The 113,360-nt window shown below is 68.3% G+C and carries 103 protein-coding genes and 1 tRNA gene (1 of these 104 running past the window's edge); 52 read left to right on the top strand and 52 right to left on the bottom strand.

Annotated elements, in window-relative coordinates:
• A protein-coding gene (gene nth / locus MNI96_RS07070) for an endonuclease III (protein WP_249691625.1) crosses the window boundary here: on the bottom strand, positions 1-74 show its 5' end (the start). The gene continues 724 nt to the left of window position 1, outside the view; only the first 74 of its 798 coding nucleotides appear in the window; its start codon is at positions 72-74; its stop codon lies beyond the left edge, outside the window.
• 22 nt (positions 75-96) lie between these two features.
• On the opposite strand from nth, the gene MNI96_RS07065 reads away from it, so the two are divergent.
• Complete coding sequence (locus MNI96_RS07065; protein ID WP_249691624.1) at positions 97-666, top strand: DUF2244 domain-containing protein; 570 nt, start codon at positions 97-99, stop codon at positions 664-666.
• A gap of 39 nt (positions 667-705) precedes the next feature.
• Here MNI96_RS07065 and MNI96_RS07060 read toward each other — a convergent pair whose 3' ends face one another.
• Entirely contained in the window at positions 706-2,526 is a 1,821-nt protein-coding gene (locus MNI96_RS07060; protein WP_249691623.1) for a VHL beta domain-containing protein, read from the bottom strand.
• A gap of 214 nt (positions 2,527-2,740) precedes the next feature.
• Between MNI96_RS07060 and MNI96_RS07055 the strand changes: the two genes are divergently transcribed.
• The gene (locus MNI96_RS07055) at positions 2,741-3,646 is read left to right on the top strand and encodes a methylated-DNA--[protein]-cysteine S-methyltransferase (RefSeq protein WP_502960317.1); all 906 of its coding nucleotides are present in this window, start codon (positions 2,741-2,743) and stop codon (positions 3,644-3,646) included.
• Between the two features lie 7 nt (positions 3,647-3,653).
• Here MNI96_RS07055 and mutS read toward each other — a convergent pair whose 3' ends face one another.
• Complete coding sequence (mutS, locus tag MNI96_RS07050; RefSeq protein WP_502960310.1) at positions 3,654-6,422, bottom strand: DNA mismatch repair protein MutS; 2,769 nt, start codon at positions 6,420-6,422, stop codon at positions 3,654-3,656.
• 183 nt (positions 6,423-6,605) lie between these two features.
• Between mutS and MNI96_RS07045 the strand changes: the two genes are divergently transcribed.
• Genes MNI96_RS07045 through trpB form a run of 3 tightly spaced genes read left to right on the top strand, consistent with a single transcriptional unit; the run spans position 6,606 to position 10,806 of the window.
• Positions 6,606-8,888, top strand: a complete 2,283-nt coding sequence (locus MNI96_RS07045) for an NADP-dependent malic enzyme (protein ID WP_249691622.1) — start codon at positions 6,606-6,608, stop codon at positions 8,886-8,888.
• Between the two features lie 14 nt (positions 8,889-8,902).
• Positions 8,903-9,595, top strand: a complete 693-nt coding sequence (locus MNI96_RS07040; protein ID WP_249691621.1) for a phosphoribosylanthranilate isomerase — start codon at positions 8,903-8,905, stop codon at positions 9,593-9,595.
• Positions 9,592-10,806: a tryptophan synthase subunit beta gene (gene trpB, locus MNI96_RS07035; protein WP_249691620.1), complete on the top strand. Its 1,215-nt coding sequence runs from the start codon at positions 9,592-9,594 to the stop codon at positions 10,804-10,806. The genes MNI96_RS07040 and trpB overlap by 4 nt, the downstream gene beginning before the upstream one ends.
• A 90-nt stretch (positions 10,807-10,896) precedes the next feature.
• On the opposite strand, the gene MNI96_RS07030 is transcribed toward trpB, so the two are convergent.
• Entirely contained in the window at positions 10,897-11,475 is a 579-nt protein-coding gene (locus MNI96_RS07030) for a helix-turn-helix domain-containing protein (protein ID WP_249691618.1), read from the bottom strand.
• Positions 11,476-11,776: 301 nt separating this feature from the next.
• On the opposite strand from MNI96_RS07030, the gene MNI96_RS07025 reads away from it, so the two are divergent.
• The 9 genes from MNI96_RS07025 to MNI96_RS06985 all read left to right on the top strand — a co-directional run bounded on the left by MNI96_RS07025 (position 11,777) and on the right by MNI96_RS06985 (position 19,127).
• Positions 11,777-12,829 carry a TRAP transporter substrate-binding protein gene (locus MNI96_RS07025; RefSeq protein WP_249691616.1) on the top strand — a complete coding sequence of 351 codons (1,053 nt, stop codon included), beginning with the start codon at positions 11,777-11,779 and terminating at the stop codon, positions 12,827-12,829.
• A 3-nt stretch (positions 12,830-12,832) separates the two neighbouring features.
• Positions 12,833-13,384: a TRAP transporter small permease subunit gene (locus tag MNI96_RS07020; RefSeq protein WP_249691614.1), complete on the top strand. Its 552-nt coding sequence runs from the start codon at positions 12,833-12,835 to the stop codon at positions 13,382-13,384.
• Positions 13,381-14,745 (top strand): TRAP transporter large permease, encoded by a 1,365-nt coding sequence (locus tag MNI96_RS07015; RefSeq protein WP_249691612.1) that lies wholly within the window; start codon positions 13,381-13,383, stop codon positions 14,743-14,745. The genes MNI96_RS07020 and MNI96_RS07015 overlap by 4 nt, the downstream gene beginning before the upstream one ends.
• A 43-nt stretch (positions 14,746-14,788) precedes the next feature.
• Positions 14,789-15,172, top strand: coding sequence for a RidA family protein (locus MNI96_RS07010; protein WP_185926361.1), 384 nt, complete (start codon positions 14,789-14,791; stop codon positions 15,170-15,172).
• An 8-nt stretch (positions 15,173-15,180) separates the two neighbouring features.
• Entirely contained in the window at positions 15,181-15,747 is a 567-nt protein-coding gene (locus tag MNI96_RS07005) for an MOSC domain-containing protein (RefSeq protein ID WP_249691610.1), read from the top strand.
• A 3-nt stretch (positions 15,748-15,750) separates the two neighbouring features.
• Positions 15,751-16,713: a PDR/VanB family oxidoreductase gene (locus MNI96_RS07000; RefSeq protein ID WP_249691608.1), complete on the top strand. Its 963-nt coding sequence runs from the start codon at positions 15,751-15,753 to the stop codon at positions 16,711-16,713.
• Between the two features lie 303 nt (positions 16,714-17,016).
• Positions 17,017-17,093, top strand: a tRNA-Arg gene (locus MNI96_RS06995).
• A gap of 145 nt (positions 17,094-17,238) precedes the next feature.
• Complete coding sequence (locus MNI96_RS06990) at positions 17,239-18,477, top strand: hypothetical protein (protein ID WP_249691606.1); 1,239 nt, start codon at positions 17,239-17,241, stop codon at positions 18,475-18,477.
• Positions 18,474-19,127 carry a hypothetical protein gene (locus MNI96_RS06985; protein WP_249691604.1) on the top strand — a complete coding sequence of 218 codons (654 nt, stop codon included), beginning with the start codon at positions 18,474-18,476 and terminating at the stop codon, positions 19,125-19,127. Before MNI96_RS06990 ends, MNI96_RS06985 begins: the two co-directional genes overlap by 4 nt.
• 181 nt (positions 19,128-19,308) lie before the next feature.
• Here the strand turns inward: MNI96_RS06985 and MNI96_RS06980 are convergent, their stop codons facing one another.
• Complete coding sequence (locus MNI96_RS06980) at positions 19,309-21,162, bottom strand: heavy metal translocating P-type ATPase (RefSeq protein WP_249691602.1); 1,854 nt, start codon at positions 21,160-21,162, stop codon at positions 19,309-19,311.
• Between the two features lie 170 nt (positions 21,163-21,332).
• On the opposite strand from MNI96_RS06980, the gene nikR reads away from it, so the two are divergent.
• The 6 genes from nikR (at position 21,333) to nikE (ending at position 27,035) form a co-directional block, all read left to right on the top strand.
• Positions 21,333-21,848, top strand: coding sequence for a nickel-responsive transcriptional regulator NikR (gene nikR / locus MNI96_RS06975; protein ID WP_249691600.1), 516 nt, complete (start codon positions 21,333-21,335; stop codon positions 21,846-21,848).
• Between the two features lie 101 nt (positions 21,849-21,949).
• Entirely contained in the window at positions 21,950-23,575 is a 1,626-nt protein-coding gene (nikA, locus tag MNI96_RS06970) for a nickel ABC transporter substrate-binding protein (RefSeq protein WP_249691598.1), read from the top strand.
• A 4-nt stretch (positions 23,576-23,579) separates the two neighbouring features.
• A complete protein-coding gene (nikB, locus tag MNI96_RS06965) occupies positions 23,580-24,524 on the top strand; it encodes a nickel ABC transporter permease subunit NikB (protein WP_249691596.1) in 945 nt (314 codons plus the stop codon).
• Positions 24,521-25,414, top strand: coding sequence for a nickel ABC transporter permease subunit NikC (gene nikC, locus MNI96_RS06960; RefSeq protein WP_249691594.1), 894 nt, complete (start codon positions 24,521-24,523; stop codon positions 25,412-25,414). Before nikB ends, nikC begins: the two co-directional genes overlap by 4 nt.
• Positions 25,411-26,223, top strand: coding sequence for a nickel import ATP-binding protein NikD (nikD, locus tag MNI96_RS06955; protein ID WP_283776391.1), 813 nt, complete (start codon positions 25,411-25,413; stop codon positions 26,221-26,223). Before nikC ends, nikD begins: the two co-directional genes overlap by 4 nt.
• Entirely contained in the window at positions 26,220-27,035 is an 816-nt protein-coding gene (nikE, locus tag MNI96_RS06950) for a nickel import ATP-binding protein NikE (protein ID WP_249691593.1), read from the top strand. The genes nikD and nikE overlap by 4 nt, the downstream gene beginning before the upstream one ends.
• A gap of 87 nt (positions 27,036-27,122) precedes the next feature.
• Here nikE and MNI96_RS06945 read toward each other — a convergent pair whose 3' ends face one another.
• The 11 genes from MNI96_RS06945 to hmgA form a co-directional block, all read right to left on the bottom strand.
• A complete protein-coding gene (locus tag MNI96_RS06945) occupies positions 27,123-28,349 on the bottom strand; it encodes a lipase family protein (protein WP_249691591.1) in 1,227 nt (408 codons plus the stop codon).
• 89 nt (positions 28,350-28,438) lie between these two features.
• On the bottom strand, positions 28,439-29,377 hold the full coding sequence (locus MNI96_RS06940) for an OmpA family protein (protein ID WP_249691589.1): 939 nt from the start codon (positions 29,375-29,377) through the stop codon (positions 28,439-28,441).
• A 302-nt stretch (positions 29,378-29,679) separates the two neighbouring features.
• Positions 29,680-30,177 carry a DUF2214 domain-containing protein gene (locus MNI96_RS06935; protein ID WP_249691587.1) on the bottom strand — a complete coding sequence of 166 codons (498 nt, stop codon included), beginning with the start codon at positions 30,175-30,177 and terminating at the stop codon, positions 29,680-29,682.
• A gap of 10 nt (positions 30,178-30,187) precedes the next feature.
• A complete protein-coding gene (locus tag MNI96_RS06930) occupies positions 30,188-30,574 on the bottom strand; it encodes a DUF6152 family protein (RefSeq protein ID WP_249691586.1) in 387 nt (128 codons plus the stop codon).
• A gap of 13 nt (positions 30,575-30,587) precedes the next feature.
• Positions 30,588-31,226 (bottom strand): histidine phosphatase family protein, encoded by a 639-nt coding sequence (locus tag MNI96_RS06925; RefSeq protein ID WP_249691584.1) that lies wholly within the window; start codon positions 31,224-31,226, stop codon positions 30,588-30,590.
• 128 nt (positions 31,227-31,354) lie between these two features.
• Positions 31,355-31,897, bottom strand: coding sequence for a VOC family protein (locus tag MNI96_RS06920; protein WP_249692200.1), 543 nt, complete (start codon positions 31,895-31,897; stop codon positions 31,355-31,357).
• Between the two features lie 121 nt (positions 31,898-32,018).
• Positions 32,019-32,243: a DUF2783 domain-containing protein gene (locus MNI96_RS06915; RefSeq protein ID WP_249691582.1), complete on the bottom strand. Its 225-nt coding sequence runs from the start codon at positions 32,241-32,243 to the stop codon at positions 32,019-32,021.
• 35 nt (positions 32,244-32,278) lie between these two features.
• Positions 32,279-33,907, bottom strand: a complete 1,629-nt coding sequence (locus MNI96_RS06910) for an FAD-dependent oxidoreductase (RefSeq protein WP_249691580.1) — start codon at positions 33,905-33,907, stop codon at positions 32,279-32,281.
• An 83-nt stretch (positions 33,908-33,990) separates the two neighbouring features.
• Positions 33,991-34,950, bottom strand: a complete 960-nt coding sequence (locus MNI96_RS06905; protein WP_249691578.1) for an MBL fold metallo-hydrolase — start codon at positions 34,948-34,950, stop codon at positions 33,991-33,993.
• Between the two features lie 237 nt (positions 34,951-35,187).
• Positions 35,188-36,204 (bottom strand): fumarylacetoacetate hydrolase family protein, encoded by a 1,017-nt coding sequence (locus MNI96_RS06900; RefSeq protein ID WP_249691576.1) that lies wholly within the window; start codon positions 36,202-36,204, stop codon positions 35,188-35,190.
• A 3-nt stretch (positions 36,205-36,207) separates the two neighbouring features.
• Entirely contained in the window at positions 36,208-37,533 is a 1,326-nt protein-coding gene (hmgA, locus tag MNI96_RS06895; protein WP_249691574.1) for a homogentisate 1,2-dioxygenase, read from the bottom strand.
• 114 nt (positions 37,534-37,647) lie between these two features.
• Between hmgA and MNI96_RS06890 the strand changes: the two genes are divergently transcribed.
• Complete coding sequence (locus tag MNI96_RS06890) at positions 37,648-38,091, top strand: MarR family winged helix-turn-helix transcriptional regulator (RefSeq protein ID WP_249691572.1); 444 nt, start codon at positions 37,648-37,650, stop codon at positions 38,089-38,091.
• Positions 38,092-38,130: 39 nt separating this feature from the next.
• Here MNI96_RS06890 and polA read toward each other — a convergent pair whose 3' ends face one another.
• The 3 genes from polA to MNI96_RS06875 all read right to left on the bottom strand — a co-directional run bounded on the left by polA (position 38,131) and on the right by MNI96_RS06875 (position 42,904).
• Positions 38,131-41,148: a DNA polymerase I gene (gene polA, locus MNI96_RS06885; protein WP_249691570.1), complete on the bottom strand. Its 3,018-nt coding sequence runs from the start codon at positions 41,146-41,148 to the stop codon at positions 38,131-38,133.
• Positions 41,149-41,211: 63 nt separating this feature from the next.
• A complete protein-coding gene (locus MNI96_RS06880) occupies positions 41,212-42,273 on the bottom strand; it encodes an acyltransferase family protein (RefSeq protein WP_249691568.1) in 1,062 nt (353 codons plus the stop codon).
• A gap of 103 nt (positions 42,274-42,376) precedes the next feature.
• Positions 42,377-42,904, bottom strand: a complete 528-nt coding sequence (locus tag MNI96_RS06875; protein WP_249691567.1) for an FxsA family protein — start codon at positions 42,902-42,904, stop codon at positions 42,377-42,379.
• 332 nt (positions 42,905-43,236) lie between these two features.
• Here MNI96_RS06875 and MNI96_RS06870 point away from each other — a divergent pair, with 332 nt between their 5' ends.
• The 10 genes from MNI96_RS06870 to MNI96_RS06825 all read left to right on the top strand — a co-directional run bounded on the left by MNI96_RS06870 (position 43,237) and on the right by MNI96_RS06825 (position 55,704).
• Complete coding sequence (locus MNI96_RS06870) at positions 43,237-43,950, top strand: Tim44/TimA family putative adaptor protein (protein WP_249691565.1); 714 nt, start codon at positions 43,237-43,239, stop codon at positions 43,948-43,950.
• 103 nt (positions 43,951-44,053) lie between these two features.
• A complete protein-coding gene (mltA, locus tag MNI96_RS06865; protein WP_249691563.1) occupies positions 44,054-45,115 on the top strand; it encodes a murein transglycosylase A in 1,062 nt (353 codons plus the stop codon).
• The gene (locus tag MNI96_RS06860) at positions 45,112-45,699 is read left to right on the top strand and encodes a Smr/MutS family protein (RefSeq protein ID WP_249691561.1); all 588 of its coding nucleotides are present in this window, start codon (positions 45,112-45,114) and stop codon (positions 45,697-45,699) included. The genes mltA and MNI96_RS06860 overlap by 4 nt, the downstream gene beginning before the upstream one ends.
• The gene (locus tag MNI96_RS06855; RefSeq protein WP_067224598.1) at positions 45,696-46,067 is read left to right on the top strand and encodes a helix-turn-helix domain-containing protein; all 372 of its coding nucleotides are present in this window, start codon (positions 45,696-45,698) and stop codon (positions 46,065-46,067) included. Before MNI96_RS06860 ends, MNI96_RS06855 begins: the two co-directional genes overlap by 4 nt.
• 174 nt (positions 46,068-46,241) lie before the next feature.
• Positions 46,242-49,070: a [protein-PII] uridylyltransferase gene (locus MNI96_RS06850; protein WP_249691559.1), complete on the top strand. Its 2,829-nt coding sequence runs from the start codon at positions 46,242-46,244 to the stop codon at positions 49,068-49,070.
• Positions 49,071-49,136: 66 nt separating this feature from the next.
• A complete protein-coding gene (gene murJ / locus MNI96_RS06845; protein WP_249691557.1) occupies positions 49,137-50,759 on the top strand; it encodes a murein biosynthesis integral membrane protein MurJ in 1,623 nt (540 codons plus the stop codon).
• A gap of 269 nt (positions 50,760-51,028) precedes the next feature.
• Positions 51,029-52,033, top strand: coding sequence for a BMP family protein (locus MNI96_RS06840; RefSeq protein ID WP_502960309.1), 1,005 nt, complete (start codon positions 51,029-51,031; stop codon positions 52,031-52,033).
• Between the two features lie 82 nt (positions 52,034-52,115).
• Positions 52,116-53,672 carry an ABC transporter ATP-binding protein gene (locus MNI96_RS06835; RefSeq protein WP_249691556.1) on the top strand — a complete coding sequence of 519 codons (1,557 nt, stop codon included), beginning with the start codon at positions 52,116-52,118 and terminating at the stop codon, positions 53,670-53,672.
• Positions 53,669-54,763: an ABC transporter permease gene (locus MNI96_RS06830; protein ID WP_249691554.1), complete on the top strand. Its 1,095-nt coding sequence runs from the start codon at positions 53,669-53,671 to the stop codon at positions 54,761-54,763. Before MNI96_RS06835 ends, MNI96_RS06830 begins: the two co-directional genes overlap by 4 nt.
• Entirely contained in the window at positions 54,760-55,704 is a 945-nt protein-coding gene (locus tag MNI96_RS06825) for an ABC transporter permease (protein WP_249691552.1), read from the top strand. The genes MNI96_RS06830 and MNI96_RS06825 overlap by 4 nt, the downstream gene beginning before the upstream one ends.
• A gap of 9 nt (positions 55,705-55,713) precedes the next feature.
• On the opposite strand, the gene MNI96_RS06820 is transcribed toward MNI96_RS06825, so the two are convergent.
• Genes MNI96_RS06820 through pcaD form a run of 5 tightly spaced genes read right to left on the bottom strand, consistent with a single transcriptional unit; the run spans position 55,714 to position 59,577 of the window.
• Positions 55,714-57,057 (bottom strand): lyase family protein, encoded by a 1,344-nt coding sequence (locus tag MNI96_RS06820; RefSeq protein WP_249691550.1) that lies wholly within the window; start codon positions 57,055-57,057, stop codon positions 55,714-55,716.
• Positions 57,058-57,096: 39 nt separating this feature from the next.
• Positions 57,097-57,663 (bottom strand): protocatechuate 3,4-dioxygenase subunit alpha, encoded by a 567-nt coding sequence (gene pcaG / locus MNI96_RS06815; RefSeq protein ID WP_249691549.1) that lies wholly within the window; start codon positions 57,661-57,663, stop codon positions 57,097-57,099.
• Positions 57,663-58,382 carry a protocatechuate 3,4-dioxygenase subunit beta gene (gene pcaH, locus MNI96_RS06810; protein ID WP_249691547.1) on the bottom strand — a complete coding sequence of 240 codons (720 nt, stop codon included), beginning with the start codon at positions 58,380-58,382 and terminating at the stop codon, positions 57,663-57,665. The genes pcaG and pcaH overlap by 1 nt, the downstream gene beginning before the upstream one ends.
• A complete protein-coding gene (pcaC, locus tag MNI96_RS06805; protein ID WP_249691546.1) occupies positions 58,379-58,789 on the bottom strand; it encodes a 4-carboxymuconolactone decarboxylase in 411 nt (136 codons plus the stop codon). The genes pcaH and pcaC overlap by 4 nt, the downstream gene beginning before the upstream one ends.
• Positions 58,786-59,577: a 3-oxoadipate enol-lactonase gene (gene pcaD, locus MNI96_RS06800; RefSeq protein WP_249691545.1), complete on the bottom strand. Its 792-nt coding sequence runs from the start codon at positions 59,575-59,577 to the stop codon at positions 58,786-58,788. Before pcaD ends, pcaC begins: the two co-directional genes overlap by 4 nt.
• Positions 59,578-59,674: 97 nt before the next feature.
• Between pcaD and pcaQ the strand changes: the two genes are divergently transcribed.
• A complete protein-coding gene (pcaQ, locus tag MNI96_RS06795; protein ID WP_249691544.1) occupies positions 59,675-60,601 on the top strand; it encodes a pca operon transcription factor PcaQ in 927 nt (308 codons plus the stop codon).
• Positions 60,602-60,613: 12 nt separating this feature from the next.
• Here the strand turns inward: pcaQ and MNI96_RS06790 are convergent, their stop codons facing one another.
• Positions 60,614-61,507 (bottom strand): MurR/RpiR family transcriptional regulator, encoded by an 894-nt coding sequence (locus MNI96_RS06790; protein WP_249691543.1) that lies wholly within the window; start codon positions 61,505-61,507, stop codon positions 60,614-60,616.
• 223 nt (positions 61,508-61,730) lie between these two features.
• Between MNI96_RS06790 and MNI96_RS06785 the strand changes: the two genes are divergently transcribed.
• The 10 genes from MNI96_RS06785 to MNI96_RS06740 all read left to right on the top strand — a co-directional run bounded on the left by MNI96_RS06785 (position 61,731) and on the right by MNI96_RS06740 (position 73,253).
• Entirely contained in the window at positions 61,731-62,498 is a 768-nt protein-coding gene (locus tag MNI96_RS06785) for an N-formylglutamate amidohydrolase (protein ID WP_502960316.1), read from the top strand.
• Complete coding sequence (locus MNI96_RS06780) at positions 62,498-63,094, top strand: TRAP transporter small permease subunit (protein WP_249692196.1); 597 nt, start codon at positions 62,498-62,500, stop codon at positions 63,092-63,094. The genes MNI96_RS06785 and MNI96_RS06780 overlap by 1 nt, the downstream gene beginning before the upstream one ends.
• Entirely contained in the window at positions 63,094-64,416 is a 1,323-nt protein-coding gene (locus MNI96_RS06775) for a TRAP transporter large permease (protein ID WP_249691541.1), read from the top strand. Before MNI96_RS06780 ends, MNI96_RS06775 begins: the two co-directional genes overlap by 1 nt.
• A gap of 134 nt (positions 64,417-64,550) precedes the next feature.
• Complete coding sequence (locus MNI96_RS06770) at positions 64,551-65,600, top strand: TRAP transporter substrate-binding protein (protein WP_249691539.1); 1,050 nt, start codon at positions 64,551-64,553, stop codon at positions 65,598-65,600.
• An 88-nt stretch (positions 65,601-65,688) separates the two neighbouring features.
• Positions 65,689-67,056: a glutamine synthetase family protein gene (locus MNI96_RS06765; RefSeq protein ID WP_249691537.1), complete on the top strand. Its 1,368-nt coding sequence runs from the start codon at positions 65,689-65,691 to the stop codon at positions 67,054-67,056.
• 96 nt (positions 67,057-67,152) lie between these two features.
• Entirely contained in the window at positions 67,153-68,541 is a 1,389-nt protein-coding gene (locus MNI96_RS06760; RefSeq protein ID WP_249691535.1) for an aldehyde dehydrogenase family protein, read from the top strand.
• Between the two features lie 49 nt (positions 68,542-68,590).
• Positions 68,591-69,754, top strand: a complete 1,164-nt coding sequence (locus MNI96_RS06755) for an iron-containing alcohol dehydrogenase (RefSeq protein WP_249691533.1) — start codon at positions 68,591-68,593, stop codon at positions 69,752-69,754.
• Between the two features lie 183 nt (positions 69,755-69,937).
• Positions 69,938-70,768: a tryptophan synthase subunit alpha gene (gene trpA / locus MNI96_RS06750; RefSeq protein WP_249691531.1), complete on the top strand. Its 831-nt coding sequence runs from the start codon at positions 69,938-69,940 to the stop codon at positions 70,766-70,768.
• Positions 70,769-70,823: 55 nt separating this feature from the next.
• Complete coding sequence (gene accD / locus MNI96_RS06745; protein ID WP_249691528.1) at positions 70,824-71,816, top strand: acetyl-CoA carboxylase, carboxyltransferase subunit beta; 993 nt, start codon at positions 70,824-70,826, stop codon at positions 71,814-71,816.
• A gap of 126 nt (positions 71,817-71,942) precedes the next feature.
• Positions 71,943-73,253, top strand: coding sequence for a bifunctional folylpolyglutamate synthase/dihydrofolate synthase (locus MNI96_RS06740; protein WP_249691527.1), 1,311 nt, complete (start codon positions 71,943-71,945; stop codon positions 73,251-73,253).
• 10 nt (positions 73,254-73,263) lie between these two features.
• Here the strand turns inward: MNI96_RS06740 and coaA are convergent, their stop codons facing one another.
• The 7 genes from coaA to hisB form a co-directional block, all read right to left on the bottom strand.
• Complete coding sequence (gene coaA, locus MNI96_RS06735) at positions 73,264-74,238, bottom strand: type I pantothenate kinase (RefSeq protein ID WP_249691526.1); 975 nt, start codon at positions 74,236-74,238, stop codon at positions 73,264-73,266.
• Positions 74,239-74,336: 98 nt separating this feature from the next.
• The gene (locus MNI96_RS06730) at positions 74,337-74,660 is read right to left on the bottom strand and encodes a phosphoribosyl-ATP diphosphatase (protein ID WP_249691523.1); all 324 of its coding nucleotides are present in this window, start codon (positions 74,658-74,660) and stop codon (positions 74,337-74,339) included.
• Between the two features lie 52 nt (positions 74,661-74,712).
• The gene (hisF, locus tag MNI96_RS06725) at positions 74,713-75,492 is read right to left on the bottom strand and encodes an imidazole glycerol phosphate synthase subunit HisF (RefSeq protein ID WP_249691520.1); all 780 of its coding nucleotides are present in this window, start codon (positions 75,490-75,492) and stop codon (positions 74,713-74,715) included.
• 99 nt (positions 75,493-75,591) lie between these two features.
• Positions 75,592-76,323 carry a 1-(5-phosphoribosyl)-5-[(5-phosphoribosylamino)methylideneamino]imidazole-4-carboxamide isomerase gene (gene hisA, locus MNI96_RS06720; RefSeq protein ID WP_249691518.1) on the bottom strand — a complete coding sequence of 244 codons (732 nt, stop codon included), beginning with the start codon at positions 76,321-76,323 and terminating at the stop codon, positions 75,592-75,594.
• Positions 76,324-76,354: 31 nt separating this feature from the next.
• Positions 76,355-77,005 carry an imidazole glycerol phosphate synthase subunit HisH gene (hisH, locus tag MNI96_RS06715; RefSeq protein WP_249691516.1) on the bottom strand — a complete coding sequence of 217 codons (651 nt, stop codon included), beginning with the start codon at positions 77,003-77,005 and terminating at the stop codon, positions 76,355-76,357.
• A 64-nt stretch (positions 77,006-77,069) separates the two neighbouring features.
• The gene (locus MNI96_RS06710) at positions 77,070-77,594 is read right to left on the bottom strand and encodes a DUF2628 domain-containing protein (RefSeq protein WP_249691514.1); all 525 of its coding nucleotides are present in this window, start codon (positions 77,592-77,594) and stop codon (positions 77,070-77,072) included.
• Between the two features lie 21 nt (positions 77,595-77,615).
• Entirely contained in the window at positions 77,616-78,209 is a 594-nt protein-coding gene (gene hisB, locus MNI96_RS06705; RefSeq protein ID WP_249691512.1) for an imidazoleglycerol-phosphate dehydratase HisB, read from the bottom strand.
• A gap of 164 nt (positions 78,210-78,373) precedes the next feature.
• Between hisB and pyrF the strand changes: the two genes are divergently transcribed.
• Entirely contained in the window at positions 78,374-79,123 is a 750-nt protein-coding gene (gene pyrF, locus MNI96_RS06700) for an orotidine-5'-phosphate decarboxylase (protein WP_249691510.1), read from the top strand.
• A 47-nt stretch (positions 79,124-79,170) separates the two neighbouring features.
• Here the strand turns inward: pyrF and MNI96_RS06695 are convergent, their stop codons facing one another.
• The 3 genes from MNI96_RS06695 to MNI96_RS06685 form a co-directional block, all read right to left on the bottom strand.
• A complete protein-coding gene (locus MNI96_RS06695; RefSeq protein ID WP_249691508.1) occupies positions 79,171-80,361 on the bottom strand; it encodes a pyridoxal-phosphate-dependent aminotransferase family protein in 1,191 nt (396 codons plus the stop codon).
• 113 nt (positions 80,362-80,474) lie between these two features.
• Positions 80,475-81,656 (bottom strand): NAD(P)/FAD-dependent oxidoreductase, encoded by a 1,182-nt coding sequence (locus MNI96_RS06690; RefSeq protein WP_249691506.1) that lies wholly within the window; start codon positions 81,654-81,656, stop codon positions 80,475-80,477.
• Between the two features lie 82 nt (positions 81,657-81,738).
• The gene (locus tag MNI96_RS06685; RefSeq protein WP_249691504.1) at positions 81,739-82,959 is read right to left on the bottom strand and encodes an acyl-CoA dehydrogenase; all 1,221 of its coding nucleotides are present in this window, start codon (positions 82,957-82,959) and stop codon (positions 81,739-81,741) included.
• 188 nt (positions 82,960-83,147) lie between these two features.
• On the opposite strand from MNI96_RS06685, the gene MNI96_RS06680 reads away from it, so the two are divergent.
• Positions 83,148-84,071, top strand: a complete 924-nt coding sequence (locus tag MNI96_RS06680; RefSeq protein ID WP_249691503.1) for a LysR substrate-binding domain-containing protein — start codon at positions 83,148-83,150, stop codon at positions 84,069-84,071.
• A gap of 257 nt (positions 84,072-84,328) precedes the next feature.
• On the opposite strand, the gene MNI96_RS06675 is transcribed toward MNI96_RS06680, so the two are convergent.
• Positions 84,329-84,697, bottom strand: a complete 369-nt coding sequence (locus MNI96_RS06675; RefSeq protein WP_502960315.1) for a septal ring lytic transglycosylase RlpA family protein — start codon at positions 84,695-84,697, stop codon at positions 84,329-84,331.
• 184 nt (positions 84,698-84,881) lie between these two features.
• Between MNI96_RS06675 and MNI96_RS06670 the strand changes: the two genes are divergently transcribed.
• A complete protein-coding gene (locus MNI96_RS06670; RefSeq protein ID WP_249691501.1) occupies positions 84,882-86,942 on the top strand; it encodes a putative bifunctional diguanylate cyclase/phosphodiesterase in 2,061 nt (686 codons plus the stop codon).
• A 7-nt stretch (positions 86,943-86,949) separates the two neighbouring features.
• On the opposite strand, the gene MNI96_RS06665 is transcribed toward MNI96_RS06670, so the two are convergent.
• From MNI96_RS06665 to MNI96_RS06640, 6 genes are all read right to left on the bottom strand, one after another.
• On the bottom strand, positions 86,950-88,032 hold the full coding sequence (locus MNI96_RS06665) for a hypothetical protein (protein WP_249691500.1): 1,083 nt from the start codon (positions 88,030-88,032) through the stop codon (positions 86,950-86,952).
• Between the two features lie 9 nt (positions 88,033-88,041).
• Positions 88,042-89,826, bottom strand: a complete 1,785-nt coding sequence (locus MNI96_RS06660) for a SulP family inorganic anion transporter (protein WP_249691499.1) — start codon at positions 89,824-89,826, stop codon at positions 88,042-88,044.
• A 128-nt stretch (positions 89,827-89,954) separates the two neighbouring features.
• Complete coding sequence (locus MNI96_RS06655) at positions 89,955-90,395, bottom strand: protein tyrosine phosphatase family protein (RefSeq protein WP_158194329.1); 441 nt, start codon at positions 90,393-90,395, stop codon at positions 89,955-89,957.
• Positions 90,396-90,406: 11 nt separating this feature from the next.
• The gene (locus tag MNI96_RS06650) at positions 90,407-91,300 is read right to left on the bottom strand and encodes an MBL fold metallo-hydrolase (protein ID WP_249691497.1); all 894 of its coding nucleotides are present in this window, start codon (positions 91,298-91,300) and stop codon (positions 90,407-90,409) included.
• 55 nt (positions 91,301-91,355) lie between these two features.
• Positions 91,356-91,793, bottom strand: a complete 438-nt coding sequence (locus MNI96_RS06645; RefSeq protein WP_249691496.1) for a DUF6691 family protein — start codon at positions 91,791-91,793, stop codon at positions 91,356-91,358.
• Positions 91,794-91,796: 3 nt separating this feature from the next.
• Positions 91,797-92,240, bottom strand: a complete 444-nt coding sequence (locus tag MNI96_RS06640) for a YeeE/YedE family protein (protein WP_249691495.1) — start codon at positions 92,238-92,240, stop codon at positions 91,797-91,799.
• 165 nt (positions 92,241-92,405) lie between these two features.
• Here MNI96_RS06640 and MNI96_RS06635 point away from each other — a divergent pair, with 165 nt between their 5' ends.
• Complete coding sequence (locus MNI96_RS06635; RefSeq protein ID WP_249691494.1) at positions 92,406-92,717, top strand: ArsR/SmtB family transcription factor; 312 nt, start codon at positions 92,406-92,408, stop codon at positions 92,715-92,717.
• On the opposite strand, the gene MNI96_RS06630 is transcribed toward MNI96_RS06635, so the two are convergent.
• Entirely contained in the window at positions 92,672-94,759 is a 2,088-nt protein-coding gene (locus tag MNI96_RS06630) for a bifunctional DedA family/phosphatase PAP2 family protein (RefSeq protein ID WP_249691493.1), read from the bottom strand. The genes MNI96_RS06635 and MNI96_RS06630 overlap by 46 nt on opposite strands.
• A 305-nt stretch (positions 94,760-95,064) precedes the next feature.
• Here MNI96_RS06630 and pap point away from each other — a divergent pair, with 305 nt between their 5' ends.
• Positions 95,065-96,531 carry a polyphosphate:AMP phosphotransferase gene (pap, locus tag MNI96_RS06625; RefSeq protein WP_249691492.1) on the top strand — a complete coding sequence of 489 codons (1,467 nt, stop codon included), beginning with the start codon at positions 95,065-95,067 and terminating at the stop codon, positions 96,529-96,531.
• A 9-nt stretch (positions 96,532-96,540) separates the two neighbouring features.
• Here the strand turns inward: pap and MNI96_RS06620 are convergent, their stop codons facing one another.
• Positions 96,541-97,323, bottom strand: a complete 783-nt coding sequence (locus MNI96_RS06620) for an AraC family transcriptional regulator (RefSeq protein ID WP_249691491.1) — start codon at positions 97,321-97,323, stop codon at positions 96,541-96,543.
• A gap of 203 nt (positions 97,324-97,526) precedes the next feature.
• Between MNI96_RS06620 and pobA the strand changes: the two genes are divergently transcribed.
• The 4 genes from pobA to MNI96_RS06600 all read left to right on the top strand — a co-directional run bounded on the left by pobA (position 97,527) and on the right by MNI96_RS06600 (position 102,870).
• Positions 97,527-98,741 (top strand): 4-hydroxybenzoate 3-monooxygenase, encoded by a 1,215-nt coding sequence (gene pobA, locus MNI96_RS06615; protein ID WP_249691489.1) that lies wholly within the window; start codon positions 97,527-97,529, stop codon positions 98,739-98,741.
• Between the two features lie 87 nt (positions 98,742-98,828).
• A complete protein-coding gene (locus tag MNI96_RS06610; RefSeq protein ID WP_249691488.1) occupies positions 98,829-100,118 on the top strand; it encodes an amidohydrolase family protein in 1,290 nt (429 codons plus the stop codon).
• Between the two features lie 189 nt (positions 100,119-100,307).
• Entirely contained in the window at positions 100,308-101,870 is a 1,563-nt protein-coding gene (locus MNI96_RS06605) for a cytochrome P450 (RefSeq protein ID WP_249691486.1), read from the top strand.
• A gap of 10 nt (positions 101,871-101,880) precedes the next feature.
• Positions 101,881-102,870: a lysophospholipid acyltransferase family protein gene (locus MNI96_RS06600; RefSeq protein ID WP_249691484.1), complete on the top strand. Its 990-nt coding sequence runs from the start codon at positions 101,881-101,883 to the stop codon at positions 102,868-102,870.
• A gap of 19 nt (positions 102,871-102,889) precedes the next feature.
• Here MNI96_RS06600 and MNI96_RS06595 read toward each other — a convergent pair whose 3' ends face one another.
• Together MNI96_RS06595 and MNI96_RS06590 are read right to left on the bottom strand one after the other, a co-directional pair.
• Positions 102,890-104,212 (bottom strand): TRAP transporter large permease, encoded by a 1,323-nt coding sequence (locus tag MNI96_RS06595; protein ID WP_249691482.1) that lies wholly within the window; start codon positions 104,210-104,212, stop codon positions 102,890-102,892.
• Positions 104,213-104,218: 6 nt separating this feature from the next.
• Positions 104,219-104,740, bottom strand: a complete 522-nt coding sequence (locus tag MNI96_RS06590; RefSeq protein WP_249691480.1) for a TRAP transporter small permease — start codon at positions 104,738-104,740, stop codon at positions 104,219-104,221.
• 310 nt (positions 104,741-105,050) lie between these two features.
• Between MNI96_RS06590 and MNI96_RS06585 the strand changes: the two genes are divergently transcribed.
• A complete protein-coding gene (locus MNI96_RS06585) occupies positions 105,051-106,766 on the top strand; it encodes a sulfatase-like hydrolase/transferase (protein ID WP_349629133.1) in 1,716 nt (571 codons plus the stop codon).
• Here the strand turns inward: MNI96_RS06585 and nagA are convergent.
• The 6 genes from nagA to rph form a co-directional block, all read right to left on the bottom strand.
• A complete protein-coding gene (gene nagA / locus MNI96_RS06580) occupies positions 106,754-107,941 on the bottom strand; it encodes an N-acetylglucosamine-6-phosphate deacetylase (RefSeq protein ID WP_249691478.1) in 1,188 nt (395 codons plus the stop codon). The genes MNI96_RS06585 and nagA overlap by 13 nt on opposite strands.
• Positions 107,942-108,027: 86 nt before the next feature.
• Positions 108,028-108,897: a glucosamine kinase nucleotide-binding domain-containing protein gene (locus tag MNI96_RS06575; protein ID WP_249691477.1), complete on the bottom strand. Its 870-nt coding sequence runs from the start codon at positions 108,895-108,897 to the stop codon at positions 108,028-108,030.
• Positions 108,898-108,921: 24 nt separating this feature from the next.
• Positions 108,922-110,526 (bottom strand): polyhydroxyalkanoate depolymerase, encoded by a 1,605-nt coding sequence (phaZ, locus tag MNI96_RS06570; protein WP_349629132.1) that lies wholly within the window; start codon positions 110,524-110,526, stop codon positions 108,922-108,924.
• Between the two features lie 277 nt (positions 110,527-110,803).
• Positions 110,804-111,961 (bottom strand): radical SAM family heme chaperone HemW, encoded by a 1,158-nt coding sequence (gene hemW, locus MNI96_RS06565; protein ID WP_502960308.1) that lies wholly within the window; start codon positions 111,959-111,961, stop codon positions 110,804-110,806.
• A complete protein-coding gene (rdgB, locus tag MNI96_RS06560; RefSeq protein WP_249691475.1) occupies positions 111,958-112,605 on the bottom strand; it encodes an RdgB/HAM1 family non-canonical purine NTP pyrophosphatase in 648 nt (215 codons plus the stop codon). The genes hemW and rdgB overlap by 4 nt, the downstream gene beginning before the upstream one ends.
• A gap of 7 nt (positions 112,606-112,612) precedes the next feature.
• Positions 112,613-113,326, bottom strand: a complete 714-nt coding sequence (gene rph / locus MNI96_RS06555; RefSeq protein ID WP_067338896.1) for a ribonuclease PH — start codon at positions 113,324-113,326, stop codon at positions 112,613-112,615.
• Positions 113,327-113,360 lie beyond the last annotated feature (34 nt).

Raw genomic sequence — 113,360 nt, 5'->3', positions numbered from 1 at the left:
TTTGCGCCCTCCTGCGCGGCGGGCTTCGCAGCAGGCTTGCGCGACTTGCGGGGATCGGGCTGGTTCGCGGTCATTCCTCCTCTATAATCACCGCTCATGACGAGCGGCAATCCGAAAACCGAGCGGCCCGATCCGCAAGACCTTGCTTCCGATCCGGCCCAGGCCGATCCGGATGCGCCTTTCTTTGCGGCGCTGCTGACGCCCTACCGCTCGCTCGGGCCGGCGGGCTTCCGCATCCTCATGCTCGTGGTCTGCGCCATCTGCCTGACCGCCGGCCTGTTGTTCCTGTCGCTCGGCGCCTGGCCGGTCTTCGGCTTTCTCGGCCTCGATATCCTGCTGATTTTCTTCGCCTTCCGCTGGAATTACCGGGCGGCGCGGGCGTTCGAGGAGGTGCAGGTCTCGCGTACGGAAATCCGCATCCGCAAGGTGCTGGCCTCCGGGCGCGAGCAGCTCTACTCCTGCAATCCGTTCTGGGCGCGCCTCGATGTGCGCGAGGAGGAGGACGAGGGCGTCGTGCGCATCACGCTGACCGCCCGCGGCATGTCGGTCGATATCGGTGGCTTCCTCAATCCGGAAGACCGCACCAGCTTTGCCGGCGCCCTGCGACGCGCGGTCGCACTGGCCAAGGCCGGCGGGCCGCAGCCGGACCTGCCGGCGACGGCCTGAGCCCCCTTGTCGCTCGACACGACGGCAACGGCTGCCGGATCAGAAGATCCGGCAGAACTGCGGCGGCATGCCCGGCCGCTGCCAGGTGACGGTGTTGCCGCTGCCGGTCAGCGCATAGCCCCGCCCGACATAGTTCAGCTCGCCGCCGCCGCCCGACCGGTCGGGCAGCGTCACCGGCGACAGGCCGCGCTCGCGCACCGTCGCGGTGCGGCGGGCATTGTCGATGGTCACGTCGAGATAGGCGCCGCTGTCGCAATCGTAGGAGAGCGGCAGCACGTCGCCGGAAGGCAGCGGTTCCGGGGGCAGGAACTGCGGTGGCGGCGCCGGCCGGTAGACCGGGGCCGGTTCCGCCTCCGCCATGCCCGGCAGGATCGTGACCGTGCGCGTGCCCCCGCCGGCCAGGTAGATGCCGAGGCACCGTCCGCGCAGGTTCGAGACCAGCCAGGGGTGCCCGGCCAGCGTGTCCTGGATCATCCGCCCGCCCGGCGGCACTTCGGCCTGGGTCTGGCGCAGCCCGTCGAAGTCGAGCCAGTGCACGATCACCGGCCGGTTGCGGTCGTTGACGAAGATCATCCGGGCCGGCTGGTCGCTCGGCACCGAGGCGATGTCGCCCTCCTCGTAGCAGCTGATGCTGCCGCTGCCGCCCGCCACCGGCAGGCCGCGCGTCATCTGCGGCGCGGGCGCCGCCACCACCGGGGCCGGGGTGGCGCAGGCCTGCTGGAAGCTGCGCACCGGCCGGGCGCTGCCCGACAGCGACACCTGGTAGCGCCAGTTGCCGGCAATGCCGACATCCAGCGTCTCGCCGCGGATCATGCCGGTCCAGATCGGGTCGTCGGCCGTCAGCGTCACCACTGGCTCGGACTGGCCGGCCTCGTTGTTGGCGCTGGACCCGCGCGCCGTGTAGCTGCGCGATACGTCTCGGGCCGACAGCTGCACGGCGATCTGCTGGTTCTCGGCGAGCGGGTCGGCGGTCGCGGCGAGCTGCATCTCGATCCGGTTGGAGCCGCGCTGGCAGCTGGCCCTCAGCGCCCGGTCGTCGGTCTGGCGCAGGCCGTAGACCAGCTGCAGCCGGTCGCCGCCCAGGTCCTCCACATACCAGTTCCGACCCTCGAACAGCGGCAGTCCCGGCTGCACGCCGGCCTGGCTCTGCAGCGGCTCCGCGTCGCGCGCCTCGTCCTGGTCTCCGTTCTGGGTTACCTGCGCGGTTGCTGCGGCCTCGCCCTGCCGCGTCTGCGCGTCCTCGGCGGCGGTCGCGGGGGTCTCGCGGGCGGCTTGCGCCTCGTCGCGGCTGCCGCGCAAGCCGTCCTCCGCGCTCCCGTCGACGGACGGGCGGCGGACGCCGCCGGCCCGCGGCGGTGCGCTCGGTCCCTCGCCGGACGGCACGGCCTGGCGCACGCCGCGCGCACCCGCATCGGCCTGGCTGGACGCGGCGCCCTTTGTCGCCATCGTCACCTTCCAGTCGCCGCAGATGTCGACCTCGTCGCGCAGGATCCGCCCGTCGGCGAGCACCAGCCGCAGCGAGCGCCGGCAGTCGATCTGCCCGTCGTTCTTGGCATCGCCCTCCACCTCGACGAAGACGCGCGCCTCGGCCCGGCGGCGCACCTGCATCGCCTTGCCGTCCATCTCCACCTCGCGGATCGCGGTGTCGTCGTCGGTCTGGATCATCACCAGCCGGCGCTGCACGCGCTGGCCGGATCCGCTTCCCGCCGTCTCGCCGCTGCCTTGTGCGGGGGCCGGCAGGGGCGACAGCAGGGCGGCGATCAGCGCCGCCAGGCCGATGGCTAGCGCCGTCCGAGGCAGGCGGCGGGACGCGGGCAGAGGGGCGGCTGACAGGCAGGCAACGGGGCGAAACTGGTGCATCGGCAGGTCCGTGTTCTTCGCAATCGGCACAAGGCGCCGTTCAACGCCGCACAGTGGCGTGCGTTTTTGACCGAAGCAAGACGGGCCCTCCTCACCCGGCCGTCGCAAATCGGGTGGCGATGCGCTTCTCCCGCGACTAGGCTCCCGGTTTCGTGATGATGCTTTCATCAGCGAACGGACAGCGAGCGTGACGGGAGTTCCGGCAATGACGGTGATGCACAACATGGAAGAGGCCCTGCCGGCGGTGCCTGCAGCACAGCTCCCCGAGGCGGTGAAGGATTACGACATCGTCCGCCGCACCCTCAAGGTGATCACGCAGACCTGGCGCGACCAGCCGGCGCTGGAGACGCTCGCCGCGGAAGCCGGCCTCGACCCGATCCAGCTGCAGCGGGTGTTCTCGCGCTGGGCCGGCATCACGCCGAAACAGTTCGTCCAGGCGATCACCCTCGACCATGCCCGCGCCCTGCTGCGCCAGTCGGCCACCGTGCTGGACACCAGCTACGAGGTCGGCCTGTCGGGTCCTGCCCGGCTGCACGATCTCTTCGTCACCCACGAGGCGATGACCCCCGGCGTCTACCGGGCGCGCGGCGAGGGCGTCGAGATCCGCTACGGCTTCCACCCCTCGCCCTTCGGCCTGGCGCTGGTCATGGCGACGGAGCACGGGCTTGCCGGCCTCGCCTTCGCCGATCCGGGCGAGGAGCGCGCCGCGCTGGAGGACATGACCGGCCGCTGGCCGCGCGCGGCCTATGTCGAGGACACGGCCTTCACCGCGCCGATGGCGCAGCGCATCTTCGCGCCCTCGCAATGGTCGGCCGAGCAGCCCTTACGGGTGGTGCTGATCGGCACGGATTTCGAAATCCGCGTCTGGGAGACCCTGCTGCGCATCCCGCTCGGCCGCGCCACCACCTATGGCGACATCGCCGAGCGGCTGGGCAAGCCGACCGCCTCGCGCGCCGTCGGCCGGGCGGTCGGGCGCAATCCGATCTCCTTCGTGGTGCCCTGCCACCGGGTGCTCGGCAGCACCGGCAAGCTCTGCGGCTATCACTGGGGCCTGACGCGCAAGCGCGCGATCCTCGGCTGGGAAGCCGGGCTCGCCGGCCCCGTGCTGGAGAGCGTGTAAAGGCGGCTCAGGTCTTTTTGCGCGCCTGCTTCAGCTTGTAGAGCGCCTCCAGCGCCGCGCGCGGCGTCAGGTCGTCCGGGTCGATGGCATCGAGCGCCTCCAGCACCGGATCCGGCGCGGCTTTCGCGGCCGGTGCGCTCGGTCTCGGCGCTGCGGCCGCGAACAGTGGCAGGTCGTCGATCAGCTGCTCGCCCGGCGCGCGCCGGTCCTGCTCTTCCAGCTGCGCCAGCACCGCCCTCGCCCGTTCGATCACCACCGGCGGCAGGCCGGCGAGCTTCGCCACCTGGATGCCGTAGGACCGGTCGGCGGCGCCCGCGACGATCTCGTGCAGGAACACCACGTCCCCCTGCCATTCGCGCACCCGCACCGTGGCGTTGGTCAGCCGCGGCAGCCGGCCCGACAGGGCGGTCAGCTCGTGATAATGGGTGGCGAACAGCGCCCGCGAGCGGTTCACCTCGTGCAGGTGCTCGATCGCCGCCCAGGCGATGGACAACCCGTCGAAGGTCGATGTGCCGCGGCCGATCTCGTCGAGGATCACCAGCGCCCGCGCGCCCGCCTGGTTGAGGATCGCCGCCGTCTCGACCATCTCCACCATGAAGGTCGAGCGCCCGCGCGCCAGGTCGTCCGCCGCGCCGACGCGCGAGAACAGCCGGTCGACGACGCCGATATGCGCCGAGGCCGCCGGCACGAAGGCGCCCATCTGCGCCAGGATGGCGATCAGCGCGTTCTGCCGCAGGAAGGTCGACTTGCCGGCCATGTTGGGACCGGTGATCAGCCAGATCCGGCCGCCCGCCTCGCCCTCGCTCGGCCCCAGATCCGCGTCGTTGGCGACGAAACTCCCCGCCCCCTCGCGTTTCAGCGCCTGCTCGACGACCGGATGCCGGCCGCCGCGAATGTCGAAGGCGAGGCTGTCGTCGACCACCGGCCGGCACTGGTTCTCCGCCTCGGCCAGATGCGCAAGCCCCGCCGCAACGTCCAGCACCGACAGCCCGTCGGCGGCGCCCTTGATGGCATCGCCCGCCCCGATCACCGCCTCGCACAGCCGGCGGAATACCTCGCTTTCCAGCGCCAGCGCCCGCCCGGCCGCATTGGCGATGCGGCTTTCCAGGTCGGCCAGCTCGGTGGTGGTGAAGCGCATCGCCCCGGCCATCGTCTGCCGGTGGATGAAGCGCGCCGGATCGGCGGTCAGCTTCTCCGCATGGGTCGCCGGCACCTCGATGAACCAGCCCAGTACGTTGTTGTGCTTGATCTTCAGCGCCCGGATCGCCAGCTCGTCGGTGAGCGCGCCCTGCAGCTGGGCGATCACCTTGCGGCTGTCGTCGCGCAGCCGCCGCACCTCGTCGAGATCGGCAAGATAGCCCTCGGCGACGAAGCCCCCGTCGCGGGCAAGCAGCGGCGGTTCGTCCACCAGCGCCCGCTCCAGTTCGCCGGCAAGCTCCGCCGGCGCCGCCGCGATCCGCGCCAGCGCCGAGCCCAGCTCCTCGCCCTCGCTGCCCGCATCCGCGAAGAGGCCGGCGATGTCGCGCGCCGCTCCGAGGCCGCTGGCGATGGCCAGCAGGTCGCGCGGGCCGCCGCGCTGCATGGCGATGCGCGAGAGCGCCCGCGCCATGTCGGGCACGGCCTTGAGCCGTTCGCGCAGCCGCTCGCGCAGATAGGTGTCGCCGACCAGCCGCGCCACCGCGTCCTGCCGCTTGCGGATCTCCTCTATCTCGGTCAGCGGCCCGGCCAGCCGGGCAGCGAGCAGCCGCGATCCGGGGCCCGAGACGGTGCAGTCGATCACCGACAGCAGCGATCCGGCGCGCTCGCCGGAGAGGGTGCGCATCAGTTCCAGGTTGGCCCGCGTCGCCGGGTCGATCAGCATCCGCCGCGAGGTCGCCTCGTGCGAGGGCGGATCGAGCGGCGGGCGCTCGCCGTATTGCGTGCGCTCCACATAGGCGATGGCGGCGGCCGCCGCCGTCAGTTCCAGCCGCGAGAAGCTGCCGAAGGCCTCCGGCGTCGCAACGCCGTAATAGCGCGCCAGCCGGTCGCTGGCGGTCGCCCCGTCGAACAGGCTGCGCGGCACCGGCGACAGTGCCGCCCCGGTCTCGGAGAGCTGCCGGCGCAGCTCCGCATCGTCGAGCAGCACATCGGCGACGATGATCTCGCGCGGGTCGATGCGGGCGAGATCGCCGGCCAGCTGCCGTGCGTCGCTCGTGGCGACGCGGAAGGCGCCGGTGGAAATGTCGGCCCAGGCCAGGCCATAGCTTGCCTCGTCCTCCAGCGATCCGGTGCGCGCCCGCGCCAGCGTCAGCAGGAAGTTGTTGCGCGCCGCCTCCAGCAGCCGGTCTTCGGTCAGCGTGCCGGGCGTCACCAGCCGCACCACTTCCCGCCGCACCACGGACTTGGAGCCGCGCTTCTTCGCCTCCGCCGGGTCCTCGGTCTGCTCGCACACCGCGACGCGGAAGCCGAGCGAGATCAGTTTCTGCAGGTAGTCGTCGGCCGCGTGCACCGGCACGCCGCACATGGGGATGTCCTCGCCCAGGTGCTTGCCGCGCTTGGTCAGCGTGATGCCCAGCGCCCGCGAGGCCTCTTCCGCATCCTGGAAGAACAGCTCGTAGAAGTCGCCCATGCGGTAGAACAGCAGGCAGTCCGGATTGGCCGTCTTGATCTCGATATACTGCGCCATCATCGGCGTCATCGCGGAGAGGTCCGGTGCGGGCGGCGTTGCGCCGGTGCTGTCCGGCGCGGGGGCGTCCTCGCCCTCGCGAAGCTGCGCTGTACTGTGGGATATCTGCATGTCGTCGGCCATGCGGCAGACCCTAATGCGGCGGCGTCCGGGACGGAAGAGCCTGCACGTCCCCCGCCGCAGGTCCTCCCCGCTTTGTTGACCTCGGCCGCCAACTCGGCTTGAGCCTTGAATCCTCCGGGGATAAGGTCTGCGTCCGCCGCCGTGACGGCGCAATGATCTGGAGGAAACCGCATGCCGACGACGGACAAATCGGGCAAGAGCAACGTCAGTTTTACCGATCAGGAGGCATTGCAGTTCCACCAGCAGGGCCGTCCCGGCAAGCTGGAGGTCACCCCGACCAAGCCGATGGCGACCCAGCGCGACCTGTCGCTGGCCTATTCGCCGGGTGTCGCCGTTCCCGTGCGTGCCATCGCCGAGGACCCCTCGCGTGCCTTCGACTACACCACGCGCGGCAATCTGGTGGCGGTGATCTCCAACGGAACGGCCATTCTCGGCCTCGGCAATCTCGGCGCGCTCGCCTCCAAGCCGGTGATGGAAGGCAAGGCGGTGCTGTTCAAGCGCTTCGCCGACGTCGATTCCATCGACCTTGAGATCGACACCGAGGAGGTCGACGCCTTCGTCAACGCCGTGCGCTATCTCGGCCCGTCCTTCGGCGGCATCAACCTGGAGGACATCAAGGCGCCGGATTGCTTCATCATCGAGCAGCGCCTGCGCGAGCTGATGGACATTCCGGTCTTCCACGACGACCAGCACGGCACCGCGATCATCGCCGCCGCCGGCCTGATCAACGCGCTGCACCTGACGGGCCGCGACCTCGCCACCACCCGCGTGGTGTGCAACGGCGCCGGCGCGGCCGGCATCGCCTGCATCGAGCTGATCAAGGCGATGGGCGTGCCGCACGACAACGTCATCCTCTGCGACACCAAGGGCGTGATCTACAAGGGCCGCACGGAAGGCATGAACCAGTGGAAGTCCGCCCATGCGGTGGAGACCGACGCGCGCAGCCTCTACGACGCGATGAAGGGCGCCGACGTCTTCCTCGGCGTGTCGGCCAAGGGCGCCTTGACCGAGGACATGCTGCGGGCGATGGCGCCGAACCCGATCATCTTCGCCATGGCCAACCCGGACCCGGAAGTCACCCCGGAGGAGGCCCATTCCGTGCGCGACGACGCCATCGTCGCGACGGGCCGCTCCGACTATCCCAACCAGGTCAACAACGTCCTCGGCTTTCCCTACATCTTCCGTGGCGCGCTCGACGTCCAGGCGACGACGATCAACGACGAGATGAAGGTCGCCTGCGCCCATGCGCTGGCCGCGCTGGCGCGCGAGGAAGTGCCGGACGAGGTCGCCGCCGCCTATCGCGGCAACCGTCCCAAGTTCGGCCCCGAATACATCATTCCGGTGCCCTTCGACCCGCGCCTGATCTCCACCATCCCGCCGGCGGTGGCCCAGGCGGCGATGGACAGCGGCGTCGCCCGCCGGCCGATCGTCGACATGGAGGCCTACCGCCACCAGCTTTCGGCCCGGCGCGATCCGGTCGCCGGCACCCTGCAGCGGATCTTCTCCAAGGTGCGCCAGCAGCCCAAGCGCGTCGTCTTCGCCGAAGGCGAGGAGGAGCCGGTGATCCGCGCGGCGGCGAGCTTCGTCGCGCAAGGGCTCGGCGAGGCGATCCTGATCGGCCGCGAGGACGAGGTGCGCGAGGTCGCGGCCAGCGCCGGCGTCGATCTGGAGCGCGGCGGCATCCGCATCCTCAACGCGCGCCTGTCGACCCGCAATTCCGACTATGCCGAGTATCTCTATTCGCGCCTGCAGCGCCGCGGCTACCTGCTGCGCGACTGCCAGCGGCTGGTCAACAACGACCGCAACTACTGGGGCGCGATCATGGTGGCGCGGGGCGATGCCGATGCCATGGTCACCGGCCTCACCCGCAACTACTCGGTCGCCCTCGACACGGTCCGCAGCGTCGTCGACACCAAGCCCGGCCACCGGGTGATCGGCGTGTCGCTGGCCCTGTGCCGCGGCCGCACCGTGCTGGTCGCCGACACGGCGGTGATCGACATGCCGACCTCCGAGGAACTGGCCGACATCGCCGAGGAGGCCGCCCATGTCGCCCGCCGTCTCGGCTACGAGCCGCGCGTCGCCATGCTCGCCTACTCCACCTTCGGCCATCCGCGCGGCGAGCGCTCGGAAAAGGTCATCGAGGCGGTGAAGATCCTCGACCGGCGCCGCGTCGACTTCGAATATGACGGCGAGATGGGCGCCGATGTCGCGCTCAACATGGACAAGATGGCGGCCTATCCGTTCTGCCGCCTCAGCGGCCCGGCCAACGTCCTGGTCATGCCGGCGTTCCACTCGGCCTCGATCTCCACCAAGATGCTGCAGGAGCTCGGCGGCTCGACGGTGATCGGCCCGCTGCTCGTCGGCCTCGACAAGCCGGTGCAGATCCTGCCCATCGGCGCCAAGGACAGCGACATCGTCAACATGGCGGCCATCGCCGCATACAACGTGACGTAAGGGATACGGAAACGATGAGCGAACGCGGCCTCGTCAAGATCTGCGGTCTGTCGACCGAAGAGACGCTCGACGCCGCGCTTGCAGCCGGGGCCGACATGATCGGCCTCGTCTTCTTCGAAAAGAGCCCGCGCAACGTGTCGCTCGAGGTTGCGGCGCGGCTTGCCGGGCGCGCCCGCGGCCGGGCCGAGATCGTGGTGCTGACGGTCGATGCGGACGATGCGCTGTTGGACGCCATCGTGGCGTCCGTACGGCCCGACTGGCTGCAGCTGCACGGGCGCGAGAGCCCGGCGCGCTGCGCGGAGCTGAAGGCGCGGCACGGCATCAGGATCATGAAGGCGCTGGGCATCTCGGCGGCCGAGGACATTGCCGCCGCCGCGCCCTATGTCGCCCATGCCGACCGGCTGCTCTTCGATGCCAAGCCGCCGAAGGGCGCGGTGCTGCCGGGCGGCAACGGCGTCAGCTTCGACTGGCGCCTGCTCAAGGGCCTTGACCTCGGCGTTCCGCTCATGCTTTCCGGTGGGCTGGATGCCGCGACGGTCGGCGAGGCGGTCCGCATCGGCGGGATCCGCGACGTCGACGTCTCCTCGGGCGTGGAGCGCGCGCGGGGCGTCAAGGACACGGAACTCATCAGGGCGTTCGTCGCGGCTGCACGCCGGGCGGTGCCGGGAGCGGCGTCTGACGCCGCCGAACAGGGACGCAGCGCATGACGATCCAGCAGAACACCTTCCGCTCCGGTCCGGACGAGCGCGGCCATTTCGGCATTTTCGGCGGCCGCTACGTCGCCGAGACCTTGATGCCGCTGATCCTCGATCTCGAGCAGGCCTACAAGGACGCCAAGGCCGATCCGGCCTTCCAGGCCGAGATCGACAATCTCAACACGCATTACACCGGCCGGCCCTCGCCGCTCTATTTCGCCGAGCGCCTGACGGCCGAGCTCGGCGGCGCGAAGATCTATTTCAAGCGCGACGAGCTCAACCACACCGGCAGCCACAAGATCAACAACTGCCTCGGCCAGATCCTGCTGGCCCGGCGCATGGGCAAGACCCGCATCATCGCCGAGACCGGCGCCGGCCAGCACGGCGTCGCCACCGCCACCGTCTGCGCCCGCTTCGGCCTTCCCTGCGTCGTCTATATGGGCGCCACCGACGTCGAGCGGCAGAAGCCCAACGTCTTCCGCATGAAGCTGCTCGGCGCGGAGATCGTTCCGGTCACCGCCGGCGCCGGCACGCTCAAGGACGCGATGAACGAGGCGCTGCGCGACTGGGTGACCAATGTCGCCGACACCTACTACCTGATCGGCACCGCCGCCGGTCCCCATCCCTATCCGGAGATGGTGCGCGACTTCCAGTCGGTGATCGGCACGGAAACCCGCGAGCAGATCCTGCAGGCCGAAGGCCGCCTGCCGGATGCTCTCGTCGCCGCCGTCGGCGGCGGCTCCAACGCCATCGGCCTGTTCCATCCCTTCCTCGATGATCCTCAGGTCGCCATCTACGGCGTCGAGGCGGGCGGCAAGGGGCTGGAGGGCGAGGAGCACTGCGCCTCGCTCAATGCCGGCAAGCCCGGCGTACTGCACGGCAACCGCACCTATCTGCTGCAGGACGACGACGGCCAGATCCTCGAGGGCCACTCGATCTCCGCCGGCCTCGACTATCCGGGCATCGGGCCGGAGCATTCCTGGCTGCGCGACACCGGCCGCGTCACCTATGTGCCGGCGACCGACAACGAGGCGATGGAGGCGTTCCAGCTGCTGACCCGGGTCGAGGGCATCATCCCGGCGCTGGAGCCGGCCCATGCGCTGGCCCAGGTGATGAAGCTGGCGCCGACCATGTACAAGGACCAGATCATCGTCATGAACTTGTGCGGGCGCGGCGACAAGGACGTGTTCACGGTGGGCAAGCTGCTCGGCTTCGACCTGTAAGCCGCCTTATTTCGGCTCGACCTTCGAAAAAAGGCCCCGGCGATGGTCTCGCCGGGGCCTTTTGCATGTCCGCTGGTGCAAGATGCCCGCTCAGGGGCCGCTGACGGCGATCAGCACGCAGGTGTTTTCCTCCAGCCGCCGCACCTGGTGGCGCAAGGGGCCGGGAAACTGCACCGAGTCTCCCTTGGCCAACACGATGTTCTCCTCCGGGAAGGAGATCTCCACCCGCCCTTCGACGACGAACAGCAGCTCCTCGCCGCGGTGCTCGGCCTCGGGCTCCTCGCGCAGCTCGTCCGGCGGATACATCAGGAACACTTCCAGCCCCGAGCTGCCGTGGCCCTGGGTCAGCAGCCGCATGTGATAGCTGTCGTCGCGCGCGGTCAGCTCGTCGCGCTCGTCGGCGCGGGTGACGAAGACCAGCCTGTGCTCCTCCGCCGCGCCGAACAGCTGGGCGACGGAGACGTCCAGCGCCGCCGCGATGCGCAGGATGATGGCGATGGACGGCACCTTGATGCCGCGCTCCACCCGCGACAGGTAGCCCTTGTCGAGTGTTGCATCGAGCGCCAGCTGCGACAGCGACAGGTTTTTGTCCTGCCGCAGCGCTCTGATCGCCCTGCCGAGACCGATCCCGGTCGGCAGGGTCAGTTTCTCCGCCGCATCGCGTGCCATCTAAAGCGCCATCCTTTCCTGCCGGGGCGGCCGCCTCCTCGCGGGGCAGCCCGTGGTTCCGGCCAATATACTGGCGCCCGGCCGGAAAAACAGGCGCAGCGGGTTTCGCGCCAGGCCGGGCAAAATCACGAGCCTTGTCCTATAGGCAACGATGTTTATGGCGTCCAGAGGGGCGCCCCGGTAAATCTGGCATGTCCCTTGCTCATATTGCCGCATAGGCCGTGAAAACGCCCGGCGGCCGATTTTCTGGTTGCCTATTAGGCAACGTTGTCTACAAATCGGGCATGCAGGGGAACGACACATGACGATCACTGGACTTCTGCGTGGAGCCGCGATCGCGCTTCTGGCGACGACCGCATTCGGGACCGTGGCAAAGGCCGAGGACGCCAAGGTCAAATGGAAGATGGCAGGCACCTTCTCCAGTTCGCTGCCGCAGCTCGGCACGCTCGGCAAGCGGCTGGAGGCACAGATCGCCAGGGTATCCGGCGGCAGCATCGAGATCCGCTTCTTCGAGCCCAGCGCCCTGGTGCCGCCGCTCGAGACCTTCGACGCGGTCTCCGTCGGCGCCATCGACGCGGCCTTCTCCACCCCCGGGTTCTGGGGCGGCAAGGTGCCGGCGCTGCAGGTCTTCGCGGCCCTGCCCTTCGGCCCGTCCTCGCCCGAATACATGGCCTGGTTCTATTTCGGCGGCGGCAAGGAGATCTTCGACGAGATCTACGGCAAGTACGGCATCAAGTCGGTGATGTGCGGCATGCTGGCGCCCGAGGGCTCCGGCTGGTTCCGCAACGAGATCAAGAGCGTGGACGAGCTCGCCGGCCTCAAGCTGCGCTTCTTCGGCCTCGGCGCCAAGGCGCTGGAGAAGTTCGGCGTCTCGGCCCAGCTGCTCGCGGCTCCCGACGTCTATCCCGCGCTGGAGCGCGGTGTCATCGACGGCCTGGAATTCGTGCAGCCGGCCATCGACCTCAACATGGGCTTCTGGCAGATCGCCAAGCACTATTACTTCCCCGGCTGGCACCAGCAGTCGACCTTCTTCGACCTGATGATCAACAAGGACCGCTGGGACGCCTTGACCGAGACCCAGCAGGCCCAGATCGAGGCCGTGTGCGGCGACAACGTGCGCTACGGTATCGCCGAGGGCGAGGCGATCCAGCTGCCGGCGCTCAAGGAGCTGCAGGAAAAGGGCGTGCAGCTGCATCGCTGGTCGGACGAGGACCTGGCCAAGCTGAAGGCCGCGTCCGAAGAGGTCATCGCCGAGCAGGTCGCGGCCGATCCCGACTTCAAGCGGGCCTACGAGAGCTTCTCCAGCTTCCGGGCGGACTACGCCACCTGGAAGGAGCTGGGGTACCTCAAGTAAGCCATGACCCTCCTTCTGGCTTCGGCCCAATTCCTGAAGGCGTTCGCGCGGCGGTTGGGACAGGCGGCGGCATGGTTCGTCGTCCTCCTGATCCTGACCGTCGTCGTGGATGTGATCACGCGCCGCTTCGTGGTGCTCGGCTCGACCAAGCTGCAAGACCTGGAGTGGCATTTCCATGCCGCTCTGTTCCTCTTCTCCCTCGGCTATGCCTATGTCGAGGGAGAGCATGTGCGCATCGACGTGCTGCAGGCCCGCTTCGGCGAGACGACCGTCGCGGTCGTCGAGCTGATCGGCGCGCTGCTCTTCGTCGTGCCGTTCTGCGTGATCGTGCTCTATTACGGCTGGACCTTCGTGGAGCGCTCCTACCTGCTCGGCGAAGCCTCGGCCTCGCAGACGGGCCTTGCCCATCGCTGGATCATCAAGTCGGCCCTGCTCGTCGGGTTCGTCGCGCTGCTGTCGGCAGCGCTCGGCGTCATCGCAGAGCAGATCGCCCGGCTGATGGGGGCCGCGCCCCCGCCGGCGCCTCCCTCCCGGCACGAGGAGGTGGGCCTGTGAGCACGTTCGAAGTCGTGTTGCCGCTGACCATGCTCGGCGGCCTGGTGCTGATCCTGTTCTCCGGCTTTCCCGTCGCCTTCTGCCTTGCCGGCGTCGGTCTTGCCTTCGCCGCCCTCGGCGGTGCGCTCGACATGTTCTATCCCATGCAGCTGTTCCTCATCGTCAGCCGCATCTGGGGGTCGATCGCGGAGAACCTCGTCCTCGTGGCCATCCCCATGTTCATCTTCATGGGGATCATGCTGGAAAAGAGCGGGGTGGCCCGCCACCTGCTGGAAATCCTCTCGGTGCTGATGCGCCGGGTGCCCGGCGGCCTGGCGCTCGCCGTCGTGCTGATGGGCACCATCATGGCGGCGACGACCGGCATCGTCGGCGCCTCGGTGGTGATGCTGGCCATGCTCGCCCTGCCGGTGATGGTCGACCGGGGCTACGACAAGGGCATGACCTCCGGCGTCATCGCCGCCTCCGGCACGCTCGGCATCCTCATCCCGCCCTCGATCATGCTGGTGGTGATGGGCGACATGCTGGCGATCCCGGTCGGCGATCTCTTCGCCGGCGCGGTCATTCCCGGCCTGCTGCTTTCCGGCCTCTACCTGGTCTTCATCGTCGTCATGGCGCTGATCCGGCCGGACCGCATGCCGCGGATGGCAAAGCCGGGGGACGAGACCGCCGGCGACATCTGGATGCTGGTGCTCAAGGGCTTCGTGCCGCCCACCCTGCTGGTGGTCTTCGTACTCGGCTCCATCGTCGGCGGCCTTGCCACCCCGACGGAGGCCGCCGGCATCGGCGCCTTCGGGGCAACGCTCCTTGCCCTGTTCAACGGCCGGCTGAGCCTCGGGCTCCTGCGCGAGGTGGCGCGGGGCACGGCGCTCACCAATGCGATGATCTTCGGCATCTTCTGCGGTGCGACGCTGTTTTCCTACGTCTTCCGCGAGCTCGGCGGCGACGACGCCATCATCCATGTGATCGACCTGCTCGACCTGCATGACTGGACGCTCGTCGTCCTGCTGATGGCGATCGTCTTCCTGCTCGGCTTCTTCTTCGACTGGCTGGAGATCACTCTGATCATTCTGCCCGTCTTCCGGCCCATCGTCATGTCCCTCGACCTCGGCGACACGGTGCCCTCCGACCAGCTGCTGCTGTGGTTCGCCGTCGTCGTCGCGGTCAACCTGCAGACCTCCTACCTCACGCCTCCCTTCGGGCCGGCGCTGTTCTACCTGCGGCAGGCAGGCCACGCCCATCTCACCCTGGGAGACATCTACAAGGGGGTGATCCCCTTCACGCTTCTCCAGCTCACCGGCCTCGGGCTCTGCCTGCTGTTCCCGGCGCTGGTTCTCTGGCTGCCCGGCGCCCTCGGTTACTGAAGCAGGCGCCGGGCCCCGCCCAACCCAACCCGAAAGGAAACGCATGTCCCGTACTGTCATCGCCCCGCCCTCCGTCACCGTGCCCGGCGTGCCGCTGTCGCCGGCCGTCGCCTATGGCGATCTCGTCTTCGTCTCCGGCCAGTTGCCCATCGACCCGGCGACCGGCCAGCTGGTGGAGGGTGTCGAGGCGCAGACCCAGGCCTCGCTCGACAACCTCAGGACCGTGCTGGAAGCCGCCGGCGCCTCGCTCGCCTCGGTGCTCAAGACGACGGTCTTCCTGAAGAACATGGACGATTTCGCCGCCATGAACGGCGTCTACGCCAAGGCCTTCCCGAGCGAGCCGCCGGCCCGCTCGGCGATCGAGGTCGCGCGCCTGCCCAAGGATGCGCTGGTCGAGATCGAAGCCGTCGCCGTGCGGGTGAAGTGAGGTCCGTCATGGCAAGCGAAGCACCCGAAATGGTCGAAGCCTTCAGCCACCCGGCCGCCATCGTTGCGCTGGGCCGGCGGGGCGGCGTCACCGGCTGGACCGGCGAGCTGCTGCACATCCACATCGCGCCGGAAGCCAGCTTCGAGATGGAGGAGCTGGACGAGGCGGTCTGCGTTGCCGGCCGCGGCATCGAGGGCGACCGCTATTTCCTCGGAACCGGCACCTATTCCGCCCGTCCCGACGTGCGCGAGGTGACATTGATCGAGCAGGAGGCGCTGGATGCGCTCGCCCGCAACGATCCCCCGCTCCAGTCCGGCCCGGTGGTGCTGGAGCCGGTCGACCACCGGCGCAACCTGACGGTGCGCGGCGTGCCGCTGAACCACCTGGTCGGCCGGCGCTTCCGCGTCGGCGAGGTGATCCTGCGCGGCGGCCGGCTCAACTTCCCGTGCAAGTATCTGGAGACGCTGCTGGGCATGGAGGTCTTCCTGCCGCTCTACAACCGCTCCGGCCTCAATTGCGGCATCGAGAAGGGCGGCACCATCCGCCCCGGCGACACCATCGAGATGCTGGACTGAGCCATGGTCGCGAGGCTTGTCATGAAGCTCAAGGTCGCGGAGCTGCGCCGGGAAGCGGGCGATGTCCTCGCGATCCGTCTCGAGCATCCGCGCCGGCCCCAGCTGCCGGCGTGGACCGCCGGGGCGCATGTGGACGTGCATGTGCCCGGCCTCGGCGTGCGGCACTATTCGCTCTGGGGCGACCCGGACGACCGCAGCCACTACCTCATCGCCGTCCGGCGGGAGGAGGCCGGGCGCGGCGGTTCCGCCTGGCTGCACGCGGCGCTGGCGCCGGACGCCTTGCTGACGGTCGCCGCCCCGCGCAACCATTTCGAGCTGCCGGAGGTGCCCCGCCGCACGCTTCTCGTTGCCGGCGGCATCGGCGTCACGCCGCTCTTGGCGATGGCGCGCCGGCTGGCCCGCCAAAACACCCATCAGACCAATGACTTTGCCTTCCACTATTGCGCAAGGTCGCGCGCCGCCGCCCCGCTGCTGGACGAGGTCGCGGCCGTCTGCGGCTCTCGTCTCGTCACCTGGTTTCCGGAGGAGGGGCGCCGGTTCGATGCGTCCGCCGTGCTTGCGGCGGAGCCTGCCGAGGCCGACGTCCTCGTCTGCGGGCCGCCGCGCCTTGCCGAGGCCGTCGAGGCGGCGGTGGCGGCGCGCGGCTGGCCGGCCGAGTGTTTCCATACCGAGCGGTTCGCGGCGCTCGACCCCGGCGATTTCGTGCCCGAGCCCTTCGAGGCGGTGATCGCCTCCACCGGCGCGGTCCTTCCCGTCCCGGCGGAGCGCAGCCTCGTTGCCGTGCTGGCGGAAGGCGGCATCGCGCTGCCGACCTCGTGCGAATCCGGCGTCTGCGGCTCGTGCGAATGCGGCTACCTGCAAGGCGAGGTCGTCCACCGCGACGTGGTGCTCGACGCCAGGCGCCAGAAGACCTGGCTGATGCCCTGCGTCTCCCGCGGCCGCGGCCGCATCGTCCTCGATCTGTAGGGGGCCGCTCGCCCGTTCGGCGCATCGAGCCGCCTGCCCGGCAACCGGAGCCGATGGACGGCGGCAGACCGACAGCCTGCCGGCTGGCCGCGTCTTCTGGCCTTTGCCGGCCGTTCTCCCCGGCCACGGCAGCCCGCCTGCCGACCTTGCCGCTGCCTGCCCAGCTCGGCGGCGGGCCGCCGGTTATCCCGTGCGGCGGGAGGGGCCAATTCGCCGGTTGATGCGGCTGGCGCGATCCTGTAAGAACGCTTCGCATCCCCGGTGTCGAACAGGCACCGCGTCCGCGGGTCCACCCCGCCGGAAGCACCCGTAGCTCAGCTGGATAGAGCGCTGCCCTCCGAAGGCAGAGGTCACAGGTTCGAATCCTGTCGGGTGCGCCAAATTTTCCGACAATTTCTGCAACCTACCCGCTGCTGACGAAGGCGCGGGCAGGTCATGGGTAGGCTGTGAGGCAGTTCGCCGAAGCCCATGCCATCGATCAACTTAGTCGTTCGCTTTCGCCTGCGACCATGGCACGATGATTGAATGCACATGCTATCGCACCATAACCGCTCCGAGTTTTTGGCTTGCCCGCAGCTAATTAGATTCGAATACGCCAGTGGTCGCGACGGCTTTGAACCGATCCTTCTTATCAAGGGCAGCACCGTCCTTCTAAAATACGTCGTCCTTGGTGCACGCATGCAGCTTGGTTTCGCTATGTGCGACGGACGTTTGCTCTATGCGTTGAAAATCTGCGACGACGGTGACGATGGCGGCGTTCTTTGGTCGATTGCAGAACGCGAAGAAGAATTGAACGGCATTCGCGGATTGATGCGTGGCGAGCCATTGGTGTCGTTCCTGTTCAATGAACTGGCCGTCAACGTCGCTTGGAACAATCTGCCCACAGTCAGCAAATTGGACCGCCTTGCCGCGTGGGCGGATAACGCCGCGCTAGGTCGCGTCGATCATGTGGCGAGAAGGGAAACGGTTGGGCCGATGGTTAACCGCTTTCACAATTCTGGCGTCAGCAACGACGAATGGTTGGTTTTGGAAGTCGGCGAAAAGTCCGATTGGAAGGCTGTCCACAATCACTTCATAACGGCTTGCGCTTCGTCCAGCCTCATTCACCTGTTCGATGATGACGAAGGCAATCAGCAAGAGCAGTTGGGCGTTTGGTTGACCGACAACCTTCAACCTTCGGGTGTCTATCACAGCCCGCAAATTCCCAAGGGGAAGGGAACGCGTGAACTAACCGACATTCTGTTGAGCCACGAGTTCGGTGCGGTGTTGATTGAATCGAAGACCCTTTCTGTTTTGGCGCGCGAACAACTACCGAATAGGGCGAAGCTGAAGCGCGACGTTACGGCTCATATCGAAAAGGCGTTCAACCAACTTCGCGGTGCTATCCGTAAGATTAAGGCCAACGTGCCTGTGACAAGCTTGAAAGGTGAGACGCTGAATGTCGAGCGGGAACACCCTGCCCACGCTATAGTCTTAATTCCCGATTTGGACTTTGTGGACGACCGCGCCACCTACGGTTTAGATTTCATGAAAGATTTCATGCGCGCGACCGGCGGGTTTGCTCATTTGCTCGACGTTGCGGAGTTGCTTCGCATAGTCCAAGCCGCCGAGATGATAGCGGAACGGGGCAAAACGACCACGCCGATGATGGCTTTCGACTATTACTTGGTGGAGCGCGCAAAGAAGGCCGCTGCCGCTGGGACGTTGTGCATTGAAGTGTTGCTTCGGTTTGTTGACCAAACATCGGATAGCGGTTCAGTATGACCAAAACAACTGGGTTGAATTGGCGGCGTTGGCGCAAGGTCGGTGTATGGATTGTTGGACTACCTCTAGTAGGCGCGATAGCAAGTGCCGTCGTATTGAACCCAGCGAACTTCTTCGGAGGTCTTCGCGCCATCCCCGGCGAATTCCGTAAAACGTCCGATGAATTTTGGGGTTGGTATCATAACGATGCCGCTTGGACTGGCTATTGGACCAACAGCCCTGAAGGCTACGTTGACGCGCCCGACATGAACCTTTCCGACGAAAGCATGGTCGTTGATTTGATCGTGGAGAAGGGCGTTATTGACGGCACTATATCGACCAAGCCGATTTGCGGAGCTACGCCTTTCAACGAGTTCTTCCTTGTTCGTGGCACCATAAGCGGTAGCAAATCCGCCACCATCATTGTTTGGGATATTTTCCAAGGCGATAAGGCCGACATTGCGAAGCTGGAATTGCGGCGCGACGGCGTAATTTTGACTGTCGTTCCAAAGGAAGGGACGACGCGCCTGTTTCCTAAGGAAGCGCGGCTTGCGCTTGATCCGACGAAACAAGGCAGCACTGAAACTGGTAGAGGTGAGTTTTGTGAAGGCAAGCGTGAAGATGTAGTCAAGTCTTTATCGGAGACGGCGAAGGACGCTGCAAAGAAATAGGCGAAGGCGCAACGATGAACGGGACAATTATCATTGCCATTATTACGGCTATAGGCAGGTAGCATTATTGCCGCCGCGCAACGCCGCCGCCCGCACAGCGCTATCGGCAACAAGCCGCCGGTTGGAGGGGCAATCTGCCGAAGGCCATATATATTTTGTCACTGGGACCAGCCATACCCCCTCACTCCGGCCGCACGCGAAGGGCCCGAAGGGCGTTGAGGATCACGGCGACGTCGATCGCCTCCTGCAGCAGGGCGCCTTGCACCGGCGTCAGGTAGCCGAAGGCGGCGGCGATCATGCCCAGCACCGACAGGCCGATGCCGGCGACGACGCTTTCCAGCGCGATCCGCCGCGCGGCGCGGGCGATCGTCATGCCGGCGCCGAGTTGCCCGATCCGGTCGACCAGCAGCACCACGTCCGCCGCCTCGGCCGAGGCCGCCGCCCCGCGCGCGCCCATGGCAACGCCGACATCGGCCGCCGCAAGTGCCGGCGCGTCGTTGACGCCGTCGCCCACCATCATCACCGGGCCGTTCTTGCGTTCGGTGAGGACCAGCAGCACCTTCTGGTCGGGCGTCAGCCCGGCGCGCAGCCCGTCGAGGCCGAGCCCCTGCGTCACCCGTTCGGCCACGTCCGCCCGGTCGCCGGTCGCCAGCAGGATCCGCTCGATGCCGCCGCGCCGCAGCCCGGCCAGCATGGCGCCGACGCCCTCGCGCAACGGGTCCGACATCACCAGATGCCCGGCCAGCCGTCCGTCCACCGCCACCGCGACGACCACCGCCCCGGCGGCGATCTCCGGCAGCGGGCCCGGCGTCTTCCCGCCGACAAGCCGCGCGACGAAGCCTGTGACGAAGCCGTGGCCGCCGACGACGACCGCGCGCCCCTCGACCTCGCCGCTCACCCCTTCGCCGGCGGTCTCGCTCACCGCCAGCGGCACGGCGAGCGCCAGGCCCTGCTCGCGCGCGGCGGCGACGATGGCCTGGGCGACCGGGTGCTTCGAGGCCTGGTCCAGCGAGGCGGCAAGGCGCAGCAGCTCCGCCTCGCCCAGGCCGTCCGCGGCCTCGATGGCGACGATCCGCGGTCGCCCGTCGGTCAGCGTGCCGGTCTTGTCGAGGATCAGCGTGCGGATGCGCGCCATGGTCTCCAGCGGCCCGGCGCCCTTGATCAGCACGCCGAAATGCGCCGCCCGCGACAGGCCGGCGACCAGCGCCACCGGCACGGCGAGGATCAACGGACAGGGCGTTGCCACCACCAGCACGGCGACGGCGCGGATCGGGTCGCCCGTCGCCCACCAGGCGCTGATTGCAATGGCCAGCGTCACGGCGAGAAAGCCCAGCGACCAGCGGTCGGCGAGCCGCGACATCGGCGCCTTCGAGCGCTGCGCCGCCTCCACCAGGCGGACGATGCCGGCATAGGTGCTTTCGGCCGCGCGGCGGGTGGCGGTCATGTCGAACGCCTCGCCCGCATTGGTCGACCCGCTCATCGCCTCATGGCCCTGCGCCAGGCGCTGCGGCAGGGATTCGCCGGTCAGCGCCGAGGTGTCGAGGAAGGCGGTTTCGGAGGCCAGCGTGCCGTCGACCGGCACCACGTCGCCCTGCCGGATCAGCAGCCGGTCGCCGGGGCGGATCTCACTGAGCGGCACATCCTCCAGCGCGCCGCCGCGATAGCGCGTCGCCGTGCGCGGCACCCGCGACAGCAGGTCGTGCATCTCGCGCCGCGCCCGCCCTTCGGCAAAGCTTTCCAGGAAGGTGCCGCCCGAATACATCACCGCGACCACGGCCGCCGCCAGCGTTTCGCCGAAGGCGAGCGCCGCGCTCATCGACAGCGCCGCGACGATGTCGAGACCGACCTCGCCGCGTCCGATGCTGCGCACGATCTCCACGACCAGCGCGGCGAGCGCCGGCACCACGCCGGCGAACCAGACGAGGCGTGCGGTCTCGCCCTGGCCGGCCAGATGAAGGACGAGGCCGCCGGCCAGCCCACCGACGGCAAGGATCAGGATCGCCGTCTTGAAACGGTCGGTCGCGCTGCGCTCCATGCGGCAATTCCCCTTGGCTGGCGGCATCATCGCGCGCGGCGGCGGGCCCGTCGAGCCTGTCCGGCGTCGCATGCCTGTCGCAGGCATGCCGTTCGCTGCCGGCCCGGCGGGGCAGCATCGCCCGTCCGCTTCTGCTATGGTCGCGCCGCACGGCGGAACGGAAAGGTGTCATGGAACGTATCACGATCACGGTCGACGAGGATTTGTTGCGGGAGATCGACGCCCTCAGCGAGAAGCGCGGCTATGCCAGCCGCTCCGAGATCTTCCGCGACATGGCCCGCGAGGCGCTGGCGCGCGAGGCGATCGGCCCGGACGGCGAGCTCGACAACGACCGCCCCTGCTACGGCGCGCTCACCTATGTCTACGACCACGGCATCCGCGACCTGCCCAACCGGCTGACCGACAACCACCACGCCCATCACGCGCTGTCGGTCGCCACCACCCATGTGCATGTCAGCGCCGAGAACTGCCTGGAAGTGTCGATCCTGGCCGGCACCGCCGGCGAGCTGCGCCGCTTCGCCGACAGCGTGACCAGCCAGCGCGGCGTGCGGCACGGCAGCCTGCATGTCTTTCCCGCCGCGCCCGGCGAGACGCTGCTGCTGCGCGGCCAGCCCCATGCCCACCATCACACCCACGGGCACACCCACGGGCATGACCAGGACAACGAGCCCGGCCACGACCGCTGACCTTCCAATCGCGCCTTGACCGGTAGGGGAGCTTGACCGGACGGGGCGGTATGATGTTATTGAAATAACTCACACCGTCTCTCCTGTCCCGAAAGTTTCCGATGTTCGAGGTTTTCCGCGGCGCAGCGCGCGCTCTTGTCCGCTCCGCTCTCTTTGCCGGCCTGAGTCTCCCCTCGATCCTCGCCCCCGTATCATCGCCGGCCGGCGCCGCCGAGGGTCCGGACCTCGCCTTTTCCTGGCCGCTCAATGCCGGTCCGCTCAATCCGCATCTCTATTCGCCGAACCAGATGTTCGCGCAGTCCATGGTCTACGAGCCGCTGGTGCGCTACCGCGCGGACGGCACGGTCGTGCCCTGGCTGGCGGCCTCCTGGGACGTGTCGGAGGGCGGGCGCGTCTACACCTTTGCGCTGCGCGAGGGCGTGACCTTTTCCAACGGCGAGCCCTTCGATGCCGCCGCTGCCAAGGCGAATTTCGACGCGATCCTCGCCAACCGCTCCCGTCATGCCTGGCTGGAGCTCGCCAACCAGATCGTCTCGGCTAAGGTCGCCGGCCCGCATCTGTTGCGGCTGACGCTCAAGGACGCCTATTACCCGGTGCTGCAGGAACTGGCGCTGCCCCGCCCCTTCCGCTTCGTCGCACCCTCGCAGTTCGTCGAAGGCGGCACCAAGGACGGCATTGTGGCCCCCATCGGCACCGGCCCCTGGGTGCTGAGCGAAACCTCGCTCGGCGAGCGCGACGTCTTCGTGCGCAACGAGGCCTATTGGGGCGACAGGCCGGCCTATGCCTCGGTCACGGTCAAGGTCATCCCCGATCCCAACACCCGCGCCATCGCCTTCGAGACCGGCGAGATCGACCTGATCTACGGCACCGACGGGCCGGTCTCGCCGGACACGTTCGAGCGCTTTCGTTCCATGGGCGAGCGGGCCGGCATCGCCGCCGCCCTGTCGGAGCCGCTGGAAAGCCGGGTCCTGGCGCTGAACACCAATCGCGGCGCCACGCGCGATCTTGCCGTGCGCCGGGCGATCAACCACGCGGTCGACAAGGACACGATGATCGCCACCGTGCTCTACGGCACCCAGCGCCGCGCCGACACGCTGTTCGCGCCCAACGTGCCGTATGCCGATATCGGCCTTGCGCCCTACCCTTACGACCTCGAGGAGGCGCGCCGCCTGCTGGAAGAGGCCGGCTGGACCGCTTCCGGCGACGGCGGCATCCGCGAGAAGGACGGCGCGCGGCTCAGCATCGAGCTCTGCTTCGTCGGCACGGATGCGGTCGCCAAGTCGATGGCCGAGATCGTCCAGGCGGACCTGCGCCGCGTCGGCATCGAGGTCCTGCTCACCGGCGAGGAGGAGAGCAGCATCTATGCCCGCCAGCGCGACGGCCGCTTCGGCATGATCTTCAATCGCACCTGGGGCGCGCCCTACGATCCGCATGCCTTCGTCAGCTCCATGCGCCTGCCCTCCCATGCCGATTACCAGGCCCAGCTCGGCCTCGCCGACAAGGCCGAGATCGACGCGATGATCGGCCGGGCACTCGTCAGCACCGACGAGGCGGCGCGGCAGGAGATCTACCGCGATCTCCTCACCCGCCTGCACGATCAGGCGGTCTACCTGCCGCTGACCTATGTCACCGCCATCGCGGTGGCGCGCAAGGAGGTCGGCCCGGTGCCCTTCGGCGCCATGTCGAGCGAGATCCCCTTCGATCGTCTCGCCCCGGCGGCGGACTGATCCGATGGCCGGGTTCATCCTCCGCCGCGTCCTCCTGCTGCTGCCGATGCTGCTCGGCGCCTCGCTGGTCGTCTTCCTGATGCTGCGGCTGGGGCCGAGCGACCCGGCGATGGACTATCTGCGCCTGTCCAAGGTGCCGCCGACGCCGCAGGCGCTGGAGGACGCGCGCATGATGCTCGGGCTCGACCGGCCGATCATGACCCAGTATCTCGACTGGCTCGGCAAGGCGGTGCGGCTCGATTTCGGCACCTCCTATGCCACCCGGCGCCCGGTCCTGCCGGACCTGCTGCACTTCCTGCCGGCAACGCTGCAGCTGGCCGGTGTCGCGCTGGCGCTGACCATCGGCCTGTCGGTGCCGCTCGGCATCTGGGCGGCGCGCTACCGCGAGCGCTGGCCGGACCACCTGGTACGGCTCATCGCCTTCATCGGCGTCTCGATGCCGAATTTCTGGCTCGGTTTCCTCCTGGTGCTTCTGTTCTCGGTCCATCTCGGCTGGTTGCCGGCGATGGGGCGCGGCGGGCTTGCCCATCTGGTGATGCCGGCGCTCGCCATCTCGTTCATGTCGCTCGCCATCAACGCCCGGCTGCTCCGCGCCAGCATGCTGGAGGCCGCCGGCCAGCCGCATGTGCGCTACGCCCGGCTGCGCGGCCTGCCCGAGCGGCGGGTCGAGCACGCCCATGTGCTGCGCAATGCCTGGCTGCCCGTCATCACCGCCATGGGCATGCATGTCGGCGAGATGATCGGCGGCACCCTGATCATCGAAAGCATCTTCGGCTGGCCGGGCGTCGGCCGCTACGCCGTCTCGGCCATCCTCAACCGCGACTATCCGGTGATCCAGTGCTTCACCCTGGCGATGGTCGCCATCTTCATGCTGTGCAATCTCGTGGTCGACATCGTCTATGCGCTGGCCGACCCGCGCATCCGCCTGTCGGCGGAGGGGGTGGAATGACCGACCTGCCGCTCCATCGGTCCTCCGAACGTCCCTCCCGTCGTTTCCTCTCCCGGCTTGCCGCGCCGTTCGCGGGCCGCTGGCCGGTGCGCATCGCCCTTGCCGTCGTCGCCCTGCTGCTGGTCGCGGCGGTGGCCGGTCCCTGGATCTCGCCGCACGATCCCGACGCGATCGATCTGACCCAGCGCCTGCGGGGCGCCGATGCCGTCCATTGGCTCGGCACGGATCATCTCGGCCGCGACATCCTCTCGCGGCTGATCGCCGGCGTGCGCGTCTCGCTCGGCGTCGTCGCGCTGACGCTGGCGCTCATTCTCGTGCTCGGCATCGTGGTGGGCGGCGCCTCCGGCTTCATCGGCGGGCGCACCGACCAGCTGATCATGCGCGTCACCGACGTGTTCCTCACCTTCCCCACCCTGGTGCTGGCCCTGTTCATGATCGGCATGCTCGGCACCGGCCTCGTCAACGTGGTCATCGCCATCGCCCTGTCGCACTGGGCTTGGTATGCGCGCATCGTGCGCGGCATCGTCCTGTCGCTGCGCCATCGCGACTACCTGCTGGCCGCCCGCCTTGCCGGGGCGAGCCGGCTGCGCATCTTCGCCGCCCACCTCCTGCCCGCCACCCTGTCGCAACTCTTGGTGCTCGCCACGCTCGATATCGGCCACATGATGCTGCATGTCTCCGGCCTCTCCTTCCTCGGCCTCGGCGTCGCGCCGCCGACCGCCGAATGGGGCGTGATGATCGGCGATGCGCGCCAGTTCGTGTGGACCGCGCCGCTGCTGATCTTCTGGCCGGGCCTCGCGCTCTTCGTCTCGGTGATGGCGTTCAACATCCTGGGCGATGCGCTGCGCGACCGTCTCGACCCGCATCTGAGGGCGGACCATTGTCACTGAATCTCGCCCCGAAACCCGCATCCGCATCCGGAACCCTCTCCATCGAGGGGCTGACGGTCGCCGCCGGCCGCGACGGCGCCGGTCCCGTCCTGGTCCGCGACCTGACGCTGGAGGTCCGGCGCGGCCGCGTGCTGGCGCTGGTCGGGGCCAGCGGCTCGGGCAAGTCGATGACCTGCATGGCGGCGCTCGGCACCCTGCCGCCCGGCACCAGGGCGCTGTCCGGCCGCGTCCGTCTCGACGGTGCCGAGTGCCCGCCGGCGAGCCTGCGCGGCCGGCAGGTCGCGACGATCCTGCAGAACCCGCGCAGCGCCTTCAATCCGGTGCGGACCATGCGCGACCATGCGCTGGAGACGCTTGCCGCGCTGGGCCTTGCCGGTCCCGATGCCGACGCCCGTATCGAGGCGGCCATGGCCGAGGCCGGGCTCGACGAGCCCGCCCGCATCCTGCCGCTGCATGCTTTCGAGATGAGCGGCGGCATGCTGCAGCGGATGATGATCGCGCTGGCGCTCCTCGCCGAGGCGCCGTTCCTCTTCGCCGACGAGCCGACCACCGATCTCGATCTCGTGGTGCAGGCGCGCATCCTCGATCTTCTGGAGCGTCTCGTTGCCGCGCGCGGCCTCGGCGTCCTGCTCGTCACCCACGACATGGGCGTCGTCGCCCGCCTTGCCGACGATGTCGCGGTGCTCGATCACGGCCGGCTGGTCGAATGCGCGCCGGTCGAGGAGGTGTTCCATGCGCCGCGCCATCCCCTCACCCGGATGCTGGTTTCGGCGCATCTTGCCCTTTACGGACTGGAGCTTGCCCCATGACGCTGATCCGCGCCGACGGCGTGTCCCGGACCTATCGCAGCACCTCGCTGGTCGGGACGGGCGCCGCACGCACCGCGCTTGATGGCGTCTCGCTTTCGGTCGCGGCCGGCGAGACCGTCGCCCTGCTCGGCCGCAGCGGCTGCGGCAAGAGCACGCTGGCGCGCCTGCTCTGCGGGCTGGAGCGGCCCGACGGCGGCACCGTCTCGTTTCGCGGCGCGCCGCTTGCCCGTCTCGACCGGTCAGGCCTGCACCGGTTTCGCCGCGAGGTTCAGATGGTGTTCCAGGACGCACCCGGCGCGGTCGATCCCCGCTTCGACATCCGCTCGATCATCGCCGAGCCGCTGCGCCACCTGACTTCGCTCGATGCTCCCGCCCGCGCCCGCCGGGTCGACGAGCTGCTCGAGATGGTCGAGCTGCCGGCCTCGCTCGCCCCCATGCTGCCCTCGCAGGTCAGCGGCGGCCAGCTCCAGCGCGTATGCATCGCCCGGGCCCTCGCGCCAGAGCCGGCCCTCGTCATTCTCGACGAGGCGGTCTCCAATCTCGACCTGCACCTTCAGGCCGCGACGCTGGCGCTGCTCAAGCGGCTCCAGCAGGCCTCCGGCATCGCCTGCCTCTTCGTCACCCACGACCTGCGGCTGGTCGAGCGCTTCGCCGACCGCACCATCGTCATGCAGCGAGGACAAGTCGTCGAGGAGACGGGGACAAGTGCCCTGTCGGAGCTCCGCCACCCCGCCTCGCTGGAGCTCAAGGCGGCGATCCTGCCGCCGCTGCCGGCGCGCGTCCGCACCGTGAAGGTCGTCGCCGCCGGCTGATCGGCGGGATTGAGACGGCGCTCGCAAATTTCCGGGAAATTGAGACGGAATTTCGCAAAATCCGTCTCGAAAATTTCTGAAACTGTTTTACCTTTGAGAACAAGTGCTTGACGCAGGTTTTCCGGCGAAACGGTCCTCGGTCCAGGCCAGCAGCTGCGGCGTCAGGGCCGAGCCCGGTTCGACCAGGCTGACATGGGTGAGGCCAGGATATTCCCGGTAGTCGACCGGCTGGCCGGCGGCGCAGCGCCGCGCGACGTAGCCTTCCTGCAGCGCCGGATCGATCACCTCGTCGGCCAGCCCCTGCGCCAGCAGCAGCGGCGCGTCGATGGCCCCGTTCGGGCCGTTCTGCGCCAGCCTGTCCCCGAACGGACCTTCCGAAATCGGCTGCAGGAACAGCCCCTGATCGGGCAGCAGCCGGGTCAGCGCCAGCGACCAGACCGCGCGCCAGTCCAGGATGCAGCGGCGGGATATGTCCTTGGCCACCATCGCGTGGAAGCGGCTGACATAGGCCTCGCCGATCTCCGGGTAGAGCCGGCGATAGGCGGTGTAGAGATAGGCCGAGATGATCTCGCCGAACGCGCTGCTGGCACCCTTGCCGAGCATCGCCGCGAGCTCGGTCACCGGCGCCATCGCGGCCACCCCGGCGATCTCCAGCTCCGGTGCGTCGGCGCCGGCCCGCATGCCGGTCCACAGCGCTGCATGGCCGCCCTGCGAATGGCCCCAGACGACGACCCGCTCGCCGAGCTGCCAGTCCGCCATCTGCCTGGCGGCATTGACGGAATCGAGCACCGAATAGGCGGCCACCTGCCCGACCAGATAGGCATGATGGCCCGGCGCGCCCATGCCCGCATAATCGGTCGCCACCATCGCCCAGCCGCGCTCGACCACCTCGTCCATGCCCGGCGTTCCGCCGAAGGGCGCCGGCGAGGTGGAGGGCGCGCAGCCCGGGGCGATGCCGGTGGTGCCATGCGCCCAGGCGATCACCGGCCGCGGGCCTTGCGCGGGGATATCCGGCAGAACGACGATCGCGCTGGCGACGGTCGGCGAGCCGTCTTCCAGGCGGCTGGTATAGAGGATACGCCAGCCCTTCGCCCCGGCCGGAATGTCCGTGTCGTAGGCTTCGCTGCGCAGCAGGATGCCGGGCTCTGCCGGAGGTGTCGGCGGCGGCGTGTAGAAGGCGCCCGGCTGGTCCGGCAGGGTCGCCCACCAGGCTGCGGCCAGCGCCGCGGCGAGCAGCAGGCCAAGCCCGCCCAGCCATTTTCCGGCCGCGCGGCCTCGCCCGCCCTTGCGGGTATCATCCGGATTTTCCTGCATTTCCAGCCCCTCGCCCGTCCCTGTCCTCGAACAATCCATCTCATGGACGGCTGACGCGAGGCAACGGGAGAATGGAACCGCAGGCTGTATCAGCGGACGATTTCGACGATCTCCACCCGCCGGTTCCTGGCCCGCCCCTCTTCGCTTCTGTTGCTGGCCACGGGGGCGACCATGCCGGCGCCGGCCGGCGTCATCCGCGCGGCGGCGATGCCATGCGCTGCGGCCAGCCGGTCGACCACCGCCTGGGCGCGCCGCTGCGACAGCGACAGGTTGTAGTCGAAGCCGCCCTTGCCGTCGGTGTGGCCGACAATCAGCACGGCAAGGTCCGGAGTGTCGCCCAACAGCCGGCCGAGCTCGGCGATCTGGTCGGCAGAGGCGGCGGTGATCTCGGCGCTGTCGAATTCGAAGGTGATGCCATAAACGGCGATCCGGCCGTCGCGAGCCAGGGTTTCAGCCATTTCGTCGGCGGCAAGCACGGCGATGCGGCCGGTTTCCATCGGCGTCGCCTCGACCACCGTCACCGCCAGATGCGGCATCAGGGGCCGGTCGCCGCGCGCCTTCGTCTCGACGCCGAGCATCGCCACGGTCACGGTCGCCTCCGCGTTTTGCCGTTCCGCCAGCAGGTAGATGGTGGTGCCCCAGGTCGTGGGCAGGCCGATGCCCGCCCGTCCGGCCGCCCAGAAATCCGGCAGCGAGCCTCCCGGAGCGCACTCGTCCCTGCCGCGGCAGAACAGGCGGATCGCAAAACCCTTCGCCTCGAGCTCGGCCTGGTGGTTGCGCATCACCTCCAGCAGCGAGCGGCCGCCCGGCCCCTCGTAGCGCAGCGACGTGATGCGTCCGGAGAATTCCCCCTGCCAGGTGCCCCGATTGTCCCTACCGCCGCGCTCCAGCGGGGTGACCGGCAGCCGGATCTCGTCATAGGCGCGGCTCTCGTGGGCGGTAATCACCGCCCCCTCATAGCGTCCGACCAGCGGATGGTCGGAAGCGCCTGCGAGGTCCGCCTGCTGGCCGCTCGCCGGCAGCGGCATGGCGAGTGCGCCCAGAAGAGCGAGTGCGCGAACGGATGCGACGCGCCTCGGAAGTCGCTGCGAACCAGTCAGGAGAGCGTTGGGAAACAAAGGGAAAAATCGGTAACGGGGCAAAACGGAAAGCAAACGTGCGAAGGATCGGGACGCCATGCCGTGTCTCCAGCAATCGCGCCCTGCCGGCAACCGGAAGCCCCGCCGGTTGCCGCAAGGCACTTTGCGCGCCTGCGACCTATGCTGGTATCGCCTAGCGGGAAAATGCGGCCCGAATACGGCCCGGATCGACCGTGAAGCCGGCGGCAATGCTAGTCGGTGAAGGCAAGCATCCGGCCGCAGACCAGCGCGGCGGTCCAGATGGCCAGCGACAGCGCCCCGGCAAGCCTCAGCCGGGTCGGCGGCAGCCGTGCCAGCCGGTCGGCCATATCGCCGTCCGCCGCGCTCCTTGCGGCCGCTCTGTGGGTGGCGAGGGCCGAGCCCGCACCCAGCAGGACGAGGCCGATCTTGGCGAGAAACAGCGGCGCGCCGGCGTAATCGGCCGGCGCCGACAGGAACAGCAGTGCGCCGGAGACGAGCGCGAGCGCCAGCCCGCCGGCAGCGACCGGCACCAACGCCCGGGCGAGCGCGGCCAGCGGAATGCGGCCGCGCCACAGGCCGAGGAGCCGCAGGTTGAGCGGCACGATGGCGCCGAAAAGCAACGACAGGCCAATCACATGCAGCGTGTTGACGCCGGCATAGCCCCAGCGCGAGACCCGCATCCACTCGGCCAGCGGCAGCCCCGCAAGCAGGTCCACAAGCCCTTGCATTGCGGCCGGCCTAGTCGCGGCCGGGATAGAGGTCGTAGCTGCGTCCCGAGATGACGATCCGTTCCGCCTTCATCAAGCGGTCCTCGATATTCGCCGAAGGTTCGCCGATGAAGGTGGCCTCGACGCCCGGTGCGAGGTCTCCGTCCTTCAGGCCGGCGCGTTCGTTGCGCCAGGGCTGGCCGACCTCGACCTGCCAGCTCTCGCCTTCCGCATCGACCGTCAGCACGCCGTGCGGATTGCCGAGCCGCGCCTCGCTGATCACGCCGGTCAGCTCGATGTTCTTTCCCGTCGTCCAGCGCCAGCCGTGATGGGCGATCGCGGGGATGGTCAGGGCTGCGGCAACGCCGAGGCAAAGGGCGGCGGCCAGGGCGCGCAGGGTCGTTCTGCTCGAGTTCATGGACTTCTCCTCGTCATGATCCGCCCGGCGGGGCGGGAAGGGCAATGCGGCCGATCACCGTGAACACCTCGCCCTCCGGCCGGCCGACGATGATCTCGCCGGAGGAGGGATAAACGCCGGTCAGGGCCGTGATGTTGACCTGGTGGGTCACGAGGACAGCGACCGTTCCTCGCGGAAGGGCGCGGATCGCGGCCGCAAGGCGCTGCGTCTGGCTTTCGGCTTCGCGCCTGTCGGCAAAGAAGGAGTTGAGGTCCGGCAGTTCCTGTACTTCACCGAGACCGAGAAGCGCGGCCGTCTCCCGCGCGCGGCACCACTGCGAGGTCAGCACTCGGTCGACCGCGATGCCGCGCGCGCGGAAGGCGGCGCCGATGGCTCGCGCCTGGGCGCGGCCGCGCTCGTCGAGATTGCGCTGGGTCGTGCAGTCGTCGAGCCGGAAGTCGGCGGGGTCGCCGGTGCCGGGGGCGAGCGCGTGCCGCATCACGGCGATGGCGCCGCGGTCGGAGGAGAGCGCCGCCCAGGCCTGCGCCTCGCCGCTTGCCCGTGCCGCCTCGATGGCGGGGCCGGTCAGCACCAGAAGGCCAAGGAGCGCGAGCACAAGCCGGCGGAACCGGCCTTTCGCGTCGCCTATTGCAAACGGGAACAGATCGATCATCTTCCGGTCCGCTGTCGGTCCGGCGAAAGGGGGATACCTTGCGCCAGACCCAGCAGTTAGGGCGGTCGGCGCGCCCGTCAAACCGGATTTCCGCGTGGCGCGGCGATCCGAAGGGCCTGGAGTTATCCTCAGGCCTTTCCGAGTTCCCTGGCATGCAGCCAGGCGGCATGCTGGGGCGCCCGCTTGGTCTTCGACCACTCCTCGAGCATCTCCCACTTCACCGCGTCGAGCTTCTTCAGCATCTCCTCCTCGGCCGGATCCGGGCAGGCCAGCTCGATGCGGTGGCCGTTCGGATCGAAGAAATAGATCGAATGGAAGATCGAATGATCGGTGACGCCGAGCACTTCGATGCCGTTTGCCTCCAGCCGCTCCTTGTAGGCGACCAGCGTGTCGCGGTCCTTCACCTTGAAGGCGATGTGCTGCACCCAGACCGGCGTGTTCGGATCCCTGCCCATCTCCGGCTTGGTGGGAAGCTCGAAGAAGGCGAGAACGTTGCCCGCGCCCGCGTCTAGAAAGACGTGCATGTAGGGGTCCGGCTCATGGGTCGAGGGCACCTTGTCCTCGGCGATGGCCAGCACGAACCCCATGTTCAGGTTGTCGACATACCAGTTCACCGTCTCCTTCGCGTCCTTGCAGCGATAGGCGACGTGGTGGATCCGGTCGATCTTCAGGTCAGCTTGGGCAGTCATTGCGGGCACTCCCGTTTTCATCGTTGAAACGGAACGCCCCGTCCGCGTTCGGCAGGGTCGCAGCAGCCACGGGCCCCTCAGCCGCCGGCTGCTGCAGGAAGGCTCAAGTCATTGGCGCGCCTTGCAGTCTGGCGGCGGCAAAGGCCTCGCGCAGCACCTCGCGGTCGCCGATATGGTTGGCCAGCACCAGCACCAGCCTGGCGTTCAGCGCCTCGCTGTCCTCGCGCGACAGCCCCTCGTGCAGCGCGATCAGCTCGGCATAGAAGCCGTCGGGATCGGGAAGGTTGGGGGCCAGTTGCAGGCCCGTCTCCTTGGTCGTTTCGCTCATCTCGGGTTTCCTTGCGTTCCGGCCGGTTCGGGCCGTTATCCCCGCCCGGCGTTGTCGCTTCGGGCGGTGGCGATCCGCAGCGCCCGCGTCACCTCGCCGGCATCGAACGCCTCCCAGCGGGCCGCGACATGCTGGTCGGGGCGGATCAGGTAGACGGCGCTCTTCGCCTCGCCGAGATAGCGCGCGGCGAGCGCGCCGGTCGGGTTGTCGGCGGCCGACAGCGCCACCCGTTCGACCGGGATGCCGTCGATCGTCAGCGTGCTAGGTGCCTCCACGTCTATGGTCACCAGCTGGAAGCGGTCGCCGAGCCGGTCGATCAGCCATCCGCCGGCAATCGGCGCATCGCTCGCCGGCGCGCCCGGCCGGGTGCGGGCCGGCATCGCCGCGCAGTCCGGGCCATTGAGCGGCGAGCCGTGATAGGTCGCCGGCAGCGACAGGCGGCCGGAATTGACCAGCGGCCGCGCGAAGGCGTGATGCTCGGCCAGTTCCAGCACCGCATCGCGGAACACCCGGCTGGCATGGCTTTTCGGCGTGATGAAGTCGGTCGAGCGCGACGAGTTAAGGATGTTCTCGTCCGCGGCGAAGACGCGCTCGGCATCGTAGCTGTCGAGCAGGGCTTCCGGCGCGGTGCCCTCGACCACGAGCTTCAGCTTCCAGGCCAGGTTATCCGTGTCCTGCAGGCCGGAATTGGCGCCGCGCGCGCCGAAAGGCGAAACCTGATGCGCGCTGTCGCCGGCGAAGATCACCCGGCCGTGGCGGAACTTTTCCATCCGGCGGCACTGGAACGTGTAGATCGATACCCATTCCAGCTCGTACTCGATATCCTCGCCCAGCATCGCCTTCAGCTTCGGCGCGATGCGCTCCGGCTGCTTTTCCGCCTCGCGGTCGATATCCCAGCCGAGCTGCAGGTCGATGCGCCAGACATCGTCCGGCTGGCGGTGCAGCAGCGCCGACTGGCCGCGGTTGAACGGCGGGTCGAACCAGAACCAGCGCTCGGTCGGAAAGTCCGCCTTCATGACGACGTCGGCGATCAGGAAGTTGTCCTCGAACACCCGGCCGCGGAAATCGAGGCCGAGCATGGCCCGCGTCGGCGAGCCGGCGCCGTCGCAGGCGACCAGCCAGTCGGCATGGAGCCGGTACGGCCCCTCGGGCGTTTCCACGGTGAGTTCGACGCCATCGGCAAGCTGCGCGACCGCGCTCACCTTGTTGCCGCCGCGCAGCTCCAGAAGCCCGGTGTCGCGGCCGATCTCCAGCGCCCGCTCGACCAGATATTGCTCGAGATAATATTGCTGGAGATTGATGAAGGCCGGCCGCTTGTGCCCGCCCTCGGGCAGCAGGTTGAACTCGTAGACCTTGCGTTCGTCGAAGAAGACCTTGCCGAGGTTCCACACGACGCCCTTGTCGACCATCTTCTGGCCGCAGCCGAGCCGGTCGAGGATCTCCAGCGGCCGCTTGGCGAAGCAGATCGCCCGCGAGCCCCAGCTCACCTTGTCGTTCTCGTCGAGCACCGTGACGGCAACGCCCTGCTGGGCAAGGTCGATGGCGAGCGCCAGACCGACCGGTCCCGCGCCGATCACCACCACCGGACGGCGGGCCGGCTCGGCGGCGTCCTGGTCGGCGCAGCGGACATAAGGGTAGAGCGGCGTTTCGAAGACCTTCGTCATGTGACCTCCCGGGACGGCCTTCCGTCGGAAAAAGGCCACCGCAGGCCGCGCCCTTCCGGGCGCGCACCCGCGGCGGCGGGTCGTCAGCCCTGGAGGGCTTCCCACATGTCCTTGTCGCGCTGGGCCGTCCAGATGCGCGGCGTGTCGATGCCGAGCGCCTCGTCATAGGCGCGCGCCACGTTGAACGGCAGGCAGTGCTCGTAGATCGCGTAGGACGAGTACTTCGGGTCGCAGGAGGCGCGGGCCGCGTCCCAGGCTTCCTTAAGCGAGCCGCCGCGCGTTGCCACCTGCGCCACCGGACGGAAGGTCGAGGTGACGAAATCGGCGGTGGCGTCGAGCGCCGCGTTGACCATCTCCTTGCCGACCAGCGCATCGCCCCGCCCCGGCGCGATGGCGTCGACGTCGAAGGCGCGGATGCGCTCCAGCGTGCCCGGCCAGTCGCGGAAATGCCCGTCGCCGCAATAGCAGGCGGAGTGGTATTCGACGATATCACCGGTGAACATGACGTTCTGGTCCGGCACATGGATGACGATATCCCCGGCCGTATGGGCGCGGCCGAGGAAGCTGAGGTCGACGCGGCGCTTACCGAGGAAGACGCTCATCTTGTCGGTGAAGGTGGTGGTCGGCCAGGTCAGCGGCGGAATGTCGGCGACATTCTCGTAGCCCTGGAACAGGCGCGGGAAGCGCATGAACTCGGACTCGCGGTCCTCCGCGCCGCGCTCGGCGACCATCGAGCGGGCCTTGTCGCTCATGATGATCGTCGGCGCCTGGTAGGCGGCCGCGCCCAGCACGCGCACGGCGTGGTAATGGGTCAGCACCAGATGGCTGATCGGCTTGTCGGTGACCTCGCGCACCTTCTCGATCACCTTGCCGGCAAGGCGCGGGGTCGCCTGCGCCTCGACGATCATGACGCTGTCGTCGCCGATGATGACGCCGGTGTTCGGGTCGCCCTCGGCGGTGAAGGCCCACAGGCCCTCGCCAATCTCGGTGAAGGAGATCTTCTTCTCGGTCATGTCGCCCTGGGAGGCGAATTGCTTGCTCACGGGGGATATCCTCTTGTTCTGCAGTTCGGTTCGGCGGAAGCGCTGCGGCTCCCGCCAAGGGTTCGAATCTATCGGGCTTCGGCGACGATGGCGTCGAGCTGCGCCTTCAGCGACTGCAACTCGCCGTCCAGCGGCGTGACGATGTCGCCGTGCCAAGGGCCAGCCCGGCGATCGCCGCAAGCATCCGCACAGTCTTCATCGCGAACTCCCTCCCTCGATCGGCGCCCGCGAGGGGCCTCAGGCCTTCTCGTATTTCTCGACCGTCTGCTCGATGGCGCCGAAGACCGAATGGCCGTCCGCATCCTGCATCTCGATCCGCACCGTGTCGCCGAAGCGCATGAACGGCGTCTTGGGTGCGCCCGTCTCGATGGTCTCGATCATCCGGATCTCGGCGATGCAGGAATAGCCGACGCCGCCCTCGGCCACCGGCTTGCCGGGGCCACCGTCCATCTTGTTGGACACTGTGCCCGAGCCGACGATGGCGCCGGCCGACAGCGGCCGGGTCTTCGCCGCATGGGCGATCAGGGTCGGGAAGTCGAAGGTCATGTCGACGCCGGCATTGGCCCGGCCGAAGGGCTGGCCGTTCAGGTCGACGCGCAGCGGCAGGTGCACCTTGCCGCCGTCCCAGGCCTCGCCCAACTCGTCCGGCGTCACCGCGACCGGCGAGAAGGCGGAGGAGGGCTTGGACTGGAAGAAGCCGAAACCCTTGCCGAGCTCGGCCGGGATCAGGCCGCGCAGCGACACGTCGTTCACCAGCATGACCAGGCGGATGGCAGCACGCGCCTCCTCGGGCGTGGCGCCCATCGGCACGTCGCCGGTGATCACGGCGACCTCGCCCTCCATGTCGATGCCGAAGGCCTCGTCGGCCATGCGGATCGGCTCGCGCGGGGCCAGGAAGGCGTCGGAGCCGCCCTGATACATCAGCGGGTCGGTCCAGAAGCTCGCCGGCATCTCGGCGTTGCGCGCCTTGCGGACCAGCTCCACGTGATTGACGTAGGCCGAGCCGTCCGCCCATTGGTAGGCGCGCGGCAGCGGCGACAGCGCGTCGTGCTCGTGAAAGCGCAGGCTCGGCACCGCGTCGTGCTCGAGGCTTTCGGCGAGCGTCGCCAGCTTCGGTGCGACCTCGTCCCAGTTGTCCAGCGCGGCCTGCAGCGTCGGCGCGATGTGGCCGGCTTCGGTGCAGCGCGTCAGCGACGTGTTGACGAGGACGAGTTTGCCGTCGCGGCTGCAGTCGCGAAGTGTTGCGAGTTTCATGGCTTAGTCCCAGTTGCCCTCGGGGGTGCCGTCGAAGCGCTTCTTCAGCTGCGACCAGCAGTCGAGGTAGTTGTCCTGCAGGGTGTCGAGTTCCGCCGCGAAGCGCGTGAGGTGCTGCGGGAAGCGGGTCTCGAACATGAACGCCATGGTGCCCGTCAGCTTCTGCGGCTTCAACTCGGCGCGGCTCGCCTTCTCGAAGCCGTCGGCATCGGGTCCGTGCGGCAGCATCATGTTGTGAAGGCTCATGCCGCCGGGCACGAAACCTTCCTCCTTGGCGTCATAGCGACCGTAGATCAGCCCCATGAACTCCGACATGATGTTGCGATGGTACCACGGCGGGCGGAAGGAGTGCTCCGCGACCATCCAGCGCTCGGGGAAGATGACGAAGTCGATATTCGCCGTGCCTTCCTCGCCGGACGGGGCCGTCAGCACCGTGAAGATCGACGGATCGGGATGATCGAACAGGATCGCACCGACCGGCGAATAGGTGGTGAGGTCGTACTTGTAGGGCGCGTAGTTGCCGTGCCAGGCCACCACGTCGAGCGGCGAGGCGTCGAGCTTCGTCTCGTGGAAGCGGCCGCACCACTTGACCACCAGCCGGCACGGGCCTTCCTTGTCCTCGAACCAGGCGACCGGTGTCTTGAAGTCGCGCGGGTTGGCGAGGCAGTTGGCGCCGATCGGACCGCGGTCGGGCAGGGTGAACTTGGCGCCGTAATTCTCGCAGGCATAGCCGCGCGCCTTGCCGTCCAGCAATTCGACGCGGAACACCATGCCGCGCGGAATTACGCAGATCTCCTTGGGCACCACATCCATCACGCCGAGCTCGGTGGCGATGCGCAGCCCGCCTTCCTGCGGCACGATCAGCAGCTCGCCGTCGGCGTTGAAGAAATATTCGTCCACCATGTCGGCATTGGCGACATAGACATGGCTCGCCATGCCCGCCTGGCCGTTGACGTCGCCGGCCGTGGTCATGGTGCGCATGCCGGTGAGGAAGGTCACCGGCGTCTCGGGGATCGGCACCGGATCCCAGCGCAGCTGGCCGAGCGCCAGCGAATGGTCGTCGACCGTCGGCGCGCTCTTCCACTCCGGCAGGGAGACGGGTGAGAAGCGGCCGGAATGCTTGACCGACGGGCGGATGCGATAGAGCCAGGATCGCTCGTTGGTGCCGCGCGGGGCGGTGAACGGCGAGCCGGAAAGCTGCTCGGCATAAAGGCCGTAGGGCGCGCGCTGGGGCGAGTTCTGCCCCTGTGGCAGGGCGCCGGGCAGGGCTTCGGTCTCGAAGTCGTTGCCGAAGCCCGGCATGTAGGCCGGGGTATTCGAAAGCGTCATGTCCGATCCCTCCTGATCCAGACAGTTGATAGTTGCGTGTGTAACTGTTTTGTCTGAAACTATCAACGTGCGAAGATGCCGCTAGCTGATTTTATCGCAAAGAAGGGCTCGCAGATGACCGGACGCCTGCTGCTTGATGAGTTTCTGCCCTACCGCCTGGTCAGGGCGTCCGAACTGGTCAGCCGGCGTTTCGCCGCCCGCTACCGGGCCGCCTACGGCATCAGTCGGCCGGAATGGCGGACTTTCGCGATCCTCGGCCAGCTCGGCAACACCACGGCGACCGAGATCGGCCGCCGCTCCACCATGCACAAGACCAAGGTGAGCCGGGCGGTGGCGGCGCTGGAAAAGCGGGGCTGGCTGTCGCGCGCGACCGATGTGGCCGACCGCCGGGCCGAGCAGCTGGAGCTGACGGAGGAGGGTGCCAAGGTCTATGGCGAGCTGGTGGCGCTTGCCCGCTCGTTCCAGGCAGAATTGCTGCGCGACCTCGGGTTCGAGGCCGCCGACCGACTCGATGCCGGCCTTGCGGCGGTGGAGAAGCACTTCCTTCGCGAGGAGTGACCCTGCGCTCCTCCGGTGGGCGCAGGCAAGGCAAGGGTGTCAGTGCGCCTCGTCCCAATTGTCGGCGGCGCGGGCATCCACATGCAGCGGCACGGACAGGGTGACGGCCGGCTCGGCCGCCGTCTCCATGACCTCGCGCACCAGGGCGATGGTGGGCTCCACTTCCGCTTCCGGCACCTCGAAGATCAGCTCGTCATGCACCTGCAGCAGCATGCGGGCGGCGAGTCTGGAGGCCGAAAGCCGGTCTTCCATGCGGATCATCGCCCGGCGCAGGATGTCGGCGGCCGAGCCCTGGATCGGCGCGTTGATCGCCGCGCGCTCGTAGAAGGCGCGGTGGTTCGGGTTGGAGGTGTTCACCTCCGGATAATGCGCCCGGCGGCCGAAGATCGTCGTCACGTAGCCATTGGCATGAACGAACTTCTTCGTCTCCTCCATGTAGTCTCGAATGCCGGGGAAGCGCTTGAAATAGGTCGAGATATACTCCGCCGCCTCGCCGCGCGGGATGCCGAGCTGGGCGGCGAGACCAAAGGCGGAGATGCCGTAGATGATGCCGAAATTGATCGCCTTGGCCCGGCGGCGGACCATCGGGTCCATGCCCTCGATCGGCACGCCGAACATTTCCGAGGCGGTCATCGCATGGATGTCGAGCCCTTCGGAAAAGGCCTGCTTGAGCTGAGAGATGTCGGCCATGTGGGCAAGCACGCGCAGCTCGATCTGGCTGTAGTCGGCCGAGACCAGCTTCATGCCCTTTTCGGCGACGAAGGCCTTGCGGATCTTGCGGCCGGCTTCCGTGCGGACCGGGATGTTCTGCAGGTTCGGCTCGGACGAGGACAGGCGGCCCGTCGTCGTCGCCGCCAGCGCGTAGGACGTGTGCACGCGCCCGGTCTGCGGATTGACGAAGCCGGGCAGCGCGTCGGAATAGGTGGACTTGAGCTTGGAAAGCTGCCGCCATTCGACGATGCGCGAGGGCAGCTCGTGCCCTTCGGCGGCCAGGTCGTCGAGCACGGAAACCGAGGTCGACCAGGCGCCGGTCTTGGTCTTCTTGCCGCCGGGCAGGCCCATCTTGCCGAACAGAATGTCGCCGAGCTGCTTTGGGCTGCCGATGTTGAAGCTCTCGCCGGCGAGCTCGTGGATTTCGGCCTCCAGCGCCGCCATGCCTTGCGCGAAATCGCCGGACAGACGCGACAGCATCTGCCGGTCGATGGAGATGCCGCGCTCCTCCATGCGGGCGAGCACCGGCACCATCGGCCGCTCCAGCCGCTCGTAGACGCCGGCCATGTGCTCTGCCGCGAGCCGCGGCTTGAGCACCTGCCACAGGCGCAGGGTGACGTCGGCATCCTCCGCCGCATAGGCGGAGGCCTTGTCGAGCGGCACCTTGTCGAAGGTGATCATCGACTTGCCGGAGCCCGCGACCTCCTTGAACGGGATCGGCGTGTGGCCGAGCCAGCGCTCGGAAAGCGCGTCCATGCCGTTGCCGCCCTTTCCGGCATCCAGCGCATAGGACAGCAGCATCGTGTCGTCGAAGGGGGCGATCTCGATGCCGTAGCGCTTCAGCACCAGCCAGTCGTACTTGAGGTTCTGCGCAATCTTGAGGACGCCGGAATTCTCCAGCAGCGGCTTGAGAACGGCGAGCGCCTCGCTCATGGGGATCTGGCCGGGGATCAGGCCGCCGCCGCCCAGGAGGTCGCCCTCGCCGTCCACATGGGCGAGCGGGATGTAGCAGGCGCGTCCCGGCTGCGTCGCCAGCGATACGCCGACGAGCTCGGCCTGCATGGCATCGAGCGAGGTGGTCTCCGTATCGACCGCCACACGGCCGAGCTCGGTCGCCTCCGCGACCCAGGCCCTCAGCCGGTCGAGATCCATCACCGTCTCGTAGCCGGACGGGTCGACCTTCTGCGCTGCGGCCTGTGCGGCAGCGGTTTCCGCAACTGCCTGCGGCCGCCACAGGCCGCCGTCGCTTCCCGCTGCGGAAGCGGGCGCCGGCGCCGCCGTCCCGACGGCCGGCGCTGCGCTGTCGGGAGCGGCGCCCTCCGGCTGGGCACCGGGGCCGCCCTCCATCATCCGGCCCTTGCCGTCCGGCTCGTGCCAGCCGCGCACGACGAGGCTCGCCGGCTCGACGCCGGCAACGTCGAGGCCGGTGACCTCGCCGACCCGGCGGGTCAGGGTGGTGAACTCCATCGCCTTGAGGAAGGCGATGGCGCGGGTGCCATCGAACCCGTTGACGACGAGCGTCTCGAGCGGCTGCTCGACCGGAACGTCATCCTTCAGCGTCACCAGCTGCTTGGAGATGCGCGCCTGGTCGGCAAAGGCGATGAGGTTCTCGCGGCGCTTGGCCTGCTTGATCGTGTCGGCCTTGGACAGCAGCGTCTCCAGGTCGCCGAACTCGCTGACCAGCAGTGCGGCGGTCTTCAGGCCGATGCCCGGCACGCCCGGCACGTTGTCGACGCTGTCGCCGGCCAGCGCCTGGACCTCGATCACCTTGTCCGGACCGACGCCGAATTTCTCGAACACCTCGGCCTCGCCGAAGATTTTGTTCTTCATCGTGTCGATCATGCCGATGCGCGGACCGATCAGCTGCATCAGGTCCTTGTCGCCGGAGGCGATGGTGACGCGCGCGCCGGCCGCCGCCGCCGCGCGGGCATAGGTGGCGATCAGGTCGTCGGCCTCGAAACCTTCCTGCTCGATGCAATGGACCGAAAAGGCGCGGGTCGCCTCGCGGATCAGGCCGAACTGGGGAATCAGGTCTTCCGGTGGCTCCGGGCGCTGGGCCTTGTACTGGGGATAGATCTCGTTGCGGAACGTCTTCGCCGAATGGTCGAAGATCACCGCCATGTGGGTCGGCTCGTCGCCTTCCTCCGGGGTCAGCCCTTCCTGCAAGAGCTTCCACAGCATGTTACAGAAGCCGGAGACCGCGCCGACGGGCAGGCCGTCGGACTTGCGCGTCAAGGGCGGCAGCGCGTGGTAGGCGCGGAAGATGAACGTGGAACCGTCGACCAGGATCAGGTGGTCGTCGGCGGTGAGGGCGGAGGCGGCTTCGTTCGACATGGCGCGGATCATGCCCGCGTTGGCCGCGCGAGAAAAGCCTGCTTCTCGCGCCCTGCCCCGCTTATTTCGTCTCGCTCATTCCGCCGCCTGCGCGACCGGGCGGTGCGGCGTGTCGCGCTCCAGCCGCGCCCAGGCAGGACGGCGGAACAGGAACCAGCCATAGCCGGTGCGCTCGATCAGCCACAGCAGCACCAGCGGGGCGATCACGCCGGCGGCGGTGACGATCGCCGAGATCGTGCCGATGTCGGGGATGACGCCGGTCTTCAGCAGCACGATCCGGGTCACCGCCATGGGGAAGAAGAAGGCGAGATAGATGACGATGGAGTTGCGGCCGCAATAGGCGAGCGGCGCGGCCGCGCCCGCCTGGGTCAGCAGCGCCGAGGTGACGATCACCGCCAGCGCACCGGCAGTGCCGAGCGCCAGGCTGACGAAGGGCAGGTCGGCAAGCCCGTTGAACACCAGGAGGCCGTTGACGACGCCCCAGGCCAGCAGGCCGGCAATGCCCACAGTTATGTTGCGGCGGGCCCAGTCGGCCAGTTCGAAAGCCCGGGTGGCGAAGATGTAGCCGGCGTAGAAATAGACGTAGCGCGAGCTGAACTCGTCGATCAGCACCGAACCGGTCGAGATCGGGGCGATCTGCAGCACCGCGGCGAGTGCGAGGACTGCCTGCCACGGCACGCCGCGGTCGTGCAGCACCTTGGTGATCACGAACATCACCGGCAGCATGTAGATGAACCACAACGTGCCGAAGGGCTGCACATAGGCGAGGAGATATTCGCTGAGGACGCTGCCCCACCCGGTTTCGGCCGCGATGGACGGCGCCTTCACCACGAACTGTATGGTCAGCCAGAGCACGTAGAAATAGGCGAAGTGCACGACCTTGCGGTCGAGATAGCGACGCCAGGGCCGGTCGATGACCAGCGCCAGGAACAGGCCCGAGATCATGAAGAAGTCCGGCATGCGGAACGGACGGGCGAACTCCACCACCAGTCCCATCCAGCCTTCCAGGCCGGCGGCTTTTTCGACGCCCAGCGTCGAATGCATCATCACCACGAAGACGATGCAAAGCCCCTTGGCCGTGTCGACCCAGTCGACGCGTCCGGTGCCGCCGGCAATGTCCCTCTCCCGACCGGTCATGTCGTCCAGGCTCCTGCTTGTCGTTCCCGAACAGGCACCTTGCAGAAGACGAGTGTATCGCGGGTTAACCCGACTTCACGATTTGGTGAGACGCGGCAAGCGTTCAGGGGCGGTCGCCCCGTCCGTCGTCGATCTGCCCGCGCCATGGGGAGGAGCCGTCCGGCCCGCGTCCGCCCTTGCCGTCGCCATCGATGTCGGTCCAGTCGTTCCGATCGAGGTCGACCACGCCTTCGCCCTGGCCTTTCCGCCGGGCGCCGGCCCGCACCACGGTTACCTTCGCGTTGCGGACCATGATCCGGGCGATGGCCGCCCGCAGGGGCGGCACGAAAAGAAGCAGACCGAGCGCGTCGGTGACGAAGCCGGGGATCAGCAGCAGTACGCTGGCGACGACGATCAGCGCGCCTTGCATGATGTCCTCGCCGGGCACCTGGCCGCGATCCATCTCGGCGCGCACGCGCCGCAGCAGCGACAGGCCCTGCAATCGCAGCATCAAGCTGCCGGCGACCGCCGTCGCGATGGTCAGCAGCACCGTCGGTACCGCGCCGATTTCCGAGCCGACCTCGACGAAGACGAGGATCTCGAGGAGGGGAAGGCCGATGATGGCGAGAAGGATGAACAGTCCGATGGGCATGGCGTGCGCGACAGGGTCCCGTGATGATATGTGCTCAGGTCTCGGCTCGCTCCCGGCACAGGGTGCCGTTAGGAGATATTCGCCTCTCAGTTAGGGACCAAGTGACGCAAATGCGAGCTTTATGTGTTTTCGAACGACGAAAACAGCGTCCGACACTTGTCTTGGAGGCTGGATGTTGGTTCAAGGGGGCTTACATAAGCTAGGATGGGCGATGCTGCGGCTTGCCCTGCGGGGCGCCGGTGCCGGCCCGCTGCACAGGCTGCAACGAACCCGACGGGCGGAACGCCGTGACGGCGTCTGCGACGCAATCGGCCGGATGTGAAACGGATCATATGTTCAACGACATCACCACTATCATCTTCCTGGTCCTGGCGGTCGTGATCTTCTTCAGGCTGCGCAGCGTTCTGGGGCGGCGCACCGGCAACGAGCGCCCGCCCTTCGATCCCTATTCCGCACCCGAGCGCGACAATGGGGCTGGCGGTCCTGCCCAGGACGACAACGTCATCCCGCTGCCCGGGCAGACGGCCCCGCAGGGCGGCCCGTCGCCGGCTCCGACCTCGGCGACGCTCGACAAGGTGGCGCCGGAGGGAAGCGCGCTCAACCAGGCCCTTCGCCAGATCCTGTCCGTCGACCGCTCCTTCGAGCCCCAGGGTTTCCTGCAGGGCGCCCGCGCGGCCTATGAGATGATCGTCACCGCCTTCGCCAACGGCGACCGCAAGACGCTGAAGAACCTGCTCTCGAAGGAAGTCTACGAGGGTTTCGTCGCGGCGATTTCCGACCGCGAGTCGCGCGGCGAGACCATCGAGTCCACCTTCGTCGGCATCGACAAGGCGGACATCGTCGAAGCTGCCCTGAAGGGCTCCACCGCGCAGGTGACCGTCAAGTTCCGCTCCGAATTGATCTCCGCAACCCGCGACCGCGACGGCGCCATCGTCGACGGCGACCCGAACGCGGTCAGCGACGTCACCGACATATGGACCTTTGCCCGCGATACCACCTCGCGGGACCCCAACTGGCGTCTGGTGGCGACCGAATCGGTCGAGTGACTTGCGTGCCGCCGGCCGGATGGCCCTTGCTGCCGGCCTGGCGGCGGCACTGCTCGCCGGCACCGTTGCGACGGTCCCGGCTCTGGCGCGCGGAAACCCTCTCATGCTGTCTGCGCCCCTGAGTTTCGCGGAGCTTCCCGGCTGGGCCGGCGACGACCATCGTGCCGCCCTTGCTGCCTTCCTGCGCCATTGCCGGGACCGGCGGGCGGAGCTTCCCCGCGAACTGTCGCATCTTTGCGCTCCGGCGCAGGCCGCCGCCGACAGCGGCGAGCCGCTGGCCGCCCGCACCTTCCTGGAACGTCATTTCGAGCCGCGCCGCATCCTCGCCGACGGGTTCGTTACCGGCTATTTCGAGCCCGAATACGACGGCTCGCGCCGGCCAGGCGACGGCTACGACACGCCGCTTCTGGCCCGCCCGCCCGAGCTTGTGCCCCTTGCCGGCCGACCGGCGCCGGACGGATTGCCCAAGGACGCGCCATTTGCCTTTTCGAACGGCAATGGCCGTCTGGTCGCGCCGCCCGACCGGGGGGCGATCATGGACGGGGCGCTGGCCGGCCGGGGCCTCGAGCTCGTCTGGATGGCCGATCCGGTCGACGCCTTCTATGTGCATGTCCAAGGGTCGGCCCGCATTCGCCTGCGCGAAGGCGGTAGCCTGCGCGTCGGCTATGCCGGCAAGACCGGCCATCCCTATAGCGCCATCGGCCGGGTGATGATCGAGCGCGGCCTTGCCGATCCCGGCACCGTCACCATGCAGGTGCTGCGCCAATGGCTGGCGGAAAACCCGCACGAAATCGACGGCGTCCTGCGCCGCAACCGGTCCTACATCTTCTTCCGCGAGGTGACCGAGGCAGCGGAGCACGAAGGCCCGATCGGGGCCGCCGGACTGCCGCTGCTGCCCGGCCGCAGCCTTGCGGTCGATGCCGCGCACCATGCCTATGGCGCGCTGGTCTTCGTCTCTGCCGACCTCCCCTTGGGGCCGGACGGCGAGCAGGAGAAGTTTCATCGCCTGATGATCGCCGAGGATACGGGGTCGGCCATTGTCGGTCCGGCGCGCGGCGACATCTTCTTCGGTTCGGGCGATGAGGCCGGCGAACTGGCCGGGCGCATCCAGCACCGGGCGGACATGATGTTGCTGGTGCCGCGCAGGCCGGAGGCCAAGCCGTGAGCCGCCGCCGTGGCCGCCAACCCTCGCCCGAGGAGCGCCGCCTGTGGGAGCAGGTGACGGCGGATGTCGATCCGCTGGTTCCCCGCGGGCGTACCCGTGCCGAGACGCCGACGCCGGAACCGGAAGAGGCTCCCGCTCCGGTGCCCGCCGCCGCCCTGCCGGCCGGCCCTGCGGCCTCCGGCGCGTTTGCGCTGCGTTCGCCCGCCCAGCCGTCTCCCCCGCCCCTGTCGCCACTCGAGCCGCGCCAGCGTCGCCGCGTCGCCCGCGGCACCCGCGCCATCGACATGCGTATCGACCTGCACGGGCTGACCCAGGCCGAGGCGCATGTGCGGCTGCGCGGGTTCCTGTCCCATGCCCAGTCGAGCGGTGCCGGCCTGGTGCTGGTGATCACAGGGAAGGGCGCGCCCGGCGGCAGTCCGCTGGCCGGCGAGCGCGGCATCCTGCGCCGCGTCGTGCCGCAATGGCTGTCCTTCCCCGAGTTTCGCCCGCTGGTGGTGGGCTTCGAGGAGGCCCACGCCGCACATGGCGGTGGCGGCGCGCTCTATGTCAGGATCCGCAAGAGCGGAAAGTGGGGGGGACGATGACGCCGTTCGGCGCCAAGCTGCGCGAGCTGCGCAAGAAGCGCGGCATAACCCTGTCGGAAATGGCCGAGGCGCTGGGTGTTTCGGCGGCCTATCTGTCGGCGCTGGAGCACGGCAAGCGCGGCCGGCCCACCTGGTATACGGTGCAGCGGATCATTGCCTTCTTCAACGTCATCTGGGACGAGGCGGAGGAGTTGCAGCGCCTCGCCGAGATCTCCGATCCGAAGGTCTCCATCGACACGGCCGGCCTTCAGCCCGAGGCGACGGAACTGGCCAATCTGCTGGCGGCGAAGATTTCAGGCCTGTCGCGCGACAGTCTGGCCCATCTGTTGCATCAACTGCGCGTCGCGGCGGCGCGGGACCGGATCTAGGGCCAACTCTGGGGTTGTGGGCCAGGTCTCCGGCACGGTCTCCTGTTCTTCTCCGGCGCCTCTTGAGCGGCGCGGGCGGCAAGCGTAGGGTCCCGCAATCGCGGCCGCCGGCAAGGCCTTGCGCAGGCATGGTGCCTGCGCGACGCTGCGGCAAGAAGGACTGCGCTGTACGTGATGACGTCGAAGACCCCCGCCCGTAGCGCCGATCCCTTCGCCGGGCTGATCGATGCCGATGCCCTGCGTCACCGGCTGACGGCGCTGACCGCGGCGACCGACGGCGACGGCTCCGACCTTGCCGTGCGCAGCCATGTTCTCAACGAGCTGAAGACGGCGATGCGCGATGCGCGCACCCGCGTCGAGGAGCTGCTCTTTGCCGATGGCGGCGGCACGCTCTGTGCCCAGCGGCTGAGCCATGTTCAGGACGAGATCCTGCGTGTGATCTTCGATTTCGCCATCCATCACGTCTACCGGGTCAAGAACCCGTCCGCGGCCGAGCGCATGTCCATCGTCGCGGTCGGCGGCTATGGCCGCGGCACGCTGGCGCCCGGCTCGGATGTCGACCTGTTGTTCCTGCTGCCCTACAAACAGACGCCCTGGGGCGAGCAGATCGTCGAATACATCCTCTACATGCTGTGGGACCTGGGCCTGAAGGTCGGCCATGCCACCCGTAACATCGACGAATGCCTGCGCCTTGCCCGCACCGACATGACGATCCGCACCGCGCTGCTGGAGGCTCGCCACGTGTGGGGCGAGGAGCCGCTGACCGACGAGTTGATCGAGCGGTTCGACAAGAGCGTCGTCGCCGGCACCGGACCGGAATTCATCGCCGCCAAGCTCGCCGAGCGCGACGCCCGCCACACCCGCCAGGGCACGTCGCGCTACCTGGTCGAGCCGAACGTGAAGGAAGGCAAGGGCGGCCTGCGCGACCTCAACACGCTGTTCTGGATCTCCAAATACTTCTACCGCGTGCGTTCCGGCTCGGGACTGGTGAAGGCGGGCGTCTTCACCCGCTCCGACTTCCAGCGCTTCAAGAAGGGCGAGGATTTCCTCTGGGCGGTTCGTTGCCATCTGCATTTCCTCACCGGTCGGGCGGAGGAGCGCCTGTCCTTCGACGTCCAGCGCGAGATCGCCGTCCGCCTCGGCTACACCCAGCATCCGGGCATGAAGGACGTCGAGCGCTTCATGAAGCACTACTTCCTGGTCGCCAAGGATGTCGGCGACCTGACCCGGATCTTCTGCGCCGCGCTCGAGGAGCAGCACGCCAAGGCGCCGCAGCCGCTGTCGAAGCTGATCGACCGCATCGCCTCGCGCGCCCGCCGCCAGGTCCAGACCGGCTCGCCGGATTTCGCGATCGACAAGGGGCGTCTCAACGCGGTCTCGGACACGGTGTTCGAGAAGGACCCGGTCAACCTGATCCGCCTCTTCGCCATTGCCGACCGCCACGCGGTGATGCTGCATCCGGAAATGCTGAAACTGGTGCGCCGGTCGCTGAAGCTGATCACCGCACAGGTGCGCGAGGACCCGGAGGCGAACCGCCTGTTCCTGCAAGTGCTGACCTCGCGCAACGATCCCGAGACCGTATTGCGCAAGATGAACGAGACCGGCGTGCTCGGCCGCTTCGTGCCCGACTTCGGCAAGGTCGTGGCGATGATGCAGTTCTCCATGTACCACCACTACACGGTGGACGAGCACCTGATCCGCTCCATCGGCGTGCTGGGCGAGATCGAGCGCGGCGAGGCCGGCGAAGACCATCCGCTCTCCACCGACATCATCAAGACGATCCAGAACCGCAAGGTCCTGTTCGTCGCCATGTTCCTGCACGACATCGCCAAGGGCCGGCCGGAGGATCACTCCATTGCCGGCGCGCGCATCGCTCGCCGCCTGTGCCCGCGTCTCGGCCTGACGCCTTCGGAGACGGAGACCGTCGCCTGGCTGGTCGAGCATCACCTGGACATGAGCACGATCGCCCAGTCGCGCGACCTTGCCGACCGCAAGACCATCGAGGATTTCGCCCGCGAGGTGCAGAGCGTCGAGCGGCTGAAGCTGCTGCTGATTCTCACCGTTGCCGACATCCGTGCCGTCGGGCCGAATGTCTTCAACGGCTGGAAGGGCCAGTTGCTGCGCACGCTGTACTACGAATGCGAGCCGGTGCTGACCGGCGGCCACAGCCTGTTGCCGCACGATATGCGGGTCGAGGCGGCCAAGCGCGAACTGGCCGAGACGCTGGGCGCCTGGAACAGGGATGAGCTTGCCGCCTATCTGGAGCGCCACTATCCGGCCTACTGGCTGCGCGTGCCGCTGGAGCGCAAGATCGCCGACGCCGAGATGATCCGTGCCGCCGACCGGGCCAAAACCGGATTTTCCTCGCGTGTCGTCACCCATGCCTTCGAGGGGGTGACCGAGATCACCGTGCTGGCGGCCGACCATCCACGGCTGCTGTCGACCATTGCCGGGGCCTGTTTCGTCGCCGGGGCCAACATCGTCGATGCTCAGATCGACACAACGACGGACGGTTTCGCGCTCGACACGATCTACATTTCCCGCGAACTGCCGGGCGACGACGACGAGATCCGCCGCGGCGAGCGCGTCTGCCGGCTGATCGAGAAGGCGCTGCGCGGCGAGGAGCGGCTGCCCGACAGCGTCGCCCGCAAGGCGGCCTCGCGCAGCCGCGTGAAGGCCTTCCGCGTCGAGACGGAGGTGCTGGTCAACAATTCCTGGTCCAACCGCTACACCGTGCTGGAAATCTCCTGCCTCGACCGGCCCGGTCTGCTCTACGATCTCACACGGGCGATCTCCGGCCTCAATCTCAACATCAATTCCGCTCATATCGCGACGTTCGGCGAACGGGCCGTCGACGTTTTCTATGTCACCGACCTCACCGGCCAGAAGATCGGCAATATCGGCCGGCAGGACGCGATCCGGGAACGTCTGCGCGAAGCGGTCGAGGGGGAGGCGGCGGAAGAGCCGGCTCGCCGCCGGCCGCGCCGCGCCGGGGTGGCCTGACGAAACGCCTGCCCACCCGTGGTCGTCGATGCAATTTCCTGCCACTCCTGAACGGAACTTCCGCCCATGGCCGGCTCGATCAGTCTCTTGCGCAACTTCGCCACCGTCGGCGGCGCCACCATGGCGAGCCGCGTCCTCGGCTTCGTGCGCGACGTGATGATCGCCGCCTTTGCCGGCGCAGGCCCGGTAGCGGACGCCTTCTTCGTTGCCTTCCGCCTGCCCAACCTGTTCCGCCGGCTGTTCGCGGAAGGCGCGTTCAACTCCGCCTTCGTGCCGCTGTTCGCAAGGGCGCTGGAAGAGGAGGGCGATGCGGGCGCGCGGCGGTTTGCCGGCGAGATAATGGCGGCGCTGCTGTGGACGCTGCTGGCGCTGACCGCCATCGCCTTCGTCGCCATGCAGGGCCTCGTCTTTCTGCTTGCTCCGGGCTTTACCGAAGATCCATCGAAGTTCGACCTGGCGGTGCTGCTGTCGCGCATCACCTTTCCGTATCTGTTGTGCATGTCGCTGGTCGCCTTCCTGTCCGGCATCCTCAACACCTATCGCCGCTTCGCGGCCGCCGCCTTCGCGCCCGTCGTCCTCAATCTGGTGATGATCTCGGTGCTTGCCGGCATCTGGTATGCGGGACTGGAGCCGGGCACGACGCTTGGCGTGGTGCTGGCGGGCGGCGTTGCGGTCGCCGGTTTCGCCCAACTGGCGCTGCTTGTCGTCGCCGTGCGCCGCATGGGCTTTTCCGTGCCGTTCCGCCGTCCGCGCCTGACAGCCGGCGTGCGACGGCTGTGCAAGCTCGGCGTTCCGGGCGTGATCGCCGGAGGCATCACCCAGATCAACATCGTCGTCGGCACGGTGATCGCCTCGGCCCAGGCCGGCGCGGTCTCCTATCTCTACTATGCCGACCGCATCTACCAACTGCCGCTCGGTGTCGTCGGCATCGCCATCGGCGTGGTGCTCCTGCCGGACCTGTCGCGCTCGCTGCGCGCCGGCGAGGACGGGCAGGCCAACGGCACGCTGAATCGGGCGATGGAATTCGCCCTCGCCCTGACCCTGCCGGCGACCATCGCGCTGATAGCGGTGCCCGAGCCCATCGTCTCGGTGCTCTACCAGCGCGGCGAATTCGGCGCGGAGGCGGCGAGCGCCACAACGGCCGCGCTGATCGCCTTCGCCCTCGGCCTGCCGGCCTTCGTGCTCAACAAGGTGTTCTCGCCCGGTTTCTTCGCTCGTGAGGACACGGTGACGCCGATGTGGTTCGCCGGCATCGGCATGGCGGTCAACGTGATCGGGGCGCTGGCACTCGCTCCCCTCCTCGGCCATGTCGGCATCGCGCTCGCCACGTCGCTGGCCGGCTGGGTCAACGCCGGCCTGCTGGGCGCGGCCCTGTGGCGGCGCGGCCATTTCCGCATGGACCACGGCGCGCGGCGCCGGCTGCCGCTGCTGGCGCTCGCCAGCCTTGCCATGGGCGGCGGCCTGCTGCTCGGCGACTGGTTGCTGGCGCCGTTGCTCGGCGCGCCCTCGGTGCTGGTGCGCTTTGCCGCCCTCGGCCTGCTGGTGCTGGCCGGCATGGTGCTGTTCGCCGGTTTCGTCCAACTGACCGGTGCGGTCGACCTGAAGGGCTATGTCGCCCGTGCAAGGGCGGCGAGGGCCCGCCGCCGGACCGCCCCGCCGCCGCAGGCGCCGGAAGATCCGCTCGGATAGGCTGCAAGGGCGTCGGCACGACAAGCGGAAGCAGAGCGCGCCTGCCGCGGGAAAAAGCTGCGCCGGCTCAATTTTTGACCAAACGATCAAACTTTGTCCATTTGTTCAAGAAAGCGCGGCGGCCGGCATCTGCCTCCATTGTGAGCGTGCCTGGAATGTGGTCCAATTTACCTCGCCGCGCGAAGAGCCGCCCATGCGCCTTTGCCGGCCGACGAACACCGGCCCGTGCCAGTTGCGCATGAGCGCCGCATCCTGCGAGGGGGAGTCAGATGGCAATCAACGATCATTTCGCCTGGACGCGCCGGGCCGTCCTCGGACTTGTCGCATCGCTCGCCGTCATGGCGGGCGGAGTGCCGGCAATCGCCAAGGACAAGCCGCTGAAGGTCGCGGCGATCTACACCGTGCCGGTCGAGCAGCAGTGGGTCGGGCGCATCCACAAGGCGCTGCAGGCGGCGCAGGCGCGGGGCGACGTGACCTACACCTACTCCGAGAACGTTGCCAACACGGACTACGAGCGCGTCATGCGCGAGTATGCCGAGGGCGGCATGGACCTGATCATCGGCGAGGCCTTCGCCGTGGAGCGTGCGGCGCGCAGCGTTGCGGCCGAATATCCCGACATCGCCTTCCTGATGGGCTCGTCCTTCGGGCCGGCCCAGCCGAACTTCGCCGTCTTCGACAACTGGATCCATGAGCCGAGCTACCTGACCGGCATGATCGCCGGCAAGGCGACCAAGTCGAACGTCATCGGCATGGTCGGCGGCTACGCGATCCCCGAGGTCAACCGCCTGATGAACGCCTTCATGGAAGGCGCGCTGGCGGTCAACCCGGACGTCAAGTTCCTCGTGACCTTCATCAACTCCTGGTACGACCCGCCGAAGGCCAAGGAGTCGGCCTTCGCGATGGTCGACAAGGGCGCGGACATTCTCTACGCCGAGCGCTTCGGCGTCTCCGACGCAGCCAAGGAGAAGGGCATCCTTGCCATCGGCAATGTGATCGACACGGCCGGCGACTATCCGGGCACGATCCTCGCCAGCGCCTTGTGGCACATGGAGCCGACCATCGACCGGGTGATCGAGGCGGTGGCCTCCGACAGCTTCGAGCCGGCGGATTACGGCCAGTATTCCTTCATGTCCTATGGCGGTGGCAGCTTCGTCGTCGACGAGAGCCTTGCCGATGCGGAGGCCGTCAAGGCGTCCCGCGAGAAGGAGAAAGAGATTCTCGACGGGCTGTTCCGCGTCAACGTCAACGACGCCGAGCCCAAGTCGACGATGTGATCGTCTGATCGCGGCCCGCCCCCTGTTATCGGCCCGAGATCGGGGGCGGGTCGTCTTTGTCCTGCCCTGCCCCGGAGTGGAGATGAGCGACCCGCTGCACGCACGGCCGCACGAGCGCAAGGTCGTGCTGTCGCTTGCCGGCATCACCAAGCGCTTCGGCGCGATGACCGCCAACGAGGCGGTCGATCTCGACCTGCATGCGGGCGAGATCGTCGCCCTGCTCGGCGAGAACGGCGCCGGCAAGACCACGCTCATGAACATCCTGTTCGGCCACTATGTCGCCGACGAGGGCGAGGTGCGCATCGCCGGCCCCGAGGGGCAGCTCGTACCGCTGGAGCCCGGCTCGCCCCATGCGGCGCTCAATGCCGGCATCGGCATGGTGCACCAGCATTTCGCGCTGGCCGAGAACCTGACCGCCTTCGAGAACATCGTGCTCGGCACCAGGCCGCTGCTGTCGCCCTCCACCTCCTCGCGCGCCGACCGGCAGCGGCTGGAGGCGTTGATGCGCGACAGCGGGCTGACGGTGGACCTGGACCTTCGCGTCTCGCGCCTTTCGGTCGGCGAGCAGCAGCGGGTGGAAATCCTCAAGGCGCTGTATCGCGACGCCCGTGTGCTGGTTCTGGACGAGCCGACCGCCGTATTGACGCCGCAGGAATCCGAAGGCCTCTTCGCCACCCTGCGGCAGCTGGCCGGCAAGGGCCTTGCCATTGTCTTCATTTCGCACAAGCTCGCCGAGGTGCTCAGTGCTTCCGACCGGGTCGCCGTGCTGCGCATGGGCCGCAAGGTCGCCGACCTGCCGACCGCCGAGTGCGACCGCCAGAAGCTGGCCGAGCTGATGGTCGGCCATTCGCTCTCCCACAGCCGGCGCGAACCGCGCGCCCCCGGCGATGTGCTGCTGGCGTTCGAAGGCGTGTCTGCCGGCACCGGCCGCGAGGCGGTCAGGGACCTGTCGCTGACCCTGCGCTCGGGAGAAATCCTCGGTGTCGCCGGCGTTTCCGGCAACGGCCAGGCGATGTTCGCGCGCCTCGTCTCCGGTCTCGAGCGCGCCACTACGGGCCGCATCCTGCTCGCAGGACGCGATGTCACGGCGCAGGACGCGCGCGCGATGATCGCCGCCGGCATCGCCCGGATCCCGGAGGATCGCCACCGCGACGGCATCGTCGGGGCGATGAGCGTTGCCGAGAACCTGGTGATCGAGGAGATCCGCTCCGAGCGCTACCAGCGCTTCGGCTTCCTCGACTTCTCCGCCATCGCCGCCCGCGCCCGCGAGGCCATCGACGCCCATGACATCCGTTGCCGGGGCGGCTCCGCGATCTCGCGGCTGCTGTCGGGCGGCAACATCCAGAAGATCGTGCTGGCCCGCACGCTCGATGCCGAGCCCATGGTGGTGCTGGCCGCGCAGCCCTCGCGCGGGCTCGACATCGGCGCCACCGGCGAGGTGCACCGCCGCCTGCTCGCCGCGCGGGCGCGCGGGGCCGGCGTCATCCTGATTTCCGAGGATCTCGACGAGCTCTTCGCCCTGTCCGACCGCATCGCGGTGATCCATCGCGGCCAGCTGAGCGTGGCGCGCGATGCCGACGAGCTCGACCGCGCCACCGTCGGCCTGATGATGGCCGGCCACGCGGAGGAGGCCGCATGATCCGTTTCGAGCCGCGCGAGACCGTCTCGCCCTTCCTTCGCGTCGGCGTTCCGGTTGCCGCGGCACTGGCCGCCCTCGCACTGGCCGCCCTGCCGATCATGGCGGCGGGCGCGCCAGTGCTGCAGGCCTATGCGCTGATGGCGAAAGGCGCCTTCGGGTCGTTCTTCGCCGTTTCCGAGTTGCTGTCGCGGGCCACCCCGCTGATCCTGACCGGCCTTGCTGCCGCCCTCGCCTTCCGCGCAAGGCTGTGGAACATCGGCGGCGAAGGCCAGCTCTATGCCGGCGCGCTTGCCGCCGTTGCCGTCGGCTCCGGCGCGATCTCCGCTCCGCCCGCGGTGATGATCCCGCTTGTGCTCCTGGCCGGGGCGATGGCCGGGGCGATGATGATGCTGGTCCCGGCGCTGTTGAAGCTGCGGCTCGGCGCCGACGAGGTGGTCACCACCTTGCTGCTCAATTTCGTCGTGCTGCTCTTCGTCCAGATGATGCTGGAAGGGCCGATGAAGGATCCGATGGGCATGGGCTGGCCGCAATCCGAGCCGATGGCGGATGCGGCTATGCTGCCCAAGCTGTTCGACCGCATGCGCGTCCACGCCGGGCTGATCGTCGCGCTCGTTACCGCGCTGCTCGCCCATATCCTGCTGGCGCGCACGGTGTGGGGCTTCGAGATCCGTGCCGTCGGCGAGAACCAGGACGCGGCCCGCCATGCCGGCATCCCGGTGACCGCCACCTTCGTGCGCGTCGCATTGTTCAGCGGCGCACTGGCGGGGCTCGCCGGCGTCGGCGAGGTGGCCGGCCTCAAGGGCTATCTCACCGCCGACCTGTCGCCCGGCTTCGGCTATGCCGGCATCGTCGTCGCCATGCTGGCCGGCCTGTCGCCGCTCGGCGTCGTGGTCGCGGCCCTGTTCATCGCCGGCGTCTTCGTCGGCGCCGACAGCATGAGCCGGGCCATCGGCGTGTCCAACTATCTGGCCGACCTTGTGGTCGCCACATCGCTGATCGCCGTCCTCGTCTCCGGCCTCTTCGTGCGGTTCCGCGTGCGACTGGTCGGACCGGGGCGCAGGGCATCCGCCGGCAAGGATATCGTGGCATGATGGAAATCCTCGACATTCTCGTCTCGGCGAATTTCTGGGCGGCGGCGCTGCGGATCGCCACGCCGCTGATCTTCGGCGTGCTGGGCGCACTGCTGTGCGAACGAGCGGGCATCCTCAATCTCGGCATCGAGGGCATCTTCACAGCCGGTGCCATGGCCGGCTGGATGGCTGCCTGGCTCGGCGCCGGCCTTTGGGGCGGCGTGCTGGTCGCAGCGCTCGCCGGGGCGAGTTTCGGGCTGCTGCATGCGGTGCTCACGGTGCCGCTGGGCCTGTCCCAGCACGTCTCGGGCATCGGCGTGACGCTGTTCGCCACCAGTCTCAGCTATTACGCCTACCGCACGGCGTTGCCCGACGTTACCTCGCCGCCGCGCATCACCGCCTTCCAGCCGCTCGACATCCCGGTCCTGTCCGATCTGCCCTTCCTTGGCACCGTGCTGTTCCAGCAGACGGCGCTGACCATGCTGGCGCTGGCGATGGTCGTGGTGGTCGGCTTCGTGCTTTACCGCACGCCGCTCGGCCTTGCGATCCGCGCCGTCGGCGACAATCCGGCGGCGGTGGAGGCGCAGGGCCTGTCGGTCGTGGTGCTGCGCATGGGCACGGTGGTCGCCGGCTCCGCGCTGATGGCGCTGGGCGGGGCCTTCCTGACCATGTCCGCCTTCGACGCCTTCTTCTTCGGCATGGTCAACGGCCGTGGCTGGATCTGCATCGCGCTCACCGTCTTCGCCTCCTGGCGTCCGGGCAAGGCGCTCGTCGGCGCGCTGCTGTTCGGTGCCTTCGACGCCTTCCAGGTGCGGCTGCAGACCGAGGTCGGGGCCTTCGTGCCCGGTCAGGTGTTCCTGATGCTGCCCTACCTGCTGTCGATCCTGGCGCTGGTCATGGTCGCCCGCAAGGCGGACTATCCGCGCGCGATGCTGAAACCTTATTTCAAGGGCCAGCGCTAGACGAGAACGTCAGTCGTCGCGCATGAGTGCGGCGATCTCGGCCAGCATCTCGTCGGTCATCGCCGCGGCCACGCCCGAGATCGACGCGGGATCGGCCAGCGCCTGCCAGTCGAGCGGCGCGTCGCTCAGCCGCGACAGCGCCTCGGCCAGCGTACCGCCCTCGGTGCGCACCAGGCCTGCGGCCTTCTTCACCAGATCCTGCGCGGCAGCGCGGCCGACATGCGGTAGCAGAGCGAAGGAAAAGCGCTCGGCGAGCGACAGTCCACCGCCACCGGTGGCGGTCGCCGCCATCCGTGCGGCATCGGCCTCCATGCCGGGGGCGAGGGCCTGCGCATGACGCAGCGCCGCGCCGGTCGCCAGCATCACCTGCGGCAGCACCAGCCACTCGCCCATCCAGGCGGCGCCGTCCCGCTCCTCGCGGTGCAGGGCATCGGCGGACAGAGCCGCCGTCTGTGCGGCGGTAAAGCGCGCGAGCGCCACCAGCGCCTCGGCCCTGACCGGGTTCTGCTTCTGCGGCATGGTGGAGGAGCCGCCCGCCTCGGCCAGCCGGATCTCGCCGACTTCCGAGCGGGCAAGCAGGATTACGTCCTCACCGATCTTGCCGAGTGCCAGCGCGATCTCGCTCGCTTCGCGGGCGATCCGGCGCAACGGCTCTCGGTCGGTCATCCAGGGTAGCGATGGCACAAGGCCGAGTTCGCCGGCAAGGGCGCCGGCCAGTTCCGCCGCGCGTCCGGGCACGTTCATCGCGCCGAGATCGCCGGAGGCACCGCCGAGCTGCACGACCAGCGCCTCGCGGCGCAGCCGGGCAAGGCGCTGCCGTGCCTTTGCCAGCGGCAGGGTCCAGGTCGCGACCCGCAGGCCGAAGCTGACGGGCGTCGCGATCTGGCCGCGCGTACGGCCCGCCATCGGCGTTGTCCGGTGCCGGATGGCAAGCGCGGAAAGCTGGCCCACGATGTCCGCTAGCCGCGCCTCGAACAGCGCCAGCGTGCGGGCGAGGCGCAGCATCAGGCCGGTATCGACGATGTCCTGCGAGGTGGCGCCGAAATGCAGGTAATCGGCTGCCGGCCGCGACAGCTTCTGCCGCAGCGCCGCCACCAGCGCGGGTACGGGGACGCCGGCCGCGGCCGTTCCGGCGGCAAGCTCGGCAGGTGTCGGCAGAATGCCGGGCAGCTCCCGGTCGAGGGCCGCCGCGGCACCCGCCGGGATCAGGCCGACGCGTCCCTGCAGGCGGGCGAGCGCCCGCTCCACCTCCACCATCGCGGCGATCTCCGCTTCGGCGGAGAACAGGGCTGCGGTTTCGTCGTCGCCGAACAGGCCCGCAAAGAGCGGCGAAACGAGGGGGATGTCGGCCATGATGCGCCTGTCTTTGTCGTCAGGGGTCCCGTTGCCGGCTCAGATGTCGAAGAACACCGTCTCGTTCTCGCCCTGCAGGCGGATGTCGAAGCGGTAGAGCGGCAAGCCGTCCTCGGTCTTGCCGTCCTCGGCGGCGACCAGCGTCGCCACCGCCTCCGGCTCGAGCCGGCGCATGTCCGGGTCCTTCGTCAGTGTCTCGCGATCTTCCGGGAAATACATGCGCGTGTGCAGGTGGATGTTGATGCCGCGGGCGAAGATCAGCATCGCCACATGTGGCGCATGGCCTTCTGCATGCTGGCCCGGCCGCACGGTCTGGAAGCGGAATATGCCGGTGTCGAAATCCGTGGTCGCACGGGCGAAGAGGCCGTATTCCCCGACCCGGCCCATGCCGTCCGCCTGCCAGATCTCCAGCATCGCGTCGCGCACCGGGGTACCCGAGCCGTCGCGGATCAGGCCCTCGATGACGATGGCCTCGCCGGTGTTGCTCTCGATCACGGGGCCGGGCTGGTGCGGCAGTGCCGGTCGGCCGATCGCCTGCGGCGCGGTGCCGATATGGACGTAAGGCCCTGCGGTCTGGGAGGGGGTTTCCTTCAGCCGGTCGTTCATCACAGGCCCTCCGTCCGGTTCTCGAAATGGGTTTGCCGCCGCCCGCGCAGCACGATGTCGAACCGGTAGGCGAGGCAGTCGAACGGCTCCTGGTTGCGCAGGTCGAGCCGCGCCACCAGCCGATCGACTGCGTCCTTGTCCGGGATCGTGTTGACGATCGGGCAGAGCGGGATCAGCGGATCGCCCTCGAAATAGAGCTGGGTGATCAGCCGCTGGCTGAAGGCCTCGCCGAAGACCGACAGGTGGATATGGGCCGGCCGCCAGTCGGAGCCGTTGTTCGGCCAGGGATACGGGCCCGGCTTGATGGTGCGGAACAGGTAGCGCCCCTCGGCATCGCTGAGGCAGCGTCCGCAGCCGGAAAAGTTCGGGTCAAGCGGCGCGAGATAGCCGTCGCGCACATGGGCGTAGCGGCCGGCGGCATTGGCCTGCCAGACTTCGATCAGCGCGTTGGGTACCGGCCGGGCGTTCTCGTCGAGCACCCGCCCAAAGACGTAGATGCGTTCGCCGAGCGCATCGCCCGTGGTCGCGGCATTGCGGATCAGGTCATGGTCGAGCGGTCCGAGCGGCGTGTGCCCGAGCGCCGGTCCGGTCTGCTCCAGGACGGTCTGCTCCAGCGCATGCAGCGGGCGGACCGGTGCGCGCAGGACGGTACTCTTGTAGCCCGGCGACAGCGGCAGCGGCTGCTGCGAGCGGTCGCGCCGGTAGAAGGCGGTGGTCACGGCTTGTCTCCTCCCGACCCGCTTTGGGACGTCTCGATTTCGGCGAAGGCGGCCCGGGCGATGCGGATCGCCCGGTTTGCGGCCGGCACGCCGGCATAGATTGCCACATGCAGCAGGGCCTCGCAGACATCCTCGCGGCTCGCGCCGGTGCGTGCGGTGGCGCGGCAATGCATCGCCAGTTCCTCGTCGTGGCCGAGCGCGGCGAGCAGCGCGATGGTGATCATCGACCGCTCCCGCCGGCTGATCGTGTCGCGCGCCCAGACCCCACCCCAGGCGCCCCGGGTGATCAGGTCCTGGAACGGCCCGTCGAAATCGTCTCTGGCGGCCTCGGCGCGCGCCACATGCGCCTCGCCCAGAACGGCTTTGCGGGTCGCCATGCCCGCCTCGAAGGGATCCTGCCCGCTCATTGCGTCACGCGCTCCACCAGGGTGCCGACCAGGTCCGCCACCCTGTCCGGCACCTCGATGCAGGGCAGGTGGCCGACGCCGGAAATTTCCTCGCATGTCGCGCCCGATATGGCGGCGGCAAGCGCACGCAGCGTCTCCGGCGGGGTCGCGCTGTCCTCGCTGCCGGCGATGCACAGGACCGGTACCGCGATGCTGCCCGCGCGGTCGCGATAATCGGCATCGCGAATGGCGCTGCCGAGCGCGATGTAGCTGTCGGCCGGCGTGTGCACCAGCATCGTCCGCCAGCGCAGCAGCTCGGCCGGGCGCCCCTCGCGGAAGGCGCGGGAGAACCAGCGCTCCATCGTCGCATCGCCGATGGCGTCCATGCCGCCGGTGCGGATCGCCTCGGCGCGGCCGTTCCAGATCTCCGGCGTGCCGATCTTCATACCGGTGTTGGACAGAACCAGCCCGGCGACCCGTGCGCCATAGCGGATCGCCATAGACTGGGCGATCAAGCCGCCGACCGACAGGCCGACGATCACCGCCTTCTCGATGCCGAACGTGTCGAGCAGCGCGACGAAATCGTCGCCATGGTCGTCGATGCTCATGCCGAGGCCGCCCGGCGACAGGCCGTGCCCGGCCGTATCATAGCGCAGCAGCCCCCAGTTGCCCGGCAGGCGTGTGACGAGGTCGTCCCAGATGCGGAAGTCGGTCCCGAGCGAGTTGGAGAAGGCGAGAACCGGGGACGAGCCCCGTGCAGGCCGGAAGGCCGTGTTGAGAATGCGCCCGTTTCGAGAGACTGCCAGCACGTCCCATCCTCCCTGACCGTGTTTCGCTTCAGGATGGACGCGGCAATTGGTAATGTAAAATGAGAATTTCGCCGTTTTGTATAACTGGAGAGACGAAATGCCCGTCGGAGCAGGGATCAAGCTGCGTCATCTGCAGGCGTTCCTGGAGGTGGCACGGCTGCGCAGCCTGACGGAGGCGGCGAGCGCTCTCAACATCACCCAGCCGGCCGTTTCCAAGACGTTGAAGGAGTTGGAGGCGCTGGTCGGCGTCAGCCTGATGGAGCGGGGCCGCTCGGGGGTGACGCTCACCGCCGAGGGCGAGATCTTCCGCCACTATGCGGGCCTGTCGGTCGCCGCACTGGGCGAGGGGCTCGACGGGATCGACCAGGTGCGGATGGGGTCGGAGCGGCAATTGCGCATCGGCGCCCTGCCCAGCGTTGCCGCCAGCATCGTGCCGCTGGCCGCCGGGCGCTACCTGGAGCGCGGCCGCGGTGCGACGCTCGATATCGTCACTGGGCCGAACGGCCATCTCCTCGACCAGCTGCGGACCGGCGCGCTGGATGTCGTGATCGGCCGGCTCGGCCAGCCGGATGCCATGCAGGGCCTCGCCTTCCAGCAGCTCTACAGCGAACAGGTGATGCTTGCCGTGCGTCCCGGCCATCCGCTGATCGGCAATCCGGACCTTGCCCGCCTGCCAGAGTATCCGGTGCTTTACCCGAACCGCAGCGCGGCGATCCGCCCGCTGGTCGAGCGGTTGATGGTGGCCAATGGCATCGGTCGCCTGCCCCGGCGGATCGAGACGGTGTCGAACGCCTTCGGGCGAGCCTTCACCCGCTCCACCGATGCGGTGTGGATCATCTCGAACGGCGTCGTCGCCAACGACCTGGCCGAGGGGCAGCTTGCGGCCCTTGCCGTCGATACACGGATCACGCTGGGGCCGGTCGGCATCTCGACCCGCGCCGCCGAGACGCACACGCCCGACCTGCTGCTCTTCATGGCCGTGATGCGCGAGGCGGTCGCGCAGCGTGGCCTCGGGCGGGGCTGAGGCGCGGTTGCCTCAACCGGTTGCGGAAGGCTCGCCCGGCGGCGGCGCGGCGCGCTTGGGGTCTTCCTCGTCGCGATAGGCTTCCAGCGCCGACATGCGCCGTTCGCTGCGCTCGGGATCGCGTGCGGTGACGCCGGCGATGAGCGTCTCGGCGATCACCATCAGGGCTGCTGAGGAGTCCCAAGGCGAGGGCACGGAGATGCGTGCCGGCAGCACATGGGCCGCGACGCTGGCAATGGGGGACAGCCAGCTGTCGGTGATCAGCACCACCGTTGCCCCGCGCTTCGCCGCGGCCGTGGCCATGCGGACGAGATCGGCCTGATAGCGGCGGATGTCGAAGACCACCAGTACGTCGCGCCGTCCTATATCCAGAAGGGCATCGCGCCAGTTGCCCTCCTGCCCGGCCATATGCATGACGCCGCAGCGCAGGATGCGCAGATGCGCGGCCATGTAGCGGGCGAGCGCGTCGGTGAAGCGACCGCCGAGCAGGTAGAGCGTGCGGCGCTCGTCGGACAGCAGCGAGACGACGGCCTCCAGCTCCGCTGCGGGCAAGTGGCGGAAGGTCTCGCCGATATTGGCGCGCACGGCCTCGGCGACGGCGCCGAGGCCGGCTGCGGTGGCCGCGCCGCCTGCCTGTGTGCCGTCCTTGGCCTTGGCCAGCGGCGATTTCAGCTGGTCCTCCAACTCCGTGCGCAGCCGTGTCTGCAGCGCTGCATAGGTGCCGCAGCCCATGCGCGCGGCAAAACGCAGGATCGTCGGCGAGCTGACGCCGGCCGCGCTGGCGAACTGCGCGACGGTGCCCAGACCCAGCACCGGATAGTTGGCGAGCAGGGCGAGCGCCGCGCGGCGCTCCGTCGCAGTGCATTCGCCAAGCCTCTCGCGGATTTCTTCGGCAAGGGATGTCATGGTCGTGAGGCCGCCTCCCCGGCCGGGGTGCCGCGCCTGGGCGGTCGCTGTCGGAAACCCGATTGACATCGGTCGCGGGTATGTATCAAATCATACAGAAAGCGGAATTCAACGCAATTTTGTAACAAATAGAACAGCAGTTGCGTTTTTCGCGAGGATATCCGGCTGGGGGACAGGGATGGAGCCGACAGCGGCACGTGACGGCGAGCTATTGCCCGGCGACATGACGCCGGGGGAAACGGTCGTGGTCGCGGAAAACGTCGGCGGCCGCGGCAAGATCGTGCTGCTGTGCGACCATGCTTCGCGCCGGTTGCCGCCGGAATACGGCGATCTCGGCCTGGACGAGGCGGCGCGCCGCGCCCATATCGCATGGGATCCCGGCGCACTCGGCGTCTCGCGCCACCTGTCGCGCCGGTTCGACGCGCCTCTCGTCTATCCCGACCTGTCGCGGCTCGTCCTCGACTGCAATCGCGACACCGCCGCACACGACCTGATCCCATCGATCAGCGAGACGACCGAGATCCCCGGCAATCGCGATCTGGGTGCAGCCGAGCGGACCCGCCGCATCGCTCTTGCCCACACGCCCTTCCATTCGCGCATCGAAACGCTGCTCGACGCGCGCGCGGCCGCCGGCCTCGACAGCGTGGTCGTCTCGGTGCACAGCTTCACGCCGCTCTACAAGGGATTCCATCGCCCCTGGCCGGTCGGCATCCTGTCCAACCGCGACCGCAGGGTTGCCGACGCGATGCTGGCCGATCTTGCCAGACAGGGTATCGCCGATCTCGGCGACAACGAGCCCTATGCGCCGGGCGATGGGGTCTATTACACGGTCGGCCGCCATGGCGAGGCGCGCAGCCTGCCTTGCGTGATGATTGAGGTGCGCAACGACGAGATCGCGGACGCCGCCGGCGAGAGCCTGTGGGCCGACCGCCTCGGCCATGCGCTCGAGGCCGCGCTGAAAAAGCTCGAGGCGAAAGGGAGGTCCGGATGATGCTCTCCCTGATGCGCGGCTATGTGAGGGTCGTCGACGCGGTCAACTACCGCCTCGGGCGGATCGTCATGTACGGCCTGTTCGTCATGGTCGCCGTGCTTCTGTGGTCGTCGATCTCCAAGACAGTCTTCCTGCCGTCCCCGTGGACGCTGGAGGTCGCCCAGTTCGCCATGGTCGCCTACTACATTCTCGGCGGGCCCTATTCGGTCCAGCTCGGCTCGAACGTCCGCATGGACCTGTTCTATGCCGGCTGGTCTGTGAAGAAGAAGGCCTGGTTCGATGCTTTCACGGTGCTGGTGCTGATCTTTTATCTCGGCGTCCTGCTGTATGGCGGCGTCGGTTCGACCGCCTACTCGCTCGGTCATTTCGGCACCGAACCTTTCGTGTTCCTGAAGGATCTGGCGGTTGCCTTCGTCACCGGCGGTCCCGACGCCGCGGCCGAGGTGATCGGCCATGTCGAGCGCAGCCCGACCGCCTGGCGTCCTGTCATCTGGCCGATCAAGGCGATCATGTGCCTCGGCTTCTTCCTGATGCTGCTGCAGGCCGTCTCCGAGCTCATCAAGGACATCGCGCGCATTCGCGGAGAGGAAAGCTGATGTCCTATGAGATGATTGCGCTGCTGATGTTCTCGTCGATGATGCTGATGCTGTTGACCGGTCAGCGCGTCTTCGGTGCCATCGGCGGCGTCGCCGCGGTTGCGGCGCTGGCGCTGTGGGGGACCGGCGGTTCCGACATTCCCTTCGCAGCAGCCATGAAGCTGATGAAGTGGTATCCGCTGCTCACCCTGCCGATGTTCATCTTCATGGGATATGTCCTGTCGGAATCGAAGATCGCCGACGACCTCTACAAGATGTTCCACGTGTGGATGGGGCCGATCTCCGGCGGGCTTGCCATCGGCACGATCGGGCTGATGGTGCTGGTCTCGGCGATGAACGGCCTGTCCGTCGCCGGCATGGCCATCGGCGCCACCATCGCTCTGCCCGAGCTGCTGCGCCGCGGCTACGACAAGCGCATGGTCACCGGCGTCATCCAGGCCGGCTCCTCGCTCGGCATCCTGGTACCGCCCTCCGTGGTCCTCGTGCTCTATGCGATGATCGCGCGCCAGCCGGTCGGCCAGCTCTGGCTCGCCGGCGTGGTGCCGGGGCTGATGATGGCGACCATGTTCGTCGTCTATATCTATGTCCGCTGCCGCATCACGCCCTCGCTCGGCCCTGTTTTGCCGGTGGAGGAGCGAAATGTGTCCCGGGCCGAGAAGATGCGACTGCTCGGCGCCGGCGTCCTGCCGCTGGTCATCTTCGCCACGATGATGGTGCCCTTCGTCAACGGCTGGACCTCGCTGGTCGAGAGCTCCGCCATCGGCGCCATGACCGCATTCGTCGCCGCCGTGCTCAAGCGCCGGATGACCTGGACGGTGTTCGAGACCTGCCTGCGCCAGACGCTGGCGATCTCCTGCATGTTCATGTGGATCATCCTCGCCGCGCTCGGCTTCGGCGCCGTGTTCGACGGTCTCGGCGCGGTCAAGGCGATCGAGACCCTCTTCACCGAAAGGCTCGGCCTGTCGCCCTGGATGATCCTGATCCTGATGCAGGTGTCCTTCCTGGTGATGGGCACCTTCCTCGACGATACGGCGATGCTGGTCATCGTCGCCCCGCTCTACGTGCCCTTGGTCGCAGCGCTGGGCTTCGACCTCGTCTGGTACGGCGTTCTCTACACGGTCACCACCCAGATCGCCTACATGACCCCGCCCTTCGGCTACAACCTGTTCCTGATGCGGGCGATGGCGCCGCCGGAGATCTCCATGCGGGACATCTACGGCTCGATCGGGCCCTTTGTGCTGGTCATGATCCTCGCATTGGCATTGATAATGATCTTTCCGCAGATCGCCCTGTGGCTGCCCGACTATGTTTACGGCCGCTGACAGAGGAGATCCGAACGAGACGCATCACCGCAGCAGAAGGAGCTTGGCCACCGGACACCGACCGCCGCGCCATCACAACAATCAGAAAGGGCGCGCTCTTGCATCTCTTCAACGAAACCAAAGGGGAATGAGACATGACCAACAGACGCGACTTTCTGAAGAAGGCGGGCCTCGGCACCGTCGCCGCCGCCGGCGCTTCGACGCTGGCCGCCCCTGCCGTGCTCGGCCAGGCGCCGATCAAGTGGCGGTTGCAGACCTATGCGGGCGCAGCGCTCGCCGAGCATGTGATCAAGCCGCATATCGACGCCTTCAACAAGGCGGCCAACGGCGAGATGGAGATCGAGCTGTTCTTCGCCGACCAGCTGGTGCCGACGGGCGAGCTGTTCCGCGCGATGCAGCGCGGCACCATCGACGCGGTGCAGTCGGATGACGATTCCATGGCTTCGCCGACCGAAGTGACCGTGTTCGGCGGCTACTTCCCCTTCGCCAGCCGCTATTCGCTGGACGTGCCGGTGCTGTTCAACCAGTACGGCCTGAAGGAGATCTGGGAGGAAGAATACGCCAAGGTCGGCGTCAAGCACATCTCCGCCGGCGCCTGGGACCCGTGCCACTTCGCCACCAAGGACCCGATCCGCAGCCTTGCCGACCTGCAGGGCAAGCGCGTCTTCACCTTCCCGACCGCCGGCCGCTTCCTGGCGCAGTTCGGCGTGGTGCCGGTGACGCTGCCCTGGGAGGACATCGAAGTCGCGGTGCAGACCGGCGAACTCGACGGCGTCGCCTGGTCGGGTATCACCGAGGACTACACGGTCGGCTGGGCCGACGTGACCAACTACTTCCTGACCAACAACATTTCCGGCGCCTGGGCCGGCTCGTTCTTCGCCAACATGGACCGGTGGAACGAACTGCCCGACCATCTTAAGACCATGCTGCAGCTGGCCATGGATGCGTCGCACTACTATCGCCAATGGTGGTACTGGGGCGGCGAGGCGAGCCTTCGCGTCAACGGCACCAAGATGGAGCTGACCACCATTCCGGATGCAGAGTGGGCCACCGTCGAGGAGGCCGCCGTTAAGTTCTGGGACGAGATCGCGGCCGAATCCGAGATCAAGGCGAAGGTCGTGGAGATCTTCAAGAAGTACAACGCCGACATGCAGAAGGCCGGGCGGCCTTACCGCTACACCTGATGCCGGCGAGCCGGGGCGGCGTTCGCCGCTCCGGCCCTTCCGTCACCGACCGTGCCCGCGCCCCGCTTAACCGACAATGATGGTTCCAATGGCTGGCAATCTTTCTTTCGACGCTCTCAAGGCCGCCGTCGCCGACGGCACCATCGATACGGTGCTGGTCTGCGCCGTCGACATGCAGGGCCGTCTGATGGGCAAGCGCTTTCACGCGCGCAACTTCATCGACCACTCCTTCGAGGAGACCCATTGCTGCAATTACCTGCTGGCGACGGACCTGGAGATGTACACGGTCGAGGGCTATGCCGCGACCAGTTGGGCCGGCGGCTACGGCGATTATGTGATGAAGCCGGATCTTTCGACCCTGCGCCCCGTGCCTTGGCTGGAGGGCACGGCGATGGTGTTGTGCGACGTGCTCGACCATCACCACCATGAGGCGGTGCCGCATTCGCCGCGTGCGCTGCTCAAGGGCCAGATCGCCCGTCTCGATGCCATGGGGCTCGAGGCCAAGATGGCGACGGAGCTGGAATTCTTCCTGTTCGAGAAGAGCTTCGACGACATCCGCCGCTCGGGCTTCCGCGATCTGGAGCCGATCTCGGCCTATAACGAGGACTATCATATCCTCCAGACCACCAAGGAAGAGGAGGTGATGCGCCCGATCCGCAATCACCTCTATGCCGCGGGCATTCCGGTGGAGAATTCCAAGGGCGAGGCCGAGGCCGGCCAGGAGGAACTCAACATCCGCTATGCGGACCCGCTCGCCTGCGCCGATCACCACACCATCGCCAAGCATGCGACCAAGGAAATCGCCTGGCAGCACGGCCGCGCGGTGACCTTCATGCCGAAATGGCATCATGCCCGGGTCGGTTCCTCGTCCCATGTGCACCAGTCGCTGTGGAAGAAGGACGGCACCAGTGCCTTCTTCGATGCGGATGCGCAGCACGGCATGTCGCAGCTGATGCACCACTACATGGCCGGCCTGATCCGCTACGCTCCGGATTACACCTGGTTCCTGGCGCCCTATGTGAACAGCTACAAGCGCTTCCAGAAGGGCACCTTCGCGCCGACCAAGACCGCATGGTCGGTCGACAACCGCACCGCCGGCTTCCGGCTCTGCGGCGAGGGCACGAAGGGCGTGCGCGTCGAATGCCGCATCGGCGGCTCGGACCTCAATCCCTACCTGGCGCTGGCCGCGCAGCTTGCGGCCGGCATCCGGGGCATCGAGGAGAAACTGGAGCTCGAGGCACCGGTCACCGGCGATCTCTACCAGTCCCGCCGGCTGAAGGAGATTCCGCGCACGCTGCGCGCGGCGACGGAGACCCTGCGCAAGTCGAAGATGCTGCGCGAGGCCTTCGGCGATGCGGTGATCGACCATTACGTCCGCGCGGCGGAATGGGAGCAGGAGGAATTCGACCGCGTGGTGACCGACTACGAACTCGCCCGCGGCTTCGAGCGCAGTTGAGGACTTCGGCCCGCGACAGCGGGCCGGATCCACTTGGAATATCTTGCAAACATGCAGAGGCAGGCCGCCTGGGCGGACCTGCCCGAAAGGTGTGACATGTCCGACGTGATCAAGCTGATTTCCCCGGTCGACGGCTCTGTCTATGCTGAGCGTCCCGTGGCGAGTGCTGCCGAGATCGACCAGGCCGTGGCCGAGGCCCGCGCCGCGCAGGCTGCCTGGGCCGCCACCCCGCTCTCCGAGCGCTGCTCGGCGGTGCTGGCCGCCGTCGCCGCGCTGGAGGCGATGAACGACGAGATCGTGCCCGAGTTGGCCTGGCAGATGGGCCGGCCGGTGCGCTACGGCGGCGAGAAGGGTGGCACGCGCGAGCGCACCGACTACATGGTCAAGATCGCCGAGGAGTCGCTCCGGGCCCGTCACCATACGGACCGTCCGGGCTTCACCCGCTACGTACGGCCCGAGCCGCTCGGCATCGTCATGGTCATCGCGCCGTGGAACTATCCGTTCATGACGGCGATCAACACCATCGTCCCGGCGCTGATCGCCGGCAACGTGGTGATCCTCAAGCACGCGGCGCAGACCCTGCTGGTCGGCGAGCGGCTCGACAAGGCGTTCAAGGCGGCGGGCCTGCCCAAGGGCGTCTTCCGCAACATTGTGCTGAACCACGGCCAGACCGAGGCGCTGCTCGGCTCGGGCCGCATCGACCACATCAACTTCACCGGCTCGGTCGCCGGCGGCCGCGCCATCGAGAAGGCGGCGGCGGGCACCTTCGCAACGCTTGGCCTCGAGCTCGGCGGCAAGGATCCGGCCTATGTCCGCGCGGACGCCGATGTCGCCTTCGCGGTCGAGAACCTCGCCGATGGCGCCTTCTACAATTCGGGCCAGTGCTGCTGCGGCATCGAGCGCGTCTATGTGCACGAGACGCACTATGACGCGGTGGTCGAGGGCCTGGCGGCGGCCGCCTCCGCCTACACGCTCGGAAACCCGCTCGACGAGGCGACGACGCTCGGCCCCATGGCGCAGGCGCGCTTTGCCGCCCATGTGCGCGAGCAGACCGCCGAGGCGCTGCGCAAGGGCGCTAAGGCCCTGGTCGACCGCGCGCGCTTCCCGCAGGACAAGGAGGGCACGCCCTACCTGATGCCGCAGGTGCTGGTCGACGTCGATCACCAGATGTCGGTGATGCGCGAGGAGAGCTTCGGCCCGGTGGTCGGCGTGATGAAGGTGCGCTCCGACGAGGAGGCCGTCGCCCTGATGAACGACAGCCCCTACGGCCTGACCGCTTCGATCTGGACCGCCGACGAGGAGGCCGCCATCGCCATCGGCGATCGTGTCGAGACCGGTACGATCTTCATGAACCGCTGCGACTATCTCGACCCGGCGCTGGTATGGACCGGCGTCAAGGACACCGGCAAGGGCGCCGCCCTGTCGGAAATCGGCTACCTGTCGCTGACGCGGCCGAAGTCGTTCCACCTGCGCGCCCGCTCCTAGGCGCGCAGAAACCGCCGCTTCGCTTTCCTTCCTTTCAGGATCTCAGGACATGACCACCCTTCCGTCCGCCAACTGGAACTACCCGACCTCCGTGCGCTTCGGCGCCGGGCGCATCAAGGAGCTCGGCAAGTGCGCCGCCCTGCTCGGCATGAAGCGCCCGCTGCTGGTCACCGACCCGGGCCTTGCGCGCCTGCCGATGACCGCGAACGCGCTGGAGCTGCTGCGCCAGGCCGGCCTTGAGCCGGACATCTTCAGCGACATCAAGCCGAACCCGACCGCATCGAACGTGGAGGCGGGCGTTGCCGCCTATCGCGCCGGCGGCCATGACGGCGTCATCGCCTTCGGCGGCGGCTCCGGTCTCGATGCGGGCAAGGTCATCGCCTTCATGGCCGGCCAGACCCGACCGATGTGGGACTTCGAGGACGTCGGCGACTGGTGGACCCGTGCCGATCCGGATGGCATCGCGCCGATCCTCGCCGTGCCGACCACGGCAGGAACCGGTTCCGAGGTCGGCCGCGCCGGCGTCATCACCAACGAGGAAACCCACACCAAGAAGGTCATCTTCCATCCGAAGATGCTGCCCGGCATCGTCATCTGCGATCCCGAGCTGACCGTCGGCATGCCGCGCTACTTCACCGTCGGCACAGGCATGGACGCCCTCGCCCACTGCCTCGAGGCCTATTCCTCCACCTTCTACCACCCGATGGGCGACGGTATCGCGGTCGAGGGCATGCGCCTCGTCTTCGAGAACCTGAAGCGCGTCGCCGAGACGCCGGACGATCTCGCCGCCCGCGGCCACATGATGTCGGCCGCCGCGATGGGGGCGGTCGCCTTCCAGAAGGGCCTCGGTGCCATCCATGCGCTCTCCCATCCGGTCGGCGCGCTCTACGACACCCATCACGGCATGACCAATGCGGTCTTCATGCCCTACGTGCTGGTGTTCAATCGCCCGGCCATCGAGACCAAGATCGAACGGCTCGCCGGCTATCTCGGTGTGTCTGGCGGCTTCGATGGCTTCCTGCAGGCCGTCCTCGACCTGCGTACCGCGCTCGACGTGCCGCATACCCTGGACGGCCTGAAGGTGGATGGCGCCAAGGCCGCAACGATCGCCGAAATGGCCATCGTTGACCCGACCGCTGGCGGCAATCCGATCGAACTGACCCTCGAGGGTGCGGCATCGATCTTCGACGCGGCGCTCACCGGCCGTCTCTGAAGCGACTCGGCCGGCTATCGTCGGGCTTGGCCGATTGGCCTTTCGCCAATTGACAGGGGGGCACTCCGCCCCCTACATCCCCACTGGCTTTCGCGGGCAGGAATGCCTGCGAAAGCCGCGAGCGGCCGGCCTTGACGGCAGGCCGGCGCCGGCAGGACAGATGACAGGGTGGGACCGGGCAAGATGAGTGACACGCGGATCGACCGCCGCTTCGCGGCATTGCAGGCGGCGAACCGTCCGGCGCTGGTGACCTTCGTCACCGCCGGCGACCCGGACCTTGCCACCTCTCAGGCGATCCTTGATGCGCTGCCGGCCGCCGGTGCCGACGTCATCGAGCTCGGCATGCCTTTTTCCGATCCGATGGCCGAAGGCATGCCGGTGCAGCTCGCCAACCAGCGTGCGCTGGCTGCCGGCCAGACCATGGACAAGACGCTGGACATGGTGCGCGCCTTTCGCCGCCACGACCAGGACACACCCATCGTGCTGATGGGCTATTACAACCCGATCTACGTGCGCGATCCCGCCGTTTTCGTGAAGATGGCGGTCGAGGCGGGCGTCGACGGGTTGATTATCGTCGACATCCCGCCGGAGGCCGACGACGAGCTTTGCCTGCCTGCGATGGCCGCCGGCCTCAACTTCATCCGCCTGACGACGCCGACGACCGACGACAAGCGCCTGCCGGCCGTTCTCGCCAACACGTCGGGTTTCGTCTATTACGTATCGGTGACCGGCATCACCGGCGCCACCATCGCCAACCGCGACCGGGTGACAGAGGCGGTCCGTCGCATCAAGCGCCACACCTCGCTTCCGGTGGCTGTGGGCTTCGGCGTCAAGACGGCGGAGGATGCCGAGGTGATCGGCCGCGATGCCGATGGCGTCGTCGTCGGATCGGTGCTGGTGGAAGCGGTGCGCACGAGCCTCGGCGGCGAGGGCCGGGCGACGGATGCGACGGTCGAGGCGGTGGCCTCGGTGGTGCGTTCGCTCGCCGAGGGTGTTGCCCGGGCCCGCGGCTGAGCCGCATCGGCCGCATGACGGCCGGGAACATGCAAGACAACGGACGGTATCTGCCTTGAACTGGATCAACAACGTCGTTCGCCCGAAGATTCGTGGCCTGCTGCAGAAGCGGGACGTGCCGGAGAACCTCTGGATCAAGTGCCCCGAGACCGGCGAGATGGTCTTCCATCGCGATCTCGAGGCGAACCAGTGGGTGGTGCCGAATTCCGGCCACCACATGCGGATTTCCGGCAGTCGCCGGCTCGAGCTCTTCTTCGACGATGGCTCCTTCGAGAAGGTGAAGACCCCCGAGGTCGTCGCCGACCCGCTCAAGTTCCGCGACGAGAAGCGCTACACCGACCGCCTGCGCGATGCCCGGGCCAAGACGGGCCTCGACGATGCCGTCACGGTGGCGACCGGCAAGCTGCGCGGCATGGATATGACCGCCGCCGTGCAGGACTTCGCCTTCATGGGCGGTTCGCTCGGCATGGCGGCCGGCGAGGCGGTGCTGACCGGCATGCAGACCGCCGTCGCGCGCAAGACGCCCTTCGTGCTCTTCGTCGCCTCGGGCGGCGCGCGCATGCAGGAAGGCATCCTATCCTTGATGCAGATGCCGCGCACCACGGTCGGCGTGCAGATGCTGCGCGATGCGGGCCTGCCCTACATCGTCGTCTTCACCAACCCGACCACCGGCGGCGTGACGGCCTCCTATGCGATGCTGGGCGACGTGCACATGGCCGAGCCGGGCGCGTTGATCGGCTTTGCCGGCCCCCGCGTCATCGAGCAGACCATCCGCGAGAAGCTCCCCGAGGGCTTCCAGCGCTCGGAATACCTGCTGGACCACGGCATGGTCGACATGGTGGTGCATCGCCACAAGCTACCCGAGACCATCGCCCGCGTCTGCTCGATCCTGATGAAGGCCGAGGTCAGCCTGCCGGACGAGGAAGAGCTGATGACGCCGCCGCGCGAGGAAGGCGAGGCCAAGGTCTCGCCAGAACTTGCCCAGGGCGGCGAGGCCTCTTCCGCCGCCGAGAGCGGCACCCGCGAAGCCGACGGCGAGAGCCGCTAGACGGCCGCGCTGTCGCAGGCGCGACACGGGTGGACGCAGCCAGGCTTGCCGCGTTCCCGAAAGATCCCGTAACCATGAGGGCTGCTGCAGCCGTGCGGATCCCCGTGCGGCGGGGCGGGCAGGACAATGGACCAGGTAACCGCGATCCTCGACCGACTTCTGGCGCTGCATCCGCGCGAGATCGACCTGTCGCTCGGCCGCATGGAGCGCCTGCTGGGCGCGCTGGGGCGGCCGCAGGACCGCCTGCCGCCGCTCGTCCACATCGCCGGCACCAACGGTAAGGGCTCCACCACCGCCTTCATGAGGGCGATCCTGGAGGCGGCCGGCCTCAAGGTGCATGTCTACACCTCCCCGCACCTGGTCTCCTTCAACGAGCGCATCCGCCTTGCCGGCCGCATCGTCTCCGATGCGCGGCTGATCGAGGCGCTGGACACCTGCGAACAGGCCAATGCGGGCGCGGAGATCACCTTCTTCGAGGTGACGACGGCCGCGGCCCTGCTGCTCTTCGCCGAGGAGCCGGCGGACGTGCTGCTGCTGGAGGTCGGTCTCGGCGGCCGGCTCGATGCCACCAATGTCGTCGATGCGCCGCTCGCGGCCACCATCACGCCGCTGTCGATGGACCATGAGCGCTACCTCGGCGAGCGACTGGCCGACATTGCGGCGGAGAAGGCCGGCATCATCAAGCGCGGCTGCCCGGTGGTCATCGCGCCGCAGCCGGACGAGGCGCTGGAGGTGATCTCGCGCATCGCCGCGCGCCTCGGCGCGCCGCTTCAGGTCTTCGGGCAGGATTTCACCGCCTTCGAGGAAAACGGCCGTCTCGTCTATCAGGACGAGGAAGGTCTGATGGACCTGCCGCTGCCGCGCCTGTTCGGTCGCCACCAGATCGTCAACGCGGCTATGGCCATCGCCTCGCTGCGCGCTGCCGGGCGCCTGCCGGCCCCGGAGGCCATCGAGGCCGGGCTCCTGACCGTCGACTGGCCGGGCCGCATGCAGCCGCTGACGGAAGGTCCGCTCCTCGATCTCTGCCCGCCGGGCAGCGAGCTCTGGCTCGACGGCGGTCATAATCCGGGCGCCGGGATCACCATTGCGGAGGTGATGGCGGAGCAGGAGGAGCGCCGCCCGCGGCCGCTCTATCTCGTCTCGGGCATGCTCAAGACCAAGGATCCGGTCGGCTTCTTCCGTCCCTTTGCAGGGCTTGCCCGAGAGGTCGCCTGCGTGCCGCTGACCACGACCGACGCCGGCCGCGACCCGTCCTGTCTTGCCGGCTCTGCACGCGAGGCCGGCCTTGCGGCCGATGCCCATGCTTCGCTCTCGGAAGCGCTTGCGCATGTGCGAAAGCGGGCCGCCGGCGACGACGTGCCGCCGCGCATCCTGATCTGCGGTTCGCTCTATCTCGCCGGAGAGGTCCTGGCCCGCAACGGCATGAAGCCGGTCTGAGGCCGCGCTCTTACAGCTTGCGCAGCCGTACCTCGTTGATCGCGTGGGTATCGGCCTTGCGCAGGATCAGGTCGGCGCGCGGGCGCGTCGGCAGGATGTTTTCCCGCAGGTTCACCAGGTTGATCTCGTTCCACAGGCCTTCGGCAATAGCCAGCGCCTCGTCGTCGTCTACCTTCGAATATTTGTTGAAGTAGGAGCCGGGATCGCGGAAGGCGGTCTCGCGAAGCCGCATGAAGCGCGACACGTACCATTCGTGCAGAACGTCCTCCTCGGCATCGATATAGATCGAGAAGTCGAAGAAGTCGGAGACGAAGGGCACTTCCTTGCCGTCGCGCGGCAGATTGGTCGTCTGCAGCACGTTCAGCCCCTCGAGGATCAGGATATCCGGCCGGTCGACTGTCACGAACTGCCCCGGCATCACGTCGTAGTAGAAGTGGGAGTAGACCGGCGCGCGCACGTGCCGCCGCCCCGCCTTCAGGTCCGACAGGAACTTCAGCAGCGTCGCCCGGTCGTAGCTTTCGGGAAAGCCCTTGCGCCGCATCAGGCCTTCCGCTTCCAGCACGGCGTTGGGATAGAGGAAACCGTCGGTGGTGACGAGATCGACCTTCGGGCTCGCGGGCCAGCGCGCCAGCAGCGCCTGCAGCAGGCGCGCTGTCGTCGACTTGCCGACCGCGACGGACCCCGCGATGCCGATGACGAAGGGGTTCTTGACGTCGTTGCGGCCGAGAAAGCGCGAGGTGGCGCGGTGCAGCTGCTGGGTCGCCTCCACATAATAGGCGAGCAGCCGCGACAGCGGGAGCAGGATCGATTCCACCTGGGCGATGGAGACCGGGTCGTTGAGCGACTGCAGCCGCCGGACCTCAGTCGCCGTCAGCGTCATCGGCGTGTCGGCCCTGAGCTTTGCCCATTCCGCCTCGGTAAACACCCGGTAGGGCGACAGATCGTCCTCAGTGAACCTGTTGAGGCTGTGTTCCATGGCGACCATGCAATCCTCGATCCCGCCGGATGTCCGGCCGTTCGCTCGGGAGGCCCGGGGTTCATCCCGCGGGTCGCGCCGGGCAGTCCGCCGCAAGGTCCGTCCCGTCAGTCGGGACGCCGCGACGCCTTCTCCTCCAGGCCCGTCTGCGCCGTGCGGCGCTCCAGTTCCGCCATCACGTCCGCCAGCGGCACGTCGCGCGCATTGAGCAGCACCAAAAGGTGGTAGAGCAGGTCGGCGGCCTCGCCGGTCAGCTCGCGCGCATCGCCTGCCACGGCCGCGATCGCCGTCTCCACCGCTTCCTCGCCCACCTTCTGGGCGATCTTCGCCAGTCCCTTGCCGATCAGCTTGCGGGTGTAGGAGCTCTCGTCCTCGCTCCGGGCACGCGCCGCGATGATGCGGTCAAGGTCGGTCAGTGTGAAGCCGGTCATTGGTCGGACGTCTCCTGCGGCCTCGTGCGGGCCGGTGCGGCGGGCCAGGGTATCAGGCTGCGTCGAGCCGTATGGGAATGCCGGCCCGGGCCATGTGGTCCTTGGCCTCGCGGATCGTGTGGGTTCCGAAATGGAAGATCGAGGCGGCGAGCACCGCCGTCGCATGTCCGTCGCGCACGCCCTCGACCAGATGGTCGAGCGTGCCGACGCCGCCCGAGGCGATCACCGGCACCGGCACCGCATCGGCGATGGCGCGGGTCAGCGCCAGGTTGAAGCCCGTCCGGGTGCCGTCGCGGTCCATCGAGGTGACCAGCAGCTCGCCGGCGCCCAGCTCCACGGCCTTGCGGGCGAACTCGACGGCGTCGATGCCGGTCGCCTCGCGCCCGCCATGAGTGAAGATCTCGAAGCGTTCCGCTTCGCCCGGCGCGTTGACCTGCTTGGCGTCGATGGAAACGACGATGCACTGGGCGCCGAATTTTTCGGCAGCCTCGCGGATGAAATCGGGGTTCTTCACCGCCGCGGTGTTGATCGACACCTTGTCGGCACCGGCCACCAGCAGCTTGCGGATGTCCTCGACCCGGCGCACGCCGCCGCCGACGGTCAGCGGCATGAAACAGGCCTCGGCCGTCCGCCGGACCACGTCGAAGATCGTGTCGCGGTTCTCGTGGCTTGCGGTGATGTCGAGGAAGCAGAGCTCGTCCGCGCCGGCCGCATCATAGGCCTTCGCGGCCTCCACCGGATCGCCGGCATCGACCAGATTGACGAAGTTCACGCCCTTGACGACGCGGCCGTCCTTAACGTCCAGACAGGGAATGACACGTGCTTTCAGCATGTTAGGCGATTACCCGACGTATTTCGCGGTCGCAGCATACAGCCCCTGCCCCGTGCTGCAAAGCCGGGAAAGATCGCAAGGGCTGCGGCGATCAGCAGCTTACCCATCGGCAAGGACCTTCAGGGCCTCGGCCGTATCGAGCCGGCCGTCGTAGAGCGCCCTGCCCGAGATCGCGCCTTCCAGCACGGCGCAGTCCGGCGCGGCGAGGCGCTTCACGTCCTCGATGGAGGCAAGGCCGCCCGAGGCGATCACCGGGATCGAGGTGGCGCCGGCCAGTTCCAGCGTGCCGTCCCAGTTGATGCCGGCGAGCACGCCGTCGCGGTCGATGTCGGTATAGATGATCGCGGCAACGCCGGCGTCCTCGAAGCGGCGGGCGAGCTCGATGGCCGACAGCTCCGACGTCTCTGCCCAGCCCTCGACCGCCACCTTGCCGCCGCGCGCGTCGATGCCGACGGCAACCCGGCCCGGAAAGGCCTTGCAGGCAGCCTTGACGAGATCGGGATCGCGCACCGCCACCGTGCCGAGGATCACCCGGGCGATGCCCTTGGCGAGCCAGGCCTCCACATGGGCAAGGGTGCGGATGCCGCCGCCCAGCTGCACCGGATTGGTCGTCGCCTCCAGGATCGCGTCGACCGCCGCGCCGTTGCGGCTCTCGCCGGCGAAGGCGCCGTCGAGGTCGACCACATGCAGGTAGCTGAAGCCCTGCGTCTGGAAGCTGAGGGCCTGGGCGGCCGGATCGTCGTTGAAGACGGTGGCCTGCGCCATGTCGCCGAGCTTCAGGCGGACGCACTGGCCGCCCTTCAGGTCGATGGCGGGAAACAGGATGGGCATGGATGGTGTTCCGTGTCGTGGTGGCCGCCGCTTACGGCGCCCACTCGATGAAATTGGCGATCAGCGCAAGGCCGAGCCGCTGGCTCTTTTCCGGGTGGAACTGGGTGCCCACCATCGTGTCGCGTCCGACGATCGCGGTGATCGGCCCGCCGTAATCGGCCGTGGCGATGACATGCGCCGGGTCCGCTGCCTGCAAGTGGAAGGAGTGGACGAAATAGGCGTGCAGGCCCTTTTCGCCCGTCTCGATTCCGGCGAGCAGCGGATGCTCGGCGAGCTTGCGGACCGTGTTCCAGCCCATATGCGGGATCTTCAGCTCCGGATCGTCCGGCGTGATCGCGGTGACGTCGCCGGGAATCCAGCCGAAGCCCTCGGTCGTCTCGAACTCCAGGCCGCGGCTCGCCATCAGCTGCATGCCGACGCAAATGCCGAGGAACGGGCGCCCCTTTGCTTCCACCGCCTCGATGAGGGCGGCTTCCATGCCGTCGATCGCGCGGATGCCGCGCCGGCAATCGGCGAAGGCGCCGACGCCCGGCAGCACGATCCGGTCGGCGCGTGCGACCAGGTCCGGATCGGCGGTCACCCGAATGGTCGCACCGCTGCCATGGGCATGCGCTGCCCGCTCGAAGGCCTTCTCGGCCGAGCGCAGGTTGCCGGAGCCGTAGTCGATGATGGCGATCAGCATGGGGTCGTTCCGTCAGGCAGAAATGCGGGAAAGTCGAAAGATGCGGCGCCGCGGCGGCGATGGGTCAGCCCCGATGCGGGGCAACGCTGAGGCCGACCACCCGCTCGGCGCCGATTCGCGGTACGGGATAGCCGGGCCGATGCGGCGGGGGGGCGTCCGGCCGGGGCGTGCTGCCGCCGGTCTGCATGTCCTGCGCGTGTCGCTGATGGGCGGCGAGCCGCGCGAAGAAGCGGCGCTCCGCCTCCTCGCGGCCCTGCGCCTCGACGACGGCGACGAAGCGCCAGCCGCGCCGCTCCAGCGTCCAGCGCCACAAGCCGTGCGCCTCGAAGGCGAAGAGGATCGACAGCGCCGCAGTGGCGATGCCGGGCATCGGTCCGCCGATGAAGCGCGAAGCGAGTTCCAGGGCAAGGCCGGCCACCAGATAGACGAGCAGCACCAGCCACAGCCGCTTCACCAGCAGCCAGGGGAGGGTGAAGAGCAGCGCCAGCCAGCTGAAGCCGTCGCGGATGAAGACCGTGCGCTGCGCCTCCGCCTCGCCCATCGTCTCGGGCGAGGAACCGGGCGGGATCAGCACCATGTAGATCGCCATCTCTTCCTCCGTCCGGCGGCCTCAGCCGCCGAGCTGGCCCTTGGTCGAGGGCACGCGGCCGGCCTGCCGCGGATCCGGTTCGATCGCCTTGCGCAGCGACCGTGCCACCGCCTTGAAGCAGGTCTCGGCGATGTGGTGGCAGTTGCTGCCCGTCAGGTTGGCGACATGCAGCGTGATGCCGGCGTTCATCGCGAAGGCGCGGAAGAACTCCTCGAAAAGCTCCGTGTCGAAGTCGCCGACCTTGTCGCGCGGAAAGGCGACGTCCCACACCAGGAACGGACGGCCCGACACGTCGAGGGCGCAGCGCGTCAGCGCCTCGTCCATGGCCAGGTGGCAGTCGGCATAGCGGGTAATGCCGGTCATGTCGCCGAGCGACTGGCGCAGCGCCTGTCCGAGCGCGATGCCGACGTCCTCTGCCGTGTGATGGAAGTCGATATGGGTGTCGCCGCTGGCACGGATCGTCATGTCGATCAAGGAATGCCGGGACAGCTGTTCCAGCATGTGGTCGAGAAAGCCGACGCCGGTCTGCACCGAATAGGTGCCGGTCCCGTCGAGGACGATCTCGACGTCGATGTCGGTTTCCTTCGTCTTGCGCGAGATCTTCGCGGTGCGCATGGGCGACCCTGTCCTTCTGTCGCCGGCCTGCTGCCGGCTGCGAAGCCTTTTAACAGGACGCTTGCCGCAATGAAATACCTGCGGACGGTGCCGCGATCTGGTCAAGATCGCCCTGCACGGGTAAGACGGAAATTCGACACTTGCAACGTTCCGGAGACCTGCCGATGCAAAGCGCTGCCCTTCCGCTGGACGAGGACCCGTCCCCTTTCGCGCCGGCGAGCGCCCGCGACCGCCTGATCGTCGGCCTTGACGTGCCGACGGTGGAGGAGGCCCGCGCCATCGTGCGCGAGACCGCGGGTGCCGTCGGCACCTACAAGATCGGCATGCAGCTGCAGTTCGCCGGCGGCCTGGAACTGGCGGCGGAGCTGGCCAGCGAAGGCCACAGCATCTTTCTCGACGTCAAGCTCCTCGACATCGACAACACGGTGATGAAGGCGGTGGAGAACATCGCCCGTATGGGCATGCGCTTCGTCACCATCCATGCCTATCCCAAGGCGATGCGCGCGGCCGTGGCCGGGCTTGCCGCGGCCGGGGGCGACGTCTGCCTGCTCGGCGTCACCGTGTTGACCTCGATGGACGAGGACGACCTGCACGATGCCGGCTATGCCGGCGGCGTGGAGGACCTGGTGATCGCGCGGGCTGCCGATGCGCGCGCCGCCAATATGGGCGGCATCGTCTGCTCGCCGCTGGAGGTCGCTTCGCTGCGCCCGGTCGTCGGCCCCCGCCTCGTCACCGTCACCCCAGGCATCCGTCCGGCAGGATCCGAGGCCGGCGACCAGAAGCGCATCATGACCCCGGCTGATGCGATCTCGGCCGGCGCCGATTATCTGGTGGTCGCGCGGCCCGTGATCATGGCCGCAAACCGCCGCGCCGCGGCGGAGGCCATCGTCGAGGAAATCGACCGCGCGCTCTAGTGTGGTGAATTTGAAATACGCCTCACTGGTGTCAGGTCGGATCCGCTTCAGCGGGGCTCTTTGAGCCCTGCTGCCAGGCATTCGATGGCCACCTGTACGCCGCCTGCACCATGCGGCACACCGAGCACCTTCAGCGCCAGCTCCAGCGCCCCGAGCGTGCCCAGCACCGTCGGGGCGTTGACATGGCCCATATGGCCGATGCGGATGCCCTTGCCGGCGATCTCGCCGATCGTGCCGCCGATGGTGACGTTGCAGGTCTCCTGGCACCAGCGTCGCAGCACGGCCGGGTCGAAGCCCGGTGTCAGCACCACGGTGACGGAGTTGGACCGCTGGGCGTCCTCCAGGATGTTCAGCTCCATCGCGCCGCCCTCCGCCCATTTGGCGACGCAGGCGCGCACGGCGGCGGCCAGCAGCGCATGGCGGCGATGGGCAGCGTCCAGCCCCTCGCCCAGCAGCAGGTCGAGCGCCTGGCGGAAGGCGAAGAGCAGGTGCTCCGGCGGCGTGCCGCAATATTTCTGATAGTGCTCGCTGCCCTGCCGGAACGTCCAGTCCCAGTAGAAGGTCTTCAGGTCCGCCGTCTGGTGGGCGGCGAGCGCTTTGGCGTTCGCGCCGACGAAGGCGAGACCCGGCGGGGTCATCAGCCCCTTCTGCGCGCCGGTGACGGTCACGTCGACGCCCCACGCGTCCATCTTGTAGGGCACGCAGCCGAGCGAGGCGATCGTGTCGACCATGAACAGCGCCGGATGGCCGGCCGCGTCGATGGCCTTGCGCAGGGCGGCGATGTCGTTGAGCACACCCGAGGCCGTGTCCACCTGCACCACCAGCACCGCCTTGATCTCATGCGCGGTGTCCGTCGCAAGGCGTGCCCTCACCGCGGCCGGATCGACGGCGCGGCGCCAGTCGCCGGGCAGTACCTCGACCTCGAGACCGGTCATCGTCGCCATCTCGCCCCAGCCGCGGGCGAAGCGGCCGGAATCCAGCACCAGCACCCGGTCGCCGCGCGACAGCGTGTTGGTCAGCGCCGCTTCCCAGGCGCCATGTCCGTTGGCGGCGTAGAGGAACGCCTTGCCCGTGGTGCCGAAGACCTTCGGCAGGTCGGCGAGCAGGCTGTCCGTCAGCCCGACCAGTGAGCCGGTATAGATGTCGATTGCCGGGCGGTGCATGGCCCTGAGCACTTCGTCCGGCACGGTGGTCGGTCCGGGGATCATCAGGAATTCGCGGCCGCTGGCGAGCGTCATGGCAGGCTCCGGAGAGGTTGCGCGGCAAGGCGGCCCGGAATGAGGGCGGGTCCGCCGCGCGGGCGGGTGGGATCGGTCCTCGTCCGGCCGCCCGGCAGGCGGCGCAACGAAGATCAGACCACGTTCTTTTCCAACACCGGGCGCCCTTGTGCAATCCGCTCGTGCGACAGAGCACCGAGATCGAGGCTGCGCCAGGCGCCGTGGACGATGAGTTCGGCGAGGCCGCGGCCGACCGCCGGCGACTGCTGCAGCCCGTGGCCGGAAAAGCCTGTGGCAAGATAAAGGCCCGGGTGGCCCTCGACCGTGCCGAGAATGGCGTTGTGGTCGAACAGATTCATGTCGTAGTGGCCGGCCCAGGCCTGGCCCGGCCGGATCGCCTCGAAGGCGGGCACGCGCGCGGCGAGCACCGGCCACAGGTACTCGTCGAAGAAATCGTGCTCCACGTCGAAGTCGCGAGTGTCGGGATCGCGCTCCTGCGGCGGCGCGGAGCCGCACAGGAAGCCTGTGCCTTCGGGGCGCACATAGGTGCCGGTCGGATCGATCAGCAGCGGGCAGCCGGCAACGGGCTCGCGGCAGTCGAAGGTGAAGATCATCCGCTTGCGGCTTTCCACCGGCAGGTCGACGCCGAGCTGGCGGGCGAGCCGCGCTGCCCCTTCCGCGCCGGCGGCATTGACCAGCTTTCCGGCCGAGATCGTGCTGCCGTCCGACAGCTGCAGGCGGAACCCCTCACCCTCGCGGGCGGCCTCCAGAACCTCGGCCGCCAGATAGGGCACGCCGAGTGCGCGTGCCTTCTTGCGGAAGGCCTGCATCAGGCCGTAGCCGTCGAACCAGCCCTCGCCGGTGCGCCCCCAGCAGCCGGCGGCGATGTTCTCGACATTGAGCCAGGGGAAGCGGGCGAGAAGCTCGTTCGGCTCCAGGAAGGCGATATCCGCGCCCATGCGGGTCTGCAGGGCGTGGTTTTCCTCCAGGATGTGCCGCTTGTCGGCGGTCGCCAGGAACAGGTAGCCGCCTTCGTGCAGGTCGATGACGGGCCGTTCGTCGCCGACGGCCAGCCGCATGCCGATCTCGCGCAGGAACTCGATTCCGTAAAGCGAGATGGCGATATTGGTCGGCTCGGAGAACTGCTGGCGGATCGAGGCGGCCGACAGCGCCGAGGCGCAGGTCCGGTAGGACGGGTCCTTCTCGATGACGACGACCCGGCCGGAGAAGGCCGGGTCCATGGCAAGGTGGCAGGCGATGGACGATCCCATCACAGCACCGCCGACGATTGCGACGTCGAAAGTCTCAGCGCTCACGTCGAGGCCCGTCCTGTGGCAAGCGGTTGGCTCGGAAAAAAAAGCGGACAGGGGCCACCGGCCCCCGCCCCCGATGGGCTGATCAGAAGAACGCCTGCAGGCCGGTCTGGGCGCGGCCGAGGATCAGCGCATGGACGTCGTGCGTGCCCTCGTAGGTGTTCACCGTCTCCAGGTTCTGGGCGTGCCGCATGACGTGGTACTCCTCCTGGATGCCGTTGCCGCCGTGCATGTCGCGGGCCTGGCGGGCGATGTCCAGCGCCTTGCCGCAATTGTTGCGCTTGACGATGGAGATCATCTCCGGCGCCACGCGGCCCTCGTCGAACAGGCGGCCGACGCGCAAGGAGGCCTGCAGGCCGAGCGCGATCTCGGTCTGCATGTCGGCGAGCTTCTTCTGGAACAGCTGGGTCTGGGCCAGCGGCTTGTTGAACTGCTTACGCTCCAGGCCGTAGTTGCGGGCCCGGTGCCAGCAGTCCTCTGCCGCACCCAGTGCGCCCCAGGAAATGCCGTAGCGGGCGCGGTTGAGGCAGCCGAACGGGCCCTTCAGGCCGGCGACGTTCGGCAGCAGCGCGTCCTCGCCGACTTCGACATTGTCCATGACGATCTCGCCGGTAACCGAGGCGCGCAAAGACAGCTTGCCGCCGATCTTCGGCGCGGAAAGTCCCTTCATCCCCTTGTCCAGGACGAAACCGCGGATCGCCCCGTCATGGGCGTCGGACTTCGCCCAGACGACGAAGACATCGGCGATCGGGGCGTTGGAGATCCACATCTTGGAGCCCTTGAGCCGGTAGCCGCCGTCGATCTTCTCGGCGCGGGTGCGCATGCCGGCCGGATCGGAGCCGGCATCGGGCTCGGTCAGGCCGAAGCAGCCGACGAACTCGCCGCTGGCGAGCTTCGGCAGATACTTCTTGCGCTGCTCCTCGCTGCCATAGGCATAGATCGGATACATCACCAGCGAGGACTGCACCGAGTTCATCGAGCGGTAACCGGAATCGACCCGCTCGATCTCGCGGGCGACGAGGCCGTAGGCGACGTAGGAGGCGTTGGCGCAGCCGTACTCTTCCGGCAGGGTGATGCCGAGCAGGCCGAGTTCGCCCATCTCGTTGAAGATCTCGCGGTCGGTCTTCTCCTGGGCATAGGCTTCCAGCACGCGCGGCATCAGCTTGTCCTGGGCGTAGGCGCGGGCGGTCTCCATGATCAGGATCTCGTCCTCGTTCAGCTGGTCGCGCAGCAGGAACGGGTCTTCCCAGGCGAAGCGACCGCCGCCGGTCGGGTCGGACTTGTGAACGGATGCGTGTGCGGTCATGGGTCTTGTCTCCTCCGGTCCGCCCGCGGTCCGTGCCGCCGGCAGAATGCGTCCTGTCGTCGGGGGGCGGCCGATCTGTGGTGGCCGGACCCGAGAAAGGGGTGAACGTTCGGGCGCGAGTGTCCGGTCTGTCGCTGCCGGCGAAAAGTGATATGTTGTCCCAAGTTCATGAGCGAATGGAATAGAGTTTGAAACGCGGCTTCGTTCCCCACGCCGACAGCCTGATCGCCTTCGAGTGCGCGGCACGGCATGGCAGCTTCACCCGCGCGGCGGAGGAGTTGCATCTCACCCAGGGCGCGGTCTCCAAGCAGGTGCGCCACCTGGAGACCCGGCTGGGGGTCGAGCTGTTCAAGCGGGTGCGCCAGCGCATCGTGCTGACCGATGCCGGCCGGCTCTACCTGCATGACGTTCGCGGCGCACTGGAGAGCCTGACTGCCGCCACACGGCAGGTGATGTCCTTCGCCGGCAACGAGGACGTGCTCAATCTCGCAACCCTGCCTTCCTTCGGCACGCGCTGGCTGGCGCCGCGCCTTTCCGGTTTCATCGCCGCTCACCCGACCGCCAGCCTCAACGTGACGGTGCGGCTGCGTCCTTTCGACTTCGCCAAGGAGCCGTTCGACGTCGCGATCCATTATGGCGATCCCGTCTGGGCCGGGGCGGTCGCCGAACCGCTCTTTCGCGAGGATGTGATCGCGGTCGCCTCGCCGGCGTTCCAAGCCCGGCATCGCATCCGCCGGCCGCAGGATCTTGCCCCGCTCCTGCGCCTGCACCAGTCGACGCGCCCGCTCGCCTGGCGGCAGTGGTTCGAATGCGCCGGGGTGGAGACGGAGCTCGCCTTCCAGGGGCCGAGGTTCGAACAGTTCGTGATGATGGCGGAGGCCGCCGCCAACGACCTCGGCGCGGCGCTGGTGCCGCGCTTCTTCGTCGCCGAGGAACTGGCGTCCGGACGGCTGGTCCAGTTGTTCGACACGGTGCTGCGGCTCCCTTCCGCCTATCACCTCGTCTACCCGGAAGACCGCTCGTTGCGGCCCGTTGCGGCCCGCTTCCGCGACTGGCTGATGGGCGAGGTTGCGGCCGCCGGCGGCGGCGACAGGGCGGTGCTGCCGGGTTGACGCGATCATGGATCGTGAACGCAGCCGCCCCTGTCGACTTCCGCAACGGTCCCGGCCGCTGTGACAAGTTGCACGGATGCGAGGCAAAAATACGGATTTGCAACGCCCGCGAATCCTGTTGGTATCGGGTTGTCTTCGTCAAGGAGATGCGGCGGTCCTGGCCGTGAGGTTTCCCCCTCCCTCCTCACGGTCAGGACCAATTTTCCTGCCGCTTCGGACCTCTTTTGCCTCGCTTTGCCGGAGTGTTCCGCGCGGCCTCAGTCGCAGGATGCCTCTGCCCTCCCGGCGACCGTTACCCGCACCCTGGTCACCCCCTTGTTGATGAACTTCAGCTCGCGCGCCGCGCGCCGCGAGACGTCGATCACCCGGCCGCGCACGAAGGGGCCGCGGTCCACGATGGTCAGTGTTACCTTGCGGCCGTTCGACAGGTTCTCCACCTGCACCTTGGCGCCGAAGGGCAGCTTGCGATGCGCCGCCGTCAGAGCTTCGGGGTTGGCGCGCGTGCCGCTGGCGGTGCGTCCGGTGAGCTCGTACCATGAGGCGCGGCCGCATTCGGCCAGCGCAGGCAAGGCGCCGAGACCGGCGCAGGCGAGCGCGATCAGCACGTGAATCCGGAGCTTGCGAATCATCTACGACGGTCCATATTTCTGCCTTGAAGTTTCTACGAGGGCCCGGTGTTCGAGCAATTCGTTGGCGAGTATGTTCGGCAATGGCCATTTTTCGTGACTTTGTTATGGCGAGCATCGAGAATTGGTCGCATTGCCGCTACGGATTCTGCGATGGCGGGACGGCGGTGCGGGGGCGGACCGGATGACGGCAGGCGATGCGGCACGACCGGAAGTGGCTTGGCCTGTTGAGGGACTGCATGCCGCTATCATCGCTGCATCCCAGGATCCCATCTATTTCTGCACCCCCGATTACATCATCCGCGAGGCCAACGACCCTTACGTGATCATCGGTGGTCTGACCCGTGAGCAGGCTATCGGGCGTACCGTGCAGGAGGTTGCCGGCGCCGGCGCTTTTCCCCGCCGCGCGCCGTATCTCGAGATGGCGCTGTCCGGGCGCGTTGCCGTGTTGCAGGACTGGGTCAACGTACCCGGCCAGGGTCGCCGCTTCTTCGACGTACGCTATCAGCCGGTGCACGACGCGGATGGCCGCCTGCTCGGCGTCGCCGCCTACGGGCGGGACATCACCGACCTGAAGAAGGCGGAGGAAGTGTTGCGCCTCTACGAGAGCGCCGTCACCCAGATGTCGGATCGCCTGTCCATCGTCGACCGCGACTATCGCTACATCCTGACCAACGACAGCAATGCCCGTTGGCACGGCTGCACAGCGGACAGTTTTCGCGGCCGCTCGCTCGTCGAGATCGTGGGTGCGGAGCGCTTCGCCACCGAGATCCGCCCTTGGCTCGACCGCTGCCTTGCCGGCGAGACGGTGGAATACGACTTTCGCGACACGGCGCCGGACGGTACCCCCGTCGTGATGGATGCCCGCCTGCAGCCATTCCGCAATGGCGACGGCGAGATCGAGGCGGCTGTCGTCACCCTGCGCGACGTCACCGAGACCCGCCGTCTCTCGGAGCGGCTGGAGCGCCTGGCCTTGCAGGACGACCTTACCGGCATCGCCAACCGCCGGGCCTTCGAGACCGGGCTGGAGCGGCGCGTCTCCGCTTTTCGGAAGGACGGCAGCGCCGGGTTCAGCGTCGTCTTCATCGATCTCGACGGCTTCAAGCTGGTCAACGACACCGCCGGCCACGGCGCCGGCGATCGTTTTCTTCAGGACATCGCCCGCCTCTTGCGGCAATCGACGGGGGAGGATGTCGAGGTGGCGCGCATCGGCGGCGACGAGTTCGGCCTGATCATCGACAGCACCCTGCCCCTGGCGGCGCATGCGATCTGCAATCGCCTCCTGTCCGCCTTCGAGGGCTATCACCTCGTCTGGGAGGACCTGACCTTCCGCAGCAGCGCCAGCATCGGCATCGCCTCCGTGGCGACGGAGGACGACGAGGCGGCCCGGCAGGCGCTGACGGTCGGCCGGGTGCTGCAATGGGCGGATTTCGCCTGCATGCAGGCCAAGGCCGCAGGCGGCCATCGTATCGTCTCCTATGACGGGACGGGAAAGGCCGGCGACGACCGCAAGGCCGAGATCCATCATCTGCTTGCCGTCGAACGGGCAATCGCCGGTGGCGGTTTCCTGCTGCACGCCATGACGATCGTCGACCTCGCCAGCGGCGCGCCGGTGATGCAGGAGGTGCTGCCGCGTGTCACCGCCGGCGATGGCGAACTGCACGGTCCTTCGATGATCCGCTCGACTGCCGAGCGTCACGGCTTGATGCGGTCGGTCGACCGTCTGGTGGTCGATGCCGTGCTCTCGCGCCTCGAGACGGGCGGGAGCGACGGGCTGCCGGTTGCCGTCGACCTGTCGGCGGAAACCCTGCACAGCCCGGTCTTTGCGCGTCAGCTCGCCGGCCGGCTGGAACGCTCGCCCGAGTTGGCGCGGTCCCTGGTCCTCGAGGTCTCGGAAACCGCCCTTTCGCGGCTGAAGCCCGAGGCGTGGAACCTGATGGCCGACCTGCGCACCCTCGGTTGCCGCATCGCGCTCGATCATTTCGGCCGGGGCATGGCGGGCTTCACCCAGCTGCGCGCCAATGCCTTCGACCTCATCAAGATCGACCGGCTGCTGACGGCGGGGCTTGCCGGCGATCCGGTCAAGCGCGCTGCGGTCTCCGGCGTCGTCGGCCTTGCCGAGGCGCTGGGCCTGCCGACGGTCGCCGAATACGTCACCGAGCCGCTGCACCTCGATATTCTCAAGGGGCTCGGCGTCACCTATGCGCAGGGCCACGCCGTGTCGCGGCCGCAAGCCTGGTGCTGATCCGGCATCACGCCGGTCCGCCTTCCTCGAAGCTCTCGCCCGGAAACCGCGCCTGCGCCTCGGCCAGCAGCCCCGCGCGAGCCGTGCCTTCGACGGCCGAAAGCCGCGCCCGCCACACCGCCTTGCGCCAGCGTTTCGGCAAGGTCCCTGCCCCCGGCATCGCGTCGATCCGCTCCTGCACCCCGGCGAGCCATCCGGCCGCCTCCGCGCGTCGTTCGACGCGCACCAGCGACTGTCCGACCGCAAGCCCGTAGCCCGGATTGATGCGCGCGTAAGGGTCGGCAAGCGCGGCTGCCACGGCCTCCGCTACGGCCTTGCCCGTTCCGCGGCCCTCTTCCACAGCCTCCGTCACCGTTTCGGCAAAGCCTGCGAAACGGGCGAGATCGGCCGTTGCGTCGCCCGCGATCAGGCCGCGCTCGGCGCAAAGCCCGCCGAGATCGCGGGTAAATCCGGCGATCAGCTTGCGGGCGATGTTCAGCGTGTAGAGATGGTCGTGGCTGGCATGGGACGAGGCGAGGCGGAGAACCTTGACCCGTTCCGGCAGATCAAGGCCGCTCAGCTTCACCGCGCCGGCGGTATCCGTCGCATCGAGAATGCCGAAGACCAGCGTCAGGTCCGGGCCTTCCGAGACGCGTTGCAACTGCAGGGCCATGTCGGGCGCAACCGCCATCGCCGGGCTCCGCACCGCGCCGCTCTGGCTACCCGGTCGTCCGAGCACCAGTTCCGGGCCGAAGGCGAAGGCCCGTCCGTCGCCGCGCCGCAGCGCTGTCGCGAGCGCGCCATAGGCGCCCTTGGAAGCGCCGTAATGGACGAACCGCGCCGCCTTGGAGGCTTTCGCCGCTGCATCGATGGCGCGGTCGATGGCCGCCTCGCAGCCGAGGTACCAGACCGGGTCGGGGCAGTTGAGGAACAGGCAGGCATGGCGGGTGTTCGCGAACAGCCGCTCCAGCCCGAAGCGGCCCGGCGGCACGCGCACCTGCGAGAATACCACGGCAAGGCAATCGCTTCCTCCGGCAGGGGCCGCGTTGTAGCGCCAGACCAGGCCGCTTTCCGGGTCGCGTCCCTCCACTGGCTGCCTGCCCTCGTCCATCGCCTCGCCTCAGATTTCCGGGCCGATCCAGAAATCGGCCTTGGTCGCCCTGCGCGGCTTTCGCGCCTCGGCGATATGCGCGGTGCGCGGATCGAGCGCGGCGAAGGCCTCGTACTGGGTCAGGAACACCTTGCCGTTGAGGTGGGTGAGGAAGTCCGTCCGCTGCAACCGGTCCATCACCGGCCCCTTCACTTCCGACAGGTGGAAGCCGACCTCGGCGTCGGCCAGCCGGCGGTTGATCTCTTCCAGGCTCTCCAGAGCCGAGGCGTCGATCTCGTTGACCGCGGTGCACATCAGCACGACATGCCGCAGCTTCGGGCGTTCGGCGACCAGCTCGGTCAGCCGGTCTTCCAGGAAGCGGCTGTTGGCGAAGAACAGACTCTCGTCGACCCGCAGGGTGAGCACGGTCTCGCCGGTGATCACCTTGTGCCGGTTGATGTTGCGGAAATGCTCGGTCCCCGGGACGATGCCGACGATGGCCATGTGCGGCCGGGTGCTGCGATAAAGATGCAGCGCCAGCGACACGCCGACGCCGACGGTGACGCCGGTCTCCACGCCGAGGACGAGCGTTGCCAGGATTGTTGCCGCCATCGCCGCGAAGTCGCTGTGCGAATAGGCCCAGACTCGGCGGAGCGCCTTCAGGTCGACCAGCGACAGCACGGCGACGATGATCGTGGCGGCCAGCGTCGCCTGCGGCAGTTCGGAAATCAGCGGCGTCAGGAACAGCGTGGCCAGTGCGATGCCGATGGCGGTGAAGGCGCCGGCCGCCGGCGTCGCCGCGCCCGCGTCGAAATTCACCACAGAGCGCGCGAAGCCGCCGGTCACCGGATAGCCGCCGGAAATGCCCGAGGCGATGTTGGCCGCGCCGAGCCCGATCAGCTCCTGGTCCGGGACGATGCGCTGGCGCTTCTTCGCCGCCAGCGTCTGCGCAACGGAGACCGATTCCACGAAGCCGATCACCGAGATCAGCAAGGCAGGCACCACCAGCTGGCTCCACAGCTGCGGGTCGAGCGGCGGCAGCGAGGGCGCCGGCAGGCCGGAGGGAATGTGGCCGACCAATTTCACGCCCTTGTCGCCGAGGGAAAAGACATGGGCTGCCAGCGTCGTTGCGGCCACCGCCGCCACCGGGCCGGACTTGGCGATGATGTCGGCAAGCCGCGGCCGCAGGCCCGCCCGCACCAGCGCCGGCTTCAGCCCGCTGCGCACCCAGAACAGGAATAGCGTCACCGGCACGCCGATCGCCAGCGCATAGGGGTTGGCATTGCCGAGATTGGCGGCGAGCCCGCCGACGATCTCCACCATCGTGCTCCCCGAGCCGCCGATGCCCAAAATGTGCTTCAGCTGCCCGGCGGCGATGATCAGCCCGCTCGCGGTGATGAAGCCGGAAATCACCGGATGGCTCAGCAGGTTGGCGAGAAAGCCGAGGCGAAACAGGCCCATGGCGACCAGCATCGCTCCGGACAGCAGTGCCAGAACGATCGCCGCGCCGAGATATTCGGGCGTGCCCTGCGCCGCGATCTCGCCCACCGCCGAGGCGGTCATCAGCGATACGACGGCCACCGGTCCGACCGCCAGCGCTCGGCTGGTGCCGAACAGCGCATAGGCGACGAGCGGCAGGATCGACGCGTAGAGGCCCACTTCCGGCGGCAGACCGGCCAGCAGCGCATAGGCGAGCGACTGTGGGATCAGCATGATCGTCACGATCAGTGCGGCGATCATGTCGTCGGTCGCCGTGTCGCGGCTATAGGCGCGTCCCCAGTCGAGGATCGGCAGGTAGGAGGCAAGGCGTGTCATGTCGAAGCCGGAACCGCGTGTCGCAAAAGGAAAGCGCGCCGCCCGCTGGCGGGCGGCGCAACCGAGAGACCCCGCTGGATAGGGGGCGGAAGGCGTGCATCCGGCTGGCCTTGCGGCCGGCCGACATTTCAGCCGGGAAGGCCGTGATCGGCGATCTGGCGCAGCGCCGGGGCAAGGCCGGACAGGTCGTAGCCGGCGTCCGCCGCCATGCGCACCAGTTCGGCCGGGTCGCGGTCGCCCGCCTGGGAGAGAGCCCACAGATTGATCGAGCGCGTGCCGGTGCGGCAGAAGGCGAAGACCGGACCGCCGGCCGTCTCCAGCGCCTCATGGAAGCCGCGGATCGTGTCGGGCGTGATGCCTTCGCGGCCCGTCACCGGCAGGGCGGTATAGGCAAGGCCGGCCTCGGCGGCGGCGCGGGCGATCTCCGCGCCGGCCGGCTGGTCGGGAGCCTCGCCGTCGGGGCGGTTGTTGACGATCGCGACAAAGCCCGCGTCGCGGATCGCCGCGACATCCTCCGGCTGGATCTGGAACGAAACGGTGAGGGTGTCGTCGACCCGGGCGCTCTGCATTCTTCCTGTCCTTACAATCCGTTGACCGGCACCTTGAGGAAGGTCCGGCCGCTGTCATCCTTCGGCGGCAGTTTGCCGGCGCGCATGTTGACCTGTATCGAGGGAATGATCAATTTCGGCATGTCGAGGGTGGCATCGCGCGCCTGGCGCATCGCCACGAATTCTTCCTCCGTGACGCCGTCGCGCACATGGATGTTGTGCTTGCGCTCCTCGCCCACCGTGGTTTCCCAGCGGATCTCGCGGCCGTTCGGGCCGTAGTCGTGGCACATGAACAGGCGCGTTTCCTCAGGCAGCGACAGCACCTTGCGGATCGAATGGTAGAGCTCGTGCGCATCGCCCCCGGGAAAGTCGGCCCGGGCTGTGCCGCCGTCGGGCATGAACAGCGTGTCGCCGACGAAGGCTGCATTGCCCATCACATGGGTCATGCAGGCTGGGGTATGGCCGGGCGTGTGCATGGCGAAGCAGGCCATGCCGCCGACCGTATAGGTGTCGCCGTCGCGGAACAGGTGGTCGAACTGCGAGCCGTCGCGCTGGAATTCGGTGCCCTCGTTGAACACCTTTCCGAACGTGTCCTGCACGGTCCTGATGTTCTCGCCGATGCCGATGCGCCCGCCGAGTTTCTCCTGGATGTAGGGCGCGCCCGACAGGTGGTCGGCATGGACATGGGTCTCGATCAGCCAGTCGACCGTCAGCCCGTTCTCGCGGACGAAGTCGATGATCCGGTCGGCGGACTCGTAGGAAATGCGGCCGGCGGCGTAGTCGATGTCCATCACGCTGTCGACGACGGCGCAGGCCTTGGATCCCGGATCCTGGACCACATAGGAGATCGTGTTGGTCTTGGGGTCGAAGAAGGCGGTGACCTCGGGCCGGGTCGCCGGGTCGAGAGGATAGGTCGTCTCGGTCATCGTGGGATGCTCCATCGGTCTCGATATCGGTTGAGAGACTATGCGGGAAGCCGTGTCAGGCTGCCTGCGGTCGTTGGGCGCGCCGGGCCTCGAGAAGGCGCACCGCGGCGATCGCCGCTGTCAGCGCGCCGGCGAAAGCCAGCGGTTCGATCCGGCCGAGGCCGAGCGCCGGCACCACGCCGCCCGGGCAGAAGCCGGCGATGCCCCAGCCGATGCCGAACAGCGCGGAACCGCCGATGAGCCGGCCGTCGAGGGCGGTGCGGGCCGGCAGCGAGAAGCTCGTCGCCAATGCCGGTGCCGGACGGGCCAGCACCAGCCGGTAACCGATCGCCGCGACCAGCAGCGCACCGCCCATGACGAAGGCGAGCGAGGGATCCCAGCTGCCGGCGAAGTCGAAGAAGTTCAGGACCTTGGCCGGGTTGGCCATGCCCGACAGCAGGAGCCCGGCGCCGAACAGGAGGCCGATGAGAAAGGCGGAAGCGATGCGGATCATCGGTCAGGCTCCAAGGACGTGGCGGACGAGAAAGACGGTGGCGGCTGTGGTCGCCATGAAGGTCAGCGTGGCGGCGATCGAGCGTACCGAAAACCGCGCCATGCCGCATACGCCGTGGCCGGACGGGCAGCCGTTGGCATAGGACACGCCGACGCCGGCGATCAGGCCACCGGCTACCAGCATCGGCAGGGAGACGGGCACTTCGATCTCGGGCAGGCTGCCCGTCGCGGCCAGGAGCACCAGCGGCGAGGCGATCATGCCTGCAAGAAATGCCAAGCGCCACCCTCTTTCGCCGGCCGCGGTCGCGCCGCCCGCATAGGGCGGCAGCAGGCCGCCGATCATGCCGCTGATACCTGCAATCCGCCCCAGAAGCGCCATGGTCAGCACCGCCGCGAGGCCGATCAGCATGCCGCCCAGGGCTGAAGTAAGGGGAGTGAACTCGCTCATGTCGACATCTCGCCAAACGGTGATTTTCGGGATTTTCCGAGGCTATGAATCGCGGCTTCTGTCAATGGCACTTTGGCACAGTTGCGACTCGCTGACCCATAAGGGCTTCCTCGAATGGAAAATATATGTGAGCCATATAAATTAGAAAACATGAATATTCAAGATATGGAAAATAAGGCCGATGAGGCCGCCGCTCTGCTCGCGTCGATGGCCAACAGTCGCCGTCTGCTGGTGCTGTGCCACCTCGTACGCGGCGAACACTGCGTCGGCGCACTGGCCGAACGGGTCGGCCTCAGCCAATCGGCCCTGTCCCAGCACCTTGCGAAAATGCGGGTCCAGGGCCTGGTCGAGGCCCGGCGCGAGGGCCAGACGGTCTATTACAGTCTGGCCGGCACGGAAGTGCTTGCCGTTCTCGAGACGCTCTACGGCATCTATTGCGGGGCCGATGCCGGCTCCGAGGGCGCCGACGGCGCCTGATCGGGGCGCAGCAGGTCCACGGCTTCGCCGCCTAACGCCACCGTCGACCCGTCGCTTCGCATTTTCAGCACCACTCCCGGCAGCCCGTTCAGCGGGTTCTCGTCCGCCTGCGGCAGGTCGCGGTCCGCGCGCGGCGCCGACAGCTCGTTAAGCGGGCGCAGGATGCGCTCGTGGATCAGCGAACCGACGCGCAGCGGCAGCCGTTCGCCGGTCTGCGTCACGATCTCGAAGCGCGTCTGCCACAGCCGCAACACCCAGCGTCCCCCATCCGTGCTTCCGTCCGCGCCGATGGCCTCGTCCTCGTCCCGCCGCACCAGGACCAGATCGGCGCCGCGTCCGTTCTGGATGCGCGGCAGCGCGGGCAGATCTTCCGGTGCGGTCTGCCCGGTAAGGAAGCCGGCAAAGGTGGTGAGCGACCAGCCCGGCGCCGGCCGATAGCCGTCCTGCGCCAGCGCTTCAGCCAATGCCTGCGGGTCGCCGCTCCATTGCAGGATCAGCGGTTCCTCGCGTTCGCCGCTGAGTTCGATCCGGTGCGCGGGCACCTTTTCCCAGCCGCCGGACAGCCATTCCTGGCTCGTCAGCGTCTCCACCGGCTTGGTCGGGCGGTACATGTCCCGCGCCCGGTCGAAGTCGCGCGACACGTGAATGCCGCCGACGACCGCCAGCGTCACCACCGTCAGGGCCGCCAGGGACCAACGGCCGATCTTCTCGTTGTGCACCGAGCCGAAGACGAAGGCGAAGGTGGCGACCATCGCCGTGCCGAAGGTGATGCCGCCGACCACGTCGCTCATCCAGTGGGCGCCGAGATAGATCCGCGAGAAGGCGACCGCGCCGATCAGCGGCACGGCCAGCGAGAAGACGCCGGCCTTGATCAGGGGCGAACGGTCGTGGGCGACCAACACAGCGATGATGCCGAACAGCACCGCCGTCAGCGTCGCGTGGCCGGAGGGAAAGGACAGCGAGTCGGCCCCGGTATAGATCTCGATCGGCCGCTCGCGCTGGAACAGCGACTTGAAAAAAGGCACGAAAACCGCCGCACTGGCCATCGCGATCATCAGGCCGGTGGCCCGTCGCCAGGCTTTGCGGGCGAACAGGTAGACGATTACCACGGCCGCGACGGCGGCGATCACCACCCCGTCGCCGAGCATGGTGATGAAGGTCATGATGTCGTCGCCGACCGGCGTGCGCAGGTCCTGGAACAGGTTGCGGATCGACGTATCGGCACGGTTGAGCCCGTTGTCGGGCGAGATCGCCGCCGCCAGCGCCGCGAACAGCGGCACGGTGACGATCAGCAGCAGCGCCGAGACGATCATGCCGGCCGAGCGCGGATGCGCCGGATCCAGCATCTGCGCCAGCCACAGGCTGACGCGGTCGGGCCGCGAACCCAGCCATTCGACCACCTTCAGCCGGCTGCCCGCATAGAGCGGCAGCACGATCAGGATCAGCCAGCGGGCGATCATCACGGCGACGAAGAGCAGCACCAGGAGCACGCCGAGCACCGTGGCCAGCCTGCCGCTGATTTCGCCCAGCGCGCTGAAGGCGGTGCCGGCGATGACGCCGGGACCCAGATGCACGATGGCCCAGACGATCGCCGAAGTGACGTTGATGAAGGTGAAGCGGCCGACCGGCATGCCGACCATGCCGGCAATCCCCGGCACGATGGCCTTCACGCCCGGCACGAAGCGGCCGATGAACACGCTCTTGCCGCCATGCAGCAGGAAATAGGCTTCGCCCCGCTCCACCAGCGTCCGGTAGCGGTTGAATGGCCAGACCGACTTGATCTGGTCCTTGTAGACATGCCCGACCCAGTACGAGATCGCATCGCCCGCAATGGCGCCCATCGTCGTCCAGAACAGGATCGGCCAGGGATCGAGCTTGCCGAGACCGACCAGCGTTCCCGCGCCCACCAGCACCACGGTCGAGGGCACGAACATCCCGATGATGAACAGCGCCTCCCCCATGGCGATCGTGAACACGACCACGTTGGCGAGAATCGGGTTTTCGCCGATGAAGGCGACGAGCTGATTGAGAAGGTCGGTCACGAGACGCGGCCCGGCATGAACTGTTTCCTGGCTGGCGCGGGCGGAAATCCCCGGCGCGGCCCGTTACATGTACGTCCTGCGGCCGGCTTCGCCAATCCTCGGGAGGAGCATTTTTCCCGTTCCGCTCCGCGTCTTGGCGCAGGGCATATGACAGGCGCTGCCCGTGCGACTATATGTGGCGCCCCGTCGCTCCGGGCAGGGCCCGTTCATGCCCCCGGCCATTGCATCGCGGCGGCACGCACGGCACCTTGGATCCCGTCCGCGCACCGCGCGCCGGCCGCATGTCAGCAGGAGAGCAGCGTCCCGTGTTCCAGTCGGCTTCCCTTCCCCTCGACCTGTCCCGCACCGACTTCGACGCGCTCGAGCCGAAGCTGCGTACCGAACTTCTGGCCGCCCAGCGTGAGGTGATCGAGAAGAAACCCTTCTCCGTGCTGGTGGTGATCGCCGGGGTCGACGGCGCCGGCAAGAACGACGCCATCGCCCGTCTGCACGAATGGCTCGACGTGCGCTACGTTACCTGCAACGCCTATGACGAGGAGACCGACGAAGAGCGCGGCCGCCCGGACCTGTGGCGCTACTGGCGCGACCTGCCGGCGTTGGGCGAGACTTCCGTCGTCGTCTCCTCCTGGTACAACGAGCCGCTGCGCTGCTTCGTTCAGGGCGAGATCGGCGAGGCCGAGTTCGAGCGCCGGCTTGCCCGCATCAACCGGTTCGAGGAGCTGCTTGCCAGCGAAAACGTGCTGGTGCTGAAATTCTGGTTCTCGCTCACCCCCGAAACCCAGAAACGCCGATTGAAAGGGCTCGGCCGCAAGGACCGCGCCCGCCGCATTCTCGCCGAATGGGCCGATATCGCCCACGCACCCGGCGCCCAGGCGGCGTTCGAGCGTGCTGCCCTCGCCACCTCCTCCCCGGCCGCGCCCTGGATCGTCATCCCCAGCGACGAGGCGCGCGCCCGCGATCTTGCGCTCGGCCGCTGCGTCGAGATGGCGATTCGCCGGAGGCTGGAGGCGGTTCCCGCCGATCCGCTGGCGCTGCCGGCCGTGGTCGCCGGCATCGAGCGGCGCAGCGCCGTCGAGGCCGTGGATCTCGGTGCCCGCCTGTCGAAACACCGCTACCGCACGGAGCTCGACCGGCTGCAGGGCGAGCTTGCCCGCCTCGTCGACCGCAAGGCGTTCCGCGGCCGCTCGCTCGTCCTCGCCTTCGAGGGCAACGACGCTGCCGGCAAGGGCGGTGCCATCCGCCGGGTGATTCGCCCGCTCGATCCGCGCCGCTACCGCGTCCACCGCATCGCCGCCCCGAGCGAGGAGGAGCACGCCCATCCCTGGCTATGGCGGTTCTGGAACCGGCTGCCCCGGCGCGGACACTCGGCGGTCTTCGACCGGTCCTGGTACGGACGGGTGCTGGTGGAACGGGTCGAGGGCTTCTGCAGCGAGGCCGAGTGGTCGCGCGCCTACAATGAAATCAACGAGTTCGAGGCCGGGCTTACCGATGCCGGCGCCATCGTCGTCAAGGTTTGGCTGGCGATCAGCCGACAGGAGCAACTCGCCCGCTTCAAGGAGCGCGAGGAGACGCCCTACAAGCAGTTCAAGATCACCGACGAGGACTGGCGCAACCGGCTGAAATGGGACCAGTACGCCGAGGCGGCCGGAGACATGATCGATCGGACCTCGACCAGTTTCGCGCCCTGGCATCTGGTCGCTGCCGAAGACAAGCGCTTCGCCCGCGTCGAGGTGCTGCGCCGCTTGGTCGAGCGGCTGGAAGCCGCGCTGTGAGCGGCGGCCTCATTCCGCACCTGAGGTGAAGCCCCGGCGAAACGCCCGCGGCGACAGGCCTGTCGCGGCGGAGAACACCCGCGAGAAATGCCCCGGATCGGCGAAGCCCAGCCGATAGGCGATGTCGGCGACGGCCCCTTGCGTATAGGCCAGCAGCCGCCGGGCCTCCAGCATCTGCCGCTCGCGCAGCACCGCCGAGGCCGGTTGGCCGAGCGCCTGCCGGCAGGCGCGGGTCAGGTGCGGCGTGGTCACCGCAAGGGCCGCCGCATACGGCTCCAAGGCGTGCCACTCCCGATGATGAGCATCGACAAGCGCCTGGAAACGCGCGGCGAGCCGGGCCGCGGCGCTGCCGGCTCCCGCCTGCGGCCCGGCCTGCGGATTGGCCTCCAGCAGCCTCAGCGCCCAGATGAAGATCAGCGTTGCCAGCGCGGCCAGCGCCTCGCCGCGATTGTCCCTGCGGCCCTGCTGCTCGGCCAGCAAGGCCTCAAGCTCGGGCGGCGCGGTGCGGGCCTGGCCGATATGCACGCCCAGCAGCTGCCCGCGCGGGTCGATACGCGCGCGGATCGGCTCGAACACTGCCACCGGCAGGGTCAGCACGGTGCCGGTGCTGCCCGGCAGGAAGCGGAATCCGTGCGCGACGCCTGCCGGCATGTTCAGGAAACTGGCGGCACCGAGCGTGCTCTCGCCATCCTCGCCGATCAGGACGCCGCCGCCGCGCTCGATCCAGAACAGCTGGTGCAGCGAGGGATGCCGATGGCGGGCGATGCGCCAGCGGCGCGGCCCGCTGCGCACGGACAGATGTTCGATATGAAGCGTATCAGGGAAGCCGGATCCCTCCGGTTCCCCATATAGTTCATAGTCGGGCAGCGATCGCGATGTTCGATTCATCCCTGTATTTGACCGAATTCTGCATTCCCTTGTCCAGCGCTTCGCGCCCATTCTCGACAGAACGGCAAGCCTGCTTCGCAGGCCGATCTCGTCGAGGACCCTTGCGCATGACCCCTGTTCTGTCCGGCCAGACGGCTGCCGGTGTCCCGGCCCGCACCAGCGTCGTCATCGTCGGCGGCGGTCCCTCCGGCCTGCTGCTGTCCCAGCTGCTGCATCTCGCCGGCATTGACAACGTGGTGCTGGAGCGCCGTTCGCGTGCCTATGTGCTCTCGCGCATCCGCGCCGGCGTGCTGGAGCAGGGCACGGTCGACCTGCTGCGCCGGGCCGGCGTCGGCGCCCGCATGGAGCGAGAGGGGCTCGTCCATGACGGCGTCGAGATCGCGTTCCACGACCGGCGCCTGCGCATCGATCTCGCCGGCCTGACCGGCGGGCGCACCGTCACGGTCTACGGCCAGACCGAAGTGACGACGGATCTCTACGCCGCGCGCGATGCCATGGGCGGCACGGTCCTGCACGAGGCGGAGGGTGTCGCGCTGCACGATCTGGAGGGCGCACAGCCTTACGTGACCTTCCGTCTCAGCGAGACTGTCCACCGTATCGACTGCGATTTCGTCGCCGGCTGCGACGGTTTCCACGGCGTCTCGCGCCAGTCTATCCCCGCCGACCGGCTGCGGCTGTTCGAGATGGTCTATCCGTTCGGCTGGCTCGGCCTGCTCGCCGACGTGCCGCCGGCGCACGAGGAATTGATCTATGCCGGCCACGAGCGCGGCTTCGCGCTCTGCTCCATGCGCTCGGCCACCCGCAGCCGCTACTATGTCCAGTGCGGGCTGGACGAGAAGGTCGAAGACTGGTCCGACGACCGGTTCTGGGAGGCGCTGGCGGCGCATCTGCCCGCCGATGTGGCGGCCCGACTCGTCACCGGCCCGTCCATCGAGAAAAGCATCGCGCCCTTGCGCTCCTTCGTCGCCGAGCCGATGCGCTTCGGCCGGCTGTTCCTGGCCGGAGACGCCGCCCATATCGTGCCGCCGACCGGCGCCAAGGGCCTCAATCTCGCCGCCTCCGACATCCACTACCTGTCGGAAGCGCTGATCGCCTATTACGGGGGCGGCGACGACGGCGGTCTTGCCGCCTATTCCGACCGGGCACTGGCAAGGGTTTGGAAAGCCGAGCGTTTTTCCTGGTGGATGACGACGACCCTGCACCGCTTCCCGGAAAAGGGCGCGTTCGGCGCCCGCATGCAGGAGGCGGAATTCGACTATCTCGCCTCCTCCCGCGCCGCGCAGACGATGCTCGCCGAAAACTATGTCGGCCTGCCCTACTGAGCGGGCGCGCTTGAAACCGGAGCGCTGGAGGCCGAAACTGCGGCGAACCCGCCCCGAGCCTTGTGCTGATTCCGGAAAAAGCCGCCCATGTCCTTCGATCTTCTCGTCAAGAACGCCAAGCTGCCCGACGGGCGCGCGCACATCGACATCGCCTGCCGGGACGGCCGCATCGTCGCCGTCGAGCCCGGCATTTCGGGCGAGGCGGCCCGTGTGATCGAGGCCGGCGGCCGGCTGGTATCCCCGCCCTTCGTCGACAGCCATTTCCACATGGACGCGACGCTGTCGCTCGGCCTGCCGCGGATGAACGAGAGCGGCACCTTGCTGGAAGGCATCGCCCTGTGGGGCGAGTTGAAGCCGCTGCTCACCGTCGAGGCGGTGGTCGAGCGGGCGCTGCGTTACTGCGATCTTGCTGTTTCGCAAGGGCTTTTGGCGATCCGCACCCATGTCGACGTCTGCGACGACCGGCTGACCGGCGTCGAGGCGCTGCTAGAGGTGCGCGAGAGGGTCGCGCCCTATATCGACCTGCAGCTCGTCGCCTTCCCGCAGGACGGGCTCTATCGCTCGCCCCAGGCCGAGCGCAATCTTATCCGCGCGCTCGACATGGGCGTCGACGTGGTCGGCGGCATCCCGCATTTCGAGCGGACGATGGACGACGGTGCACGCTCGGTGCGGGCGCTGTGCGAGCTCGCCGCCGCGCGCGGGCTGATGGTCGACATGCATTGCGACGAGAGCGACGACCCGATGTCGCGCCACATCGAGACGCTGGCCTGCGAGACGCAGCGCCTCGGCCTCAACGGCCGGGTCGCCGGCTCGCACCTCACCTCGATGCATTCGATGGACAATTATTACGTCTCCAAGCTCCTGCCGCTGATCGCCGAGGCGCAGGTGCATGTCATCGCCAACCCCTTGATAAACATCACGCTTCAGGGCCGCCACGACACCTATCCGAAGCGCCGGGGCCAGACCCGCGTGCCGGAAATGCGCAAGCACGGCATCAATGTTTCCTTCGGCCACGACTGCGTCATGGACCCCTGGTACTCGATGGGATCGGGCGACATGCTGGAGGTCGCATCGATGGGGCTGCACGTCGCGCAGATGATGAGCCGCGACGAAATACGCTATGCTTTCGAATGCGTTACGACCCATCCGGCGCGCGCGCTGGGGCTGCAGGGCTACGGTATCGCGCCCGGCTGCAACGCCGATTTCGTGCTGCTGCAGGCGGCCGACACGATCGAGGCGATCCGGCTGCGGGCCCGCCGCCTGGCCGTCGTGCGCCGCGGCAAGGTGATCGCGCAGAGCGATCCGGCGATCACGCGCCTGTCGCTCGAGGGACGGCCGGAAACGGTCGATCCGGCGGCTTACGCGCCTGTAAAATAAGATTTTTTCGCCGGTCTCCTCGATTCTCGAATTTCGAGACGGATTCTGCGAAATTCCGTCTCAATCTCGCGAAATTTCGAGACACGCGTCTCGAAATTGCCCAAAGGCCGGACTTGGAGCCGGTCGCCAGGTTTGCCATAAGGGAGGGACGAGACGGCCTCCGGCCGGACAGGACCCCGGACAGAACCCATGCAGCGACCGACAGGAACCATCGACGGGGAGAGTGCAGGACTCCCCAGCGGGGATAGGACCGGGGACAAGTCCGCCGCCGGCTGCCCGGTCGCCGGCCATGGCGCAGCCTCTTCCGCGCCCGCCGAGGCGCCGGCGCCAGACGTCGAGGCAGCGGCGCCCGGCACCTATATGCCGCCCTGCCCGCTGCGCCCGGCATCGACGCCGCCGGTCTGGAAGCTGATCGGGCTCGCCCGCCGCAACTTCCTCTCGGTCTGGCCGACCTCGGCCTTCGCCAAACCCTGGCTGCGCGTCGCCGTGCTGCGCAAGCAGATCTTCGTCTGCAACAGTCCGGACCTGGTCCAGGAAGCCTTCGTGCGCAAGCACGATACGTTCGAGCGCAAGAGCGCGCAGATGCGCCACGCGCTGGAACCGCTGCTCGGCGACGGCCTGTTCATCTCCGACGGCGAGACCTGGCGCCGCCGCCGCCAGATCGTCGGCCCGATCATCCACGCCTCGAAGGTCCGCGACTTTTTCCCCGTCATGGCCGAGACCATCGCCGAGCGGCGCGCCGCCTGGGAGGCGGCCGGTCCGGATGCACCGGTCGACATGCTGCAGGAGATGGCGCACCTGACGGCGGAGATCATCTGCCGGACCATCTTCGGCAGCCAGCTCGGACGCGACTACGCCGCCGAAGTGGTCGAAAGCTTCACCGACTATCAGCGCCATATCGACCAGATCGACCTGATCTCGCTGCTCGGCCTGCCCGACTGGCTGCCGCGCCGGCGCGGCCGGGCGATCCGCCGCGCGGTCGCGCGCATCGACAAGGTGCTCGACGAGATCATCACCAGCTACGAGGCGCGCCGGAGCGACGGCGAGACCTCGGTGATCGGCGGGCTGCTGGAGGCCCGCGACGAGGACGGCAAGCCGCTGTCGCGCGAGGCGATCCGCAACGAGGCGGCGGTGATCTTCATGGCCGGCCACGAAACGACGGCCAACACGCTGGCCTGGGCCTGGTTCCTGCTGTCCCAGGCGCCCTGGGCGCGCGAGGCGCTCAAGACCGAGCTCGACACGGTGCTGGCCGGCAGGACGCCGGAGTTTTCCGATGTCGCCCGCCTGTCCTATACCCGCGCGGTGATCGAGGAGACCCTGCGGCTTTATCCCCCCGTGCCGATCCTTGCCCGCGAGGCGCTGGCCGACGACACGATCGGCGGCGTCGCGACGCCCAAGGGCTCGCTGGTCATGGTCGTGCCCTGGCTGCTGCACCGCAATCCGGAACTGTGGCAGCGCGCCGACAATTTCGAGCCGGAACGGTTCCTCGGCGCAACGCGCGGCGGCCAGTCGAAATTCGGCTACGTGCCCTTCGCCATCGGGCCGCGCATCTGCGCCGGCCTTGCCTTCGGCCTGACCGAATCGATCCTGTCGCTGGCGATGCTGGCGCAGGGCTTCGACGTGCGGCTGGAGCCGGGCACCGACGTGCAGCCGGTCTGCCGGCTGACGCTGCGCCCGGGCGAGCGCCTGCCGATGCGGCTTCAGCCGCGCCGCGCCGCGGCGCCGCACGCGCACCGCCAAGCGCATCCGTGAGCGCCTTGCCGTGACCGCCGTTCGCGGTCGCCGGCGCATCCCGCCGGTCGCCTTCGAGGAAACCCATGCGCGGCAGGTGCCGGGCGAGCCCCGGCGCCGCGAAACGGTGCTGGGGCCGGTCAAGCGCGCCGTCCAAGAAATACTGCGTCGCCTGCCGGTCGGCTTTGCCCCGCGCTTCGGCCGGGCGTTCGCGCCGCTGGTCCGGCATCTGGAGCGGCGGCGGATCTATGCCCGCCGGCTCGCCTGGACGTTCGGCCGGCTGCATCCACGCGCGCCGCTCGCCGCCGCCGAGCAGGACGCGGCGGTGCGCCGCTGGTGGCAGGGGGCGGGCGCGATCCTGGCCGAATATGCGACGATCGAGCGGCTGCGGGCGGCGGGGCGGCTGGAGGTCGACGACCCGCACGGCACGCTGGCCGGGCTGCCGGCGGACGCGCCGGTCGTCTTCGCCTGCGTCCATCTGGGGCCGTTCGAACTGTGTTTCGAGAGTGTGCTCAACACGTTCGGCCGCGAGGCGGTCGGCACCTGGCAGCCGGAGCCCTCGCGCGTCTCCAACCGGATCCTGCACGAGATGCGCGCCCGCTACGGCCTCTATGTGTTTCCGCCCGGCCAGCGCTCGGCCCGGCACCTGCACCGGCTGGTGATTGGAGAGGGCTTCGACGCGATCCTGTTCGTCGACGAGGTGCGCGAGCGGCAGGTCCACCTGCCCGCCTTCGGCCGGCCGCTGCCGGAGCGCGGCAATGCCTCGGTCGCGATCAAGCTGGCCTTGAGAACCGGGGCGCCGGTGGTGCCGATCCACGTGCTGCGCTCAAGCGCGGCGCGCTACCGGGTGCATGTCGGCGCGCCGCTCGATTTTCAGCGGGACGGTGCGCCCGAGTGCGCCACAAGGGCCGGAATTGCCGCGCTCGACCGGCATTTCGAGCCGGTCGTGCGGCAGAACCTCGACCAGTGGTACATGCTGAAGGAATTGCGCCTGCCGGACTTCGATCCGGCAAGGGTCTGAGCGGGGCCTCGCGGCCCCGTCAGTAGAGCAGCCGCACAAGGGCGAGCGTCAGGCCCGGGAACAGCACCAGGATCGCCACCCGGACGATGTCGCTGGCGATGAAGGGCACGACGCCGCGGAAGGTCTGCGACAGCGGCACGTCGGGCGCCATCGAGTTGATGACGAAGAGATTCATGCCGACCGGCGGCGTTATCAATCCCACCTCCACCACGATCAGCACGATGATGCCGAACCACAGGGCGAACTCCTCCGGCGGCAGGCCGAAGTCGAGCGCCGAGACGATGGGAAAGAAGATCGGGATCGTCAGCAGGATCATGGAGAGCGAATCCATGATGCAGCCGAAGACGAGGTAGCAGACCAGGATGATCAGCAGCACGGTCCAGGGATTGAGGCCGAGTTCGCCGACATAGGCCGCCGACTGCTGCGGCAGCTGGGAGAAGGCGAGAAAGCCGTTGTAGACCGTGGCGCCGAGCACGATGAAGAAGATCATGCCGGTGGCGCTGGCGGTCGACAGGAAGGACTCCACCAGCCCCTTGCGGTCGAGCCCGCCGTTGAGAAGGGCGACGATGCCGGTGCCGGCCGCGCCGACGGCAGCGCCCTCGGTCGGGGTGAAGACGCCGGAATAGATGCCGCCGATCACCGCGACGAAGATCACCATCACCGGCCAGACGGCGATCAGCGCGGCGATTCGCTCCGCTCGGCTCGCCTTGTCCTGGCTGCCGGCGCTGTTCGGGCGGAAGCGCACATAGAGCGAGACGGTGAGCATGTAGCCGAGGGCGGCAAGGATGCCGGGAATGAAAGCGGCGACGAAGAGCTTGGCGATGTTCTGCTCCGTCAGGATGGCGTAGATCACCAGCACCACGGAGGGCGGAATGAGGATGCCGAGCGTACCGCCGGCGGCAAGGCAGGCGGTCGACAGGGCGCCGGAATAGCCGCAGCGCCGCATCTCGGGAAGCGCCACCTGGCCCATGGTCGCGGCGGTGGCGAGCGAGGAGCCGCAGATCGCGCCGAAGCCGCCGCAGGCCGCGACCGCCGCCATGGCGACGCCGCCGCGCCGGTGGCCGACCATGGTCTCGGCGGCGCGGAACAGGGCGCGCGACATGCCGCCGCGCGTGGCGAACTGGCCCATCAGCAGGAACAGCGGCACGATGGACAGCGAGTAGTTGGAAAAGGTGCTGTAGACCAGCGACTTGAGCTGCGCCAGGATCGGCACCGAGCTCCCCGTGACCAGCGACGTGCCGGCGATGCCGACCAGCAGCATCGACAGGCCGATGGGCAGGCGCAGGAAGATCATCAGCAGCAGGACGGGAACCGACCACAGGCCGTATTCGAGCGATGACACGTTCGGTTACTCCCGGCCGGCGGCGAGCGGCCGCGCAAGGGTCTCGTCCAGGCTGCGCCAGACCGTGTAGGCGCAGACCACCACGCCAAAACCGGCACCGGCCACCGCCGCGGCATAGGGCCACCACAGCGGAAACTGCAGGATGAAGGTGGTCTCGTGATAAGCCTGCTTGTCCAGCATGCCGAGCCACAGGCGCCAGCAGATCAGCCCGCTCGCCAGCGTCATCAGGATGTTGGCGACGAGATCGACGCCTGCGTTGACCCTGGGGCCGAAGCGGGCAAGGAACAGGTCGACCGTGACATGGCCGCGATTGAGCTGGCACCAGGGCAGGAAGGCGAAGATCGCGAAGGCGGTGCCGGCCTCCACCAGTTCGTAGTCGCCCGGAATCGGCCCGAGGCCCACGGAGGTCAGCGCGCGGCCGGTGATCGACACGACGGTCGCGACCGTCAGTGCGACCAGCACCGCGCCGCCGACGATCGCCAGCCAGGCGGAAAGCCGCTCCAGCAGCCGTTCGACGGATTGGCGCATTTGCTTTCTTCCTCCCCAGCGCGGACCTGCCGCTCGGCGGCATGCGGCCCGCAGCCCTCGCGGGCTGCCTTGCGTTCCCTGTCGTCCTGCTCTTAGCCGCTGGCACGCGCCGCGACAACTCCTGCCCTAGGTGCAGGCGACCGGCAAGGCTGACAGGGTGATCCATGCAAAAGGTAATGTAAAATGAGATTTGGATGAGTTTGTATAACCGCAGGCCGGCAGAGCGGGCCTGCACTTGCCTGACCCGGCCGGCTCGGCTCAACTGCGGGCCGTTGGGCAGGTGATTTGGGCCTGAAGGGAGTGTCCGGGAGTGGCGAGACGCGCGCGCAATATCCTTTTCGTGATGTATGACCAGCTGCGCTTCGACTATCTCGGCTGCGCCGGCCATCCGCGGCTCAAGACGCCGAATTTCGACCGGCTGGCGGCGCGCGGGGTGCGCTTCACCAATGCCTATGTGCAGTCGCCGATCTGCGGCGCCTCGCGCATGAGCTTCTATACCGGGCGCTATGTCGGCTCGCACGGCGCGGCCTGGAACAACTATCCGCTGAAGGCGGGCGAGGTGACGCTGGGCGACCACCTGCGGGCGCGCGGCATGGATGCGGTGCTGATCGGCAAGACCCACATGAAGGTCGACGATGCCGGGCTCGACCGGCTCGGCATCTCGCGCGGCGGCATCGTCGGCACGCGCATCGCCGAATGCGGCTTCGATGCCAGGGTGCGCGACGACGGGCTGTGGGCGGAAGGCCCGGACGGGCCCTATGACGCCAAGCCCTCGCCCTATAACGCCTTCCTGAAGGCGCGCGGCTATGACAGCCGCAACCCCTGGCACGACCATGCCAATTCCGGCCTTTCGGCGGAGCGGGACGCGGAGGGGCGCGGCGAAGTCGAGAGCGGCTGGCTGATGCGCAATGCCGGGCTGGCGGCGAATGTGCGGGAAGAGGATGCCGAGACGCCCTGGCTGACCGACGAGACGCTGGCCTTTCTCGCCGAGCGGCGCAAGGAGCGGCGGGCGGTCCCTTGGCTCTGCCACGTTTCCTACATCAAGCCGCACTGGCCCTATATCGTGCCGGCGCCCTATCACGACATGTACGGCCCCGAGGACGTGCTGCCGGCCTTGCGCGATGAGCGCGAGCGCGCCGACCCCAATCCGGTCTTCGAGGCCTTCATGCAGAGCCGGGCCTCGCGCAGCTTCGCCCGCGACGAGGTTCGGGAGGCGGCGATCCCCGCCTATATGGGCCTGGTGCGCCAGTGCGACGACCAGTTCGGCCGGCTGCTCGACGTGCTGGAGGAAAGCGGTGCGCTGGACGACACGATGATCGTCGTCACCTCCGACCATGGCGACTATCTCGGCGACCACTGGCTGGGCGAGAAGGACCTGTTCCACGAGCCCTCGGTGAAGGTGCCGCTGATCGTCTACGACCCCTCGGCAAGGGCCGATGCGACCCGGGGCGGCACCTGCGACGCGCTGGTCGAGGCGATCGATCTCGCCGCCACCTTCGTCGACGTGGCCGGACGCCGGGACGGAGAGGCGGCGGAGCTGCCCGGCCACATCCTGGAGGGGCGCTCGCTGCTGCCCTGGCTGCACGGCGAAAGGCCTGCCGACTGGCGGCGCGCGGCGATCAGCGAATACGACTATTCCTGCACGCCGATGGCCGACCGGCTCGGCGTCTCGGTCGCGGATGCCCGGCTCTTCATGGTGTTCGACGGCCGCTACAAGCTGATCCACGCGGAAGGCGGGCTGCCGCCGATGCTGTTCGACCTGGCAAGCGATCCGTCCGAATTCGTCGATCTCGGCCGCGATCCCGCCCATGCGGGCGAGGTGGCGCGGCTGCGCGCCCTGCTGGCCGACTGGGGCCTGCGGCTCAGCCAGCGCACGACGGTGAGCGATGCGCAGATCCTGGCCCGGCGCGGCGGGGCGGGCGGGCGCACCGGCGTCTTGATCGGCGCCTATGACGAGGCCGATATCGGCGAAGAGGCGATGGCCTTCTATCGCGGCAAGGCGAAACCCATGGATCAGGCCGAATAGAGCCGGCTGCCGGCGATCCAGGTGGCGCGGACCCGCAAGGCGCTATCGAGCTCGACGAAATCCGCGTCAAATCCGGGCAGCAGCCGGCCCTTGCGCTCGGCAAGGCCGGCGGCCTCCGCCGCATGCAGCGAGACCATGCGCAGGGCCAGCTCCAGCGGCAGGCCGACAGGGCCCGCGAGCCGGCGCAGCGAGGCGGACATGTCGATATCGGCACCCGCCAGCGTGCCGTCGGCAAGGGTCAGCCGGCCGAGCCCCTCGCCGACCTGCTCGCGGGCGATCTCGCGGCCGTTCAGCGTGAAGGACGTGGCGTCGGTGCCGAGCGGGGCCATCGCGTCGGTGACGACGAAGAGGCGGCCGGGGCCGGCCTTGCCGCGCGCGGCGATGCCGATCACCGGATCGGTGACATGCAGCCCGTCGACGATGATGCCGGCCGACAGCGCGCCGGTGGCCAGCGCCGCCCCAGCAAGGCCCGGCGCCCGGTGACTAAGCGGGCTCATGGCGTTGAAGAGATGCGTGACGAGGCGCGCGCCGGCGACGGTCGCCGCCAAAGCGGCCGCGTGGTCGGCGTCGCTGTGGCCGAGGCTGACCACGACGCCGGCATCGACGAGGCGGCGGATCGTCTCGCTCGGCACGATCTCGGGCGCCAGCGTGACGACGAGCAGCGGCAGGCGGCGGGCGGCCTCGACGAGCTGCGCGACGTCCTCCTCGTCCATCGGCCGGATCAGCTCGGCGGCGTGGGCGCCCTTGCGCGCGGGGGCGAGATGCGGCCCCTCCAGATGCAGGCCGAGGCAGCCGGGCACGCTGGTCGCCGCGCCGATGGCGGCGCGAATCGCCTGCGCGGTCGTCTGCGGCGTGTCGGTGATCAGCGTCGGCAGGAAGGCGGTGGTGCCGAAGCGGCGATGGGCGGCCGCGATGGCGGCGATGGCATCGCGGTCGGGCGCGGTGTTGAACTGCACCCCGCCGCCGCCATTGACCTGCAGGTCGATGAAGCCGGGCACCAGCATGTCGCCGGCCGCTTCGATCCGCTCGGCGTCGCCCGGCAGGTCGTGGCTGCGGACGATGCCGGCGACGCCGCCGTTTTCCACCAGCAGCACCGCGTTCTCGTGCCAGCTTTCGCCGTCGAAGATCTTGGCGGCAGAGATCGCCAGGGGGCGCCGGGGGGTCTCGTCAGGCATGGTCCGGGCATCCCGCGTCGGGGCCGGCTGTCGCCGGCGGGAGGTTGTTGGCGCTTTTTGCGTCAGCGGCTGGCGGCGCGCAAGCGTCAGGCGGCGAAAAACGCGCGCCTCGCCATGCGCACGGCCCCGTCCAGCGCATCGCCGAGCGGCGCGGCAAGGAGCCCGGCAAGGGGCGGCGCGAGGCGCGGCGCATAGAACGGGGCGAGGCCGCCCATCAGCACGATGCGCTGGCAACCGGGAAAGACAAGCACGGTCAGCATCTCCTCCACCTCCTTGATGAAGGCGACAAGCAGGGCCTCGGCCTCGCCGTCGCCGGCATCGGCTGCGGCAAAGACCGCCGGGGCGTGGCGGGCGAAATCGGCCTGGCGGGCGGAGCCGGCGAAGGCGACCATGCGGGCGGGATCGTCGCCGAAGGCGGCAAGCAGCGTTTCGGCAAGCAACCCGCGCGGGCGCACCCCGTCGCGCGACAGCAGCGCCGATTTCAGCGCCTCGCGGCCGAGCCGGGCACCGCCCCCCTGGTCGGCGAGATGCACGCCCCAGCCGCCGACGCTGCGGATCTCGCCGTCCCGGCGGGCGAGAAAGGCCGAGCCGGTGCCGAGGATCGCCATGATCCCGTCATGGCCCCCGAGCGCGCCTTCCAGCGCGATCTCGCCGTCGCCGACGAGCTCCACCTGCGGAAACGGAAGGGAGAGAAGCGAGCGGCCGTCGCGGCCGAGCTGGCGGGCGCCGGCAAGGCCGAGCAGCGCCGGGCAGGAGGCGATCGCTTCCGCCGGCAGCCCGGCCTCGGCAAGGGCGGAACGCGCCGCGGCGACGATGTTTGCGGCGGCCTGCTGCGGGTCGGTCGCGATATTGGCGGGGCCGGCGAGACCGCGCGAGACGATCTCGCCGTCAGGGCCGGCAAGGGCGGCGCGGCAGGTGCTGCCGCCGCCGTCGATGGCGATGAGCCAGGAGCTCATGTCGGCGCGCTCACTGCCCGCTGCTCAGTGCGTGGCGGGCTGCTCGGCGAGCTTGCGGGCCTGCTCGATCCAGCCGTCGCGGTCGATGCGGCCGCGGAAGTCGAGGCGGCTGTCGAGCGCGGCGATCTGCTCGTCGGTGAGCGCGGCGATCTGCCAGTAGTGGAAGATGCCGGCGCCGTTGAGCGCGGTCTGCAGCTTCGGACCGACGCCGGAAATCGCGGTGAGGTCGTCGGCAACGCCGCGCGGCCTGGCCAGCAGCACCTCGGCCAGCGGATCGGAAGCCGCCTTTGCGGGCGCCTTTGCAGCGGGCTTCGCCTCTGCAGGCTTCTCGGCGACGGGAATGGTCACCTCGGCGGATGCCGACTTCGCCGTGTCGGCGGCCTTGGGCGCGCTGGCCGGCAGATGCGCGTGGCTGCGCATGAAGTCGAGGATGCGCGGGGCGATCTCCGAGCGGAAGCGCGAGCCGTTGAACACGCCGTAATGGCCGACATCGGGCTGCATGTAATGGGCGCGCAGGTCGGGCGAGAGATTGACGCACAGGTTGTGCGCCGCCATCGTCTGGCCGCGGCCGGTGATGTCGTCCTTCTCGCCCTCGATGGTGAGCAGGGCCGAGCGGCGGATGGCGCCGCAATCGACCAGATCGCCGCGATGGCGCATCTTGCCCTTGGCGAGCGCGTGGCGGATGAACACGGTCTCCACCGTCTGCAGGTAGAACTCCGCCGTCAGGTCCATCACGGCGAGATATTCGTCGTAGAAGTCGCGGTGCTTCTCGGCATTGTCGCCGTCGCCGGAGACGAGATGCTGGAAGAACTCGTGATGGGCGTTGACGTGCCGGTCGAGGTTCATGCTCATGAAGCCCGAAAGCTGCAGGAAGCCCGGATAGACGTCGCGCATGAAGCCCGGCTGCGGGAACGGCACCTTCATGATGACGTTGCGCTCGAACCAGTCGATGCTCTTGTTCTCGGCCAGGTCGTTGACGGCGGTCGGATTGATCCGCGTGTCGATCGGCCCGCCCATCAGGGTGACGCTGGCGGGGACGCAAGGGTCGTTGTGCGCCTCCATCACCGCCGTGGCCGCGAGCACCGGGACCGAGGGCTGGCACACGGCCATGACATGGGTGTCCGGGCCCAGGAATTGCAGCATCTCGATGACGTAGTCGATGTAGTCGTCGAGATCGAAGCGCCCCTCGGTGAGCGGCACCATGCGCGCATCGATCCAGTCGGTGATGTAGATGTCCGCGCTCGGCAGCATCGTCTCGACCGTGCCGCGCAGCAGCGTCGCATAGTGGCCGGACATCGGCGCAACCATCAGGATGCGCGGGCCCTTGTGCTTGCGCTCGCCGAGCTTGCGGTCGAAATGCAGGAGATTGCAGAACGGCTTCTTCCAGACGATCTCCTCGCGTACCGGCACCTTGACGCCGCTGACGGTGGTCTGGGTGAGGCCGAATTCCGGCTTGCCGTAGCGCCGGGTCATCCGCTCGATCATCTCGCAGCCCGCGGCGACCGAGCGCCCGATCGGGGTGTGAGAGAACGGATTGAGCGGGTTCTGGAAGTACAGGCGCGTCATGTCCGCGCTCGCCCGCAGCGGACTCATCGCCGCATGATTGAATTCGTAGACCTGATAGAACACGTGACCGACCTCGCAATCTCCGTGAGGCGGTGCAGCATAAGCCGCCTGCCTTTTTTCGCATTGCAAAATAGTATGACAAAGATCAACGCCGCTTCAACCTGTACGGAGGTCTACATCGGCCGAAGCGGTGCGGGGATACCGGACGCAGCGGTTCCGCGGAGGGAAACTTCTCGCAAGCGCTGCGAAAACGCGAGACAAGACAGGATCTTGCCGGAAGCGGCCACGCGGTGGAAAAAAGTTGCGGTGCCTGCGTTTTTTCAGAAGATATCGTAAAAAATCACGATGCAAGATCGGCGACGACGGCGTCCAGAACGAGGCATCCGGCCGGCGTGACTCGCATTCGCGTGCCATCGAGTCGTTCCACCATGCCGTGTTCGATGAGGTCGGCGACACGCCGCGGATCGATCCGGCGGTCGGAAATCGCCTCGAAACGGGCAAGGTCGACGCCCTCCACCAGCCGCAGGCCCATCAGGAGGAACTCGTCGCCCTGCTCTTCCTGGGTCAGCGACATGTCCTCCACCAGCCCCTCGCCGCGCGCCTCGACGGCGGCGAGCCAGGTCTCGGGGTGGCGTTCGGTGGCGGTGGCGAACTTGCCGTTGCCGCCGGTCAGCCGGCCATGGGCGCCGGGGCCGACGCCGACATAGTCGCCGTAGCGCCAGTAGACGAGATTGTGCCGGCATTCCGCGCCGGGCACGGCGTGGTTGGAGACCTCGTAGGCCGGCATGCCGTGGGCGGTGCAGATCTCCTGCGTCAGGTCGTAGAGATCGGCGGCGGTGTCGGGATCGGGCACCACCAGCTTGCCGGTGCGGTGCAGCTCGAAATAGGGCGTGCCCTGCTCGATGGTGAGCTGGTAGAGCGACAGGTGGTCGGCGGCAAGGCCGATCGCCTCCTCCAGCTCGGTGCGCCAGGCGGCGGCGCTCTGGTCGGGCCGGGCGTAGATCAGGTCGAAGGAGATGCGCTCGAAGGTCGCGCGGGCGATGCCGATCGCCTCGCGCGCCTGGGCAGCGTCATGCAGCCGGCCGAGGCGCTTCAGGTCCGCATCCCGCAAGGACTGCACGCCGAGCGACAGGCGGTTGACGCCGGCCGCGCGATAGCCGCGGAACCGCTCCGCCTCCACCGAGGATGGGTTGGCCTCCATCGAGACCTCGACGGTGGGCGAGATTTCCCAGTGGCCGGCGATGGCGTCGAGCACGCGGCCGACGGTCGCGGGGAGCATCAATGACGGGGTGCCGCCGCCGAGAAAGATGGAATCGACCCGGCGGCCGCGCGTGCGGGCGGCGAAATAGGCGAGTTCCCGCTCGAAAGCCGCGGCAAAGCGCGCCTGATCGACGCCGGCATGGCGGACATGGCTGTTGAAGTCGCAATACGGGCATTTGGCCTCGCAGAAAGGCCAATGCACATAGATGCCGAAACCGCCGTCCGCCTGCGCCATCATGCCTCCAGGCAGCGCGCCGAGAAGTCCGCGAAGGCGCGGGCACGGTGCGACAGCGCGGTGCCGTTCTGGCCGTGCTTTTCCTCCGCCGACATCTCGCCGAAGGTGCGGCTTTCGCCGTCCGGCTGGAACATCGGGTCGTAGCCGAAGCCGCCGCTGCCGCGCGGCGGCCACACGGCGGTGCCCTCGACCTCGCCGCGGAACAGGGCGATCTCGCCGTCCGGCCAGGCAAGGCACAGCACGGCGACGAAGGACGAGCGGCGGTCGGCCGGAGCGGTCGCGCCGGCGGCATGCAGCTTTTCCTCGATGGTCCGCATCGCCATCGCGAAATCCTTCTCCGGTCCCGCCCAACGGGCCGAGTAGACCCCGGGATCGCCGTTCAGCGCGACGACGCAGAAGCCGCTGTCGTCGGCGAGCGCCGGCAGGCCGGACGCCTCGGCGGCCGCGCGCGCCTTCAGCTCTGCATTTGCCTCGAAGGTGGTGCCGGTCTCTTCCGGCTCCGGCAGGCCGAGCGAACCGGCCGAGACGACCTCGTAGCCGTAGGGCGCCATCAGGTCGTCGAACTCGCGCAGCTTGCCCGGATTGTGGCTCGCCAGCACGATCCGGCCCGGCTCGAGCCGGCGCACGGGGGAGGGGGTGTCGGTCATGCGCGCCTCACGAGATCGCCATCTTCTGCAGGTCGACCAGCCGGCCGATGCCGGACTTGGCCAGCGCCAACAGCTGGGCGAACTGCTCCTCGGAGAAGGGCTCGCCCTCCGCCGTGCCCTGGATCTCGACGATGCCGCCGGAGCCGGTCATGACGAAATTGGCGTCGGTGTCGGCGTCCGAATCCTCGAGATAGTCGAGATCGAGCACCGCCTGGCCGCCATGGATGCCGCAGGAAATCGCGGCGATATGGTCCTTCAGCACCTTGCCGGCGACCATGTCGCGGGCGCGCATCCACTCGATGCAGTCGTGCAGGGCGACCCAGGCGCCGGTGATCGCGGCGGTGCGGGTGCCGCCATCGGCCTGGATGACGTCGCAGTCGACGGAGATCTGGCGCTCGCCGAGCAGCGGCAGGTCGACGATGGCGCGCAGCGAGCGGCCGATCAGCCGCTGGATCTCCTGGGTGCGGCCGGACTGCTTGCCCGAGGACGCCTCGCGGCGCATGCGCTCGCCGGTGGCGCGCGGCAGCATGCCGTATTCTGCCGTGACCCAGCCGCGACCCTGGCCGCGCAGCCAGGGCGGAATGCGCTCTTCCAGGCTCGCCGTGCACAGCACATGCGTGTCGCCGAACTTGACCAGGCACGATCCTTCCGCGTGCTTGGAAACGCTCCGTTCCAGCGTCACGGCGCGCAACTCGTCCGCTGCACGTTTGGATGGCCGCATGTCGATCCCCTTCAAGCCTGCCGCGCGGGGCGTC

This window comes from Stappia sp. WLB 29, assembly GCF_023507705.1.
Taxonomy (GTDB): Bacteria; Pseudomonadota; Alphaproteobacteria; order Rhizobiales; family Stappiaceae; genus Stappia.
This window is presented reverse-complemented; position numbering and strand designations above follow the sequence as displayed.

Bases quoted from the DNA above. Each gene is read 5' to 3' on its own strand.
- nikA (WP_249691598.1), top strand. From the start codon at position 21,950: ATGTTCGAGGTTTTCCGCGGCGCAGCGCGCGCTCTTGTCCGCTCCGCT.
- MNI96_RS06610 (WP_249691488.1), top strand. From the start codon at position 98,829: ATGTCCTTCGATCTTCTCGTCAAGAACGCCAAGCTGCCCGACGGGCGC.
- MNI96_RS06935 (WP_249691587.1), bottom strand. From the start codon at position 30,177: ATGCAAGGGCTTGTGGACCTGCTTGCGGGGCTGCCGCTGGCCGAGTGG.
- MNI96_RS07010 (WP_185926361.1), top strand. From the start codon at position 14,789: ATGTCCCGTACTGTCATCGCCCCGCCCTCCGTCACCGTGCCCGGCGTG.
- pyrF (WP_249691510.1), top strand. From the start codon at position 78,374: ATGCAAAGCGCTGCCCTTCCGCTGGACGAGGACCCGTCCCCTTTCGCG.
- MNI96_RS06915 (WP_249691582.1), bottom strand. From the start codon at position 32,243: ATGAGCGAAACGACCAAGGAGACGGGCCTGCAACTGGCCCCCAACCTT.
- MNI96_RS06850 (WP_249691559.1), top strand. From the start codon at position 46,242: ATGACGTCGAAGACCCCCGCCCGTAGCGCCGATCCCTTCGCCGGGCTG.
- hisB (WP_249691512.1), bottom strand. From the start codon at position 78,209: ATGCGCACCGCGAAGATCTCGCGCAAGACGAAGGAAACCGACATCGAC.
- MNI96_RS06775 (WP_249691541.1), top strand. From the start codon at position 63,094: ATGTCCTATGAGATGATTGCGCTGCTGATGTTCTCGTCGATGATGCTG.
- MNI96_RS06925 (WP_249691584.1), bottom strand. From the start codon at position 31,226: ATGATCGATCTGTTCCCGTTTGCAATAGGCGACGCGAAAGGCCGGTTC.
- MNI96_RS06660 (WP_249691499.1), bottom strand. From the start codon at position 89,826: ATGACACGCCTTGCCTCCTACCTGCCGATCCTCGACTGGGGACGCGCC.
- MNI96_RS06910 (WP_249691580.1), bottom strand. From the start codon at position 33,907: ATGACGAAGGTCTTCGAAACGCCGCTCTACCCTTATGTCCGCTGCGCC.
- nagA (WP_249691478.1), bottom strand. From the start codon at position 107,941: ATGCCTGACGAGACCCCCCGGCGCCCCCTGGCGATCTCTGCCGCCAAG.
- trpB (WP_249691620.1), top strand. From the start codon at position 9,592: ATGACGATCCAGCAGAACACCTTCCGCTCCGGTCCGGACGAGCGCGGC.
- pcaQ (WP_249691544.1), top strand. From the start codon at position 59,675: ATGCCCGTCGGAGCAGGGATCAAGCTGCGTCATCTGCAGGCGTTCCTG.
- rph (WP_067338896.1), bottom strand. From the start codon at position 113,326: ATGCGGCCATCCAAACGTGCAGCGGACGAGTTGCGCGCCGTGACGCTG.
- MNI96_RS06985 (WP_249691604.1), top strand. From the start codon at position 18,474: ATGACCAAAACAACTGGGTTGAATTGGCGGCGTTGGCGCAAGGTCGGT.
- MNI96_RS06840 (WP_502960309.1), top strand. From the start codon at position 51,029: ATGGCAATCAACGATCATTTCGCCTGGACGCGCCGGGCCGTCCTCGGA.
- MNI96_RS06695 (WP_249691508.1), bottom strand. From the start codon at position 80,361: ATGACGCTCGCCAGCGGCCGCGAATTCCTGATGATCCCCGGACCGACC.
- MNI96_RS06870 (WP_249691565.1), top strand. From the start codon at position 43,237: ATGTTCAACGACATCACCACTATCATCTTCCTGGTCCTGGCGGTCGTG.
- MNI96_RS06635 (WP_249691494.1), top strand. From the start codon at position 92,406: ATGGAAAATAAGGCCGATGAGGCCGCCGCTCTGCTCGCGTCGATGGCC.
- hisF (WP_249691520.1), bottom strand. From the start codon at position 75,492: ATGCTGAAAGCACGTGTCATTCCCTGTCTGGACGTTAAGGACGGCCGC.
- MNI96_RS06575 (WP_249691477.1), bottom strand. From the start codon at position 108,897: ATGAGCTCCTGGCTCATCGCCATCGACGGCGGCGGCAGCACCTGCCGC.
- hisH (WP_249691516.1), bottom strand. From the start codon at position 77,005: ATGCTGATCGCCATCATCGACTACGGCTCCGGCAACCTGCGCTCGGCC.
- MNI96_RS06590 (WP_249691480.1), bottom strand. From the start codon at position 104,740: ATGCGCCAATCCGTCGAACGGCTGCTGGAGCGGCTTTCCGCCTGGCTG.
- MNI96_RS06665 (WP_249691500.1), bottom strand. From the start codon at position 88,032: ATGGACGAGGGCAGGCAGCCAGTGGAGGGACGCGACCCGGAAAGCGGC.
- MNI96_RS06755 (WP_249691533.1), top strand. From the start codon at position 68,591: ATGACCACCCTTCCGTCCGCCAACTGGAACTACCCGACCTCCGTGCGC.
- murJ (WP_249691557.1), top strand. From the start codon at position 49,137: ATGGCCGGCTCGATCAGTCTCTTGCGCAACTTCGCCACCGTCGGCGGC.
- rdgB (WP_249691475.1), bottom strand. From the start codon at position 112,605: ATGACCGACACCCCCTCCCCCGTGCGCCGGCTCGAGCCGGGCCGGATC.
- pobA (WP_249691489.1), top strand. From the start codon at position 97,527: ATGACCCCTGTTCTGTCCGGCCAGACGGCTGCCGGTGTCCCGGCCCGC.
- MNI96_RS06890 (WP_249691572.1), top strand. From the start codon at position 37,648: ATGACCGGACGCCTGCTGCTTGATGAGTTTCTGCCCTACCGCCTGGTC.
- MNI96_RS07030 (WP_249691618.1), bottom strand. From the start codon at position 11,475: ATGGCACGCGATGCGGCGGAGAAACTGACCCTGCCGACCGGGATCGGT.
- polA (WP_249691570.1), bottom strand. From the start codon at position 41,148: ATGATCCGCGCCATGTCGAACGAAGCCGCCTCCGCCCTCACCGCCGAC.
- MNI96_RS06855 (WP_067224598.1), top strand. From the start codon at position 45,696: ATGACGCCGTTCGGCGCCAAGCTGCGCGAGCTGCGCAAGAAGCGCGGC.
- MNI96_RS06945 (WP_249691591.1), bottom strand. From the start codon at position 28,349: ATGCAGGAAAATCCGGATGATACCCGCAAGGGCGGGCGAGGCCGCGCG.
- MNI96_RS06825 (WP_249691552.1), top strand. From the start codon at position 54,760: ATGATGGAAATCCTCGACATTCTCGTCTCGGCGAATTTCTGGGCGGCG.
- nikC (WP_249691594.1), top strand. From the start codon at position 24,521: ATGACCGACCTGCCGCTCCATCGGTCCTCCGAACGTCCCTCCCGTCGT.
- hemW (WP_502960308.1), bottom strand. From the start codon at position 111,961: ATGATGGCGCAGGCGGACGGCGGTTTCGGCATCTATGTGCATTGGCCT.
- hisA (WP_249691518.1), bottom strand. From the start codon at position 76,323: ATGCCCATCCTGTTTCCCGCCATCGACCTGAAGGGCGGCCAGTGCGTC.
- MNI96_RS06940 (WP_249691589.1), bottom strand. From the start codon at position 29,377: ATGCCGCTGCCGGCGAGCGGCCAGCAGGCGGACCTCGCAGGCGCTTCC.
- mltA (WP_249691563.1), top strand. From the start codon at position 44,054: ATGCTGTCTGCGCCCCTGAGTTTCGCGGAGCTTCCCGGCTGGGCCGGC.
- MNI96_RS06830 (WP_249691554.1), top strand. From the start codon at position 53,669: ATGATCCGTTTCGAGCCGCGCGAGACCGTCTCGCCCTTCCTTCGCGTC.
- MNI96_RS06650 (WP_249691497.1), bottom strand. From the start codon at position 91,300: ATGACCGAGACGACCTATCCTCTCGACCCGGCGACCCGGCCCGAGGTC.
- MNI96_RS06875 (WP_249691567.1), bottom strand. From the start codon at position 42,904: ATGCCCATCGGACTGTTCATCCTTCTCGCCATCATCGGCCTTCCCCTC.
- MNI96_RS06790 (WP_249691543.1), bottom strand. From the start codon at position 61,507: ATGACATCCCTTGCCGAAGAAATCCGCGAGAGGCTTGGCGAATGCACT.
- MNI96_RS06980 (WP_249691602.1), bottom strand. From the start codon at position 21,162: ATGGAGCGCAGCGCGACCGACCGTTTCAAGACGGCGATCCTGATCCTT.
- MNI96_RS07025 (WP_249691616.1), top strand. From the start codon at position 11,777: ATGACGATCACTGGACTTCTGCGTGGAGCCGCGATCGCGCTTCTGGCG.
- MNI96_RS06685 (WP_249691504.1), bottom strand. From the start codon at position 82,959: ATGACCGCACACGCATCCGTTCACAAGTCCGACCCGACCGGCGGCGGT.
- MNI96_RS07055 (WP_502960317.1), top strand. From the start codon at position 2,741: ATGCACAACATGGAAGAGGCCCTGCCGGCGGTGCCTGCAGCACAGCTC.
- MNI96_RS06785 (WP_502960316.1), top strand. From the start codon at position 61,731: ATGACGCCGGGGGAAACGGTCGTGGTCGCGGAAAACGTCGGCGGCCGC.
- MNI96_RS06900 (WP_249691576.1), bottom strand. From the start codon at position 36,204: ATGAAACTCGCAACACTTCGCGACTGCAGCCGCGACGGCAAACTCGTC.
- MNI96_RS07040 (WP_249691621.1), top strand. From the start codon at position 8,903: ATGAGCGAACGCGGCCTCGTCAAGATCTGCGGTCTGTCGACCGAAGAG.
- MNI96_RS06770 (WP_249691539.1), top strand. From the start codon at position 64,551: ATGACCAACAGACGCGACTTTCTGAAGAAGGCGGGCCTCGGCACCGTC.
- MNI96_RS07045 (WP_249691622.1), top strand. From the start codon at position 6,606: ATGCCGACGACGGACAAATCGGGCAAGAGCAACGTCAGTTTTACCGAT.
- pcaG (WP_249691549.1), bottom strand. From the start codon at position 57,663: ATGAACGACCGGCTGAAGGAAACCCCCTCCCAGACCGCAGGGCCTTAC.
- MNI96_RS06835 (WP_249691556.1), top strand. From the start codon at position 52,116: ATGAGCGACCCGCTGCACGCACGGCCGCACGAGCGCAAGGTCGTGCTG.
- mutS (WP_502960310.1), bottom strand. From the start codon at position 6,422: ATGCAGATATCCCACAGTACAGCGCAGCTTCGCGAGGGCGAGGACGCC.
- coaA (WP_249691526.1), bottom strand. From the start codon at position 74,238: ATGGTCGCCATGGAACACAGCCTCAACAGGTTCACTGAGGACGATCTG.
- MNI96_RS06765 (WP_249691537.1), top strand. From the start codon at position 65,689: ATGGCTGGCAATCTTTCTTTCGACGCTCTCAAGGCCGCCGTCGCCGAC.
- trpA (WP_249691531.1), top strand. From the start codon at position 69,938: ATGAGTGACACGCGGATCGACCGCCGCTTCGCGGCATTGCAGGCGGCG.
- MNI96_RS06640 (WP_249691495.1), bottom strand. From the start codon at position 92,240: ATGAGCGAGTTCACTCCCCTTACTTCAGCCCTGGGCGGCATGCTGATC.
- MNI96_RS07060 (WP_249691623.1), bottom strand. From the start codon at position 2,526: ATGCACCAGTTTCGCCCCGTTGCCTGCCTGTCAGCCGCCCCTCTGCCC.
- MNI96_RS06710 (WP_249691514.1), bottom strand. From the start codon at position 77,594: ATGGCGATCTACATGGTGCTGATCCCGCCCGGTTCCTCGCCCGAGACG.
- MNI96_RS06730 (WP_249691523.1), bottom strand. From the start codon at position 74,660: ATGACCGGCTTCACACTGACCGACCTTGACCGCATCATCGCGGCGCGT.
- MNI96_RS06880 (WP_249691568.1), bottom strand. From the start codon at position 42,273: ATGACCGGTCGGGAGAGGGACATTGCCGGCGGCACCGGACGCGTCGAC.
- MNI96_RS06930 (WP_249691586.1), bottom strand. From the start codon at position 30,574: ATGAACTCGAGCAGAACGACCCTGCGCGCCCTGGCCGCCGCCCTTTGC.
- MNI96_RS06645 (WP_249691496.1), bottom strand. From the start codon at position 91,793: ATGATCCGCATCGCTTCCGCCTTTCTCATCGGCCTCCTGTTCGGCGCC.
- hmgA (WP_249691574.1), bottom strand. From the start codon at position 37,533: ATGACGCTTTCGAATACCCCGGCCTACATGCCGGGCTTCGGCAACGAC.
- MNI96_RS06760 (WP_249691535.1), top strand. From the start codon at position 67,153: ATGTCCGACGTGATCAAGCTGATTTCCCCGGTCGACGGCTCTGTCTAT.
- MNI96_RS06605 (WP_249691486.1), top strand. From the start codon at position 100,308: ATGCAGCGACCGACAGGAACCATCGACGGGGAGAGTGCAGGACTCCCC.
- MNI96_RS06990 (WP_249691606.1), top strand. From the start codon at position 17,239: ATGCACATGCTATCGCACCATAACCGCTCCGAGTTTTTGGCTTGCCCG.
- MNI96_RS07020 (WP_249691614.1), top strand. From the start codon at position 12,833: ATGACCCTCCTTCTGGCTTCGGCCCAATTCCTGAAGGCGTTCGCGCGG.
- MNI96_RS07005 (WP_249691610.1), top strand. From the start codon at position 15,181: ATGGCAAGCGAAGCACCCGAAATGGTCGAAGCCTTCAGCCACCCGGCC.
- MNI96_RS06780 (WP_249692196.1), top strand. From the start codon at position 62,498: ATGCTCTCCCTGATGCGCGGCTATGTGAGGGTCGTCGACGCGGTCAAC.
- pcaC (WP_249691546.1), bottom strand. From the start codon at position 58,789: ATGAGCGGGCAGGATCCCTTCGAGGCGGGCATGGCGACCCGCAAAGCC.
- nikB (WP_249691596.1), top strand. From the start codon at position 23,580: ATGGCCGGGTTCATCCTCCGCCGCGTCCTCCTGCTGCTGCCGATGCTG.
- MNI96_RS06655 (WP_158194329.1), bottom strand. From the start codon at position 90,395: ATGCAGAGCGCCCGGGTCGACGACACCCTCACCGTTTCGTTCCAGATC.
- MNI96_RS06820 (WP_249691550.1), bottom strand. From the start codon at position 57,057: ATGGCCGACATCCCCCTCGTTTCGCCGCTCTTTGCGGGCCTGTTCGGC.
- nikE (WP_249691593.1), top strand. From the start codon at position 26,220: ATGACGCTGATCCGCGCCGACGGCGTGTCCCGGACCTATCGCAGCACC.
- nikR (WP_249691600.1), top strand. From the start codon at position 21,333: ATGGAACGTATCACGATCACGGTCGACGAGGATTTGTTGCGGGAGATC.
- MNI96_RS06670 (WP_249691501.1), top strand. From the start codon at position 84,882: ATGACGGCAGGCGATGCGGCACGACCGGAAGTGGCTTGGCCTGTTGAG.
- MNI96_RS07065 (WP_249691624.1), top strand. From the start codon at position 97: ATGACGAGCGGCAATCCGAAAACCGAGCGGCCCGATCCGCAAGACCTT.
- MNI96_RS06740 (WP_249691527.1), top strand. From the start codon at position 71,943: ATGGACCAGGTAACCGCGATCCTCGACCGACTTCTGGCGCTGCATCCG.
- MNI96_RS07000 (WP_249691608.1), top strand. From the start codon at position 15,751: ATGGTCGCGAGGCTTGTCATGAAGCTCAAGGTCGCGGAGCTGCGCCGG.